This is a genomic window from Gemmatimonadaceae bacterium, from assembly GCA_020852815.1.
Taxonomy (GTDB): Bacteria; Gemmatimonadota; Gemmatimonadetes; order Gemmatimonadales; family Gemmatimonadaceae; genus SCN-70-22.
This window is the reverse complement of sequence record JADZAN010000018.1, coordinates 57672-173014: the sequence shown is the minus strand read 5'-3', so window position 1 is coordinate 173014 and position 115343 is coordinate 57672. Positions and strand designations below refer to the sequence as shown.

Genomic DNA, 115343 nt, shown 5'->3' with positions numbered 1-115343 from the left:
GACGAGTGATCGCTTCTGGCTCAACCTGCATACCCGGTATGACCTGGAGGTGGAACGCGACCACCTCGGCGCGAAGCTGGAGAAGGACGTCCGCGTGCTCGAGCGGGCCAGCTAACAACGCGTTGCGCCTGACAGGCGATTCAGGGATTGCGCGCACGAGGGGTGCGCGCAACTGTCTATAACTTGCCTGCAGGTGAAGGTTAGCGTTATGCAGCAATCCCAGCGTTTATTCGCGACGTCACCCGCAAGTCGTGCTGCCGAGGCCACATGCTCGCACGCCTCTTCTTCCTCGTGTTGCTTGCGACGCCAGCGATCGCGGTCGACGCGCAAGCGACGTCGCGGCCGCGGATGCTACTCGCCTTCGGGATAGCGGGCCAACGCGACGGCGACCGCGACCTCGGCAGTGCAGGTATCGCTGCGGAACTCGGTGTTACGTGGCGCGTGAGGTCCAGCGTCCGAGCCCGTCTGAGCGCGCATGTGTTCACGCTCCCCGGCGGCCAAGGCTGCTCATGCGACCCTGGCGATCCGCCGTTGAGCGTGCAGGGCACCTACGGCGCCGTCTTCGCCCTGCAGTCGCTTCCCGAAGCTCGACCGCTCTACTGGCTGGCGGGCGTGAGCCTGCGGCGCGGCGGATTCCGCGCCTGGAACGAGCAGCAGACCGCCGGCCTCCTTGCCGGTCTTGGCTGGACGCTCGGGGCGTCCCGACGGCTGGCGTTGGAGGCGCGATATGAGCACTTCACTTCGCCTCTCGGTGCCACGCGCGCCTTGCTTCCCATCACCGTCGTGTGGCGCCCATGATGTGCCCGCTGCTTGACACGCACTGCAGCAGACAGCAGAGCTTTAGTCGGCGCGCTCCGCGCGCTCGACCTCCCTTCCGCTGCTGCTGAGTCCTAACGTTAGGCGCACACATACGTCGACAGGCAGGGCCGACCATGCATTCGATCGAGTATCGCTGGGAGAATGGCGAGTTCACGCTAATTCCCGTCCGCGGTACACACGGCGAGCCGTACGTGTTCGGCGATTCGCCGCACGCCCACGCGATCGAGGTGCGCGATTTCTTCATCGGGTCCGTCCCCGTCACGCAGGGATTCTGGAGCCACATCGCGGGAGCGGAGAACAATCCCGCGGTACATCGTGGCGCTGACCTGCCGGTCGAGAACGTGTCGTGGGACTCGTTGACCATGCCGGGTGGTTTCCTAGAGCGTTTGAACGCGAGCGCCGTGGCGGCGGCTCTACGCACGCAGGTGGGTCTTCCCCAGCTCTTTCGGCTGCCCACTGAAACGGAATGGGAATACGCCGCACGCGGCGGAGAGCACTGGCGGGATGGATTCCGCTATAGCGGCAGCGACGATATCGAGGCCGTGGCATGGTACGATCGACGACACGGCGATCAGACGCAGCCGGTCGCCAAGAAGGCGCCCAACCAACTCGGGATCTACGACATGTCGGGCAACGTCTGGGAATGGTGCCAGGACTCGTTGTCACGCGATCTGAGTGCGATTCCTACAGACGGCTCAGCCTATGAGGGTCCCGGTGACGAGCGCGTGCTCCGAGGTGGCTGCTTTCACAACTGGGCGGCCCACTGCGCTGTGTCCAATCGCTACGAGATCGCGCGTGACTTCCATGATGGCTGCATCGGATTCCGAGTTGTCATGGCAGATGCGCGACCTTCCGCGCGCCGTGGCGCCTAACGTACGTTGCAGCTGAACTTGGGCGCTAAGCCTCGCTTTCAGCCAGCGGCGTGCAACGCTGCACGAGCAATGTTGAACGGCCGGTAACCGCCGATGCCGCTTGAACTTGACGCGCCCTTCCCGGCACCGTAGCGTGAGGGTATGCCTCTCCTCGACCGGATCAGCCTCGATTCCGCCATTCGCTTCGGCAAGCCCTGCGTCCGCGGCACCCGCATCACGGTGGGCGACGTCCTCCGCTATGTGGCGTCGGGCATGACCGAAGCGCAGGTTATCGCTGATTTCCCCGACCTGGCACACGACGACATCCTCGCATCTCTCGCTTTCGCCGCCGAGCGTGAGCGCCGCATCATGCCCGTCCCTGCGGACTGAGGGTCTCGCGCATGGCGCCCCCCTGTTGTTCGACGAGGCGAGCGGCCACCGACGAGCAGATCTGGGAGTACGCGCACGTCCGCGTTGGTGATCGTCACGAAGGACGACGACTTGCAGCGGTTCAGCGTCTGGCGGGGCTTCCCGCCGAAGGAGATCTGGACTCAGCTCGGCAACTGCTCCACCGAGGACGTCGCACGGCTCCTACGCGACTCCCAGACGCTGATCGCCGAGTTCGTCGCGCATCCAGCTGCCGCCTTCCTGCCGCTGCGCGCTCGCGATGCTTAACATGGACTGCAGCAGTCAGCCGCTTGGGGTCGCGCGCTCGATTTCCTGCAGCTGCAGCTGAGGCTTACGTTAGGCCGAGCCAGTGAGGCGATGCAACCCTCCAAGCTAATGACGGTCCTCGCGGGAGTGGTTCTGCTTGGATGCCGCGGGCAGCCGCCGTCCCGACCGGTGACTGGTTGCGTTCCGGGTGATCCCGGCCCGGCGCAGGCGATCGAGCTCTCCGTCAGCAAGAAGCTGCCGACGGGGGCGCTGCTCCTTGACGTTCGCGATCGCCAGACCGGCGCCGGCCTGGCCTTGGTAGAGCTCCGCCTGCTCTCGCTCGCTCGCACCACCCACACCGATAAGAAGGGGAAGGCGCGCTTCGACTCCCTGCCGCCGGGTCAGCATGCGCTCGCGACTCGACGTTTCGGTTATAGCATCCGCACGGATACGGTTGTGGTCGGCCAGAGCGCCGGACAGGTCGCGAGAATCGCGCTTCGCCGCCAGACCGTCTGTGCCTATAGTACGGCGGCCCTCGCGCCCGCGCCCGAACGATAGGCCGTCACCCCATGCAGAGGCGTCCTATCACACCATGCAGCAGACGGCCGATTCGCTGTGCGCTCGCTTCGCTCGCTCTCTTTCCCTCGGCTGCAGCTAATGCTTAGCGTTATGCGAACCGCGTGAACCCTCAATCGTGATCGGAGTAACGACGGTATGCCCCACACTCGTTTTCTCGCCGTGTTTGGCCTGGTCGTCATACTGCTCACCGGCGCAACCGGCGTTCGCGCGCAGGAGGCGACGCTTGTCGGTCCATGTCACCATGCGCCGGCCCTCGATCTGACGACTCTCGTGAGTGCGCCCGACACCGCGCCACGCCTGCTCTCCGAGCCGCCTCGCACGCCCCGCTTCGCGCTGCGAGATGGTTACCGGGGTACCGTGCAGCTTGCCGTCGTCATCGATACCGCGGGGCACCCGGAGGCCGGCGGCGCGGTCGTCCTGGCCGCAAGCGACGCGCAACTGCGGGACTGGGCCTGCGCCTATGCTTCGCAGCTGCGCTTCACTCCCGCGAAGGTGGGCGACCGCGCCGTGCGTACCCAGGCGGTCGTACCGTTCACCTTCCGCGCCGTCATGGTGCGACGGGCACGTTGACACGCTGCATGCCGCATAACGCGCGTGGGAGCAGTCAACGGCGCTGTTGAGCCGTGCGGCCTGCGGCCGCACTCGATTGCCTGCCGTTGCAGCTCAATTGAAGCGTTACGCCGTCCAGCTCCTACTATCTCACTAACCCGGGAGACACACATGACCCTGCTTCGTGCGAGCTTGTTGGGCTGCGGCGTCATCATCTTGGCCTGCGCGGCGCCAACCGCACCTCACTCACCCGTGGTAGCGCAGCTCGAGCTCGCCGCACCATCGATCGCGATCGGCGACAGCGTGGGCTTCACGGTGATCTGGACGAATCAGAGTAGCCACCGGATCGAGCTCACCTATCCCATCGCCCACGATGTGCGTCTGACGGGCCCGGATGGGCGCACGGAGTTCCTGCACACTGGCCAACCCGCGCTGGGCATTCTGACCCCAGACCTCATCGTCGACGGCGGCAGCTCGCGTCGATGGACGGGCTACTGGCGCGCCAATCAGAGGCGTGGCACCTATACCGTCGAAGCCGGTCGCATCGGAGGTGACGGCCGCTTCGTGCCCCTCGGTGCCCGGCGAACCTTCTCGGTCGACTAGTCTACAGAGCGGCCTGGCATCGCCTGCAGCAGTCAGCCGCGTTCGGTCGAGTTCGGTCGCGCGCTCCGCGCGCTCGATTTGCTGCAACTGCAGCTGAGGCTTACGTTATACGTCATTAGGGAGGATACCACATGTCCATGTCGCCTCTCGTCATCCGTTGGCGGTTCGTGCCGCCACGCGCACTTCTGCGCGCGGTCGCGCTCGTCGCGGCGACCAGCCTCGCCTGTCGCACCGATTCGATCGTCTCTCTCAGCGCCGCCGAGCGTAATCGCCGTGTCACCGCACACGTCGGCGACCAGATCACGATCACGCTGCAAACCATCGGCCCTGGGGAGTACGCGAGCCCGCCAACGATATCCTCGCCCGCCGTCGTGTTCCGCGACGTGAGCGGTTGCGGCACCCCGGTACCAGCCGGTCCCACGCAGTGTTTCCATTTCCGCGCCGCCGCACCGGGCCAAGCGCTCCTGACGTTCGCACATACCGGCACCAATGCGCTCGTACAGGATACGGTGGATGTCCGCTAGCGCCTCGGGCGCGCTCGCTGCCGTGTAACACACGTTGCACCTGGCGGGCGAGCAGCGGACGGCGCTCGGTTGAGCCGCGCGACATTGTTTTCCTCGCTCGCAGCAGAGCTTTACCAATATCGCGTCCTGCTTCGGCATTATGCGTCACGTCGTATCCGCCACGATACTCGCGCTGTTGCCAGCCGCCCCGGGACCGGCCCAGTCGGTCGAGAGTGCGGCCATCGTCGCCTATGTCCATGATGCGATACGCGACGAGGCGCGAGACGCCGAGCGCTCGCAGCGGCGCATCGCGCGCCTCGTAGTCCTAGTCGAGGATTCCAACACGGCGTCCGAGTTCAGCCGCAGCATCGACGCGGCGCTCGCGCGCGCTGGTCTGCTCACCGCCCCGCGGACGCCGATACGCCTCCCGGGCCCCGACACGATGTTCGTTGACTTTGCACGCCCGTCCGTCGACAGCTCCACCGCCGCCGGCGTGTTCGTTACCGTCTTCGCTCAGCACGTCGCCTGCGAAACGGGTAGCCCAAACGGCACGCAGAGCCTTCGCAGCGCCGCCTATCGCTGCAGTGCCCTGGTCTGCACCCGCCTGCACTCAGGCGGCGGACAGTCCGGGACCGGCATTTTGTGTCGCCCCAAAGACTAGCCCCGGTGTCCGCTTCACCAGACGCGGCGCGCTTACTGCGCTTGGAGCAGGCGGCGGACCTGGTGTGTGCTCGCTGCGATCGCATTCTTGATCTCCGCCGCGGCTCAACCTTCAGTTTGCCCCACACGGACGAGCACAGATGACCGGACGGCATGAGCGGCCGCCGAGCGCGACGCGCGCGGATGTGCGACGACTCGCCTGGATCACCGCGCTCTTCTATCCATTCATCGGGTTAGCGGCGTACGGCGCGCGCGCGCTGGTAGGCCATCGGTCCGCGGTGTGGCTCGGGCTTGGCTTCGGCGTATTGGCGACCGTCGCGATCTGGTTATCGGCGGCGGTCGGTGTCCTGATCAACTGGTGGCTGGATCGTGCCGAGCATCTGGAGCGCCCGCGTTGAGTTCGGAGCCACGCGACGCCCGGAGGCTCGCACCGGCGCGGTGGACACGCCGCACCAGCGATCCGCCATCCAACAGCGGCTGCAACAGTCGGGCGATCGGGGCAGCTCGCTCCGCCCGCTGCTGAACGTTAGCCGTTCGCCGCGCGGGATGAACCCTAGAATGAGGAGTGGATCGTGAGCAGCAGCATGGAAGACGAGTTGATTGGTGTCTCTCACGACTGGGACCGGGCGATGGTCGGGAACGACGCGGAAGCGATCGGGCGGTATATGGCCGACGACTGGGTCATCATTGGTCCCGATGGCCGAGTTGGCGACAAAGCGACCTTTCTGGGGTTGGTGAGGTCGGGAGCCCTGACTCACGACGAGATGACGTCGGAAGACTTCCATATCCGCGTTTACGGCGATACCGCCGTGGTCTCCGCACGCGGGGTATCCGGAGGGAAGTACCAAGGGCAGCCCTTCCGCGAAGTCGAGCGCTCGTCGTCCGTCTTTGTCCGGCGCGCGGGGCAGTGGCGCTGCGTGTTAACCCACCTCTCACGGCTCGCTCAGACGGAAGAAGGGTGAGTGCCGGGACGGCCCGCCGAACCACAGCCTGCAGCGAACGGCGCTGCGCGCCGCCCTTGATGCTGGGCGTCATGCTGCCGTCATCGAGTTACCGCAACACATGTGCATGGGGAGGGTATCTCCCTCCGTCTCTTGTCGCGAGGTGCCGGATGCGTTGTGTGGTACTTGTGGTGTTCTCGCTGTTCGTCGTGAGCCAACCGACGCGTTTGCGCGCGCAGGCGCCTCGAACGGGCTGTTCCTACGCTGAGTGCGCGCTGCGGCTGCAAGGCGGCGAGTTGATTCGCGGTCGTGACCTCGTCGTCGGTCGCATGACCTTGATCGGCGGTATGCCGCGCCTCACGCGCCTGGCTGTCGCCGACGACTCCGCGCAAGCCTACGCGCGCACCTTCGATCGTTGGTATCCACGCAGTCGTTGGGTCATGCTCGCGTCCTCCATCGCCGGCGGTCTCGCCCTGGGGATCGCGATGGATCACGTTGATGCGCCCGAGCGCGGCATGGTGATCGGCCTCGGGACTTCCTTTCTCGCGCTCGGCGGCACCGCGTGGTATCTCGATCGTCGGGCGACGCGGGCGCTTGGGAGTGCGTTGTATTGGCACAATGCGGTATTGCCACGCCAGGCGGAACGGTGACCTCTGAGGGCGCACTGCTGTCGCCGCATCATGACATCGCCTGAAGCCGCCGGCCGCACTCAGGTGAATGCCCGCGCCTCGCAATCTTCAGTTAGGCATCTAGCCGAGCACCGACGAGTGCCGCGATACTCCTCTCCGGATGAACGTCATGGAACGCAAGCGATGGCGTCAATGCCTAACACACGCTGCAGCAGACGGGCGACCATGGTAGGCGGCGGCGGCGCGGCCGCCCTATTGCCTTGAACCGCTGCTGAGGTGAAACATTGGGCGTGTGAGCAGTCTTGGTGACTTGTCCCCACGTGCATCGCCCTGTCGCGCCTTGACCAACGTCGTTGTTGCCTGGGAGGAGCAGATGGCTCGCGTACGCGTGCACAACTTCACGATCTCGATCGACGGCTATGGGGCCGGGCCGCGCCAGACACGCGAGGAGCCTCTCGGTGTCGGCGGCGAGGCGTTGCACGAGTGGCTCTTCCCGACGCACACGTTCCAGCGCATGGGCGGGAAGCCTGGCGGCACCACTGGCGTCGATGACGAGTTCGCTCGACGATTTGGTGATGGCGTCGGTGCGTGGATCATGGGCCGTAACATGTTCGGCCCGATTCGCGGTGCCTGGCCCGATGAAACGTGGCGCGGCTGGTGGGGAAAGAACCCGCCATACCACGGCCCGGTCTTCGTATTGACGCATCACGCCCGCCCGTCGGTCGAGATGGAAGGAGGTACGGTCTATCATTTCGTTACTCAGGGTATTCGCGAAGCGATGCAGCGCGCCTTTGCGGCCGCGGCGGACAAGGACGTTCAGATCAGCGGCGGCGTGGCGACGGTTCGCCAATACCTCGAGGCGAGACTCATCGACGAGCTACACGTGGCGATCGCACCCAAGCTGCTCGGCTCCGGCGAGCATCTCTTGCACGGCCTTGATCTCACTGCCTTGGGCTACGAGTGCACGAGTCATGTTCCGACCGCGGCCGCAACGCATGTTGTGCTGACAAGACGTCAGTGACTCGAGGTGTGAGGCCGGTGAGCTCAGTTTTCCTCGTCGCGCACTGCCCTTCTATCTGTTCGAGCGCGACACCGCCGGCGCTCTCGATCCCGCCAGTTGACTCACGTTGCAGCAGACCTGGCCGACATGCGTTCGGCCGCGGAGGGTAGGGAAAGTGAGTGAGTTGACCGACTTCCTGACGGCCCATGGCTACGTGCGCGTGCCGCTCAGACGCAGCGTCGTGGGTCATTTCCACACGGACGGCACGCTCAACGGTCGCCCGGTCGAGGTGTTGGTGGACACCGGGGCCGCTATCACAGTGGTGGCCATGTCGGTGGTTCAGGCCGTCGGTCTCCGATGGGAATGGCTGAACCGCGAGGCGGGCGGGGCGGGCGGCGCCCTCGATCAGTACCGGGTCGAGGGTGCGGTGCTGCAACTCGGGTCGCTCATCCCGCGGCTGGTGGGCCCGGCCGGGCTGGACTTTGAGCACGTGAACGCCTCTCTCAGGGCGAACGGGTCGGCCGAGGTCGACGTGATCCTCGGCACGGACGTGTTTGACGCTCATGCGGCCGTGATCGACTACGCCACTGAGTCCCTGTTTCTGAAGGCGGTCGCAGCCGAACCAAACGCTGCACCTGACCCGGGCGCACTGGAAGTGTAGATTCGATGACTGGTATCGACCCTTCAGGTCTCGAGCATCTGAGGACTTTCGCATGCCATCACCCAACCTTGTCCGCTCGTTCGGTGCCCTCTGGTGGGTACTTGGAGGCACCGCCCTACTGGTCATCTTCGTGTTCGCGCTCGCGCTGCATGCCGCCCGAGGCGAGTTTGCCTCGCAGCTGCTGACCTACGCAGCCGCAGTCACGTTTGTCATCGCTCATGGTCGCGTGCCGCTCGTCTTGATCACCGGCCGCGCGCAGCATCAGCAGGCGCGCGGGTGAATCCCAACGGTTAGTCCGACCACTCACCGTCGAGGCCGACGCGCATGCCGCCGACGCTCATCAGCCACAAGGCCAGCAACTGGGTCGATCGCGGCGAGGCGCCCCACGCCCCGCTCGAGCGCGTGCTGTGCCGGCTGCTCGACCGCGCGCCGCGCGCGACGCCGGAATGGTTGCGCGCGCAGTCACAGACCATCGTCGGCATGGTGGCTGCCGACGCATCCGAGATCCACGTGGCCGGCTTTCTCCGTACCCTGCTCGCCGACGACGCGCCGCCGCGCGACGACGCGTCGCTACGCACCACCGCGATTGCCGTGTGGCACATCGCCAAAGCCGCCCTCGTCCGGGACGTCGCCGAGCGCGTGTTGCGCGGGGACATGTCCGTGAACCAGGCTACTCCGGACTCGCTGAGCCACTGGCTCGCCGCGCGGCTGCTGACACCGGAGGAACTCGCGGAGTTCGAGGACCAGGAGGGGCGCGCGGGAGTTGAGCACGGCGCCCGCCGGTAAGTCGGCAAGTCGTTAGGCATCCCCACCGGCGGCTGTCACTCCGTGGTCGCTGGTGAGTGCGTGGAGTACCTTCGTCATCACGCTGGCGGGCCTTGTGTACCTCTATCTCAGAAACGGTGCGACACAGGGCCGCCACATTCTGCAGCGATACTTCCCGCTTTCGGTAACGGTGGGCTGGAAGTTCGTGGTCATCATGGTCGGCCTGCTATGGGTCCTCGGTTGGGCGCAGGATGGCGCCAGCGCCGCGGTACGCGGTTGGACCTCGACAGTATCTGTGGCCGTCCTCAATGTCGCGATGTTCTGGCGGATCGGAACCTATGTCGCGAGTCTCACGCGTACTCACGCCGCCTAACAACAACTTGCCCCCTGCAGGCGGGCTAGCGATGGCGCGCGCAGGGGTGCGCGCGTCTGATGGGAGATCGCCTGCGGATGAACGCGAGCGTTCGTCACCTACAGCTAGCGCGGTGCGGAGTTGGCCCGTCTTCGGTCTCGATTGCGTTCCTTCTGTCGGACTACTCACGGCAGACGACGATGCGGCGCTCCACATTCTCGATCCTCGGGCTGGCCGGAATCGCGGCCGGGCTCGCCCTGATGAGTCGCCTCGTTGCCGGTCGACTCCTCGAGGCCTCCGCCCTCGTGGCCATGGGACTCTCCGGACTGGCCCTGGCGGCGGACGGCGCGCGAACGGGGTCGCAGGTAGTGGCCCCGCCCGCCGCACGCCACGCCCGCTTCGAGGGACGCGCCGCCTTCTGGGGGAGCGTGTGGATCGCGCTCCTCGGCGCCGCCATCGCCGCGTGCGGGATCGCGTGGGGAGCCCACGCCGAGCGCGAGCTCCTTGACCTGCTACGCGCCAGGCCCGGGATCGTGTTGCTACCGGCGGGGGTTGCCTGGGGCAGCTCGGGAAGGGCCCGCTGGCTCGGCTGGCATCTCACAAACCATCCGGAGCGTTTGAGAATCCGATCGCCGATCGGCGGTGGATTCGCGATGGGCGCCGCGGTGGTGGTTGTCGGCATCGGCGTGTTGGAGCTGACGGCGCCGGCGCTGTTCGATGCCTGGCTGGTAGTGGCGTGGCGCGCACTCCCCCTGCCGCCGCTCGGGAGCGGGAGCGCGTCGTGACGGCCATCGGCGCGGCCACGCGGAGCGGCGCGTGTACCGTCGTGCTTCCGCCGACTTGTCGATCCCACAGGGCGCTCGTACGTTCGTGCACCACACGGCGACCGGTGCACCTGCTCCCCGCCATGCCCCACGACACCGACATCACCGACCTCCTCGCCCGCGCGCGCCGCGGTGAGCCGGGCGCGCTCGACGCGGTGTTTCCCGTGGTCTATGGCGAGCTCCGGCGCGCGGCCCATCGCGAGCTGGGGCGTTGGCGCCCCGGCGACACGCTCGACACGACAGCGCTGGTGCACGAGGCGTACCTTCGCCTGGTGAACAGCACTCGCGCGGAGTACGCCGACCGGCGGCACTTCCATGCAGTCGCGGCCACCGCGATGCGTCAGATCATCGTGGATTACGCGCGCCAGCGTACGACGGCCAAACGGGGGCATGGGCAGCACCCCGTCTCACTCGACCGCCTCGAAGTGGCCGGCGCCACCGCGAGCGACGACATCGTCGCACTCGACGAGGCGCTCAAGGCGCTCGCCGTCGAACATCCGCGGCTCGCGCAGGTGGTGGAACTCCGCTTCTTCGCCGGCCTCTCGGTGGAGGAAGCGGGTGAGGCGATGGACTGCTCCCCGCGGACCGTGAAGCGCGAATGGCAGAAGGCGCGCGCCTTCCTCTTCCGCATGCTGCACGGCGCCGACGGGGAGCCGCCGGCGGAGCGCTGACGGTGGGCGCGCCTCCATCCCGCGCGGCCCGGCTCGAGGCGCTGCTCGACCTCGCGCTCGACACCGAACCGACGCAGCGCGAGCACGCCCTCGCCGCCGCCTGCACCGACGATCCGGCGCTTTTGGCGGAAGCGCGAGCCCTCGTGGCCGCGCTCGAACGCTCCGGCGAGTTTCTCCAAAGGCCGGCTGCAGCTCTGCTCGGCCTGTCGGACTCGCCGCCTCCCGAGACGCGCACGGGCGAGAGCATCGGCTCGTGGCGCCTCGGTCGCGAACTCGGACGCGGTGGCATGGGCACCGTCTGGCTCGCCGAGCGCGAGTCCGGCGGCTTCCAGCAGCAGGCGGCGCTCAAGCTGGTGCGAGGGGGCGCTCGCTCCGCGGAGGTGCTCCGACGATTCCTCGCCGAGCGCCAGATCCTGGCGCAGTTGCAGCACCCCAACCTCGCGCGCCTCATCGACGGCGGCACCACCGCGGACGGCGAGCATTGGTTCGCGATGGAGTACGTCGACGGCGTGCGGCTCACCGACTGGTGCGACAAGCGCCGAGCCACAACGGAGGAGCGCCTCGAGACCTTCCTGCAGGTGGCCGAGGCCGCGCGATACGCCCATCGCAACCTCGTCGTCCACCGCGACATCAAGCCGTCCAACATCCTGGTGACCGCAGATGGGACGGTGAAGCTCCTCGACTTCGGCATCGCCAAGCTGCTCGGCGCCGACACCGCGCCGGGGGAGACAGCGACGGCACTCTGGGTCATGACCCCGGAGTATGCGTCGCCCGAACAGGTACGCGGCGAACCGATCACCACCGCGACCGACGTCTACGCGCTCGGCGCGGTACTGTACGAGTTGCTCTGCGGTCATCGCGCGCATCGCCTAACGCGACTCACGCCGACAGAAGTGGAGCGCGCGGTGTGCGACGTGGTCCCCCCGCGCATGAGCGAGGTCGTGCATCAGCCGGTCACGATGGGCGTGGAGCACGCCTCCGCGGGTGAGCTCGCTGCGCGGCGCGGTAGCGACCCGCAGCGCCTCACCCGACAGTTGGCCGGGGACCTCGACACCATCGTCGCCCGGGCGCTGCAGAAGGATCCGGCGCGCCGGTATCCTTCAGTCGATGCGTTGCTGGAGGACCTGCACCGCTATCGCACCGGTCGTCCCGTCCTCGCGCGACCAGACACCGCGTGGTATCGCCTCCGCAAGTTCGTGCGCCGACACGTCGCAGGCGTGAGCGCGGGGTTCGCCATGTTTCTCGCGCTCGCCGGCGGCCTCGCGACGACCCTCTGGCAGGCGCGCATTGCGCGCCTCGAGTCCCGCAAGGCGCGGGAGACCTCCGCCTTCGTCATCGGACTGTTCAAGGGGGCGAATCCCGAGGAGTCCGGCCAGCGCGAGGTCACCTTACGCGACCTCGTGGACCGCGGCGTGCGACGCGTGGATTCCGCGCTCGCCGCGCAGCCCGAAGTCCAGTCCGAGATGTACGGAGTTCTTGGCGAGACGTACCGTGAACTCGGCCTTCTCCAGCAGGCCGACTCCTTGTTTCGTCGGGCAGTGTCGCTCGCGGAACGGGTGCTGGGGCCCGAAAGCGCCGCCTTCGCCGACCGACTCGGGAACCTCGGGACTACGTTGAACGCGCTCGGTGACTATGAGGGCGCCGATTCGGTGCTGGCCCGCGCGCTCGCGCTCCAGCGCCGCCTCCATGGTCCGCGATCGCCCGAGGTCGGCCTCACGTTGGGTGAGTACGCCAACAACCTGCAGGACCTCGGGGAGTACGACCGCGCGATCGCGGCGCATCGCGACGGCATTGCCATCGACCGTGCGACCTTTGGCGATACCAGCCTGACCGTCGCCACCGATCTCGACAACCTGGGCGTGACCTTGACCGACGCCGGCCAGCTGCAAGCCGCCGACTCCGCGAACCGGTCATCGCTGGCGATCCGCCAGCGACAACTCCCCCCGGGCCACACCCTGATCCTCAACTCCCTCGGCAACCTGTCGGTGACACAATCCAAGCTGGGGAATGCAGTGGTTGCCGAATCGTTGGCGCGCATCGTACTCGACGGTCGGAAGCGGTTGCTGCCCCCCGGGCACCGGGACCTTGCGTACGCACTCGAGGCCGTGGCGGTCCCGCTGGAGCATCAGGGGCGGCTGGCGGAGGCGGAGGTCCTCACACGCGAGGCCTTGAACATCCGGCGCACGGCACTGGGCCCTGGACATGCCGTCACGATGATCTCCGCCAACAACCTCGCGGTGCTCTTCGTGCGACAAGGGAAGTACGACAGCGCGGCCGCGGTGTTCGACGAGGTGGTGCGGCGCTGGTCGTCGGACTACGGCCCCAGCGACGCGCGCACCGGCACGGCCATCAACAACCTGGGCGTTGCACGGATGGGTGCCGGCCAGTTCCGCGCCGCCGAGCGCGACCTGGCACGGGCTTTCACGGTGCGCCGCGCCGCCCTGGGTGATACCGCCGTCGATGTGGCGGTCACGCGGCGCAACCGTGCCGCGCTGTTCTCGCGCGTGGGGCGCCTGACCGAGGCGGAGCGCGAAGTTCGGGAGGCCCTGTCGACGTTGGAGCGTGCGTTGCCCGCCGATCATCCGCGCCTCGCCGAGGCATGGACCACACTCGCCGAGGTCTACCTGTCCCGCGGCCGGGCGGCCGACGCCGACTCCCTGCTCAGACGCGCGCGCGCTGTGCAGGCGGCACGCCTTCCGGGATTCGACCAGCGACGGGCAGAGACGGCTGTGCTGCTGGGACGGGCCCAGTTCGCGTTAGGCATGCTGCCCGCCGCCGAGTTGCTCCTGGTCGAAGGCGCTCGCGGCTATGCCCGATACCCCGCGCTCGCGGCCCAGACGCGCGCGGCAGAGGCGCTGCTCGCCCGCGTGCGCGCCGCTCGGTTGGTGGAAGCGCGCTAGGTGTAATGCACGCAGGCGTGGTCCCGGCGTGGCCCCGATCTCCCCTCGCGCACGTTTTCCCTGGTGGAGCAGGTGAAACCACTCAATGGGAGACCGCCCGTGCGTATTCAATGCATCGTCGTCGCGTGTGCCGGCATCGGGATGCTGGGGTGCAAGGACTCGGGAGCGCCGTCAGGCCCAACGCCGGGGGTCACCGCCTCCGTAGAGGTCACGCCGGGAGCGGTCACGCTCACTGCCCGCGGGAGTACGCAGCAGCTCGCAGCCACAGTGCGCGATGGCCGCGGCGCCACGATCGGAGGCAAGACGGTGAGTTGGCAGAGTTCCGCGCCAACCACGGCGAACGTGGATGAGCGCGGCCTGGTCACGGCGCTGGCTGCCGGCGCTGCGACCATCACCGCCTCGGTCGACGGCAAGAGCGGACAGGCCACGGTGAGCGTTGCGCCCGTGGTCTCGCAGCTCGTGATCACGACGACACCGGCGAACACCACGGCCGGCGCGTCCTTCACCGTCTCGGTCGAGGCGCGCGATGCCGGAGGGGCGGCCGTATCGACGTTCACCGGCAGCGTCTCGCTGGCGTTGGCGACGAATGCAGGGAACGCGGTCCTTGCCGGTCCGACGGTCGTCAACGCCGTAGCGGGTGTGGCGACGCTCACCGGCATCAGTGTCGCGCGCGCAGGCACGGGCTATCGATTGATCGCCACGTCCGCCGCAAACGCCATCACGTCATCGCCGAGCAGTGCCTTCGACGTCGCGGCCGGAGCCTTCGCGAAGTTGGCGTTCGTCGTGCAACCGCCGAGTGCGGTCGAGGGCAATCTGCGCATGGCGCCCACCGTGAAGGTGGAAACGCGCGATGCGTTCGACAACGTCATGAACGGTCCCGCGGTCACCATGTCGCTCACCAGCATGCCGTGGCAGCGCACCCGTCTGCTGGGTACGCTCACGCAGCCGGTCAGCTCAGGGGCCGCCAGCTTCAACGATCTCGCGGTCGATCGACCGGGCACGGGATACCGGCTCGAGGCGTCGGCCGGTGGTGCGACGATCGCGAGCAATGCGTTTGCCGTGCGCCTCAGCTTCACCGATGTCACCGTCGGCGGGACCAACTCGCAGGGTTCCGGCTTCAGCTGCGGAATCGCGGCGGGAGGCACGTGGTGCTGGGGCGTGAACAACTCCGGGCAGCTTGGGTCGCCACGAGCCGCCCTGGTGGAAACGGTGCCCTTTCTCGTCGAGTCGCCGGTTCCATTCACGCAGGTGAACGCGGGGAACGAGTTCGTATGCGGGCTGACGAGTGCCGGCGAAGTGTGGTGCTGGGGCAAGGGGACCGAGGGACAACTGGGTGATGGGCTCATGCTGAACAGCGCGACGCCGGTGAAGGTGTTCGGTACCGGTGGGGGGCGCGTGTACACGTTCATCGACGTCGGCGAGAAGCACGCCTGCGGACTGGTGGGTGCAGCAGCCTATTGTTGGGGCGCGAACACACTCGGACAGATCGGCACCGGCGCCACATCCGCGTCGCAGCCAACGCCCTGGAGGATTTCCGGCACGGGTGTCGCGCCGCTGGACTTCGTACAGATCAGCGCCGGGATGACCCACACCTGCGCGGTCACGGCGGCCAATGCGGTCCGGTGCTGGGGCGGCGCGTCAGGCGGTGCACTGGGTGATGGGCAGGAGGTCACGAACCGCACGCTGCCGGTCCTGGTGACCGGATCGGGCGTGGCGCCGTTGCGCTTCGCGAAGGTCGCGGCGGGGATGGGACGCACGTGCGCAGTCACCACCGGCCTGGGAACCGAACGTGTGTATTGCTGGGGGAGCAACAGCGGCGGGTATCTCGGGATCGGTGCTGGAACGCCGCAGGGAACCGTCCTATTCCCAACCGTGGTGTCGGCCCCGAGCCCAGTCGACTTCCGGGCGATCACCGGCTCAAGCAACGCCACCTGCGCACTCGATGCAGCTGGCGGCACCTGGTGCTGGGGGCGCGGGGTCGATGGCGAGATGGGCAACGGCGTGCTGTCCAATCAACCGGCCGCTGTCGCGGTCACCGTCCCCGCCGGCGGGTTCGCACGCGTGGCCATGGGAGGCGTTCATGGATGCGGCCTGAGTGCGACCGGTAGCGGCATCTACTGCTGGGGGGGCGCGACTGGCGGGTCGCTCGGGGATGGAACGTCGCAGGGTCGGTCGGTGCCGACGCGTATCGTGCAATAGGAGACGCAGGCGGGCATGCACCGCTTGCCCAAGAGCAGCGCCCGGGCGAACGGCCCCCCGTTCGCACGGCGCTGCCTCGCCTCATCGCACCATCACCTTGCTCGCTGCGCTCGCTTGGGTTGATGCGGCTGTAGCTGATGCGCTTCGTTAGGCCGGCAGCGGCCGCAGTACCCGGCGCTTCGCGAACATCGCGATCGTGGCGCGGCGCACGTTGCGCCAGTCGCATACGCCGCCGCCATCGCCGCGTGGTCGATCCGTCGCCCATACGCTCGCTTGAATTCGCAGCGGGCTCACGCGCTGTCCAGCGCCCCGATGCGCGCAGCGAAGCATCGCTATGCTCCGCTGCCAAGTTCCACCGCTCCGGCTGCGGCGGGGCTGGCCACTCCCCCGTCCACGTGGAGATCGCGCCACATGCCGCCCAACTGGCGCTGCACCAGCCGGGCGAGTTATGGTAGCGCAGCCTGCGGCGACGCTTCTGTTCGATCCGCCCGCAGGTGACCCTGGGCGTTGAGCGTCATGACCAACGATGAAGGTGACTCCATGGCAGACGGAAACCCATTCATCTGGCACGAGCTGGTTACTCCCGACCAGCCAACCAGCGCGACGTTCGTCAGCCAGCTGTTCGGATGGACGTCCAGGGAAGTCGATGCGGGGCCATTCGGCATCTACACCCTGTTTCAGAAGGACGGTCAGGACGTCGCGGGAATGATGAACCCGACACCGGAAACTCCTGGCAAGGGACCGTACTGGCATTCGTACATCGCCGTGGAGGACGTCGACGAATGTGCCAAGCGCGTACCGTCACTCGGCGGGAGTGTCCTGGTGGCTCCGCATGAGGTGCCCGAGTTCGGGCGAGTTTGCGCCATAGCCGATCCCATCGGCGCGGTGGCGCACCTTGTACAGCCGGCGAGACGATGACGCATCACGACCCGGTGCAAAGTTCTGTGGCTTGCGTCAGTGGAAGCCCTGCCAGGAGGCCGAAACGATGGGCGTGACACGCATTTCGATGAAGAACAAGTGCCGCTCTTGCGGCGCTCCCGTGGAGTATCGAGCGTATGCTGGTTCACCGGGAGGCACCGGCACTGCGCAGGTTGGGGGTCAGGTGGTCAACTTCAGCTATTCGGGGGCCGGGGGCTCAGTTGACAGCTACTGCGAGCAGTGCGGTGATCGAGATCCGGAGCGACGATGGAAACGCTGGCGCCGCTTGGGCTGGTTGACGACACTCGGCATGTTCATGCTGATTCTCCAGGTGTTGATGATGAACCTGAGCATTTTTGGCGGCCTCTATCCGCTCAAGGGACCGACCCTTATCGATGGCCTGGGACGCGGGAGCTCGTTTCTCCTCACAGTCATTGGTGTATGGGTTCTGGCTTGGTGGACACGATCGTTCAAGTGGTTGGCCGTTCCGCTACTGGTGGGTCTCCTGGCGCTTGGCAATCGATTCGCGACCATCGCGCCCAAGCATGGGTATCCGTTTCCGGAGCCAGCGTTTCTGCTTGGATTGGGCGTGTGGAGTGCGGTCGCTGTTCTGCTGTTGATGTGTGTAACGCGTAAGCGAATTGCTTCGTGAGCCCAGCGGAGGACAATGCTAGCATCCGCATGCACTTGACCGGCTACCGCAGGCTTCGCCCACCTGCCCGAAGGTGAGCTGGGGCGTCACACGGCGTCAAACTCACCAACACGACGAAGGAGCGCCCATGGTCGAGCTGAATCGCACGAAGGAGAACCCCTGGAAGCTGAAGACTGCGCCTGGCACATCCGAGTATACGATGCATGTCGACGAGCGTGACGGAAGGAAAGTTCTCGTCTGCACCGTCGGAACCACCGTCTTGTTCTACGACGCTCGCTGCATTCACGACCTCCACGTCATGCTCAAGAGCGCCGGTGACTGGGTCGAACTGGGTGGCGCGGACGAACAGAAGCCCGCCAAGGAAGGCACCGTTGAGGCATGGGGTCGCTCGTCGAGCAACCCGGTTGGCGGGTGGTACGGTCTGAAGAAGGGTCTTCGCGGAAGGTTCGGTGTCTACGTACCGCCGCTGATGGAAGCGCTTGGTCTATGCGAGCTCGAGCACAACGCAAAGAACAATCGCATGCGTGCGTAGCAGGATCGCGCGTCGACAGGCCGCTATCCAACGGACATTGCAGCTGAAACGCGACCCTCGGATTGCACCGCGCATCGCACGCACGGGACCGTTGGTGTATCCGCCCATCGAACCAGAATCGTCGGGCATGGACCTCGAACAGGAACTGCGCGTCGCGCTCGCGGGCACCTACCGCATCGAGCATGAACTCGGTGGCGGCGGGATGAGCCGTGTCTTTGCCGCGCAGGACGAGGCGCTCGGTCGCCGCGTCGCCGTGAAGGTGCTGTCCCAGCTCGACCCCGGCGTCAGCGCGGATCGATTCCGCCTGGAGATCCAGACCGTCGCTCGCCTGCAGCACCCGCACATCATGCCACTGCTCAATGCGGGCACGGCCGGGTCGACTCTCTATTACACGATGCCGCTCGTCGAGGGCGAGTCGCTGCGCGCGCGGCTCGATCGCGCGGAGACGCCAGGCCTGCGCGACGCGGTACAGTTTGCGCGCGACATCGCCGACGCGCTCGTGTACGCGCACGGGCACGGTGTGATGCACCGCGACGTCAAGCCGGACAACGTCCTGCTCTCCGGCGGCCATGCCATCGTCACCGACTTCGGCGTGGCCAAGGCGCTCGTCGCCTCGGCGACGTCGGACAAACTGACGACTGCTGGCATGGCCATCGGCACGCCGGCTTACATGGCGCCCGAGCAGTTGCTCGCCGACCCGACGGCCGACCATCGCGTGGACCTCTATGCGCTCGGCTGCGTGCTGTTCGAGATGCTGGCCGGCAAGCCGCCGTTCTCGGCAGCCACCGTGCAGGAGACGATGCGCGGGCACCTCGTGGCGACGCCGCCGTCTCTCACCGCGATTCGCGCCGACGTCCCTGCGGACGTCGCGGCATGGGTCGATCGCGCCCTCGCCAAGGCGCCTGACGAGCGATGGCCGACGGCCGAAGCCGCGCGGAACGACCTCGATGCGTGCCTCGCACGCCTGAGTGGAGACGGCGTGCGTCCCTCGTCGCCCGCGCTGCGCCCGCGGGTGCGTCCCTGGCACGTGGTTGGCGCGTCGCTCGCCCTGGCCGCCGCGGCTTGGGCATACGTCGGCAATCCATGGGCCTCGGGCCTCGACGCTGGTCCCGAACGTATCGCCGTGATGCCCTTCGTGGCCACGGATCCAGCGGACACCACGCTCGTGCGCCTGGGTCGCGACCTCGTGGTGACCCTCACCGCCAACCTCGATGGTGTCGGCGAGCTCCGGATCATCGATCCGCTCTCGGTGCTCGCGCAGACGACCGGCACAAAGGCCCGCGACGTTGCCGAGTCTCGTGCGCTCGCGAATCGGCTGGGCGCGCGCCGGGCACTGGTTGGTACGCTGGTTCGCAGCGGAGGCCTGGCCCGGCTCGACTATCGCCTCGTGCCCACCTCTGGTAGTGAAGAGCCTGTGGCGAGTGGCAGCGTTGCGGTGCCGCTCGGCGATTCGGCGATCATGGCGCTCACCGACTCGGCAACCTGGGGGCTTCTCGCCAGAATCCTGCCCGCACAGCAAGCGCAGGTTCCATCGTTCGCCGTGCAGCACACTCGCTCGATTCCAGCGCTTCGAGCGTTCATCGACGGCGAGAACCATCTGCTCGGGAATCGTTGGGAGGAAGCCGAGCGCGCCTACGCGCGCGCGATCGAGGCCGACTCGACGTTCTGGTTCGCGTATCGTCGCGTGTATCAGGCCGCGGACTGGAACTTCACTGGCTTCCAGCGGAGTCGGGAACTGGCGATCGCCAATGAACACATCGCGGGGTTCCCGGAGCGCGAGCGGCTGCTGATGACGATGCCGGGCTCCGGACACTACCGGGAAGCTCGCGAACAGTTCACTGCGATTACTGGGCGCTTTCCCGATTTCTGGCAAGCGTGGTTCCTGGCCGGCGATCACATCCTTCACTACGGGATCAGGGAGTTCGAGACGGCGCAGGCATCGATGCCTTTCTTCGAGCGGGCCTTCGAGCTCAATCCACGACTGGCACCGATCCTCGATCACCAGGTGTTCCTGATGGGAGATAGTGCGATCGCCGAGCGGGCCTACGTGCGCTTCCGCAACGTCTTCGGCACATCATGGGACACTGCGCGAACCGACTACGGGGTGCCCATGGAGGCGCTCTACGGGGCGGTGCGGAATCGCTACCGCGAAGGGCGCTTCACCGTCGAGAGCCTGGATCGCCTCGCGTCGGACATCGTGACCAGTCGGGTGGTTCCAACGCTCGTTCCCTTCCTGGTTGGCGCGCCCGTCCTGACGCTGGATCCAGCGGGACAGATCGCGATTGGGGGGATGCTGGCTTCACACGGAGCGCCGCCAGCCACAATGCAATCAGTCCCGCTGTGGGAGTCCGCAGCCTGGGCAATGCGTGGCGCCCTCGACTCCTCCTTCGCGGTGCTCGACCGGGCGAGGGTTGCGCGGCCCAGCATGGCACTTGCTCGCACCCGCGCCACGCTGGCAGTTCTCGCCGAAGTAACGGGCGAGCCTTACCGGTCAGTGGCAGCCGCGGCGTTGAAGGATTTCGCATCCATTGACGTGTCTCCCCAGATGGCGACGACCAGGGCACGACTCGCCGGCTTCCTGGAAGGAATGTCGGCGTACACTGCTGGAGAGAAGGCCCGGGTCGATTCCGCCAGGCTTCGTCTTGTTAGCCTGCGGGATGACACCGCAGCGGTCGCGCTTGCGCGCGTGTTGGCGGCGCTGCGCCGCGACCTCGACGGCGATCGCGCGACTGCGCTCGATTCGCTCCTCGTCGCGGAACGCGCGCGCGGGGCGGCGACCACGTTCGACTATGACCTGACACCACTGATCCGCCTACCGGCGGGTTTGTGGCTCGCGGCCGCGGGGCGTCGCGCGCTCGCCGATTCGGTGTTGTCCTTCCACGATAACGGGATCACGAGCGTGCCCGGGATCGTGATGACGCGTGCCGCAGCGCCGGACGCGATGCTGGCGCGCGCTCGGATTCGCGAGCAGGCCGGTGACGTGACGGCCGCGGCGCGCTTCTATCGGGAGTTTGTCCGCCTTCGCGACCTGTCGCCGGTCACGAAGCGCGCCGAAGTGGAGGAAGCCACGCAGGCCCTGGCTCGTCTTTCGCGATGATTCCGCACTGAGGAGGTGAGGGTATGAGGAAGAGGAGTAGCGGAGGGGAGCAGCTCGTCCACACGCCGTTGGAGCGATGACCCACGTTCGCCACCAGCTCAGCCTCTTTCTGCCACCCGGCGATTTCGCCACGCAAGTCGAGCGTGTGCGGCACGCCGTCGATCCAGTGCAGAGCGCGCTCATCGCAGCGCATGTAACACTGTGCCGCGAAGACGAACTGTCAGACGCTCACGCCGCAGAACGCCGGATTGCCAACGAGAAGCCAGAGCCAATCGCGCTGCGCTTTGGGCGCGTTGAAGCATTTCACGGCCACGGCCTTCTGCTGCCGTGCACTGACGGCCAAGACGAATTCCATAGACTACGGCAGCGCATCCTCGGACGGACCGACATCAGAACTCAGGAACCTCACATAACGCTTGCCCATCCTCGCAATCCGAGGGCTCCAGGCAACTCGCTTGCTGTGGCCTCCGCACTCGCGGAAGGAGTCGTCGTCGTCTTCTCGAGCATTCGCCTCATCCGCCAGGATGGTGCGGCCCCTTGGCAGACGCTTCGCGCCTATGACCTGCGCGACCCAGGATGAGTGGGGCGACGCCTAACCCGTCGCTCAGGTGGTCGCCTTCTTCGCGCCGTGGTGCTGGCGACGCTTCCGGTTCCCGTGGACTCCCGTTGCGCGGCTTCGCGTCCGGCGCCGTGCTCTTCTTGTGCGCCGCCCTTCTCGCGCGTAGCGTGATCAAGCGGCGCAGGTAGCCGTTGCCGCGATGGTTGGCACGCACTCCCCGCGCGCCGGTTGCCTAACACTCGCTGCAGCTGAGGTAGAAAGCAGCTCACTTCAGGTGACGACCATTGAGATCCTATTGGACGACCGAATACGTTGGTTCTCATACCAACATATTCATAAAGAAACTTGAAAGAGCGCTCGATGTTTCTGCCTTGGATAAGGAGGTAGAACGGGTAATCCTGAATGGCAAGAACGTTGAGAAGGCTGACTTCTTCATCGAGTGCAGGGCGAAAGATTGGATGGAGCTCGTATACAGGATGATTGAGCTTTCTGGCCGATTGAGTCGAGATATTCGATTGTTCGGCGACGTATCCTCTGATCTGCATGGATCGCTTGATATCTCGGAAGCAGGCGGTCGCGTCCAGGCACCTTCAGGGCTTCTAGCCGTGCGTTGGCATATCAGATCGGATCAGACGTATCAGAGACCCAAGTACCTGACAACGAATCAGAAGCCGATGTGGTAGCGCTGCATAACGAGTCGTTCAAGCCGATCGCGCTACGCGCAGCGCGGGGCTCGCGACGCGCGCTTGATTACCTGACCGCGGTGACGCTATAGCGCTAACCACCCAACGGAGGGAGTGCTTCGGCGATGGCCCGCGCGCAAAGCAAGGGTGATATCGCACTCGTCGTGCTGCGCGGGGGGGCGGTCTACGCGGAGCAGTACGCGCCCTCGATCGACCCCGTAAACCGGGATACGCGCTTTCCGCTGGCGTCGATGAGCAAGTGGCTCACGGCGTACGCCGTGATGCAACTGGTGCAAGAGGGGCGAGTCGAGTTGGATGCGCCGGTCTCGAACTATCTGAAGCAGTGGCAGCTGCCGGTGGGGCCGTTCGACGCGCGGCAGGTCACGGTCCGTCGGCTGTTGTCGCACACCGCGGGATTGACGGATGGGTTGGGCATTGGCGACTACCAGCCTGATGAATCGCTTCCTTCGCTACAGGAGACGCTGCGCCATCCGCGCGCGTCGTCCGACACCGCCGCAGTGATCGCGGTGGGTCGCACGCCGGGGAGTGGCTTTGAGTACTCGGGCGGCGGCTACCTCGTCCTCCAGGCGATGCTCGAGGACGTGACCGGCACTCCGTTCGCGGCGCGGATGCAGGACTCGGTCTTCCGCCCGTTGGGCATGCGCCGCGCGACCTACGCGTACCTCGGGTCGCTCGACAACGCATCACGGTCGTACGATTCGCTCGGCGCGCTCGCGCCGACCTATCGATACGCCGCGGCCGGTGCCACCGGGCTGTCGGCGTCGGCGGGCGACCTGATCGCCTTCGCGCAGGCGCAGCTAAGGACCGATAGCGGCAACGGCATGCTGTTACGCCGAGTGACCGTCGATAGCATGAGGATCCCTCGCGGCCGCAAACTGGGAGTCGACATCTGGGGACTCGGCGTGGCGCTCTATGCCCCCACGGCGAGCGGCGCCTATGTCTACGGTCACGACGGGTCCAACGCCCCGGCCATCAACACCTCGCTGCGGATCAACCCGGACAACGCTGATGCGGTGATCGTGTTAGTCACTGGGTATCCCTCGCTGGCTACCGCGATTGGTTCTGAGTGGACGCTTTGGCAAACGGGGATGCCGGATTCCCTGATGTTTGAAAGGGCCGTTGGATCGGCGCTTGTGCCGTGGCTCCTCGGGTTGGCGGCCTTGGCCGTACTGTGGTATTGGCGGCTGGTGCGCCACCGCGCGCCCTAACGAGTTGTTGACGCTGACAATGACCGCCACTGTTCGCCGTCCGTTCTGGACCGGCGCGGCCGGCTATACAGGTAAGCTTGGGGGGTCCACCTCTGCCGTAGAGTGACGCACGTGCAACAGCGCGGGTCCATCCCGGTATGCGATTGCATCACTACTTGTGCGGCGCCCTGCTATGCGCGTGGCCGCTGCTCAGCATCAGCGCACAAGACGCGCCTTTGAGACTACACGCAGATGCAGGCGTCGGCGCCATTCGCGCGCAGCTGCCATATCGCGACGGTCTGGTCGCAGCCGTACGAGTGGGCGTGGCGCTACGCCTCACGTCGTCGCTGGCGCTCGCTGTCGATGGCCATCTCCTCGGTTCGGCCACAAGTGCGGATGACTATGGCATCGTGAGTCGCCCCGTGCCGAACACCGCAGGAGTGTCGGCGAGTCTCGTGCCCATGTGGGGGCACCGTCACCGCGTGGCACTCGACGTGGGCGGTGGCGTCTATTCCGTTGCGGCGCGACCCATCGCGCCTGGTGGACGCACGGCGGGCTTCCACGTCGGAACGTCGGTCAGGCTCGGGCCGTGGGACCACCTGGCCTTCACGTTAGGCGTACGAGCACTCCTGCTGACCGACGTGCGCGGGGCCCGGCTTCTGTGCGTGCCTGCAACCGTCGGCCTCATGTCGCGATGAGCTCAGCCGATTGAACGGCGGGGCTCGTTAGGCGGCCAGGCGCGCACACGCATACGCGCGCTTCATTGCCCATCTCCGGTCGTTCGCGGTTGGCCCTAGCCAGAGGACGCGAGCACCAATATCATGCTGCCGCTTGTCACTCGAACTGGACCAGTGCCATTGAACATGCGCACCGCGCGGTGTGCATCGGTCGCGGTGATCGCCACATGGTGGCTCGCGACGCCGCCGGTGCTCACGGCACAGTCGTCGCAGTGTCTCATGGTGACGTATGCGCCTGATTCGCTGAGACAAGTGCTGCCGACGCGCTATCTGCTCACGGCCACGCGCGCACGCGACGGAGTGTTGCCCGATATCCCGCTGCCTCATCTCGTCCGCTGGTGGCCAAGCCAAGGCTCCCCGTACGTAGTCGCGCAGTGGCGACTATTCCGAGGGATGCCGTGGCCGCTCCGTGCCCGGACGACGCTGCCGACGCCGACGACGCCGACGACGAGAATGACCCACTCGATGGCTGCGCGCATGAAGCTTAGCCATCGCCGCAGCGGCCGAGCGATTCAGGGCTTGCGCGCATAGGAGCGCGCACCATTGTCAAGGGATCGCATCTCCTTTGACTTCACGGTTGAGGTGGTTGAGGGGAACTCCAAAGGCGCCTTCCGCCTTCGGGGTCCCGCCGTTCAAGGGCGGCCGGGCGAGCGCTTTGTCTATCTGCGCATCGGCACGTCTGCTGGTCAGACAGGCACTGACGTATCCAGGCGCGCCAAGATTGGGCTCGAAGGGATCACCCGGGCGCTTCTCGACGACGTGAGAGCCAAGCGGGAGCGCGTTCTCGAGGTGCAGTTTGCCGGCACCGATTCAAAGGGTGGCGCAGCGTGCGCGACGGTGCCGCTGCTGGGCAAAGGCTGGTACGTTGCGTGACTGCCAACGTCAACGGAGAGGGTCGTGCCTAAACTAACGCATCTGCTTCTGGCATTCGCGCTGGGTGTATTTGCGCCGCTCTCCAGCAGCGCAGCCCAGAGTGACAGGGACGCGCTGATTCGCGTGGAACACGATCGACTGCGCGCCCTGGTGAGCGCTGATCTGCCGACCGCGCGAAAGCTCCACGCCGACGACTTTCAGCTCGTGAATCCGTTAGGTGGTATCCTCACCAAGGACGAGTACCTGGGGCAGATCGCCTCAGGCGACATCGACTACCTGCAGTGGGACCCGGGCGACATTGCCGTGAAGATCTACGGCGACGCCGCGGTGATACGCTACAAGGCCACCCTCAGAATCAAGGTCAAGGCCATACCTGACGCGCCGTCGGGTGAGTTTTGGCACACGGATGTGTACGAGCGCCGAAGCGGGGTGTGGCAAGTGGTCTGGTCCCAGGCAACACAGATCCGGAAGTCGTAGCCAGCATGTCGCTCCCCTTCGTGTGTAGAGATCCCGTGCGCCGTCTCGTCGCATGTGCTGGCGACCACGCCGGCATTGCTACCGCGGCTCGAATCGCTGAACATCCGCTACCAGTTCGTCAGCTTCCTGGTGCCCGACTTGGCGGCGTGGGGCGCGGTCGATACCAGCCGGTTCGTCGCCGGCCTCCTCTTGCCGTGCGACGGTGTGTGCGCCATGATGCCGCTGCGGGCGCATCTTGTGGCGTGGCTGCGGCGGAACCCCACGTTAGGCGTCCACCACACTTGGCACGGATCGGACCATGATGCGAGTTTGTCTCGCTGGGGCCACGGGTTGGGCGGGCTCCGAACTCGCGCGCGGCATCGCGCGAACGACGGATGTACAGCTCGTGGCCGCAACGTCACGGCGTCACGCGGGCCAGGATTTGGGCGCGGTACTCAGCGATTCCGCACTGACGGCACCGGTGTATGCGTCGGCATCCGAGGCGCTCCGCACTAGCTGCGACGTCTTCGTCGAATACACAGGGCCCGAATCCGCCAAGGCAAACATACTTGCGGCACTCGAGGTTGGTGCGCACGTCGTGGTGGGGACGTCGGGGCTGACGGACTCGGATTTCGCGGAGATCGACGTGATGGCAAGGCGACACGAGCGTGGCGTACTGGCGTGCGGCAACTTCGCACTCACGGTCGTCCTCCTGCAGCGCTTCGCCGAGATGGCAGCTCAGTTGATCCCACAGTGGGAGATCATCGACTACGCCCATGATGACAAGCGTGATGCGCCAAGCGGGACTGCACGCGAACTCGCGGCGCGCCTTGAACGCATTCGTGCGCCTCAGGCGACGGTTCCCCTGGAGAGCACCCTTGGACTGCGTGAAGCGCGCGGTGCAACTCTAGGCGGCTCACAGGTGCATTCGCTCCGTCTCCCAGGATTTGTGATCAGTGCGGAGATCATCTTCGGCATGCCCGATCAGAAGCTCACCATTCGACACGACTCAGGGAGTAGCGCGCTTCCATACGTCGATGGTGCCTTGCTTGCGATTCGTCGCGTGCACACGTTGGTGGGCGTCCACCGTGGCCTGGATACGGTGCTGGATCTCGGGGGCCCGTCGATGCGCGCGCCATGACGTCACGCGCGTGGTGCGTCGCATGTGCGACCCTGTTGCTCGGCGCCTGCCGTGCGGATGCGCCACGTGATACTGCGCTCGGGTCGGCATTCGTCGTCGACACCGGCCGCGTCGCGGTGGAAGGTGGCTCGCTCTTCTGGGAAGCGACCGGCACGGGGGCGCCGGTCGTTCTGATTCATGGCGGCAACCTCGATCGACGCATGTGGGATTCGCAGGTCGACACGCTGCGGCACCACTATCGAGTCATTCGATACGACGCCCGCGGCTTCGGCCGATCGAGCGCGGCGGACCGCCCCTTCCGCGCGCCCCACGACCTTGCCGCGCTATTGCGCGCGCATCGAGTTTCTCGTGCGACTCTCGTCGGCCTGTCCATGGGAGGCGGCATCGCCATCGACTTCGCCTTGGCGTATCCAGAGATGGTCAGTCGTCCGGTGCTGGCGTCCCCTTCGGTCAGCGGCGGACGTTGGCCTGACGACGCGGATACGCTGTGGCTTGCTGCCGGCCGCGCAGCGTTTGCCCGCGGCGATTCGATTGGCCTCGCGCGGGCCTGGCTCGGGAGTGCGTACATCCGCACGGCGCTGCGCACGCCGGAGGTCGAGGCCCGGCTGCGGGAGATTGTCACGGACAACGCCGGGCATCTGATGCAGCGGGCGCGCGATCAAGAGCTGGAGAGGGAAGTCTCTCCGCCGGCCGCAGATCGGCTGACTGAGCTGCGGATGCCAGTACTCCTGATGGTGGGAAGCAACGACACGCCCATGCTGCGGGCGATGGCGAGCCACTTCACGGCGAGGCTTCCGCAGGTGCAGCGTATCGACTTCCCGGGCGTCGGGCACATGATCAATCTCGAGACGGCGGCCGCTTTCAATCGGGCTGTCCTCGAGTTCCTGGCGCGCCCCTGTTTGCCTAACGCTGATTGCCCACCAACACGCTGATGAGTGAGCTGCTGGAGCCCTGATGCTCTACCTGAGCGCACGGCGGATGTATTTCGTGTCGCTTGGTCCTGCAGGCATATCGATGACGACGGGAGAGTACAGCGCCGCTGAACCGCAGTCCTGGACAACTTGGGAATGCCGAGGTTTGATGTGAAGTCGAGCCGACAGGAGCACCTTCAGGAGTTCTTCCGCCGATACGCGAGCTTTGCGCTCGACGAGGATCCCACGAAGCTCGCCGAGTTCTACGATGCGAGTTTTCTCGCGGCGGGCCCGCGCGGCGGAGCGGCATTCAAGAACGACGAGGCCTTTCTCGCCTGGCTTCGAGAGCTGCACGCGTTCAATGTCAAGGTTGGGATGACATCGATGACGGTCGAGGAGGTCTGCGAGGTTCCAGTTGGCGCTGGCTATACGCTCGCCACGGTGACGTGGGGCGCCGCGTTTCAGCGGACCGGCCCCATTCCGATCCGATTCAAGATCTCGTACCTGCTTCGCGAGAGCGAGGCGCATCCGAAGGTTGCCGCGAATATCTCGCACGAAGATCAGGAAGAGGTGATGCGTGCCCGCGGGTTGTTGTGAGGCGAATCATTGGATCTCTACGTCGCCACCTCTCCTCGAGGTCCGATGCTCCGCTCCACCGATCCGCAGCGTCGGAGAATGCGAAGGCATGGACGGCCGGACCGATCGCGCTGAGCGTCCAGACGATTCCTGTGGCGAGAGAATACACGGCCGAGTGGCTCACGTCCGAGTCTGGCGGATACACGAGGTACATCAAGTCGGTGCTGCTTGAGCGTCGTGGAGTCGTCAGTCGCTTGGGGTCGCGCGCGCTGCCGCCATCGCCAACGTCACCGTCGCTCATTCAATGCCTCCACTCGTCTTTCGACCAAGTGCGTGCGACCATGCGTACCAACCACAGGTTGCCCCTGCCGGCGCCTCCAAGGATGGCGCGGAACTGCGCGCGCAACACACTCCTGGGCATTCTGATGCTCACGACCGCTTGCCGCAGCGAGCGCATCCTCGGCATTCGCGTCGAACAGGCACGCCCGACAGGAGCTGTCGTCGCTGATGGGTACGGGCCTGATCCCACATCCTACGCACCGTGTGAGGGTCCGTACCTCAGCTTTCGTGTCGACTGGTCACGGGTCAGGCTTTCCGAGGAACACCTCGACATGTTCCTCCTGCCCGGCGGGAGTCCCCTGACGCAGGCGGTTGGTCGCACGGTAGCCCATTCCTATCGGAGGACCGACACGACTACCCTCGCCGTCTCTTACACACCGGAACAGCGATCACGATGGTTCAGTGTGTCGCTCCTGCCGCGGGAGTACCGCCGCGAAGAGGGCGCGTGCCGTCTCTCGCTACTTGGAGAGGACGCGCTGCTGTTCTCGCACGTCGAGGCCGAGCGCACCTCTTCAGACAGCTTCTTCGTCTCGTACGCCGTTGTCGTGAAAGGCAACTACCACAACTTCGCGCTTGTGGCCATCGGGCGTAGCCGCGCAAGCCGGGACTCCCTGGTGAGCGCACTCTACCATGCCCGCGCGCTCGATCTTCGCGATCTTCGCCCTGGCTCTTCTCCGCAGTGACACGATCTCCGCCCTCTAGCATGCTAACAGTTGACCAACCGGTTCGGCGGCCTCACTGCACCTGTCACTGAGGCCCGGCGTTAGACCGCTTTGATCAGCACTCTCGCCCCTCTCGCATGAACTGGATCGCCGAACGCGAGTTTCAGCTCGAAGCCTCCGACGGTGTGACGACGGTGAAGCTCCTCCTCGGGGCACCGTACCGGGTCGCCGACGTACGCGAGTGGCGCTGCGCATTCCACATCACCGGACTACCCGATCCCATCGACCAGTGGGCCGCCGGCGAGGATGGACTCCAAGCACTCCAACTTGCGCTAGTGATGGCGCGCATCTGTCTCGACTACGCGCCGCTCCCGCCGGGGACGCACCTCACGTGGCTCGGCGAGCCCACCTTGGGACTCCCGAGCGCGGATGCGGCAGCCGCCGGCCCGTAGCGCCACATCTGGCCGCCCTCGGAATGGAGTCGGATCGCGGCCAGGTAGCGGCGTGTGCTGCTGACGGTCACGAAGCGGATTGCGCGGGCGGCGGCCGCGCCGGCCGCCGCGACAGCCACTCGCACGCCGATCGTCAACCAGCCGCCGCGTTCCCAGGCTCGCGACCGCGTGCGGTACCGCTCGCCATGCTTGCCGCACCGGCACGCTTGCACGCACATTGTTTGATCGCTTGGCTGCTTCACCGGACATTTGCAGCGCACGCACTCTCCCTACCATGAGCACAGCATCGGTCGCCACTGCCGCGCGGGACGAAGCAGTCGTCGCGAACGCGACGGGAGAAGGATCGAGCGCGCCATATCCCGGAATGGAGTATCGAGCGCCAGATGCGATGCAGTTCCTGCAATACTACCGCTCTGAAGTGAAGCTCGAGTTCGATCTCCGTCACCACCGCGTGCTTTGGCTTACGACGGGGCAGACGCTACTGCTGACGCTGGCCGGCTTCCTCTTCTCTCGCAGCACCGCGGTTGAGCCGTGGTTCCTTCGCCTCGTCGCGACGCTCGGGATCGCCATTGGCATTCTCGCATTCGTGTCGATCGATGCCGCGCTCAAGACGATCACCCTCTGGAAGAACAAGAAGCAGCGGCTGCTCGACGGCGGTCCTGCCCCATGGCAGCTGGCGGCCATGATCTCCCGCGACCTCGACGCGCGCGACGATCCGTTGCATTCGCGCTCCCTCTGGTTTCCACGACTGTTGGCGCCACTGTTCATCCTGGTGTGGGGCGTGATCCTCTCCAAGGCGTAGAGGCGCAACGCCAGCGTTAGGCCGCAACCACGCACCCGTTGAAGCGGACATGGATCGAGCAACTGATGACGACTCCAACGGTTACGAGGCAGTCGCGAGCGTCTTCATTGCGGGACGGGGTACCCGTACCCGTGCGGGCGACGCGATCGGCGCGGCAGTCGTCAAGTCGTGGGCGAGCGCTTTGCCCCTCTGTCTGGCGCCGGTGATCCCCAGCCAGGTTCCGCACTCACCCGCACGCAACTGATGCCCACGTGCGACGGTTCCTGAAGAATCCACGTGTCGAGTTGCATCGCTCTCCCGACGCGGTGTAGAACCAGTCAGGCGCCAAGGAGGCATCATGACAGTGATACGAATGGACAACGTCGGCATCGTCGTGGAGAACCTCGATGCCGTCACTGAGTTCTTCACCGAACTCGGCCTTACGCTCGAAGGCCGCATGCCCATCGAGGGCGAATGGGCTGGCCACGTCACCGGCGTGCGCGGCCAGCGCGTCGAGATCGCCACGATGCGCACCCCCGACGGCCACAGCCGCCTCGAGCTCTCGCGCTTCGACGCCCCCGCCATCGCGTCCGATCACCGCAGAGCTCCGGTGAACTCGTTGGGATACCTGCGCGTCATGTTCGCCGTCGATGACCTCGACGACACCCTCGCCCGGCTCGGTAAGCTCGGTGCAACGGTGGTCGACGAAGTCGTCAACTACGAAGACAAATATCGGCTCTGCTACATCCGCGGTCCCGAGGGAATCCTCATCGGGCTCGCCCAACAGCTCGGGCAGCAGACCGCCCGGGCGGATCCCATGGAACGAAGGCGTTGAGAACGCAGGCGTGAGTGTCTGACAACGGGGAACCAGCAGATGAGCCTCGAGCCTGTGGTTATCACCGGAGCGAGCGGACAAGTGGGCATGGCCATCCTGTCCGCGCTGCGGGGGAAGGCGAGAACAATAGCGCTCGTGAGAAAGCGGGCCGACCTGCCAGCCTCGGAGATCGTTGCGGATTGGATGCGGTCGCCTAACGCTCGTCAAATGATCTCGCGTGCGGGGAGCATTGTTCACCTGGCGGGCAACCTGAAACCGGAACGCGGCGACTACCAGGCAGCGAACGAGGCGACGACCGAAGTGCTCTGTTCGGCGTTGCGGAACGGGACGTCTGCTCGGGTCATCTTCTTGAGCTTCGTCGGTGCTTCCGAAGTTTCCTCAAATGCATATCTCGCTTCCAAGGCGCGCGCGGAGCGAGCGCTTCGCCAAGCCGCTTCTCACGTCACGGTGTTCCGCTGCACCCACATCATCGGGTCTCCCGATCGTCCAGGGCCAACCGCTCTGACCATGTTGCGAAGGGATGCAGCGAGCGTGACGATACTCGGCTCAGGCCAGCAGGTACTGGCTCCGGTTCTTCGCGACGACGTGGTGTCGGCGATCATCGCGGCGCTCGAGCGTGGCGCTGACGGGACCTTCGACCTGCCCGGGCCGGAGTCGATGACCCTGGACGACCTGGTCAGGCTGCTGAACAATGATCCGTCGGTCCCGATTCGACACGTTCCAGCGCCGATGGCCCGCCTCCTCCCGATCTTTTCTCGCAATCTGCCTCGCGCCTTGGTGGATATCATGCTCGCCGACTGCGTAGGCGATCCTTCACAGGTCCGAGGCGCTCTTGATATCGAGCTTGCGAGCCTTCGACGAGTGTGGGGCCGCGCCAGCGTCGCTCCCTTTCCTGGCCCACGCCGTGGGCACACGCCAACATTCTGACCGGCGAGATGCGTCGGTCGGCTAAGCTCCGATTGCAGGAGACTTGCAGGGCGTTGAACGCACCATTCCTCGCGCTGCCGCTCCACTCGTTCACGGAGCCCAGCCGCTATCGAACGCATGGTCTTTCCAGCACACACCTCAACAGATACGGAGTAGACTCGCCGCCATGGGACTCCTGACTTTCAGTATCAACGTCACCCTCGACGGTTGCATCGACCACCGGGGGCCAATCGCCGACGACGAAACGCACGCCTTTTTCACCCGCCTCATGGACGAACAAGGGGCGATGCTGTGGGGGCGCATCACCTATGAGTTGATGGAGAGCTACTGGCCAGCGGTGGTCCGCGGCGAAGAGGACGTTCCGCCGGCGATGCAAGAGTGGGCGGTCAAGCTGGAGAACAAGCCGAAGTACGTCGTCTCGTCTACGCGAACGGACTTCCCGTGGACCAACAGCCATCACATCGCCGGCGACCTCCGCAGCGGCGTGCAGGCGCTGAAGGACGCTACGCCGACCGGCGTGCTCCTCGGCAGCGGCAAGCTCGCGACCGCTCTTGATCGGCTGGACCTGATCGACGAGTACAAGTTCCTCGTCCACCCCAGGATCGCCGGTCATGGCCCGACGCTGTACCAGGGCGGGCTGTCCGGCACGCGACGCTTGGAGCTGGTCTCGGCGACGCCGCTCCGCAACGGCGCGGTCGCCATGCACTACCGGCGCGCACGCAGCTAGACGAAGCTCTCATCCGAAAGCTCAGATCGCCTTCCGACCGCATGTACGCTGGTGCTCCAATCGAGGCGGCGTGACGCTGCTGCCTACACCACGAGGAGAACACAATGACCGTACTCGTGCCGACAAGCGGTTTGTTCATCTGGGCTGGCTGGGCCCTCGCAGTTCTGCTTTGGCCGCTCGCGGTGTCATACCTCGCGAGCCGTCTCCGGCCTTCGTGGCGCTCCGCCGTACGCCGCTTCACGCCACACTTCGTGTTGCTGGCCATCTGCGGGGGCGGGCCACTGCTCATCCGTCCCGGCGTCTCGTTCGTACGCCTGGCCGTCCAGTTCGCGTTACTCGCGGCGTTGTGGGCACTCGCCGTCCTCGTCAGTCAGTCCATGGGCAACCGTGCATCGCAGTTGGTGGACGGCGCCTAACACGCTGGAATGCCCCGCCGACTCGTGGCTGCGCGCTCCGCTCGCTCGATAGACTCGCCTCGCGCACTCCCGTGATGCCGCCGGGCCGACACCAGGTCTACCGAGTATGAGCCGCGCGCTTCTTGTGTACTACCGCGGGTGCCCGTAGTGTCAATCGGCTGCAGTCAACGTGCCTGCCGCACGCCTCGCGGCGTCCGCATCGAGCACTTTCGGTGCAGCTGCGGCTACGCGTCACAAGGATGAGAGCCATGCACGTGGAATCAAGCGAGGTTCGGCAGTTCCTGCGTGATGTTCCGCCCGGTTTCCGGGAGGTAGTCCTTGCCTTGCGGGACGTCGTGAAAGCGTCGGCCCCCGGCGTGGCGGAGTCGATTCTGTGGGGCGGCCTGTCCTATCATCGCCCGAGCGTCGGCGGGCGGGTCAAGGGTGCCGTGTGTCAGATCGGGGTCAAGCGCGGGGCAGTGCGCCTCGAGTTCATACACGGAGTCCACCTCACGGACCGCAGTCACCTCTTGCGCGGCACAGGAGTGTCCAAGCGCTACGTGCCGGTGCCAACCGTCACCGACGCACGGGACCCCAGGATTGCCACGCTGATTCGGGAGGCCGCGGCGTTCCACCCGCGGACGCCGTCCAGCATGCCGTTGCAGCTGCCAGGTGCGTCGCGCAGCGGCCGTGAAGCGCGCGACGTCACCCAGCGCTCCCGGCCACCCGCGGGACATCGGCGTGATCGCTGATCATGAACGCGCCGTGCAGCAGCACCGCCGGCTCGCCGCTGCCGTGGATCTCGGAGTACGTCCCGAGTCCGTTTGCGGGGGCGTGGCCGGTCGGACGCATCAGCTCACCAAGGTGGCGAGCACCTCGTCCAGCAGATCGTACTGTTCGCCAGCCGCGGTCGGGCTTCCGGATGCCAGCGACTCTTCCAGCGCTTCCTTCGACGGGTAGAGTTCGTGGAGCATCAGGAGTGTCTTGCCGTCGTTCTCCTGAAAGGTCAGTGTCGTCACGGCGCCCTCCGCGCTTTCCTCGTTGGTCCAGACGATGCGCGAAGGGGGCGTCACCTCGACATACCGGCCAAAGAACGCCATTGGTTGTTCGAAGTCGGGGTGACTGAAGACGAAGCGGTACGAGCCCCCGGTGCGCGCGTCGACGTCGCAGGACACGAAGGTGATGCCGAACGACTTCGGCGTCCACCAGCGCTGGAGCAACTCCGGCTTTGTCCACGCATCGAAAACGGTGCGCGCGGGGGCATTGAAGATCCGCGTGATGACCAGCTCACGCTCGGACTTGCGTTCCAACGTCGTGGAGTTCTTCATGGGGATAGTCTCACGGCCTCTGTTTGGGTGGATCGACGCGTTCAGCCCGTTGCAGTTCCTCAACGATATGGTCCAACTCGTCGAAGCGTGCGTGCCACAGTTGGCGGTATCTCTCGATCCACGCGGTTTCGTCGTCCAGCCGGCGTGGGCCGAGCGTGCAGGTGCGCACGCGGCCGGCCTTCTCGGTGGAGACGAGCCCTGCGTGCTCCAGGACCCCGATGTGTTTCCGCATGCCGGTGAGGGTCATGTGGAACGCGCCGGCAAGTTCAGTGATCGACGCGTCCGCCTGGCCAAGGAACTCCAGGATACCGCGCCGAGTGGGGTCGGCAAGCGCGGCGAAGGAGGCATCCAGATGGGGGGCGCGAAACTGAACCATGTGGTTCAGTGTAAAGCCAAGTCGAGCGGCGCGCAATGGGGAAGAGTCGACGTTGCCACGAAGACGACCACGCTGCACGCCGACGACAGTTTGTGAGATGGCTTCCAAGCGTCGGAGTCTTCTGCGCGACAGCGGCGGTCGGCGCTTCGGCTGCCGCACAATCGGCTACTGATTCCACGACCGTGGCTCAGCGCTTCGCCGTCGCGGTTGCCCACGATTTGGTCGTCGTGAGGACCTCGTCGTCATCGCCGGCGTCGCCCTCTTCGTCGGTTGGCCTGCTGATCACTCCGGGCGACGCGCCAGCCAGTTTCCTCGCGACGCTCCACGATTCCGCACGCAGCGGCGTCGGGGCCGCCCTCTCAGGAATCGACGCGACGCTCCGCTATCACGTGATCGTGCGACACTTCGCCATCACTCGCCACGAGGCATCGCTCGATGTGGTGTCCTGGCTAGGACGCTCGCGCGATGCGCTCCATCAACAGTGGAGCGTCGTGTACTTCGCCGCGCGCGATCCCACGGGGTGGCGCGTACGCGCTGGCGTCACACGAGAGCTTGCCCAGTCGAAACGCCCGCCGGAACCTGACGCGTCCCTCTCCTGCCTCGCCGCGCGGTGAGGCAATCTGTTCAGGTGATCACACCCACCTGTCGCGCGCACGTCACCGGGAAGCGCAGCATCCTTCTCGGCTCCTGCATTGCCACCTTGGCCCTCGCTATTCCCCTTCGCGCCCAGGATTCGCCCTTGGAGCGGCGCGCTGTGGCATCGGCGGTGGCGGCCTTCTTCAAGAAATCGCTGCCAACGGGACGCATTGCCGTTGCCATCGATCGTCACGGTGAGGTTGCCGACTCGCCTGAGGTGGATCAACTCGCTCGAGAGTTTCGCGCGGTGAAGGTGAAACGCTCAGCGGTGGTCGCATGTGACGCTGCAACACCGCATCGGTGTCAGCTTCGTGGCGTTTCGGTGCTGGTCGCCATTCACATTCGCGTCATGACGGCGTCCGCTGCGGAGGCCGCCCTTGCATGGGAGACCGCGGGCGCGCATGGTCAGCTGTCCTTCTCGGCATTCCGTGTCGCACTCGAGCGACGCGAAGGGAGATGGATCGTCGTCCGCGTCCTGGGGCAGGAAGCGACCTAAGGCTGCTGTGGTGGTCGCGCCGATCACGTACCCTATCATCCTTGCGGCCGACGGGGACGTGATGGACGGCCGGCACCGGCGCTGCTGAAGGGGCGACCGACGGTCGACGCGGTCCAGTTTGGCGAGGACCCAACGCCCGACCATGTCGGACGGCACGCGGATGAGTTGCAGGTTCAGGTGGGCGAGCGACGGAATGCTGTTAGAGGAGCGACAATATGCTGCAGCCGGGTGACACGGGTCCAATCGATTCGCTTCGTGTCTTGGCGACACATCAACTGCGCTGCTGCGCGCAGCTTGGCCGCCCGCTCACGCTCCTGCTCGCGACGATTACCACAGCCTGTTTTCCGGTGTTCCCTGTGTCGCCGCGCGTTCAACCTGGCGTGCGCACCAGCCTGTCGGTCACGGCGCATCTTGCCGAAGCGCGTGCCGTACGTCATGACGATTCGGCGCGCACGAGATGGGGCGTGCGACCCCAGGCGGCCGTCACGCACGAGTTTGGCTGGGTGCCGGAAAGCGACGTTCGCCCAGCGGTGCGCCTCGGGCTCGCTCTCGCGACGGGATGGAACGGAGTGGGAGGGACCCTCTTCGTCCAGGCGCCGCGGCGATGGACGTCGGGATGGGACGCGGGCGTAGGTGGCATCGCGGCCCTTGGCGGGGGGCACGACCGCGGTCTGGTGACGAGCGTGGGGCGGCAGCTGGCGGGCGGACAGCTCGTGTCGATCAGTGGCGCCGTCCTGCAACTCCGCGCGCGTCGTGCGGGCAGCGAGCAGCGGCTCGGCTCCATTCTGATCAGCGTCGAGGAACCCACTATACGCGGCGACGTGATGCGGCTGTTCGGAGGCGCCGTCTTCGGTCGCGCGGATCTGCGCTGTGGCGAGACCGCGCCTGGGCCCAGCGACATCTCGAGTTGGTGTCCCTGGGGCACGCGTGTGTTCGTGGGAGCTGGACTCCTGGCGCGATGGCGTGGCAGGAGACAGGCCGCCGAGTCGCGCAGCAGACCTCGCCCTCGCGTTGCGTATTGAGCCGACACGGCGGGAAGGTTTCGGATGCGATACCACTCGCTCGTCTTCGCGGTGATGCTCGCTGCAGCTGCCGGCTGCGCGTCCGCTTTCGTGGCCGCCAAATCGATCGACGAGACTCTCCCACTGGAGGCTTCGGTTCGGGTCCAAGGATCCGGTGGGTGCGATGTTCCCCGCCTACGGGCGCCGCGTCGCCACCATCCGCTGCGCACCGGCCTGCAGCACGAGCCGCTCGACCTTGCCGTTCTCTCCCTCGAACGTGAAGGTCATGGCGCTGCCCTGCTGGAAGAACCGCGTGGGAGTCTCGGCGAGCAGCTCGTTCAGTCCGGCCTGGCCGCCCTGCCTAACGGCTAACGCACGGCCGACACGGCTCACCTCGAGCGACTGGCGACCGAGTACGTAGGTCCCCACGTACGAGTCGAGCAGCTTCGCGTCCACCACGATCCCCTTCCGCGACGGGCGCGGCACGTACTTCTCGCCCCGCAGCAGCTTGAGCGCGGCGTAGACGACCTCGGACTGCACGGGCGGCGTCGCGTCGGGGAGGAAGTCGGAGTTGGTCATGTAGTACACGCCGACCTTGGCATCGAGGTCGCCGATGAGGAAGGCGCGCTGCCCGGCAATCGCGCCGCCGTGATGGATGAGCGTGTGGCCGCTGGCGCTGTCCTTCACCATCCAGAAGCCAAAACCGTAGTCCCCGCCAAAGCGCGGTTCGTGCATGGCGCGCACCGACTCCTCCGAGAGGATGCGTTTGCCCTGGAAGACGCCGCCGTTCAACTGCGCCGCGAGGTAGCGCGCCATGTCCTCGGCGGTGAGGTAGATGTCACCGGCGGGATAGACGTCGAAGTGCACCTGCGCCACCGGCTCGGGCTTGCCGAGCGATCCGCCAGCTGCATAGGGGAGCGCCATGCGCTCGACCATGTCAGGCGAGGGATAGACGGGATGCGGGGTGGTGACGCCGAGCGGCTTGAGCACGTGATCGACCATGTACTGCTCGTACTCGATGCCGGAGATCTTCTGCGCGAGGAGCCCCGCGGTTCCGTAGGCGAAGTTGTTGTATTCCCACTTGGTTTCCGGGGCGCGCACGGGGGTGAGCGCGGCGGTGAACGCTTCCATCGTCCTGGGCAGCTTGCGCCCCCAGATGGGCTGCGTCTCGGCGCCGCTCTTGAGCCCCGACCAGTGCGAGAGGATGTGCGTGAAGGTGACCGGCTTGTCCGGCTGCTCCTGCACCTTGGAGTCGCCGAGGTACTGGTTGATGGGGTCGTCGAGCTTGAGCTTTCCCTGCTCCGCCAGCTGCATGATTGCGGTCGCGGTGACCGACTTGAACGAGGACCCGGTGCTGTAGAGGGTCTCGGTGGTGGCGGGGGTGCGGGTGCGCATGTTGGCGTAGCCAAACGCCCCTTTCCAGACGATCGAGTCACCACGCACCAGCGCGATGGACATGGACGGGATGCCATGCTCGGCCAGCGTCTTCTCGATCACCCCGGAGAGAACGGTTTTCGTCTTTTGGAGGTCGAACTTCCCCTCCTGGGCCAGGGCCGTGGAGGCCGGCATGGCGAGGAGGAGCAGCATGCCGAGCGAGCGAGCGTTGCGGCGCATCATGGTCGTTCCGTGAAGGAGGCATGGTAACGGCTGAGGCGGGCGAAGTTACGGCGCGCGTGCGCCCTGCGCGAGCCAGGTCGCCCCTTGCCGCGGCGGGATGCCGATCGGCGCAACGCCGCTCGCCCGCGACACGCCCCGGGCACTCCTCTCCACCGGCGACCTGGCGCGGCCCGACCCCTGCTCCGGCTGATCATACCTCGGAACCCGGCGGCGCCGCGCCTGTACTAGACGGTTGCAGCTCGAAGCCGGCTTTCGTCGATCCACGCGCAATGATATGTGAGGCGACCAATGGGTCCTGGATCGTTCAGGCGGAGGGAGGTGTCGACGCGTCGAACTCACTTCGGAAGCCCCATCGCCGCGTTGCTCCTGGCGGCCGTCGCGTGCCGCACGCCGGCACCGACGACGGCGCTCACCCCGCTGAGCATCCCCATGCGCGCCGAGCTGCGCCCCATCTCGCCCGGCGTCGACTCGGTCCGGTTCACGGCGCAGGCCCGCATCCGGAACGCGTCAGGCGATACGCTGACGTTCGAGACGACGTGTGGCGGCGCGGGACTCGTTCTTCAGTTCGACTATGGAGGGCATTGGCGCCCCGTGCTGGATGGCGTCGTCATCCGCGATTGCCTCACCATGTACACCGAAACCCGAGTTGCACCTGGCGACTCCGCCGTCCTCAGCCACGTGATCGGCGGTGCGCGCGGGGAGCGCGCACTCGCGGTCCGCTGGGTCGCACCGCTTCCCGGGCGCTATCGATTCATCGCCACCGCCAGTCGCTGTGTACGAAACACGCGGCGCGACTGCTGGGTGACGCTTGTCAGCGCGCCGTTCGAGGTCAATACTGTACAGACCAACTGAGACGAGGAGGAGGACGATGTGGAGAGCCGCAATCGGTGGCGCGATCATCCTGGCGGGCGTGGCGATGCATCCGCCTGTCGCGGGGGCGCAGGGTGCGCGAGCGGCGTGGCCCCTCTCGCCCAGCAGCACGCTCACGGCAAGCGCCCGGCTTCGCAGTACCGCCGTCGCCGTGTCGGTCGAGCTGACGCAGCCCGCGATCCTTCTCCCGTTAGGCTACCACGAGGAGCGCGGCTGGTTTCTCCTCGAGCCGTTCGCGTCGCTCCCGGTTCGCGCTCCGGGAGAGCAGACGGTGCAGTACCCCCGGAAGAGTGGCCCGCTAGTGCCACCGTCCGGGACCGGTAGCGGATCGCCGGACTACCCGCCGGCGGGTCTTGGATGCGGCGCTGCGGGCGGGGTCGTCAACCCCGCAACGGGACACTGTGGCATGGGCGGGAGCGAGACCATCGGGCTCGCGACTGACGTCGGCATCGGGCCGGCGGATTACCGCGCGGTCGTGGTGCGCGTGAGTCCCGGCTTTCCCGCCGCGGCGCTCGACTCCGTGCTGCGCGCAACGAACGGGCGCCCTCCCATGGTGGGCCTGACGCAGCTCGCGCGCGCCCTGTCCGAGCGTGACTCGACCGCGGCGTGGGCCCTGGTGCGGGTGCCGCGCGGCTGAGCGCGCGGCGGCCGATCGCGATGGCGCCATCGCGCGGCGCCGCGCGGTGTTCGTTCAGCGCAGCACGAAGAGCACGGTCGGATCGAGCGGATAGCGCCCAAAGCGCGCCCCGTACAGGGCGAGCCCGCCGGGGAGTGCGTCGCTCACTTCCATCCGTATCACGATCTCGCCACGAGCCGCGGACTCGGCCAGCGCGGGCGCGGCGATGGGGATGCGCAGCAGCTCGCCGTACGAACCGGCTTCGGTCAACGTGCCGTCGAATCGCTGGGCGTTCCAGCTCAGGATGCCGCGTGAATCGGCGGGATCGTCGGACAGCTCGCGTCGTGCAGCGACCGCTCCGTTCACGCGCACGGTGACGGCGCTGGGGAACTTGTAGGTGCTCGTCATGGGGTAGGCGTTGCTGTTGAGGCTCCGATCGTGCAGGCCGCCCCCTCGCATGTAGTCGCCGCTCGCGCGCGCCGTCGAGTCGCGGTCCTTGCCGTTGAGGCGCTTGGACGAGGCCTCCACGAGGAAGCTCGCGCTGGCCACGTCCTCGGCGCGCAATCCCCTTGGCCAGGGGATGCGATACTCCACATATCCGCTGCCGGCGCCGTTGAACTTGGCGTCGCCGAATACGTTCCACTGCTTGAGCGACCAGCGCGCGTCGCCCGGTGCCGCCACGCCCACGCGCGACGCGCGCACGCGGCGACCGTCGGCGAGCGTTCCGCTGTCGGGGGCTCCTTCCACGATGTAGGTCGTGAAGTTGTGGTGCAGCACATTCCCGGCGTCGTCCGACAGCTGCACGGCCAGCACCGACACGCTCGGCTCGTTAGGTGTGGAGATCGAGAGCGGGGGGAGCGGCGCCGAGGTCCAGGGGCGATACGGGACGCGCATCGAGTAGCTGCCGTAGGCGCGGCGCTCGCCGAAGCTGTTCCATCCCGACAGCTCGGCGCGCAGCGTGAGCGAATCGCCGTGCGAGGCGGCGCCAGTCAGGAACGAGGCATAGAGCGGGACGTCGATACGCGCCCCCGCCGGGACGACGTGGCTCAGGAGCGAGTCGCCAACGGCGATGTAGAACGGGGCGTGCAGGTCGTTCAACGTCATGCCCGGCACGAGGTCGCCAAAGCCCGTCTCCTTCGCCGAGCGGTCGAAGCGCACGTAGCCGTTCCACTCGTTGATGACGTCGTGGTGCTCGGTGTAGAGCCACCCGGCCACCTTGGGATGGCGCCGGAAGGCGTCCATCGCGCGCCGGTAGTCCCAGCTCCAGTCCACGTCACCCGTGCTCCCCTTGTAGCCCCAGACGTTGCCGAACTCCGAATTGAGCATCGGTTGCGCGCCCTGCGTCCAGCCGCGCTCGAAGTGGAAGGGCGAGCCAGTGTAGGTGCTGTCGCTCAGCCGCTTCACGAACGATTCCCAGCGCCACCCGGCGAGGTACTCGTGCCAGGTATTGAGGTCGGTCTCCGTGTGTCCGGCGCCGCAGCAGATGGAGTTGTCCTCGATGAGGCGCGTGGCGTCGAGCGACTTGGCCAGGCGGTAGACGCTGGCCACCTTGCGCTGCGTCTCGTTGGTGTAGCGCTCGTCGTTCTCCACCTTGGTGCGCAACCCCCACGTCTCGTTGAACATGACGTAGGAGAAGACCGACGGGTGATTGTAGTCGCGATCGATCATGCCGCGGAGCGCCGTCTCGTGCTCCCGGAACGCGGCGGAATCCGGCGGCCCCCACCAGTTGGGAACATCGGCCATGATGAGGACGCCGAGCTTGTCGGCCCAGTAGAGCTTGCGCGGCGACTCGATCTTGATGTGCTCGCGCAGCCCGTTGAGCCCGATCTGTCGGGCGAGGAGGATCTCGTTGCGCAGGGCGCTGTCGGTCGGGAAGGTGTAGAAGCCGGTGGGGTGGTACGCCTGGTCGAGGGCGAGCTGCAGGTACACCGGCTGTCCATTGATGGCCACGTACGGATGCCGGGTTCCCGGCAGCTGCACGACGGAGACGGTGCGCATGCCGAAGTAGGTCTTCACCCGGTCCTCGGCGACCCCCGCGCCGCCGACGCTCACCGTGACGTCGTGGAGGAACGGGTCATCGAGCGACCAGGGACGTGCACCGGGCAAGGGGACGTCGACGTGGACGCTGGTGGCACCTGGCGGCACGCTTGCCGTCACGTCGCCCTGCCCCGGCCGGTTGGTGAAGGCGAGGCGCAGCCGCAACCCGGCCGGGGCCGGCTCGCGCAACCGGACGTCGACCCCCACGCCGGCGAGGTCGGCACGCGGTGTGTAGTGCACCGCCTCGAGCGGATGGCTGCCGCGCGCCTCGAGGTACACCGTCTGCCACATCCCGCGCGCCTTCCCGTATCCCTGCTTTCCCTCGAGCTTGAAGGGGTGGTCGGTATCGTCGACGCGGATCGTTAGGCGCTGGGCGGTCCCGACGGCCAGTGGCGCCGGGAGCTCGAAGGCGAACGGGGTGTAGCCCCCTTGGTGCGTCCCGAGGAGCTTGCCGTCGAGCCACGCCGAGGTGCGCCAATCGGAGGCGCCGATCACGAGGAAGACGCGCCGCCCCGTCCAGGCCGCGGGAATCGTGACCGCTCGCGAGTACCAGCCGATGGCCGCGCTATCGGGGACTCCCGAGGCCGGTGCGCCCCACGAGAAGGGGACGAGGATGTCGCGCGTCCCCGGGAGGGCGCGCTGCGCCCAGCCCTCGCGCTCGCCCGCGTCGGCGGCGTCGAAGGCGAAGCGCCATCGCCCGTTGAGGTTGAGCCAGTCGGCGCGCTCCAAGTCGGGGCGCGGATGCTCGGGGAGCGGGATCTCCGATGGGCCAGGGAGCTGCGCGGCGAGCGTGCGGCTGGCGAGGAGGATGGCCGCGGTCAGGGAAAGCAGCGTGTGGCGAATGGGGACGTGCCCTCGGGTGCGGGTCCTGGCGTCACGAAGGGAGCGGGATCAAGATCGCCGTTGTGGACGTAGATTGCACGTCCGTGCCCATCATGGTGTTCACGTTTCGCGGAACGAGCGGCATGCTCGATGGAAGAAGATGAACCCACGAACGTGGGCACCCGCGCGCTCCCGCACGCTCGTCGTCGCCTGCTCCGACGGGCGGCTGCAGGTGCGACCGATGCGTTTCTCTCCTCCCACCTCGGGCTCACGGAGTACGACCGCTTCTATGTGCCCGGCGGCGGCGGGGCGCTCGCCTCGAGCGGACGCGACTTCATCCGCGCGCAGCAGTTGCGCCGCGAATGCCAGTATCTCATCACGCTGCACGACGTCGAGCACGTCCTGCTCCTCTTTCATGGCCCGTCGATCGGCGGACCGCCGGAGGCGATGTGCGCCGACTATCGGCGCAAGATCGCGGGCGCGTCGCCAGCGACCATTCGCGCGCGTCAGGCGCGCGATGCGGCCGACCTCGTCGAACGTCGTGACGAGTGGGCGGGAACAGCGAGCGTGTCGGTGTACTGGTGCGAGGTCGGCCCCTCGCTCGCCATTTCGTTTCGGCCCATGACGCTCGAGGACTAGCTGGCGACGACGCCTCTCGACGAGGGAGTCCGGCCGGGCGCGGCAGGCGTTTAGCTTTCCCGTCGTGTGTCGCAGCTCGCGCGTGATGCTCGCGCGTGATGCTCGCGCGCGATGCATGCGCGTGCGCATACGCACTCGCGCTCGGCGCCTCCTCGCCCCTCGTCCACCTTCGCGTGACCCTCCTCTCGCTCGCCAACGTCGGCCTCTCCTTCGGCGCGACTGAACTCTTCAAGGACGTCGCCTTCACCGTTGCCGATGGCGAACGCTGGGGAATCATCGGCCGCAACGGCGCCGGCAAGTCATCGATCTTCAAGCTCATCACCGGGGAGCTCAAGCCGACCGTGGGGAGCGTGGCGCGCAAGCCGGGGCTGCGGCATGCGCTGCTGGACCAGCACCGCGCCTTCGAGGGAGCGACGACGGTGTGGGAGGCGGGGGCGGCGGCCTGGCGAGAGGTGATCGCGCTCGAGCAGCGCCTGGCCGAGATGGCGATGGAGATGGGAGAACTCGGCGACAAGGTCACCGACGACTTCCTGGCGCGCTTCGGGCACGAGCAGGAGCGATTCGGCGACCTAGGCGGCTACATCTACCACGCGCGCGTCGATGCGGTGCTGCAGGGGCTTGGTTTCGACGCCGAGGAATCGAAGACGCGCCCTGTGTCGACGCTGTCGGGTGGCGAGCGGGGGCGCGTGGGGCTGGCGGCGCAGCTCATTGCACCTGCCGACCTGCTGCTGCTCGACGAGCCGACCAACCACCTCGACCTCGACACCACCACCTGGCTGCAGGAGTGGCTGCACGAGGCCAACGAGACGGTGATCGTCGTCTCGCACGACCGCGCCTTCATGGACGCCATCTGCACGCACATCCTGCACGTGGAAGGGAAGACGAGCGAGTGGTACCGGGGGAACTACTCGCAGTTTGTCCCGCAGCGGGCCGAGCGTCGCCTCACGCGCGAGCGCGAGCTGGAGCGGCAGCGCGCGTATGTGAAGAAGGAGGAGGAGTACATCCGGCGGAACATCGCCGGGGTGAACTCGTTCCAGGCGAAGGGGAAGCGCAAGCGGCTGGAGCGGTTGCCACGCCTCGCGCCGCCGCCGGGCGATCCGGCCGCGATGTCGCTGCAGTTCGAGGTCGCCGACCGCGGCGGGGACCAGGTGATCGCGGTGAAGGAGCTGCGCGTGGAGGTGCCGGGGCGCGTTCTGGTGGACGACTTCACGGCCGTGCTGCGGCGCAACGACTTTGTCGCGCTCGTGGGGCCTAACGGCGCGGGGAAGTCGTCGTTCATCTCGACGATCATCGGCGATCGCACGCCGGCCGCTGGCGAGGCGCGGATCGGCGGGTCGATCACCCCTTCCTGGTTCCGGCAGGACCTGGGCGACCTCCCGCTCGACAAGTCGCTGGCCGACGCGATCCTGGACCATCGCCCGCTGTGGAACCGTGGCCAGGTGCAAAACTGCCTGGGGGCCTTCGGCTTCAGTGGCGACGAGGTCTTTCGCGAGATCCGCACGCTGAGCGGCGGCGAGCGGGCGCGCATGGCACTGGCGCTGATGACGCTCTCGCACGCGAACCTCCTGATCCTCGACGAGCCGACCAACCATCTCGACGTGGAGAACATCGAGGCGTTGGAGGATGCGCTGGAGGACTATGAGGGTTCGGTGCTGCTGGTGAGCCATGACCGCGCCTTCCTGCGCGAGGTGGCGACGCGCGTGTGGGCCTTCGACGGGACGCACCTGGTGGACTTCGACGGGCCGTTCGTGGAGTGGGAGGAGGATCGGAAGCGGCGGGCGGGGAAGCGGTAACGCCCTCCCGGCGCTCCCGCGGGCGGCGCCGCGTGGCCTTCATCGATTCCTCATGCGTCCTTCATGCGCTCGCCATGCTTCCGCAAGCGCGCGCTCATCCGGTGGTTGCACGCTGTCCTGCACCCAACTCCTGGAGGACGCATGCGATCCGTCTCGATCCCCGGGCTCACGCGCGAGCCCAACGTCGTCCCGATGATCGACGTGCTTCTGGTCCTACTGGTCATCTTCATGATCGCGCAGGTGGCGGTGCGCAAGGAGTTCCCGCTCCAGCTCCCGCAGGACGAGGGGACATCGGCGTCCGAGCCCTCGCTGGTGCTCAGCGTCGAGGCAGGCCCCCGTTACGTGCTCAATGGGATCGATATCGCGCCGGGTGAACTCACGGCTCGGCTGCAACAGGTCGTTCGGGATCGTCCGCGGAAGATCCTCTTCGTGCGCGGGGCGCCAACGGTTCGATACCAGGACGTCGTGACGGCGTTCGACGCCGCGCGGGGCGCGGGGGTGCACGTGACGGGCGTGGTGCCACGCCGCCCGTAGGGGGCGGCGCGGCTCCCATCGCCAAGGCCAGCGTCGGGGCGACGTTACTTCACCGGCCACACCCGCAGCATCACCACGCCGTGCGACGGCACCGTCGCCGCATAACGAGTCTCGACGACACCAACGTCGCTGTGCGCCCACAGGTCGCGCACGCGACCGCGCGTGGCACCGAGCCCCACCCGCCCCCAGTCGGCGGTGATGGTGGTGGAGACGGAGGCGCGGTTGAAGAGGAGGACGGCGCGCGACCCGTCGGCCAGCGGCTTGGACCAGACCTGCGTCTCGCTCGGCGACGCCTGCACGATGGTTGCCTGGCGGCCGAGCGAGTCCTGATCGACGGCGATCACCTCGCGGTTGAGGAGAATCTCGCGCACGAGGCGTGCGGCGTCGGTCGAGTCCATCATCGCGCGCACGTCGTTCCCGGCGTTGAGCGGGGCAGCCATCATCGCCCAGAGGGAGAAGTGGGCACGGTATTCGTTAGGCGTCATGCCGCCATTCCCCACCTCGAGCATGTCGGGGTCGTTCCAGCCGCCGGGGCCGGCGACGTGCGAATACTGTACGTTGAGGTCGACGAGGGTGAGGATGCTGCTCCAGCGATCCTGGATGTCGCCCGTGGTGCGCCAGAGGTTGCCCACGCCGGGGGCCCATTCCCATGGGCGGTTGAGCCCCCACTCGCAGATGCTGAGCACCATCGGGCGTCCGGCAGCCGCAAATGCCTCGCGCACGATGCGGTACTGCGTGGGAGCGTCGAGCCCCTCGCTATTGCACCAGTCGACCTTGACATAGTCGACACCCCAGGCGGCGTAGGTCCTCGCGTCGATCGCTTCGTAACCATGGGAACCGGGGCGCCCCTCGCACGTCTTGCGGCCGGCGTCGGTATAGATGCCGAACTTGAGCCCCTTGCCGTGCACGTAGTCGGCCAGCGCCTTCATCCCCGCGGGGAAGCGCACCATGTCGATGACAATAGTCCCCGCGGCGCTGCGCGCCACCTGCCAGCAGTCATCGATCGTGACGTACGTGTAGCCGGCGTCGCGCATCCCGTTGGCGGCGATGGCGTCGGCGGTCTCGCGAATGAGTTTGTCGCTCACGTTGCAGCCGAAGCGGTTCCAGCTGTTCCACCCCATGGGCGGGGTGAGGGCGAGGTTGCCGGGGCGGCGCGGGACGCCCGGCTGGGCAGCGGCCGATGCGACAACGAGCGCCGTGCAGGCAGCGCACACGAGGAGGGAACGAAGCATGATCGGCACAACGTGCGGGAGGATGGACAACGGGAGTTTGCGCCAGTAGCGAGCCGCGAGCGCAATATGGAGCAGCGGTGCCGTCGCGCCAGCATGGACGCGCCCCGCGATTCGATCGGGAGTCGCCCGATCGGGCGACTCCCGATCGGGCGACTCCCGATTGCGCAATCCCGAGCGTGCCGGCAGAGTGGGGCGGACGCTCCAACGGCGGAGCGTCGATGGTGCTTCCCGCTGCCGAGGATTGAACCACATGTCGCGCATCAGCTGTTTTGTCGCACGTTTGTCTGTCTGCTCGCTGTTGGTCATCTGTGCGCGTCCCATGGCGGCGCAGTCGACCGATTCCCTTCCCTTCCGCGCCCGGCAATGGGGGGCGGAGTTCTCCGCGGGCAACGGCTTCGGGAGCGCGGGGTTGCTGCGCTTCCATTCGGCGCGCCGCGCGCTCGTGCTGGACATCGGCGGCTCGGCCTCTCACGGGTCGAGGAGTGCGGAGTCGACGACCACCAACTCGTCGGGACTCGACCTGCGGGTAGGCGAGCGCTTCTACCGTCCCATCACGCGTCGTGTGGTGCAGTTCGCGACAATCGGCGTGGGAGCCAGGCATAGCAACAATACGACGTCGGTGACATGGCTCGGCGGGACGGCCGAGCAGAAGGAGCGCATGTCGGCCGCGGGGATCTTTGGCGGAGTGGGCGCGGGGTGGATGGTCACCCCTCAACTGTCGCTCGGCGCGGCGTACGAGGGGCGCGTGGACTATGCGAGGACGCACCTCGAGATCCGAGGGTCGCAATCGAACGACCGCACGGAGGACCTGAACCAGGTGCAGTTTAGTTTCGGTAATGTTGCGCTGCGCGTCACGCTCTACTTCTGACCCGTTGCGGCTCCTCCTGCTCGCGCTGCCGCCGGTGGCGGCGAGTGCGATGGTATTGCGGTACGGCGAGGTGGGGCGCGGCACCTGGACGGCCCACCTCGTCTCGATCGCGCTTGCTGGCATCCTCGCCATCGCGGGGCATAGGCTCTCCCTGCGCGCGCGACGCGCCGTTCCGGAGTTCGTCATCGCAGCGATGACGCTGGCCGCGCTGGCGTTGCCGCTCCTCGCCGACGCCGACGGCCCCACGCGATGGTTGTCTGTGGGTGGCGTACATCTCTACATGGCGCCGCTCGTGCTTCCCATGTTCCTCGCTTCGGGTGGGGCGCTCGCGCGGAGGGACCGTGCAACGGTATCGCGATGCTGGATTCCGATGATTGCCGCAGCGCTCGCGCTCGCGTTGCAGCCGGACGCGTCGCAGGGACTCGCGCTGCTCGCGGGGGCGGCGACGATTGCATTGACGCATCGCCCAACGCGCGCGCCGGCTGTCGCGGCGCTGGTACTCATTGCCCTGATCGCGGCGTGGAGTACGACGCGCCCCGACCCGCTGCTTCCCGTGCCGCATGTCGAGGGGGTCTTCGCCTTGGCGTTCGCGCATTCGTTCGTGGCGGGGCTCGCGGTCGCGGCAAGCGCCGTCGTCTTCGCGACCGGGCTCGCCTGGTGGTCGCGCCACGACGGCTACTGGCTGGGCGGGGTGGCCGCGTACTACGCGGTGCTGTACGCCGGATCGGTGGCGGGGCGCACGCCGGCGCCGCTCATCGGGTTCGGGGCGGGGCCGATGCTTGGCTTCGGGTTGCTGGTTGGCACCGCGGCATTCGTGAGCGCCGGCGGCGGCTCGGCGTCGCGCGCGCTGCGTCGACAAGGAGACGACGCAAGTCGCCGCTGACGCGCGAGGCGATTCGGGGACATCTTCTGCGCACGTGCACCACTGCGCACCCGCACCACGGCACCACTCCCCCCGGAGCCCCCAATGCGACGCCATTTCCGTCTTTCGTCCCCCGCCCACGCGAAGCGTCTCTCGCGTTGGGCGTTCGTTGGAGCGTTGCAGCTCGCGACGCTCGCCACGCCAGCCGTTGCGCCTGCGCAGCACATCATCGGCACACGCGACGCCCGAGCGCTGCGCGCCGACTCGGTCTTCCAGCGCTTCGATCGCACCGACTCGCCGGGATGCGCGCTCGGCGTGTACCATGACGGGAAGGTGCTCTACGCGCGTGGCTACGGGATGGCGAGCCTGGAGCTCGGCGTCGCCCTCTCGCCGCGCTCCGTGCTCGACGTGGGGTCGATCTCGAAGCAGTTCACGGCGATGGCGATCCTGCTGCTGCAGCAGGAGGGGAAGCTTTCGCTCGACGACCCGATCCGTAAGTACATCCCGGAGATGCCTGCCTATGCCGACCGCGTGACGCTGCGCCGTGCGCTGTCGCAGACGAGCGGGCTGCGCGACCTCTACGTGATGTGGAGCCAGACCGGGCGCGCCTTCGCCGGCGACACGGTGGATGCGTTGCGCGTGATCACGCGCTCGGCGGAGCCCAACTACGAGCCGGGGGCGCGTTACCTCTACACCAACTCGGGGTGGATCCTCGCGGCGCAGATCGTCTACCGCCTCACGGGGAAGACGCTGGCGCAGTTTGCCGACGAGCGGATCTTCAAGCCGTTAGGCATGCTCGACACGCGCTACCTGTCGGATGCATCGCTGGTCATTCCCAACCTGGCAACAGCCTACGCACCGCGTGCCGGTGGCGGCTTCCGCGTTGCGCGCTCGCCGTATGACGGGGCAATCATGGGAGCCGGCGCTGTGCACACCACGGTGGAGGACTTCGGGCGCTGGCTGGACAACTACGACGCCGCCACCGTGGGCAGTCGCGACATCATCACCACGATGACGACGGCGACGACGCTCAACGATGGGACGCCGGCCACCTCCGGCGCGACGCAGGCGTACGCGGTCGGGCTCTCCGTTGGGACCATGCGCGGGTTGCGCGTCGTCTCGCATGGCGGGAGCTGGGCGGGGTATCGCGGGCACTTCCTCCGCTTTCCCGACCAGCGCATGGCGATCTCGACGTTCTGCAACCTGTCGACGTCGGGGCCGGACTCGCTGGCCCGAAAGGTCGCAGGCATCTACCTGGGCGACCGGATGCAGCGAGACAGCGCGGTTGAGTGGGGAGCAGCGCTCTCGGCGGCGCCGAAAGTCGAGGAACCAGCATCGGCGCTGCGCACGCTGACCGGGGTGTGGCGCAACGTGGAGCGTGGCGAGGTGCGCAGGCTGCGACTGGCGGGCGACACGCTGGTCTCGCTGGACGGCGAGCGCGCGCGCGTCGTGGCACTGGGCGGTGGGCGCTATCGCGCCGGCAACGCGACCGAGCTGCGCTTCGAGGGAAACGCTGGCGCACCGTCGCGGATGGTGACGCGCACGGCGGCCGAGACGGTGACGTGGACGCGTGCCGACACCGTGTCGCTGACGGCGGCGGCGCTGGCCGAGTACGCGGGGGAGTACCGCAACGACGAGATCGAGACGACGCAGTCGTGGCGTGTCGAGAAGGGGGAGCTGGTGGCGTACGCCAACAACCGCCGGCTGGGCGTGATGGAGCCGGCGTACAAGGACGGCTTCGTGCGCGGGGGCGCGGTGTTCGACGTGCAGCGCGACGCCAGGGGGCGCATTACCGGCTACCTGGTGGAATCGGGGCGGGTGCGGCACCTGCGGTTTGTGCGGGTGCGTTAGGCGTTTCGAGGTGCAAGTGTCTTCAACCTGCCGATGACGCTCCGTGGCATGCCGAGCGTGACCCACCCGCGCACGCTCGCGCCCGCGGTCCTCGTCCCCATCCTCCTCATCAGCGTGCTCGGTGCGGTGGTGGGGATGCAGCTGCTCACCACGCTTGGCGTCACGCCGAACACGTCGCTGATCGGGGCGTTGCTGGCGATGGTGATCGGGCGGCTGCCGCTGGCGCCGCTGCGCGTCTTCCGCTCGGTGCACGCGCAGAACCTGGCGCAGAGCGCGATCTCGGCGGCGACGTTCGGGGCGGCGAACTCGCTCCTCCTTCCAATGGGAGTGCCGTGGGTGCTGGGGCGCCCGGACCTCGTGCTGCCAATGTTTGTCGGCGTGGCGTTGGCGATGCTGCTGGACGCCACGCTGCTGTATCGGATGTTCGACACGCCGGCCTTTCCCGCGACTGGGGCGTGGCCGCCGGGGCGCGCGGCAGCGGAGGCGATTCGCGCCGGCGATGAGGGGGGAAAGCGCGGCGCGTTGTTAGGCGGGAGCGTGGCGCTGGGGATGCTTGGGTCGTGGCTGCACGTCCCGATGGCGGCGTTCGGGACGGCGTTCATCGGCAACGCATGGGCGCTGGCGATGTTCGGGTGCGGACTGCTGGCGAGTGGATACGGAGGGCGCGTGGCGGGGGTGGACCTGCTGGCGCTGCGCATCCCGCACGGGATGATGATCGGTGCGGGGCTGGTGGCGCTGGGGCAGGTGGTGGCGTCGATGCGCGGCGGGAGCCGGGGTGGGAACCCGGGCGGCGCACCTAACGCGGTCGATGGGCAGGAGACATCTCGACCCCACGACGGCGGCGTGGGGCGCACGATGGCGTTCGGCTTCGCCGGCTTCGTGACGATCGCGGCGATCATTGCGCTGGCGGGTGGCGCATGGGCGGAGCTGCAGCCATTGCAACTGGCGGCCTTCATCGTGTATGCGGCGCTGGCGGCGCTGGTCCACGAGATCCTGGTGGGGTTGGCGGCAATGCACTCCGGCTGGTTCCCGGCGTTCGCCGTCGCGCTCATCACGCTGATCGTCGGCATGCTGCTCGGCTTCCCACCGGTCCCGCTGGCGCTGCTGGCGGGCTTTTCGGTGAGCACCGGGCCGGCTTTCGCCGACATGGGGTACGACCTCAAGGCTGGTTTCCTCCTGCGCGACGAGGGGCGCGATGCGGCGTTCGAGCGCGTGGGACGTCGCGAACAGTTCATCGCGGCGATGGCCGCCTTCCTCACGGCGGGGGTCGTGGTGCTCCTCGCCTGGCGCGGCTACTTCGCGCGCGACCTCGTGCCGCCGGTGGCGCGCGTGTACGTGGCGACGATCCAGTCGGGGGTGGAGCCGGGGGTGGCGCGCGCGCTCCTGCTGTGGGCCATTCCCGGGGCCGTGTTGCAACTGGCGGGTGGATCGGCGCGACAGCTCGGCGTGCTGCTGGCCACGGGATTGCTCATCGCCAACCCGGCGGCGGGGTGGGCGGTGCTGGCCGGGCTCGTGGTCCGCCTTGCCGTGCCGAGGCTGCGCCCCCGGACCGACCCTCGCGCACTGGAGGCGATGGCGGCAGGTTTCATTGCCGGCGACGCGCTCTTTGCCTTCGGCGACGCCATGGTGCGCCAGGGCGGAAGCGCGTCTCGGGGACGCTGAGCCCCCGCTGAGTCCCTGCCGAGTGCACGCGGAGCCGCCGCGCTCGTTATGCGTCCAACCTTCACACGTCGTTCCACGTCATGAGCCTCGCCCACACACTCGCCGCCTTCGAAGCGCTCGACTCGCCGACGGCCAGCGCCGGCACCGTCATCGACCTGGTGGGCGACGGCGATGGCATCACGGTCACGACGGAGACGGTGCGCGGGGAGAAGGGCTCGACTGACTTCGTCCGCATCGACATCCGGGGAGCGCGGGGACGCGCGGCCGGTGGCAGCGCCCCCACGCTGGGGATCGTTGGGCGACTGGGCGGAGTGGGAGCACGGCCGCAACGCATCGGGTTGGTGTCCGACGCAGATGGCGCGGTGGCGGCGGTGGCCATCGCGCGCAAGCTCGCGGCGATGCGTCGCGCCGGTGACGTGCTTGCCGGTGACGTGATCGTCTGCACCCACATCTGCCCCAACGCCCCCACCAAGCCGCACTCCCCGGTGGACTTCATGGATTCGCCGGTGTCGATCGAGATCATGAATGCGCGCGAAGTGACGCCGGAGATGGACGCGGTGCTCTCGATCGACACGACGAAGGGGAACCGCGTCCTCAACCATCGCGGCATCGCCATCTCGCCCACGGTGAAGGAGGGGTGGATCCTGCGCGTGTCGCCCGACCTGCTGCGCGTGATGGAGATGACGACTGGGCGCGCGCCGGTGACCTTCCCCGTCACGATGCAGGACATCACGCCGTACGGAAACGGGGTGGACCACATCAACAGCATCTTGCAGCCGGCGACAGCGACTGCTGCGCCGGTGGTCGGGATCGCGATTGGCGCGGAGACGGTGGTGCCGGGGTGCGGAACGGGGGCGAGCCACGAAGTGGACATCGCCGAGGCCGTGCGCTTCGCGATCGAAGTGGCGAAGGAGGTGGGTGCCGGGACGTGCCAGCTGCACGACACGGCGGAGTTCGACCGGCTGGTGTCGCTGTACGGCGACATGCGCCGGCTGCAGGGGCACGCGGCGCGGAGCGCCTGACGATGCCGCGCCCGCTCGTCGGCACGATCACCATCGGGCAGGCGCCGCGAAGCGACGTGACGCCGATTCTCGAGAGCCACCTCCCGGCGGCGACGTCGTGCCTGCACGTGGGAGTACTGGACGGACTTGCGCCTGACGAGATCGCCGGACGCTTCGGATACCGCGCGGGCAATCGCCTGCTGGTGACACGACTCCTCGACGGGACGAGCGTGCGGCTCGACGGCGCGCGCGTCGAGGGGGCGGTGCGCACGCTGGTGCAGACGCTCGAATCGCAGGGGTGCGGCGTGATCGTCGTGCTGTGCACGGGCGTCTTCCACGGGTTGGAGACGCGCGCGGCGTGGCTGGTCGAGCCTGACCGGGTGATCCCTCCCCTGCTCAAGGCCATCGTGGGTGGGCGAGCGTTAGGCGTGATGGTCCCGGATGCGGCGCAGGTGACGTCGGAGGCGGGGAAGTGGGGGGCGATGGTGCAGCCGCCGATCTACGCGGCCGCGTCGCCGTACGCACACGACGTGGCTGCGTTGCGCGTGGGCGCCGCGACGCTACGCGAACGCGGCACGGCGGCGATCGTCCTCGACTGCATTGGCTACACCGAGTTCCATCGGCAGGTAGCGGTCGAGGCGTCGGGACTCCCGGTGTTGCTCTCGAACGCCATCGCGGCGCGCGTGACGGCGGAACTCGTGTCCTCGTGGGGGGCGTAGTGGAACTCCTGCTGCTGAGCAACTCGCGCAACACCGGCGCGCCCTATCTCGCGCACGCACTCGACGCGATCGCCGAGATCGTCGGCGAGCGGCGACGTATCTTCTTCGTCCCGTTTGCCGGCGTGACGGTGTCGTGGGACGACTATGCGAACAACGTGCGCTCGGCGCTCGAGCCGTTGCGGCTCGACATCCGGTCGGCGCATGAGGGAGCGGTGCTCGAGGAGTGCGAGGTGGTGATGGTAGGTGGCGGGAACACCTTTCACCTGCTCAAGGAGTGCCGCGACGCGGGATTGCTGCCACGCATCCAGCGACAGGTGCGCGCGGGCGCTCCGTACATCGGCTGGAGCGCGGGCTCCAACCTCGCCTGCCCCACCATCCGCACGACGAACGACATGCCCATCGTCGATCCCCGCGGCTTCGATGCGCTGGGTTTCCTCGACTTTCAGGTCAACCCGCACTTCACCAACGAGCTTCCGGCCGGTCACCAGGGGGAGACGCGGGCCCAGCGGTTGGCCGAGTTTCTCGTGGCAAACTCGGCGGTGCATGTGCTGGGGGTCCCGGAGGGGGATTGGTTGCGGGTGCGCGGGAGCGACGTGCAGCTGGCGGGGCCAAGGCCGGCTCACTGGTTTCGCGCCGGGCAGGAGGTGGTGACGCTGTCCGCCGGATTATTGCCCGCACCACTTGGCGTGCGGGCGTGAGGGCGCACGTCGCCATTGCGCCTAGCAGGCGACGTTGCGTTGCTGCGCGTCCCAGCACCGGTAGTCGGCACTGCCCAACGAGACCTTCCCTGCGCCATCGGCCGGCGTCCAGATGAGGCTGAAGGCGTCGGCCGGGAGATTGCCCATGCGCCTGAGGGCATGGACGCCGCCGTTGATCTCGTAGCCGTACAGCTCCTGCGGACGCTCGATGGCGATCTGCACCCCGGTGTTTGTCTTCACCCATGCGATCCCCAGTACGGGATCGGTCGCGCTGCTCTTGAGGTCGTAGACGTACCACCTGCCCTGCGTGCTGAGGTAGTCGAGCTGGCCGTTGAGCAGGGTGAAGTTGGCAAAGGGCGGCGAGGCGTTCGTCGACGAAATGGCAAGGCGGAACGCGTTGAACGTCCCTTGCCGCCCGCCCAGGAGTTTGCCGGTGTAGTGAACGCCGCCCCGCGTGACGTCGAACGGCCAGGTCCAGTAGTCGTAGGGCTGGGTGACGGTGTGCGTCGCCGCGTTATCGAGGGCGAGTGCGGCCAGCTCGAGGTGCGGCGTCATGAGTGAGTCGACCAGGCGCACGATGCTCAGCGCGTCGGCAAAGTTGCTGTTGGGAGTCGCGGACGCGGCCCTGCTTCGCAGCGCCGAGACATCGACGAGGACGGCATAGCCACGCGGCGGCGGCGGCGGTGTGGTGTGAAAGTCGAGCGCGTTCTCGACCTTGCAGCCGAGCAGGACCAGGAGTGCGAGGGAGAGGCCGGCGAGCGTTGGGCGCATCGAAGCGAGGGCGTGAGTCGCGGAGTTGTCAGCGCAACAGTCTACTGCGTTCGCGCACCGCCGTGCTGTGACCGGCGCACCTGTGGCGGGTGCGCCCGGTCAATCCGGTCGTGCATCCCGGCGATTCCTTCTACCGCTCGATACAGCTGCAAAGCTGCGGCGGGCGCAAGCGCTGGAACCCGGCCACCTTCTGGCGCGCCGTCGATACTCTGGTACTGCACGTCGATTCGGCCACCGACCGCATCACCGCCCGTGCCGTGGGAAAGACGGATGTGGTGGCGTATGTGCGGTTGGGCAATGGCGACCCGACCCCGTTCCCTGGCCTGGTGGTGACGGTCGTCTCGCGCTGACGCACGGCGTGTGCAGAACCGATTCCTGCACTCGGGTTGTGAGGCGCGTACCGCCTATCGTGGCGCGTCCGGCCCCAGCGGGAATGTCCTCGCCTCGCCCGTCAGCGGCAATACATGCTGCACGAGCGTCATGAGGAAGCGCCCCGGCTCCTCGAGCATGGGGTAGTGCGCGCTGCGCTCGAAGGTGATGAACCGGCGCACCGGAGCCTGCAGCATGGGGACCCAGTCGCGGGCAACGGCATACGGCGTGTAGAGATCGTAGCGCCCCTGCAGGACGATGACGGGAACCTTGAAGCGCTTGTACTGTCGCAGGTCGACGGTGAGGAGGGCGCCGAAGAGCCGCGGCGAGGCAAAGGCCGGCGCCTTTCGCGCGACCAGGAGTCCCGCGTTGTCGTACGACGGCGACAGCAACGCCATCTCCTCGGTGATGTCGAGCGAGGGCTGCCCGTACCACCCGCCGTTGAAGCCATTTGCCCACCGGCGCAGCACCATGGCCCCCTGGAAGGCGTTGCTTCCGTCGGGGCGCGGATAGGGAGCGATGCGCTGGAGATCGGCAATGGCGCTGTCGAGGTGATGCGCCCGCGAGAGTTCCATCACGCGATCATAGAGCGCCTTCTCCTGGCTCCACGCCATGACCTGCCCCACGCCGACGTAGGCATGCATCAGGTCAGGACGTCGCGCGGCCAGGGTCACGCCAACGATACTCCCCCAGCTGTGCCCCATCACCACGACCTTGCGCTTGCCTAACAGGTGTCGCACCGAGTCGATCACAACCACGGCGTCGGACACGATGTCATCGACGGTCCACGCCTTCGCCGCGCGCGCGGTGTCGATCCCGGCGAAGCTCAGCCCGGCCCCGCGCTGGTCCCACTGCACCACGGTGAAGAAGTCCTCCCATGGTTTCTGGAAGCCCCAGGCCTCGGGCATGGTGGGCGACGCCGGCCCTCCGTGGATGAAGACGAGGACGGGGTTGTGCCGGTTGAGCCCGCGGATGGAGATCCACTGCCTGTTGTCCCCCACTTGCACGGGAAAGAGTGTATCGATCCCCTCGGGCGTGGCAATGCGTTGCACACGACGGACGATGTCGGCGGCGCGCTCGCGCGCGATTATCGGAGCGGCCTCGCTGGCCTGCGCGGCGGCGGACTGTGCCCGCGCAATGGTCCCGGCGAGGGCGAGCGCCGCAAGGATGCTGCGCAGCAAGTGCCGTTGACGATGATTGGTCATTGGGCTCGAACGATGATAGTGAGGTGCTGGGCGAAGGCGATCGCAGTGGCGGTCGAAGTCGGTCCCTGCGGTCCGGCTGCTCCATCGACGTCGTCATGACGATGACGATTCGCGTCCCCAGCGCAAGGAGTTCGCTTGCGCTTGTCCAGCTCCCGCCCTCGTGTCGCGGCGCACGTGCCGCCGCTCACGCCCGGCGCACCCGCGGAGTAGAATAGGCGACCGACGTCGCACCGATCCTCCAGCGTTCCCTCGCATGCCCAACGACTCGTCCATCGTGAGCACCCGGCTCTCTCCCGGGCGTTCGCGCCTCAACGTCCCGATCACGACGCTCGCCAGCGGTCATGCGCTCGCGCTCACGATTCACATCATCGAGGGAGGGCGCCCCGGGCCCACGGTCGGCGTCTCGGCGATGATTCACGGCGACGAGTTCGAAGGGCTGCTCATCGCCCGCGAGCTATGGGAACGGCTCGATCCGGCGCAGCTGGCGGGACAGCTCTGGATCCTTGGCGTGGCGAACCCGCTGGCGATGGAAGCGATCTCGCGCAATACGCCGATCGACATGCTCGACATGAACCGCCTCTTTCCCGGTGCGCCGGATGGTTGGCTGGGCGAGCAGCAGGCGCACGCGATCGCCCATGGTTTCATCGACCACCTCGACTACCTCGTCGACATCCATTGCGGCGGCACCTTTCCGTGGGTCGACTACTGCTACGTGGTGAACGATGAAGGACTGTCGCGCGCCTTCAGCTCTGCGCTCCTGTACAAGCCCGCCGAGATGTACTCGGGAACGACCGCGACGTATGCGGAGAAGCAAGGGGTGCGCTGCATGGTGGTGGAGATCGGGGGAGGGTACCAGTCGCAGGCGCTACACGTGGAGAACGGGGTGAACGGAGTGCTCAACCAACTGCGCTATGCTGGCGTGCTGGAGGGGGCGGTGGAGCGTCGCGCCGGGCAGCGCCTGATGCGAGTGATGAAGGTAATGCGCCCGCGCCAGGGGGGAATCTGCGTCCCGCGACGCGTGCTCACGCCGGGCGAGGAGCTGGGCGAGGGGGAGCCGCTGGCCGACATCGTCTCGCCGTACACCTTCGAGACGCTGGAGACGATGGTGACGCCATTCGCGCGCAACATCGTCGTGCTGTGCCGCAACTATCGCACGCGTATCCATCCCGGCGACTACGCCTTCATGATGGGCGACGCGTCGCAGGCCACGACGTACGACGACTGACGGCGCGTGCGACTGACGCGTGAGAGGTATTCGCAGGGCGTGGCGCGCCGATACGCGCGCAGTATCGCCGGCTCGACCGCATTGCTGCTGTCGACCTTCATCGCGCGCGCGAGCTTTGCACAGCAGCCCGCCACCGCTGCGCCGGGGAGCGACAGCGTGGCCGTTCTCGTCACCATCGACGCCGATACCAGCGATCGATGGCAGGTGGTGACGCGCGTGCGGCTGGCGGCCGATAGCGGCGACACCAGCCGGCGCGCCGCGTTCCAGTACCTGGCGCGCCCCTGCGCCAGCGTGGGCGACGTGCTCCTCGACGATGGCGCGACCGTTGTCTCGCTCGCCGCGCGCGCAGACGGTGCCTGGCGCGCGCTCGCGGATACGCTCACCTCAGCGCGCGGGACGCGCACCGGCTTCGCGCTGCGTTACACCGTGACGCGTACGGCGGGCGCCGTCGATGTTCCGATCGTGATCCCCACCTTTCCCATTCCGCGCGGCGCCAACGCCCGGTTGGGAAACGTGCAGGTGACGGTGCGCGTCCCGGATGACCGCGCCTCCGTGACCTTCCCGCGATTCGAGCACGAGGGTTCGCGCACGTGGAGCGCTCGCCTGGTCGCGCTGCCGTCGTTCGTGCATGTGCGCCTGACGGACGATGCGGCGCGTTGTGGCGAGACGGTGCCTCGTGGCGACGACGGCGGGCTTTCGTGGCGCTTCTGGCTCCTCGTGGCGATCCTCGTGGTGTGGGTTCCCGTGTACCAGTGGTGGGCGCTGCGCCAGTCGGAGTCGGACACATGACCGGCGCGCACCTCACCACGTTCTATCTCGTCGTCGGGGCGTACCTCGCCCTGGTGTGCGGGATCGGGTTGTACAACTACCGCCGCGCCTCGACCGAGGAGGGGTTCCTCGCGGCGGGCCGCTCGTTAGGGCCGCTGCTGGGCGGTGCCACGTTGATGGCCAACCAGGTGAGCGCGGGCGCCACGATCGGGATGGTGGGGTTCCACTACTTCTCGGGGATCAGCTACGCGTGGACGTGGCCGCTGACCTGGATCGGGTGGGTGGTGGCCGCGCTGTTCGTCGCCCCGCGCATCCGGCGCATCGCGGGGCTTACCCTGCCCGACTACTTCGCCGAGCGCTTCGAGAGCAAGGCGGCGCGCGCGATCTCGGCGGTCTTCATCCTCGTCGTGTACGCGATGATGCTCTCGGCGCAGTACCAGGCCGGCGGACTCCTGTTCGGGCTCGTTGGCGGAATGCCGTACCAGCGCGCCGTCCTCCTCGTGGCCGGGATCACGACGGTCTACACCGTGCTGGGCGGGATGTACAGCAATGCGTATGTAGGGTTGCTCAAAGCAGTGTTGCTGCTGGGCGGGTACGTGCTCGCGGTCCCCTTCCTCCTGTCGCATCTGGGTGGCCTGCACGCCGTTGGTGAGGCCATCACGTCGATCGATCCGCGACTGAGCGGCAACTGGTTCGGGTGGCGGCAGCTCCTGGCGATCTCCATGGCGATCGGGCTCGGGCTTGCCGCATCGCCGTACGAGATCTCGGCCATCTACTCCATGCAGAGCCGGCGCGCGACGCGGCTGGCGATCGGTTACTCGTTCTTCTTCCAGGCGTGCGTGGGGATCGGCGTCCTCCTGTTCGGGCTGTCGATGCGAGTGACGATGCCCTTCCTGCCGCAAGCCGACCTGGCGACGCCGGTGCTGGGGATGAGCGTCCTGCCGTCGGCCATCGGGCAGCTCGTGCTGCTGGCGGCGGTCGTGACATTCACGCGCACCGGCGGCGCGATCCTCCTCACGGTGGCATCCGCGGTCTCGCACGACATCTACGCCGAGCTGCTCGTCCCCAGCGCGAGCGAACGGGCGAAGGTGCTGGCGAGCCGCGTGGCCGTGGTCACGTTCAGCGCAATCCCCGTGCTGCTCGCCTTCCGGCAGCTCTCCCTGGTGAACTTCATCGTCATCTGGGCGGCGAAGCTGATGGTGTCGTTCCTCTTCATCCCGGTCGTCGTGGGACTCAACTGGCGCCGTGCCACGCGCGCCGGGGCGATCGCGTCGATGCTGGGCGGGATGGTGGCGTGCCTGGTCTGGTCGCGCTTCGGCACGCCGTACTGGCTGGGGCTCGACCCGGCCGAAGCGGGGGTGTTGGTGAGTGCGCTGTTGATGTTTGGAGTGAGCCTGTGGACGCCCCCGCCGTCGCCAGAGGTGACGGAACGATTCTTCGGGGGCGCAGGGGGATGAGCGGCGCCTGTCCCTCACTCGGCATCATCCTCTCCATCGAGTGGCCACCCGGGACGCCCGACGCGTCCAGGCAACAGTTCGAGGTGGCGTTGTGGCGTTTCTCAGGAGAGTCAGGTCTCGTCTGCAGCGGCGGCGGCGACATTCCCCGTTATGTCCTGATGTCCGAGTCGGCGCAGCTTACGGATCAGGACCGCGACACGATTGCATCGTGGGCGAGGGCCCAGCTCGCGGAGAGAACGTGGCGGGTGAGCGCTGTCGCGGACCTCGATGAGCTGCGGTGACTGCGACTGTCTATCGCCCACGTCCGTGTTGGGGCGCGCGATGGTAGACACTGAAGAGCTCATTCACCGTAGAGAGCACGGAGGGGAAGTGCTCGGCGCCGAAGCCCACCCCGATTCGGGGTGGACCTCTCCGTGGCACTTCCCCCCGTGTCCTCCGTGTTGAAAGCTCTTCCGAAAAGAGCGCGCCCACGATTGCTCGCAGCGCGCACCCCTCCCGGGAATCACGCAGGGGAGGTGCAAGCCCGCACCCCACGCTAGCTTTCCGGGGTGCCTGCGCCCGCCCGCCGGCATTCGCATCGTGATCGAGTGACACCCCGCCACATACCCATGCGCCATACCCCAAGTGCCGCCCTGCACCCGCTCATCGCCTCGAGATCCAGGCGGCGGTCGCGGCGTGCGCTGGCGGTGTTGCAACTGGCGGTGACGGCGGCGCTCGCCGGCTGCGCCCCGGTGCACGTGGCCGAGCAGGCGCCGGCCTCGGGCGAGACCGTCGTGCTGTTGCATGGACTGGCGCGCAGCTCGGGGTCAATGGAGCACATGGCGCGCTCGCTGGCGAACGCCGGCTACCACGTATGCAACATCGATTATCCATCGCGCGAACACGACATCGCGACGCTCGCCCGCGACTACGTGGCCCCGCGCATCGCGGCGTGCGCACCGGCCGACGCGCGCGTGCACTTCGTCACGCACTCGCTGGGCGGAATCGTCGTGCGGCAGCTCGCGGCGAGCGGCGCGATGCCACGCATCGGGCGCGTGGTGATGCTCGGCCCCCCAAATCGCGGCAGCGAAGTGGTCGACGCGCTGGGGGATTGGCGCCTGTTTCGCATGCTCAATGGACCGGCCGGGCGCGAGTTGGGGACCGCCGACACGGCCACGCCACGGCGGCTCGGAGCGGCGAGCTTTCCGGTGGGCGTGATTGCCGGAACGCGCTCGGTGAACTGGATCCTGTCGCTCATCATCCCCGGTGAGGACGACGGCAAGGTCGCCGTGCGCAACGCGCGTCTCGATGGGATGCGCGACTTTGCGGTGGTCAGCGCCGCACACCCGTTCCTGATGAACGACGCGGCGGCGATCGCGATGACGATCCGTTTCCTGGCCTTCGAGTGCTTCACCTGCGACGCGTCACGTCCCGTCCCACCCGCGCGCTCGCCGTAGCGAACCACGCGTCCACGCTGTCATTTCTCCGGCATGCCGCGCTACGTCGCCTTTCTCCGCGGGGTGAGCCCGCAGAACCTGTCGATGTCACAGCTGCGCGCCGCGATGGACCACGCGGGTTTCGGTGACGTTCGCACCGTCCTGGCCAGCGGCAACGTCGCCTTCAGCACGCGCGCGGCGCTCGAGGCAACGCTCGTGCGCAAGGTCGAGTCGGCGCTGGAGTCCACCGTCGGTCGCTCCTTCCGGGTCATCCTGCGTCCGTCGGAGTTCCTCGGCGCGCTGCTCGACGCCGATCCCTACGCCACGCTCGACGTACCGCCAGGTGCAAAGCGCGTGGTGACCTTCCTGCGGGAGCCGTTCACTGGCCGGCTCCGCTTCCCGATCGAGCGCGACGGGGCAAGCATTCTCGGCATGCAGGATCGCGAAGTGTTCACGGCGTATGTCGCGCACCCCAGGGGGCCGGTGTTCATGGCGCTCATCGAACAGACGTTCGGGACCGACGTCACGACGCGCACATGGGATACCGTGAAGAAGTGCGCCGTGGCATGACGAGGCGCGCGCTGGCGTCGCTGGCGGCGCAGGCGTCGCTGGCGGCGTTGGCGCTGCTCACGCTCGCGCCGCGCACCGACCTCGCGGCGCAGGTGGCGCGCGGGACGGTGACCGACTCTGCCTCTGGCGGACCGCTGGCCGGCGCCGTGGTATCGCTGCAAGTCGGCGACAGCGGCGATCCTTTCCGACGAGCGCGCGTAGACGTCAGCGGACGCTACGAACTCGCGGCTCCGCGCCCCGGCGCGTACGTGGTGACGGCGCGCGCGATCGGATTCGCGCGACAGCAGCGCACCGTCATGCTCAACGCCGGTGAGACAGTACGCACCGACTTTCAGCTGGCACGCAACGTGGTGCGGGTGGCGGCGGTGCGCGTGGCCGAGCGAAGTGATTGCACCGCACCGGACGCGCTGGCAGCTGGCGGGGCGGCGCTGTGGAGCGACGTATGGACGGCATTGAGCGCGACGCAACTGTCGGAGGCCGCGGTGAGCGCCGCGGGGATCATGCGCTTCCGTCGCGAGCTTGCGCCGGGGAGTGGACTGCTGCGCACGGAATCGCGCCAGGTGCAACGCGGTGGGCAGGTCGCACCATTCGTCGCGGCCACCGCAGCCACGCTCGCTCGCGAGGGGTTCGTGCGCGAGACCGACGACGGCGGGCTGGAGCTGTTCGCCCCTGACGCCGCGACGGTCATGGCCAGCGATTTCATCCGGCAGCACTGCTTCGCGATCACCACCAGCGATTCGACCGCAAGCGCGCCGCACCTGGGGCTCCGCTTCTGGCCACGGCGCGACTTCACGGCGCGCGGCATCGCTGGCGTCTTCTGGCTCGACGCCGCGTCGCGCGAGCTGCGCGACATCACGTTCGGCTATCCGCGACTGACAGCCGTGGGAACCGCGTCGGACTCGCTCGGCGGGAGCGTCCGCTTCGCGCACGCTTCCGACGGCACCTGGTACGTGTCGCAGTGGCGCTTGCGCGTGCCGGTGATGCTCCAGTCGGGGCGCACGACCGATTGGCGCGGGCGCCCGATGGCGGGGGAGACGCACGACTCGCTGGTCGCCGTGTCGGAGGAGGGAGGGGTGGTGTTCGAGGACTCGTCAGGCACCCCACTCGCGCGCCTGCTCGGCGAGGTGATCGCCGCCGATGGGCGCGCGATTCCCTCGGCCGAGGTATCGCTGCTCGGGACGTCGCTGCGCACACGTACCGACGCCAACGGCGCCTTCGCCATCGCGCCCGTGATTCCAGGGCGCTATCGCCTGCGCGTGACGTCGCCGGGGACCGATACGGCCACGGCAGCCTTTCACCAGGTCGAGGTCCGCGTCGCCGAGCTGCCGGGCGCGCCGCTGCGACTCGCTATCCCCGACGCGCGCACGCAGGGTGCCGCCGTGTGCGCCGCTCGGCGCGGGCGCGACGCCGAGTCGCTGTCGCTGGTTGGGCTCGTGGTCGAGGGAGGACGAGCCGCCGCCCTCCGCGCCCTCGAGGCCCGGTGGATGGAGTACTCGACCGAGGGAGCCAACGGTGTGTTGCGCGGCCGCACGCTCGTGGCCGACTTCACGACCGACAGCCTGGGTGTCTTCCGCATCTGCGCCGTCCCGCCGCGTGCCTCGGTGTCGTTTCGCCGCGCCGGGGCCGGGGGGGACGACTGGTCGTGGCCGGTGACCCTGGGTGCCACGCTGTCCGTCTTGCAACTGACGGCCGACAGCGCGGGGCGCATCGCTGCGGTTGCGGGTGCGGCGCCGGCAAGCGTGACGATGGCACAGCAGCAGGTGGAGCGCGCCGCAGCGGTGCGCCTGACGGGGACGGTGCGCCTGGGCGACTCGAGCGCCGTGCCGCTCGCCGAGGTGGAGTTGCAGCTCGACGCCGACTCGTCGACGACGGTTCGCACGACTGCCGAAGGGAGCTTCGTCCTCGATGGCGTCGCGCGCGGGGTGCACGTGATCACGGCGCGCCGACTGGGCTTCGCGCCGCGGCGCACAGTCGTGGTGGTGGGGAGCGCCGCTCCACCGCCGCTCGACATCCGGCTCACGCGCGCGGCGCAGCGACTCTCCGCCGTGGTGGTGGAAGGACAGTCCGAGGCGATGGAGATTGCGGGAGGCGCGTTCGCCGCCAGGCGCACGGCGGGCTTTGGCGTCTTCCTCGGCCCTGAGGAGATGAACGCCCGGCGCGGACAGGGGTCGCTGACGAACGTGATCGTGGCCAAGGTCCCGGGGCTGGAGGTGGTCCCGCTCTATCGCGGGACGATGAGCGCCGGTTATGGCATTGCCACGCGACGCTTCCGTTCGCTAGGGAAAGGCCAGATGCAACCGTGCTTCGCGCAAGTCTTCATCGACGGGAGCCGCGCGAGCGGGATGCAGGGCGAGGCCTTCGACTTCGAGCAGCTTGGCACGCTCGACATCGCGGCAATCGAGGTGTATCGCGGCGCCTCGGAGACGCCCAACGAGTTCAACGGCCCCAGCGCCGCGTGCGGCACCGTGGTGATCTGGACGCGTCGGCGTTAGGAAACGGCGGTGGCGCGAATCTCACGCCCTGGCGCCACCTCCACATCCACCCACACGAACGGATGACCGACGGCGTCGCTCCCCGCGGTTGCCGTCACGCGACGTCCGTCGACGACGATCGCGCGCGCCGTGCCCGGAAAGGCCGCGCGCCACGTCACGGCGCGCGCCCCGTTGTGCATGAAGGTGGTGCTCGTTAGGCCGTCGTGCCGGACGGAGACCGGGCCGGCGAAGGTCGGCACGCCGGTCGCCGCCGCCCACGCCGTCGCCGGCGTGAGGTGCGGAAGAGTCACGATCCGGTTATCGCGCGCCGACGGCTCCACCCCGAGCAGGCCGCGCACGATCCCCTCCACCGCCCCGCTCGACGCCTCGGGATAGTCGCGGCGCGGGTCGGCGTGAAGGCGACGCAGGAAGTAGTAGGCCGCCGAGTCCTCACCGTAACGGTAGAAGAGCATCGGGAGATAGGAGAGCACTTCCACCTGCGCATTGCGCAGCGCGGCCAGCGCGCGCCGAATGCGCGCGGGGTCGTCGACGACGCCGTACCAGAGGAGGAAGTCGCTCCCGCTGGCGGCGCCAGGGGTGAAGGTGCCATTGGCGCGGAGAAAGTCGTGATACAGTTGCGTGCGCTCGTCCCACCAGCGTTCGTCGAGGAGCTGCTTGTAGTGCGCAGCTTCCGCGAGGTAGGGGGTGCCCGCCGCGCTGTCGCCTCTCGCGGCCAGGATGCGCGCATAGGTCGTGAAGCCATTCAGGATCATCCCCAGCAGGTCGCTCCCCAACACGAGGCTGTCCTGCTGCTCGTCATAGGAGGGAATGCCGCGCGCCTTGCGGTACTTCACCGTTCCCGGCCGCAGATTGGGAAAGGCGGGGCGATGCATGATGCGGTCGGGTTGCAGCTGCCAACGCTCGATGTACTCCTTCAACGTCAGCCGAAAGAAGCGGTCGAAGGCCGGGTCCTCGAGGTACGTCCGGTTCCCGGTCCACTGGTAGAGCCTGTAGCTCGCGTCGATGATGTCGAAGTTGGCATTGAGGTTGTACCAGAAGTCGTCATCCGAGGCGTAGTCCACCGGGGCGGGCCTGTTCCTTCGGTCAATCTCCCAGTAGGTGCAGTAGTCCCTCGACTCGGCGATGTTCTCGACAAAACGGCGGAGCATGTTGAGGTTCTGCCGCGAGTGTCCGAGGATCTCCGCGCCAATGCTCTGGTGCGACACGTCGCGCACGCAGAAGGCCTCGCGCCCGGGGAGCGCCGCCTCGTACCACGGACCGACAGGATCGGCGTCGTCGCCCACGTATCCGTTCGACTTGTCGCGCGCCCACTCCCAGATGGTGGCGAGCGCGGTGTCGGAGGTGGTGAGCGTGGTACCGGTGCGCTGCGGCGAGGCGTCGCGCGCCGCGTCACTCCCGGCGCGCGACGTCTCGTGCGACGGGCGGCAGGCCTGCAACACAGCAAGTGCCGCCGCCAGCGGCAACCTGAGCGAGACGCGCATGAACCGGCGCACCAGCATTGAGCATGGAGCTGAAACTCGTCACGCGCGTGAGCGCCCTTCGCGAACACCACGTTGACCACAGTGCCTACCACCCTCCCCAACCGCGCATTGGTCCAGGACACTCGCTGTCCTGGCGGACCGCCTGTGCATGGCCGCCGGGAAGCTACACGTGCCATGGCTCGGCGCGAGCCGTCGGGGCGGCTTCTCGACCAACCGGAGCTGCGGGCGCGCACCGGGCGCCTGGCGATTTCCGCGCTCCTCTGGCGCCATTCGGTCGACGGCATTGATTACCCCTCATGACTCGCCACTCTCCGACCTCGCGCCGTGCCCGCCGCGCGGCATTCATCCTCGCCGCGTGCGCCGGCACGCTGTCTGGCTCCCTCGCCTCCGCGCTTCAGGCGCAAGCGCCGACCGCGCCGCCGGTGCCGGCGCCACGCCCGCGCGCGTGGAACGCGCTCCGCGAAGCCGACCTCAAGCGCGACCTCTTCGCCATGGCCTCGCCGGAGATGCGCGGGCGCGAAGGCGGATCGCTCGACGAGATGCGCGCCTCGATATGGGTCGCCGAACAGTACGCCCGCATCGGACTCAAGCCGATGGGAGAGAACGGGAGCTGGTTCCAGTGGTTCAACATCGTGCGTACGCGCGTGTCCCCCACGGCAAGCACGGCGACGATCGGCGGGCGGTCGCTGCCGGTCTTTGGGGAGATCGTGGCCAACACGGTCGCCCCGCTCGAAGCTGCGGGCACCGTGCTCTGGCTGGCCGACGCCGCCGACACCACCGTCGACGTACGCGGGCGCATCGTGGCGACCCCCGTCGTGACGCCGCCTCCAGCATCGGTGCGCTCGACGAGTTACCCCACACGCGTGCGCTACGCCGAGGCGGCGGTGCAGGCAACGACGCGCACGCTGGCGCGTCGCGGGGCAGCGGCGATCCTCATCGTGGCGGGCGACTCGGTGGACGCCGCCTTCGATGCGATCTCGGTGCAGCGGGCACGAGGGAGCTACGACGTCGATCATGCGACGCCGCGCGCCGCTGGCGCTTCGGATCGCATCGCACCACTCCCCCAGCCGGGAGTTGGACCCACGCCATCGTTCCTCGTACGCGCGGCAATGGGTGACATGCTCCGCCAGCAGCCCACGGTTGCGCTCTCCATCCGTCTCGAGCGCTTCGAGGTCCCGTCCGTAAACGTGATCGGCGGGCTGCGCGGGACCGACCCCACGTTGCGCGACGAGTGGGTGCTCTACAGCTCGCACCAGGACGCCAACGGCGTGCGACTGCTCGAGGGGCAGGACTCGGTGCTCGCCGGCGCCGACGACAACGCCTCGGTGTCGGTGGCCGAGTTCGCGGCGGCGCGGGCGATGGTCGCCCAGCGCCCCAGACGTTCCGTGCTTTGGGTTCACCACGGCTCCGAGGAACGGGGGCTGCTGGGGTCGCGCTATCACTCGGCGCATCCCGTCGTGCCGATCTCGCAGATCGTCGCCGTGCTCAATGGCGACATGATCGGGCGCAATCACCCCGACACCGCCGCACTGCTTGGCGCGCAGCCGCCGCATCGCGGGTCGAATGACCTGGTGAACTGGGCGCTCGCTGCCAATGCGAAGACGGGGAAGTTCGTGATCGATACGCTCTGGGATCGCCCCACGCATCCAGAGGGATGGTACTTCCGCAGCGACCATCTGCCATACGCGAGGCTTGGCGTGCCGGCGCTGATGTACACGACGAACCTGCACCCCGACTATCACACAGCCTTCGACATCCCCGAGCGCATCGACTACGCGAAGCTCCTGCGCATGACGCAGTGGATGTACCTCACCGGATGGTACGCGGCCAACGCACCCGCGCGCCCGGCGGTGGACAGCGGATTCAAACTGGAACGTTAGGCGGCGATGCCAGGACCCGCGCCCGACACGGGCAACCACGCGGCGTGACAGGCGCTCGTCTCATGCGCCGGCTCATCCTCCTCTACGGCCTCCTCGGTGGGGCGCTCATCGCCGCGTTGCAGCTGGTAGAGTACCGCTGGCTCATCGTGGCGCATTCGGTCGAGATCTACGGCGCGATCGTGGCGACGATCTTCGCGACGGTGGGGATCTGGCTCGGCAGGCGACTCACCCGCCCTGCCGTGGCGGTGGAGACGGTGGTGGTACGCGAGGTGGAGGTCGTTGTCCCGGCGCCGGCAACCTTCGAGCGCAATGAAGCGGAGGTGGCGCGGCTCGGGATCACGCCGCGCGAGCTGGAGGTCCTCGAACTCATCGCCGAGGGGCTCAGCAACCGGGAGATCGCCGAGCGTGTGCACGTGAGCGAGAACACCGTGAAGACGCACACGAGCCGGGTGTTCGACAAGCTCGGGGCCAAGCGCCGAACGCAGGCGGTGCAGCTGGGAAAGGACTCCCGCCTGATTCCGTGAACCGGTTTCAACCGGTGACGACCGTGTGCGAGTTTGTTGCGATGAAGTCGGGCGAGGGCTCGCGGCCGCGCACCTGGCACTCGACTTTCGAATGATTTTCGCCCTCGACGACGAAGATCATCCTTTCGGGTGACGCGGAACGACCGGCTTCCACCACAGGATCGCCCCATCCTCAACCGGCAAGGTGTTCCATGAAGAAGATCGTCCTCACGTTCGGGCTCATCGCCGGCGTGATCATGGCGTCGTCGATGATCATCGGGCTCCCGTTCCGCGAGCAGATCGGGCTCGACCGCGGGATGGTCATCGGCTACACGACGATGGTGCTCGCCTTCCTGATGGTCTACTTCGGGACGCGGCAGTACCGCGACACGGTGGCCGGGGGGAGCATCGGTTTCGGTCGCGCCTTCGCGGTGTCGATGGCGATTGTCGGGGTGGCGACGGTGTGCTACGTCGCCACGTGGGAGGTCATCTTCTTCTTCGTGACGCCGGACTACGCGGACGCCTATGCGGCGCACGCGATCGACAAGTTGCGCCAGGCGGGTGCACCGGCGGCGCAGGTGGCGGCCAAGGTGAAGGAGATGGAGGAGTTCAAGGTCATGTACCGGAATCCGCTGATCAACATCGCCTTCACGATGCTGGAGCCGCTCCCGGTGGGACTGCTCGCCTCGCTTCTCTCGGCGTGGATGCTGAGTCGCAGGCGGAAGGTCGCCGCGATCGCCACCGCCTGACGTTCGTCGTTGATTCCGTCAGCCACAACTCACACTGGAGAGGCACGATGCTCGATGGGACCTGGAAGGCGACCGAGGCGACGATGGGGGGGCAGCCGTTTCCGCCGCCGGTCCTCGCGATGATGACGCTGACCATCAGCGGGGGTGGGACGGCGTACCGCGTGCAAGTGGGGCCGCAGCTCGATGTGGGGACGACGACGGTCGACGACACGCAGACGCCGCGTGCGATGGACATTGCCGGGGTGGAGGGGCCCAACGCGGGGAAGATCATCCCGGCCATCTATGACCTGGGCGGGGATACCCTTCGCGTCTGCTATGACCTATCGTGCCAAGGTCGCCCGTCGGCGTTTGCCAGCGCCGCTGGGACGCAGCAATTTCTGGTGACCTACCAACGCGCAGCGAGCTGACCGCCGCCAGGCGGCGCGCGCGCCAGCACCCGTCTTGTCGTGGGCCTCTTCGATCGCTTCCGCACCCGGCAGATCGCCGACGTGGCGTTAGGCACGCTCGAATACCGGGGCGGGTGGTGGCGCGGGCGCATCAAGCTCCCGGCGCTGGGCGAGGCGGAGCTGCAGCTCCCGGGGAGCGACCGGGCCCCCTCGGAGCCCGCGCGCGCGATCGTCGTCGACGGGCTGCCACGGCACTGGCCGGCGCTGCAGCTGGCGATCGCCGGCGCGCTGTTCGCGCACTACGAGCCATATCGCGACGCCGGCGCGGAGATCGAGCTGGACGACGTGAGTGACGCCGTGCCGAACATCGCCAGCGCCGCCGACGTGTGGCGATTCGTCCGGAAGCCGCTGGTGCGGGTGGCCGACGCGGGCGACGGCTTCGACGTGCGCTTCGCCTTCGAGGTGGCCTGGGACTTCGAGCATACCGTCGGGATCTACGTGCACGACTGGTCCATCTACGACGTATCGGGGAGCGTGCTGCGCGACCACCTGTAGCGCGCGCCGCGGCTGGTGCGCGGGGAGGCGACGTCCTAGGTTGCGGCGCGACCATTCCCCCCGCCCCGCACCGTGTCGATCCACGTCGTCCTCGTTCACCCCGAGATCCACTGGAACACCGGCAACGCCGGGCGTACCTGCCTGGCGACCGGGGCCACGTTGCACCTGGTAGAGCCGCTGGGCTTCTCGCTCGACGAGCGCGAGGTGAAGCGCGCAGGGCTCGACTACTGGGAGCACGTGGACCTGCGCACGTGGCCGTCGTGGGCGGAGTTCGAGGCTGCGCTGCCGACGATCGGCGAGCCGTTCTTCTTCTCCACCAAGGCGGCGCGCCTGTACTGGGACGCCCCGTTAGGCGCGGCGCACGACGTCGTCCTGGTATTCGGGCGCGAGACGGGCGGCTTGCCCGCTGAGCTGCACACGCGGTACGCGGACCGCTTGGTGGGGATGCCGATGGCGTCGCCGCTGGTGCGATCGCTCAACCTGTCGACGAGCGTGGCGCTGGGCGTCTACGAGGTGTTGCGGCAGCGGCGGGTCGGCGGAGTTCCTGGCTGACTTCGGCTTCGTGGCTGGTGGGGCGCGCGAATCTGTCACTCGTGGGGGCGCTCTTCTCAGAAGAGCTTTTCAGGTCTTGAACAACAACAACGCACCGCGCACCACCACCCGCCTCGCGCGCCAAAGCCTCACGCCGGCGCAATGTGGCGCATCGAGATCTGCGACAGGCTTGTCGTTCCGCTCTGTTTCATCACCAGCTCGAACTCGCGGCGCAGGATGGTCAGCACCGCCTCGACGCCCTCCTGGCCAAAGGCGCCCAGCCCCCAGATGTAGGGGCGCCCGATCCCCGTGGAGGCGGCGCCTAACGCCATCGCCTTGAAGATGTCGGTGCCGCGGCGGAAGCCACCGTCGCAGATCACGGGGATCTTCCCGCCCGTCCCCTTCACCACCTCGGGAAGCGACGTCACGGTGGCGCGGCGCGAATTCTCGGCGCGGCCGCCGTGGTTGGAGCAGAACAAGCCATCGACCCCGTGCTCCACGGCGAGCGCGGCATCCTCCTCGGTGACGATCCCCTTGAGGAGCACCTTCATGCGCGTCGACTGCTTGAGCCGGTCGACAAACTCCCAGGTGAAGGTCCCCTTCTCCAGTTGCGGCGGGAGCGCCTGGTAGCCGACGAGGTTGGGCTTGCGGCGGTTGTCGCGATCGTCCACGCGCCCGCTCACGCCCGGGAGCGGTGGCCCCCCCAGGTGGCACTTGATGCACTCGCGCGCGTCCTTGCGCGCCTCGCGCACCAGCGTCTCGCGATTGCTCCCGGCGAGCAGGTCGACCGTGAAGACAATGGCGGGGGCGCCGGCACGTTCGGCGCGCTGCACCATCTGCTTAGTCATCGACCAGTCGCCCTGCGGGTAGAGCTGGAACCAGACGCCGCCGCCCCGCGCCTCCATCGCCTCCTCGATCGAGGTGGTGGAGACGGTCGACAACACCATGAGGTGATCCCTCGCCCGCGCCGCGCGCGCGACCGCGACCTCACCCTCCTTGTGGAAGCCCTTCTGGCTCCCCACGGGGTTGACGACGATCGGGGAGGGATAGCGGCGGCCGAACCAGTCCACGCCGGCATCGATGCGACTCACGTCGATGAGACGGCGCGGGCGCAACACCCAGCGATCGAAGCCGGCACGATTCGCGGCAATCGTCGCGTCGTCATCGGTCCCGCCCATGATGTAGCCCCAATGCGCGATGGGGATGTTCCGCCGCGCGACCGGTTCGAAGTCGAAGACGTTGAGCGCCTCCGACGCCTTGGCGATCACCGGCTCCTGCGACGCGGCCGCCCGGTCGACCTGGTCAACGAGGTCGAGGACGGTGCGGTCGCCGACACGCTTGTCACCGGTGAGCGCGGCGAAGGTCCGAGGGTCGAGTCCTGCCGCGGCAAGGAGTGGACTCCCCGCGAGGAAGGCGAGGAAGCGGCGGCGCGAGTTGGGGTCGGTAGGCATGAAGGGAATGGGGGGCGCGGCGAGCGCGTTGTCCAGATCGACCGGTTCCGGAAGCGGAGGCACTGGCGTTCGGCACCGTCCCGGCATCATCGTGCCGCATGACCCCGACTCCCATTCGCTTCGTGCGGGCCGGCGCCCCGGTGGTGCTCGCCCTTGCCCTGCTCGCCTGTCGCTCGTCGGCCGCAATGCACCCGGCGCCCGTGCAGACTCAAGTCCCCGCCGCGGCACCAGCACCGCGCCCCGGGCCGCGCGTGATCCAGCCACCGCCCGCCGTGGCGTCGATGGCGGTACACCCTATCGTTCCGCAGCCAACGGAGGTCGTGCCATCTGATGGCCCCCCCTTCGTGATCGGGAAGACAACCTCGGTGGTGGTCCCCACGGGGAATGGCGAAGCGGCGCGCCTGGGCGAGATGCTGGCCGCACTCCTGCGCCCGTCCACGGCGCAACCGGTGCCGACGCGCGCCGCCGACGGGGCGCTCCCCGTTGGGGCGATCGGCTTCCGCCTTGCCGGCACACCCGCGTTAGGGAGCGAGGGGTATGAACTCCTCGTCACCGCCGACTCGGTGCGCATCGTGGCGGGGACGCCCGCCGGGCTCTTTCACGGAATGCAGTCGCTGCGACAGCTCTTCCCCGCCGGGATCGAGGCGGAGCAGGGAGAGATGCAGATGGCGACGGCGTGGAGCGCACCGGCCGGGCGCGTGAGCGACACGCCGCGTTTTGGCTGGCGTGGCGCCATGCTCGACGTGGCGCGCCACTTCTTCACGGTCGACGAGGTGAAGCAGTTCATCGACCTCCTCGCCCTGTACAAGCTCAACACACTCCACGTGCACCTGTCGGACGACCAGGGGTGGCGCATCCAGATCGACGCGTGGCCGCGCCTGACGACGATCGGCGGGAGCACGGAGGTGGGCGGCGGGCCAGGAGGCTTCTATACCAAGGGAGAGTGGGCGGCAATCGTGCGCCATGCACAGGACCGCTTCATCACCGTGGTCCCCGAGATCGACATGCCGAGCCACACCAACGCGGCGATCGCCGCGTATCCCGAGCTTGGCTGCAGTCGCCCCGCCCCCGACGGCCCCACCGCCGGCGGCCCCCCGGCGCCGTACACCAACATCCGCGTGGGATGGAGCACCTTCTGCTCCGACAGCGCGCTGACGTACCGCTTCATCGACGACGTGGTGCGTGAACTCGCCGCCATCACCCCGGGACCGTACCTCCACATTGGCGGCGACGAGGTCGAGGTGCTCACCGACGAGCAGTACACGCGCTTCGTCGAACGCACGCAGGACATCGTGCGACGCCACGGCAAGATGGTGGTGGGGTGGGAAGAGATCGCCAAGGCGCGGTTGCACCCGACGACACTCGCGCAGCAATGGCGCAGCGACACCGCGCTCCGCGCCGTGCGGCAGGGGGCGAAGATCATCCTCTCGCCGGCGGCGCGCACGTACATCGACATGAAGTACACGCCCACCACCGAGCTGGGGCTGCGCTGGGCCGGCTTCGTGGAGCTGCAAGCGTCGTACGACTGGGATCCGGCCACCTTCTATCCCGGCGTGGGTGAGTCGTCGATTGCCGGGGTCGAGGCGCCACTCTGGTCGGAGACGATCTCGAACATCACCGGCGCTTTGTACCTGGCGGTGCCTCGCCTCCCGGCGCTCGCCGAGGTGGCGTGGAGCGCCCAGGGGCGGCGCGACTGGGAGTCGTTCCGGACGCGCATCGCCGCGCATGCCCCGCGCTGGCGCCTGCTGGGGATCAACTACTACCCGTCGCCGCAAGTCGCCTGGTAACAACGATGGGTTGCATTCGGACATTCTGACCGATCGGGTGACGCAACGTATGGTGAGGCGTCCCCCAAGTGCGGGCGGTGCGCGGTGCACCGCCCAGGCCAGCCGCAATGCCGCCCATCGACGACGCCCAGCGCCAGACCGCCAGCAGCACCGTCATCCCGCTCCCTGCCCTGCGGGCAAAGTTCCGCCTGGAACTCCTCCTCGAGGGGGGCCTCGTGGCGTCGGGGGCGCTGGCCGCGACCGTCATGGCGCTCGGGTTGCGCGGCTACACCCTCCTCCAGCCGCTCATCCCCGCCGCGATCGTCCTCGTGACCAGCGCGGTGGCGCTGCGACTGATGCGCGTGTCGCTGGCCCGCTTGCGGCTGACGGAAACCCCCGACGGCGCCATCCTGCGCGTCGACGCCGCAGGGCTGGTGGTCCCGGTCACGCTCCTCCTCTCGCACAACGTGCTGCAGGACGATGCCGCGGCCAGGACGGTGCGCCTGCCGTGGGCACGCATCTCGTCGTGGACGGTACACCCCGCGCGCCAGGGCGCACGCCGGCGTTCGCCCGCGCACCACGAAGTGATCATCGGTGAAGGGGCGAGCGCCGAGTCGTTCTATATCTCGCGCGAGGACCTGGGGGCCGAGGGCGATGCGGCGCTGCGCGAGGTGGCGGCCGCGCATTCGCCCCACGCGCTCGACGTGCGCGACCCGCGGCTGCTGCGCACCCCGCCGGCAACGTCCCGCATCGCCTAACGCGCCTCCGGCGCCGCTCCGACCAGTCGCTGGATGGCGCGCCGCCCGTCGTCACCCACGTCGAGCGAGAAGTCGTTCACGTACAGGGCGATGTGCTGGGCGCACACCTCGGCCGATAGCTCCTGCGCGTGCGCGCGCACGTAGTCGCGGCTGGCCTCGGGGTGGTCGAAGGCATACTGCACCGACTCGCGAATGGCGCGCTCGGCGGCGTCGGCGAACGTGGGCGCGAGCGAGGCGCGGATGCAGATGCCGGCGAGCGGGACGGGGAGCCCCGTCTCGTGCTCCCACCAGTCGCCAAGGTCCATCGCCTTGTGCAGCCCGTGCTCGTGATACGTGAAGCGCGACTCGTGGATGATGAGCCCCGCGTCGAACTCGCCCGAAGCCACGGCGCGCAGGATGCGGTCGTAGCGCACCTCGGTGACGTCGGCCAGCGACGGTGCCGCCAGCCGCAACAGGCGGTACGCGGTCGTCTCCTTTCCCGGAATCGCCACGCGCCCACGCACCGCCTGGCCCAGCGTCTGCGGCGTGCGAGTCACGACCAGCGGCCCCACCCCCTTGCCCAGGGCGCCACCGCTCCGCAGCAGGCGATAGCGCTCACCCACCGCGGCGAAGGCCCCCACGCTCAACTTCGTGAGGTCGAACGCTCCCTCGTGCGCGCGGCGGTTCAGCTCCTCGATGTCGAGGAGGACCGGCCGTATGCGGAACGGCGCCTCCACCACCCCGTGCGCCAGCGCGTGGAAGGCGAAGGTGTCGTTAGGGCAGGGGGAGAAGCCGAAGGTCAGTTCCGGGAGCGCGTTAGGCACGGCAGCGGCAGTCAGGAGGCGGACTCGATGGCGGCCACCAGTTGCGGCGTGGCGGCCGAGATGGCGGCGAAGGCAGCGGCGAAGTGCCAGCGCGCGCGATCCTCCTCCTCGATCTCGTTGGCAATGGCGCGCACCTCGATGGCCGGAACGCCCGCGCGCTCCGCGGCGCGGAGCACCGCGAACCCTTCCATCGCCTCGACGTCGCAGTCGGCGCTCCCGCCAACGCGGCCACTCGTTCCGATCACGCATGTTGGCACGCCCGGGAAGGCGCGCTGCACCGCGCCCAGCAGTTCGCGAGACGCCTGCACCGTGTCCGGCGACCAAGGCTCCGGGATCACGAGGTCGTCGTAGCGCGCCTCGCGTCCAATCACCAGCGACGCCGGCGGGAAGGCAGCGCGGCGCCGGCCGCCGGCAATTCCCACGTGGAGGATCGCGGCGGGGCGTGACGCCTCGATTGCAGCCGCGGTGCTCGCTGCCGCCTCCACCGGTCCCACACCGCACAGCAGGGTGCGCCACCCCGCGCTGGTCGCGAGCTCGCGCGGGGTGGCGGCGATGACGAGGATCTCGGCGCGTGCTGGCATGGGTGGGGAAGTCTAAGACGTGCGGATGGCAGGCGGCAGGATTTCGGCCAACGACAGGCCGGCGAGCTGACGGCCGCGACGCGCACGAGCTTCAGTCCTCGGGGGTGCCAGGGAGCAGCGGCTCGAGTTCCACCGCCTGCGCCCCGTTCTCGGTGCACACTGCGTGCTTGGTCTCGCCGGCATGGTACATCGCGACTCCTGCCCATTCGCCGCGCTTGTTGAGGACGAAGAAGCGGATGTTGAAGTTGGGATTCCCTTTCGTGTTGAGGAGCCGGCTCTCGACCGTGTTGCCCTTGATGCGCTTGAGCGCCTCCATTCCGGCGTCCTTTGGGCTCATCCCGCGTCGCATCGACTCCACGATGAGGAACGACGACAGGTTGTAGAGGTTGGCCTCGCCGCGTCCGGTTGAGCCGGCGGCCCCGACGTCGTTGTCGACGTAGAGTCCCGCGCCAAGGATGGGCGAATCGCCGGTGCGCCCCGGGATCTTCCACGCCAGCCCGCTGGTGGTGGTCACGCCGCAGATGTCGCCGTTGGGACCGATCGCATCGCAGTTGATCGTCCCCCAGAAGGATCCCTCGCGCAGCAGCCCGTCGCGCACCATCGAGCGGCCGGCGGCCAGGGCGCGCGATTCCCAGTCGGCGTTAGGCACGCGGTGCGGGCTCGACGCGAACGCCGCATCGCCCGGGTCCTTCTCGTGCTTGTCCTTCGGGGCGCGCCCCTTTCCCCTGGGGTCGAGCCAGTGCTCAGGGTCTACGCGGCGCTTCCATTCGCGCCACAGGCGGCGCGAGTTCTCGGTGTTGAGATCGTCCTCGATGGTGAAGCCCATCTGCCGGGCGAACTCGCGGGCCCCGGTCCCGCTCAGCAGGTGGTGGTCGGTGTAGTCCATCACTGCCTGCGCCACCAGCGAGGGGGTGCGCACCCCTTCGATGCAGGCCACGGCGCCGGCGCGCCGGCGCGGGCCGTGCATGCACGACGCATCGAGTTGCACCACGCCGTCGGCGTTAGGCAGTGCGCCGTAGCCGATCCCCGTCTCCAGCGGGTCGAGCTCGGGAATGTTCACGCCGGCGATGAGGGCATCGAGGACGTCCTTCCCCTCAGTGATGAGGCGGAAGGCGCGTTGCACCGCGTTCTCGGCGCCGCCGTTGCGAAACTCCCAGCCGGAATAGTCGGAGATGACCACCGGGCGCACCGCGCGCTTGAGCCACAGCTCCGGGGCTCGCGCCGGCGATGCACCCGCCGCAGCGGTCGTGGGGAGCGCCAGCCCGGCGAGCGGGGTGGCGGCGAGCGTGGTCGAGGTGCGCTTCACGAAGTCGCGGCGGGAGAGCATGGCGGCGTGGGAAGAGGTGGCGAGGTACGACAATTCTCCCTGAGGGTGCGGGCGGGGGGAAGGGCGGGCGAGGGAGAACCGAGGTGCGCGGCATCGAGCGGCGGGATTGGTGTCGCGCGACGTGCGGTGGAGGTAGATTCGCGCGACCTTCCTCCCCCCACGACCGATGTCCCGTCCCACGTCTTTCTCCCGACTCGGCGCAACGGCTGCGCTGTGTGTGTCGCTGACGCCCTTCGCGCTCTGCGCGCAGTCCCCGTTCGACTCGCTGCGCTTTCGCCAGATTGGCCCCGCCGCCCTGGGCGGACGCATCCACGATGTGGAAGGGGTGAACGGCGATCCCCTCACGCTCTACGTCGCCACCGCATCGGGTGGTTTGTGGAAGACGACCAACAAGGGGACGACGTGGACGTCCATTTTCGACGACCAGAAGGTCGCGACCTTCGGCGACGTGGCGATCTTCGAGGGCGACGCGCGCATCCTCTACGTCGGGACGGGGGAGCAGAACAACCGGCAGAGCAGCTCGTGGGGGAACGGGGTCTACAAGTCCACAGATGCCGGCGCCACGTGGACGCACCTGGGGCTGGAGCGCACGCGGCACATCGCGCGCGTGGCGATCCACCCCGCCAACCCCGACATCGCCTGGGTGGCGGCGGCTGGCGACCTGTTCGCGCCTAACGTCGAGCGCGGCATCTATCGCACCACCGATGGCGGTCGCAGCTGGACCAGGACGCTCTTCATCGACTCGCTCACCGGGGCCACCGACGTCGTCGTGAACCCGGTGAACCCCGACATCGTGCTCGCGGCCACCTACCAGCGCCTGCGCACGCCGTGGGGCTACAACGGTGGCGGCCCCGGGAGCGCGCTCTACAAGTCGGTGGACGGCGGCGTGAGCTGGCGCGCGATCACCGACGGGATCCCGGCTGGTGACAAGGGGCGCATCGGGCTGGCCATTGCCCGCACCGACCCGCGCGTCGTGATCGCGACCATCGAGCACCGCACCGAAGGCGGTACCTACCGATCCGAAGATGGCGGTGACTCGTGGCGCAAGGTCAACACGCTCAACCCGCGCCCGATGTACTACTCGTCACCGGCCATCGATCCCACCAACGCCGACCGCGTCTGGATTCCCGGCGTCACGGTGTACCGCAGCGACGACGGCGCGCGCACCTTCCGCACGCTCCCCACAGGGCCCACCTACGACGTGGGGCTCAAGGGGGACCACCACGCCTTCTGGATCGATCCTTCCAACTCGCGCCACGCCTTCCTGGGCGGCGACGGCGGGTTGCACGAGACCTGGGACCTGGGGGAGACGTGGGTGCGCATGAACAACCTCCCCATCGGGCAGTTCTACTCGGTCGCCGCCGACGACCGCGACCCGTACTGGATCTACGGCGGGATGCAGGACAACCACTCGTGGATGGGACCCAGCGCGACGCGACACTGGTTAGGCATCGTGAACGAGGACTGGCGCCAGATCGGCTTCGGCGACGGGATGTACCAACGCCCCGACCCGTTCAACAAGCGATGGGTCTACACGGCGTCGCAGAACCTGGGAATCCAGCGTTTCGATATCGAGACAGGGGATCGCCTCGGGCTCAAGCCCTTCCCTCCCGCGGAAGGCGACACCGCGTACCGCTTCGACTGGACGGCCCCGATCATCGTCTCGCGTCACATGCCGGGCACGCTCTACGTGGGCGGCAACCGCCTCTTCATCACGCGCGACTACGGCAACTCGTGGACGCGCACGAAGGACCTCACGCGGCAGGTGAACCGCGACACGCTCCCCATCATGGGGGTGATGGGGCGCAACATCACGCTCTCGCGATACGACGGCGAATCGTCGTTCTCCGAGCTCTCCACCATCTCCGAGTCGCCGCTCGACGCCAAGGTGCTCTGGATCGGGACCGACGACGGCGTGGTGCAGCTGTCGCGCGATGGCGGCCTCACGTGGAACGACGTCACGTCGCGCATCCCCGGCGTCCCCGCGGGGACGTTCGTGAGTCGCGTGCACGCCTCCTCGTTAGGGCGCGGTGCCGCCTATGTCTCGTTCGACGGGCATCGCGGCGGCGACTACGTTCCGTACCTCTACCGCACGCTCGACTTCGGCGCCACGTGGACGCGCGTATCGGGGAACCTTCCCGGCGACATGCCGGTGCGCACCGTGCACGAGTACGATGGGAAGCCCGGCGTCGTCTTCGCGGGGATGGAGTTCGGCCTCTATCTCTCGGTCGACACGGCGCGCACCTGGTCGCGCGTCGCCTCGCTCCCCACCACACGCTATGACGACATCCTTGTGCATCCACGAACGAAGGATGTGATCGTGGGGACGCACGGACGCTCGATCTGGGTCCTTGACGACGCGTCGCCAATCGCGGCGTGGTCGCGGGCCATCGCGGCAAAGCGCGTGCACCTCTTCCCGGTGCGCCCGGCGACGCTCTTCCAGTTCTGGGAGGACTTCTCCTATCGCGCGCAGGGGGCGTTTGCCGGGGAGAACCCGAAGGACGGCGCACTCATCTCGTACTCGCTAGGCAGCGCCGCGAATGCCGTCACGGTCACGATCGCGACGCCGGCCGGCAAGGTGATTCGTACGCTCAAGGGACCGGCGACCGCCGGCATGATCCATCGCATCAACTGGGACCTGCGCCACGCGCCACCTCCGCCGAGCGGATTCGGCGGCGATGAAGAAGGAGGGAGCGCCGGTGCGCTTCCGCGCCCGCCGCGCGCCATCGACGATCGCGGGCCGTTCGTATCGCCGGGGACGTACGTGGTGACGATCGACGCCGATGGCGAGAAGTCGACGCAGTCGGTCGTCGTGAAGCCCGATCCGCTCCTCCCGGTGAGCGTGGCGCAGCAGAAGGTGCGCGAGTCGTTCCTGCTCGAGGTCAGCGGGGCGCAGCTGACGGTGGCCGAGGTGGGGCAGCGGATGACGGCGCTCCGCCAGCAGCTCACCGACAGGCGCACCGCCGCGGCGGAAGGGAGCGGGGCGCGCGTCGGCGCCGACAGCGCGCTCACGCGCCTCACCGCGCTGGAGCGAACGCTGCGCGCGGGGCCGGGCGCCGTGCGCGGGCGCGTGTACGGTCTCGCCGGGGAGTTCAACGGACAGGGGGCGCTGCAGGGATCGCTCCATCCGCCAACCAAGACGCATCGCGAACAGTTCGCGATCATGAAGGCAATCATTACCCGGCTGCAGGTGCAACTGGCAGAGCTGGAGGCGAAGGTCGGGGCGCTGCAGGACTGATCGCCCCCACCGCCGTCACTCGAGGCCAAACGTCCCCTGCCCGCTCGTGGCGTTGCCCACAGCGACGCGTAGCGCGTCCACGTTGGACGCGGGAACGCGCACGAGAAGCTCGACGTTATCGCCGAACCGTTCGTCCAGCAGCTCCCCTTCGTGGCCGGGGAGAAGGTTGCGCACGGCGGCAAAGGCCGCGTAGCCCACGCGCAGCTTCACGTCGACGGTCTCGACGCGCTCGCGCCGCTCGAGTCGCGCCAACGCTTCCTGCACCGCGGCGGAGTAGGCGCGCACGAGCCCGCCGGTCCCCAGCTTGGTCCCGCCATAATGGCGCGTGACGACGGCGACGATCTCTCCAACTCCCGAATGCATGAGAACGGTGAGCATGGGACGCCCGGCGGTCCCGTGCGGCTCGCCGTCGTCGCTCATCCCGATGCGCGCCGAGCTGCCCGGCGGGCCGGCAACAAAGGCCCAGCAGTTGTGCGTCGCATCCTCGAACTCGCGCTGCATCTCCCTGATGAAGGCGTGCGCCGCCTCGGGCGACTCGGCGCGCGAGACGGTGCACACAAAGCGGCTGCGCTCGATGACGAGTTCGGCGCGCGCGCGCGCGGCGGGAATGGGGTAGCGATCGGCGGCGGTCATCTCGCGATGCAATATGGCATGACGTCCCCTCGCCGGCTGGCGCGCGGCGTGCTAAGCTCGTCCGACGTTCGACTTACCCGTACCACGCCGTAGACGCATGCAGGAGATCGTCGACTTCATCCTCGAACTGGACCGCCTCAAGGGGGTCACGCGCAAGACGCGCCCGCTGGGACTCGATCGCTACGAGAACTCGGCCGAGCACAGTTGGCAGCTCGCGCTGCTGGCCATCTCGCTCGCGCACCACGCCGATGCGCCGGTGGACATCCACCGCGTGGTCTTCATGCTCCTGGTGCACGACGTGGGAGAGATCGAGACCGGCGATACGCTGGTGTACGCCGAGGGCGGGTGGGAGGAGCGCAAGGCCGCCGAGCTGCGTGCGGTAACGCGAATCTTCGCCCTGCTCCCCGACGGGCGCGGCGAAGAGCTGTTGCAGCTGTGGCGCGAATTCGAGCTGGGCGAGACGGCGGAGTCGCGCTTTGCCAACGCCGTCGATCGCGCGATGCCGGTACTCCTCAACCTGGCCAACGATGGGCAGAGCTGGCGCGAGAACGGGATCACGCACGAGCGCGTGGTGGCGCGGGTGGGACCGCAGGTGAACGCGGGATGCCCGGCGCTCTGGCGCTACCTGGAGCGTCGGCTCGAGGCGGCGCGCGAGGCCGGGTGGTTCGGCAGCGCGTCGCCCGTCGGTTGAACCGTCGCCGTCACGTCCCTTCCACGGAGGCACCTCCATGCCCGCCAGACGATCGGTCGCGCGCACGACGAAAGCCGCTCCCCGACCGCGCGTCGAGGAGGAAACCGTCGACGCGCTCCTCGCAATGCTCGTACACCCGCACAAGTCGGAGATCCTCGCCCTGCGCGCCGCGATTCTGGCGGCACATCCTGACATTCGCGAGGGCGTGAAGTGGAACGCCCCGAGCTTTCGCACGAGCGAGTGGTTCGCCACCATCCACATGCGCTCCAAAGAGGGCGTGCAGCTCATCCTGCATCTCGGCGCACGGCCAAAGTCGTCGAGCACCGAAGGCCTCGTCATCGACGACCCCCATACGCTGCTGCAGTGGCTCGCGAAGGACCGGGCAACGATCGTCTTCGCGAGCATGGCCGAGCTGGAGGAGAAGCGCGAGGCGCTCCAGCGGCTGGTGCGGGCGTGGATCGCGCACGTCGGCTGACCGCTAGCCGATCGGCGCCGGCACGTAGACGGCGTAACCGCGCGGCGGCGCCCAGAAGTCGGCAGTCCCGGCCACGTCGGTCGTCTTGACGTTAGGCACGCCGGGATCGGCCGTCGAACCCCAGGCCTTCGGCACCATGCGCGTTTCCGCAAACGCCGTCGCCACCGTGGCGCCACGCCAGGCACCGGTGCCGTTGTTCATCACGAGCACCAGCCCCCCGTCGCCCTCCAGCCCGCGCCGCTGCATGACGTACAGGCCATCCTCCACGTGCAACACGTCGCTGGCGCCCTTGGCACTTGCCTCGTGTATGCGCACCAGCGCCTCGATCCCGTCGCTGCGCCCCGGTCGCTCGAGCTCGAAGTTGAAGTAGTCCTCCCAGAAGACGCAGGGATAGCCCTCATGCGTGAGGATGTAGGCGTAGGCGAGCATCTTGTCGCGTACGATCGGGTTCTCGCGAATGATGTCGTGGTTCTCGACGAAGGTCACCGCGCGCGCCGGGTTCCAGGCCAGCACCGTTCCGCCCAGGGTGAGGTCACGCATGGAGAACATGTCATCGCCGCACAGGCGCGACAGGCGGCGGCGCAGCGGGAAGTCGAAGGCGGCGACCGGATTGTCGTTCCAGAAGTTCGCACCGTCGAGGTAGGTCTCGATCTTGTCGAGATCGTCCTCATCCCAGAACTCGACGACGCCGAACGGCTTGTAGTACTGGGGCCCTACAGCGCGATAGCGGTATTCCTGGATGGCGGTGATGAGCCAGGCGCCGCGCCCCGTCTCGCCGAACCCCTTCACGAAGTCGTAGCGGAAGCCGTCGAAACCGATCGTCTCGACCAGCCACTCCGCGTACTCCATGATGGCCGAGTAGACGCGCGGGTTGCGGTGACACAGGTCGGGAAAGCCGGCAAAGGCGCTGTCATCCATCGACTCGTACTCCGAGGGATGGAAGCAGTTCCAGTCGCGCGGGAAGCGCCCGCTCTTCGGCGTGAACCTGGTCCACCCCATCTGGCCGGTGATGGGATTGAGCTCCTGCGCGTCGGCGCCGCTGCAGTGGTTGAGCACGAGGTCGGCGTAGACGTCGATGCCGTGCGTACGCGCCGTGGCGATCAGCGACTGGAGCGCGTCGCGCGAGCCGAACCACGTCTCGACCGAACCCTTCTGGTCGAACTCGCCGAGGTCGAAGTAGTCGTAGGGGTCGTACCCCATCCCGCCGGCGTTCATCCCCTTGCCTGGCGGCGGGAGCCAAAGGGCGGTGAAGCCTGCTTTCGCGAGTTTGGGGAGTTCGCGCTCGAGATGCGGCCACCACGCCCGTTCGCGCTGTTCACGCCCCGGACAATCCCAATAGAACGCCTGCAGCAGGACTCCCATACCGTACCTCAGCTCCAACGTTCGAAGTCACTTCATCGCGCGCGCATCAGCCCCACGCGCTCTGGCCAGGCTCCAGTGTGGTGCAACCGATCCACCGCCCGGGAACGGCGACCCAGCGCAACGCCTGCGTCGCACCCACCTCGGAGCTCCAATACGCCTGGGCAATGACGGCATACGCCGGGGAAAACCAGTGTGCCCGGTTGTGCGGCGTGGCGGCGGCGTCCTCCTCGGCCAGGAGCGTGAGGCGCTGCTCCGGCGCCAGCGCGAGGAACGGCGTGCCATGCCGTGACTGGCAGCGCACGAGGAAGCTATCGAGCCCATCCAGCAGCAGTCCCCGGTCCTCGTCGCTCCAGCAGTCGTTCAAGATACGCGTCACCACCGGGGGAACGCCGGCCTCGATTGCGCCTGGCGAGTCGGGGGTGGTGGGAAAGATCGCCTCGGCGACGACGGCGAGCACCGCCTCGTCCGCGGGCGTGGCCTTGCGCGTCGCGGTCGCTCCGGGCCCCGCGGCAGTCGCGGCTGCGGACGGTTGGTCATCGCGGGCCCCGCGCTCGACGCAGGCAGCGAGCCCCGCCGGCAGCAACGACGCGCCGAGGAGGAGGCCGCCCGCCTTGAGGAGGGCGCGTCGATGTGCATCGCGCAATGGCGTGGCGTCCGCATCGCCGGGTCGCAGGGGCGCGTCGTCGCTCACAGGTTCCTCCGCTTGAGTTCTTCCACGGCATGATGCGCCGCGCGCGCCGTGAGCGCCATGTAGAGGATGGAGGGCGACTGGTTGCCGGTCGACGTCATGCACGCCCCATCGGTCACGAAGACGTTCGGGGCGGCGTGTAACTGGTTCCACGCATTGAGCATCGACGACCTGGGGTCGCGCCCCATGCGGCACCCGCCCATCTCATGGATGTCGAGCCCGGGGGTCTCGAGGTTCCGCGCGATCTGGATGTCCTTGCACCCGGCGGCCTCGAGGAGGCGCTGCGCTTGCTCCTGCCAGTCTCTCCCCAGCTTGCGGTCGTTCTCGTCGTAGTCGACCGAGGTCACGAGCAGCGGGATCCCCCACTGGTCACGCTGCGTGGGGTGCAGGCGCACGTGGTTTGTCTTCTTCGGGATGGTCTCCCCCTGGACGTACATGTACGCCTTCCACGGTCCGGGGCGTCGCGCACGCGCCTTGTGCTCGGCGCCGAGCCGGGTCGTGACGCCGTCGCCGCGCTCGCGCCAGGCGCCGACAAAGGTCGTATATCCGCCCACGAAGTCGGTGTCCTGCTTTCCCAGGTTGCGGAAGTTGACGAGGATCGCCTCCGTGGGATTGCGCCCGTAGTAGTAGCGTTCCTCGTTCCCGGGAAGCGTGGCGTCGGCACGCCACTGGTAGTTGTGGTGCGCGACGTAGCGTCCGAGCAATCCGTGGTCGTTCCCCAAGCCATGCGGAAAGCGCGACGACGTCGAGTTGAGGAGGATGAGGACCGAGTTGAGCGCCGACGCGTTGACGAAGATGATGCGCGCCGTGTAGTCGGTGACCTCCTTCGTGCGTGCATCGATCACTTGAACGCCGGTGGCGCGCCCCTTTCGTTCGTCGAAGCGGATGGAGTGTACGACGGCGTGGGGGCGGATGGTCAGCTTCCCGGTGCGCTGCGCCCACGGGAGCGTGGACGAGTTGGACGAGAAGTAGCCGCCATAGGGGCAGCCGCGCATGCACATGTTGCGCGCCTGGCACGTCCCGCGCCCCTGCTGCAGGTGAATCGGTTGCGGCTGCGACAGGTGTGCCCAGCGCCCCTGCACGAGCTTCCGGTCGCGGAACGAGGTTCGCCAGGCATTGCGCAGGTGCAACTCCCCGCAGTTGAAGTCGAAGGGCGGGAGGAACTCGCCATCGGGCATCGCCTCGACGCCGTCCCGTGCCCCGCACACACCGATGAAGCGCTCCACGTGCGAGTACCACGGTGCCACATCGTCGTAGCCGATGGGCCAGTTCATCCCGTAGCCGAGCTTCTCCGGCGCGACAAACTCATGCTTGCTCCATCGCTGACAGGCGCGCCCCCACGTGAGCGACTTCCCCCCCACCTGATAGCCGCGTATCCAATCAAACGGCTTCTCCTGCACGTAGGGATGATCGGCGTCCTCGATGAAGAAGTGCGCCGTGTCCTCGCCGTAGCCGGCCGCCTTGCTGATGAGGGGATTGGCCTGTCGCGCCTGCGTCGTGAGGGCGCCGCGATGCGGGAGCTGCCACGGCGCGAGTGTGGCAGTGGGATAGTCCTTGATGTGCTCCACGCTGCGTCCGCGCTCGAGGACGAGGGTGGTCAGCCCCTGTTCGCACAGCTCCTTGGCGGCCCAGCCGCCGGAGATGCCGGAACCGATGACGATCGCGTCGAATGAAGTCTCGGGAGCGGGCACGATGGGTGACGAGCGAACCGGGTGATCGGGCGTGCGATGGCGTCCCGGAAGTTGAGCGCAGGCGCCGCGGAGGGATAGCCTCGCGCCGGCGGCGAGCGGTAGACTCATGCAACGGCACGGGGGCACGCAGGTGTGACCCACGCCTGCCCCACGACTCACTCGCGCTCCAACGCCCGTGCCAATCGAACTCACCCCCGAAACGACCACGCGTGCCATAGCCTCGCTCCGTCGCTACTTCGACGAGCATCTCGACCAGGAGATCGGCGAACTCAAGGCGCGCATGATGCTGGAGTTCATCCTCAAGGAGATCGCCCCGACGATCTACAACGGGGCGATTGCCGACGCGCAGACGTACATGCGCGAGCGAGTGAGCGACCTCGAGGGGGCATGCGGACAGCAGGAATTCTCCTTCTGGCCGCGCTCGGTCCCGCGGCGTTCGTGATCCCAGGTCGCTCCCACCGTTTCGCGGGCTCCGAGAGCGCCAGCAAGAGCGTTTGTGCCGCGGAGCTGACGCGGCGCCCTTACCGAGCCTGCCCCCTGATCTTCTTCATCGCCGCCACCGCGTTCCATCGCACGCGCATGACCTTGGCCAGCTCCTCGAGGACCGGCATCGCCTCCTGTGCCCGCGGACCGATGGCGCCAAAGGCGTCGGCCACGGCGCGCTGGACGTGCGGATGTTGCGGCTGCGCTCTCCCAGCGGCCATGAGCTGGTCGAAGACGCGATAGGCGCGCGGTCCCTGCGCCGCAATCGCCCAGGCGCTCGCCATGCGCACGCCATCGTCGGGATCGGTGAGTCGCGCCGCGAGCGCGTCGATGGCCGCATCGTCCACGCCTCCGGCATCACGCAGCGCGAGCGCCGCGAGTCCGCGGACGACGTAGTCGTTGTCGCCCAGCGCCCTGGTGAGGTCGGCAACCGCCGGCCTCGCCGCGCTCCCCATCTGCGTGAAGGCCCACGCCGCGGCAACGCGCTCGTCAGGCGACGCGGTGAGCCCTGCGCGCAGTGCCGGCAGCTGCACCGCGCCGCGCGCCCCGAGAGCCCCGATGGCCCGCAAGCGGTCGGCGGCGTTGGACGAGAGCGTCGTGTCGGACTGCACGCCGCGCCGTTCGCTCGCCACGCGCTGCAGCACCAGTCCATCGAGTCCGAGAAAGTAGTTGGTGGAAGCCGCGTTCTTCCCGGTGCAGATGAACGACACGGTGTGCCGCCCCTTCGTGAGTCGTGGCCACCCCAGGACGCGATCCTCGCCGACAAACAGTTCGGTGTAGTAGGCGTCGATGGAGAGTCCCGTCCCCATGTTGGCGCCCGGTTCGTGCTCGAGCTCCGTCCCCGTCCCCGGCACCTTCCCGTCGATGAGGACGGTGTACTTCCCGTAGTCCGGCGCACCAGCCACCTGTGCAATCAGCTCATAGCGCCCATCCTCGGCGACATCGAACGGAACATCGAGGCGCGCGCCTTCCCCCTCGCCTTCGAAGAGGAGGATGTCCTTTCCCCAGAACACTTCCTTCTGCACCGAGACCTTGCCGCGCGTCCCGACCGCTTCGTTGGCGCGCTGCTCCACCTCGAGCTGCAGCGCGTTGCCGTGCGGGAGGCGCGCCGCGCCGTAGCCGGGTTCCGGTTGCCCCTGCGCGATCCCCTGCTGGTACCAGAAGGCGACAGTGCTGAAGAGGTCCTCGCGTTCCTCGAAGGCGCTCCGTACGGAGCCGTCGTTGTTGTAGGTCCACCCGGCGTGCTCGATGTCGAACGTCAGTTCGCGGGTGAAGGGGATGGGATCGGCAAGGTGCCAGCGATAGGCGGTCATGCGCGAGCCGAGATCGGTGCCGTCGGCCACCGTCACTCCGAAGTTGGGGCCGTTGTCGACGCGTAGCGACCAGGCATCGTTGAAGTAGTCCTCGGTTCCCGTCCCCTCGATGTTGGCGCGCCGCTTCCCATCGATGTAGAAGAAGTCGTCGCCCTCGCCGAACCAACCGGGTTGGTTCTGGATGACGCTGAGCACCGTTCCCACGTAGTGACCGCGCCCCTTGGTGTGGAGCACGGTGTACGGCGCGCCGAGCTTCGTGGGGAGCGCCTGACGATAGCGCGCGTGGAAGTATGGCGTGCCAGCGGGGAGCGACCTGTACTTCGACCAGTCGACCTGGTAGTACACATTGCTCATGCGCCGGCGCCCTTCGTTGGTGAGCGTCACCTTCGCCGAGCGCTGGAACGGCATGGGCCAGTACTCGTTGCGCGAGCGGCCGGCCGAGCTGTTGCGCACGATGGCCGAGTTGAGCGGACGCTCCATCCCGTGCCCCACGCCGAAGAAGTCGCCGATGGGCGCATCGACGCTGGGCGTGCTGCTGCCGTCGTAGTAGATGCGAAGCCGCAGCAGCTTGGGCCACGCATACTCGCTGGCCGCCACGGTGATCCACATGTGCGTGATGACGCCGGGGCCCTTGAGGTCGGCGAGGATGATCGTCTCGCCGGGAAGGGGGCGCTTGCTGTCGTCGTTGCTGTCGAGGTCCGCGTTGTTGCTCGACGATCGATACGCCTCGAAATCGCGCAACTGCGTGAGGCGGAACGGATCGAGCGACGTCGGCACCTGCGCCGCCGCGGCGCTCGGCGTACCGATGGCGAGAACAGCAAGGGCGGCCAGCGCGGCAGCGCGGCGTGCACCGGCGCGGGACACGCTGGTGCTCCGACGCAGCGGGAGGACGACGGGGCGGCGGGGGCGCGACATGAGTGGCATGGGTGCAGTTCGTTAGGCCGACGTCGAGGACGCCGGAACATCCCGCACTCGGGGCGCGCTGGCTAGGGGTGGGGGCGCAAGGTGTGTGCGAGTCCGCTGGGCTGGCGGTGGTGCATGATGCCGCGGCGCACGCCGCCCGCCGATTGCCAGCCCCGAGGAGCGCCGGTACATTCGCGCGGCCCTCACCCCCTATTCGAATGCGGCCACGCCGTGTCGTCGTCTTCCTGACGCTTGTCGCCGCGCTCTGCGTGAGCTCGCCGGTTGCCGGAACAGGAGCGTTGCGGGGACAAGCGCTCCTCCCTGCCCCGACCGCCGCCGGACGCGCCTGGGTCGAGCGCACGCTTGCGTCGCTCACGCTGGAGCAGAAGGTCGCGCAGTTGGTTGTGAGCGAGATCAGCGGAACGTATGCCAGCGCCACAGACCCGCGGCTGCAACGATGGGTTGCGCTGGCCCGCGACCGCGGCGTGGGCGCCTTCGTGCTGTACGGCGGAACACCGCGTGACGTAGCGGCACTGACCAATACGCTGCAGCGCGCCGCCCGCGTGCCGCTCCTCATCACCGCGGACTTTGAAGGAGGGCCGGGGCAGCAGGTGACCGGCGCGACGGAGTTCCCCGCCAACATGGCCTTTGCCGCCATCGGCGACACCGCGCTGATGTACCGCGCCACCTCGCTCGCCGCGCGCGAGGGGCGCGCGATGGGGATCCACCTTACCTATTCTCCCGCCGTCGACATCGCCTGGCGCCCGACCAACCCGGCCGAAGGCGTGCGCTCGTTCGGCGGCGACCTGGCGCTGCTGGGCCGCATGGTGCGCGCCTATGTGCATGGCTATCACGACAACGGGATGCTTTCCGGGGCCAAGCACTTCCCGGGGCGCGGCGACGTGGAGGTAATGCCGTCGCGCCCGGACTTCACCTGGAACGCCAAGGGCACCGACGCCGTGCGCTCCCAGGAGTTTGTCGCGTTCCGCCACGCCATCGATGCCGGCGTGGACTACGTGATGACGGAGCACATCGCCGTGCCGTCGATCACCGGCGGCTCGGACCTCCCGGCCTCGGTTGAACCGAAGCTTGCGCGCCAGTGGCTGCGCGACTCGCTCGGCTTCAAGGGGATGCTCACCTCTGACGACCTCTGGTACGATCACGTGATCGCGCGCTTCGGGGCGGAGGAGGTCGCGATTCGCGCCTTCGAGGCGGGGCACGACCTGGTCCTCAAGCCGAGGGACACCGGGAAGACGATCGACGCGATGGTCGCCGCGGTGCGCAGCGGGCGCATCAGCGCCGCGCGCATCGACAGCACGGTGCGGCGCCTGTTGACGCTCAAGGCCCGGCTCAACCTGCAGGTGCAACGCTACGTCGACGAATCAAGGGTTGCGGCGCGCGTCGGGACCGCCGAGCACCTGGCGGTGGCGCAGGAAGTCGCCGACCGCTCGCTGACGATGCTTCGCAACGACGGCGTCGTTCCGCTCAAGCCCGGCGCCACACCAAGGGTCGTCAACATCAGCGTGCAGAAGCTGGAGACCGATCCATCGCCTGCCATCCTCGCGACGAAACTAGCGGCCGCCTTCCCCGGTGCGCGCTCGTTCACCTTTACCCCGCGCATGGACTCGGCGGCGTACGCGGACGCGTGGAGCGCCGCACGCAACGCCGACCTCGTCATCGTCTCCCTCTTCGTTGCCCGCGACCGACTTGGCGACGCCACCCCCATTCGCGGTGGCGACCTCGCCTTCATCGAACGCATCATCGCCGCCAAGCCGGGAGCCGTCGTCGCGATGAGCTACGGCAACGTGCACCACATCCGGAAGCTCCCCTCCGTCGCCGCCTACCTGGCCGGCTACGGCGAACGCGGCTGGTTCGGCAACCAGGAGGTCTACTTCTCGTCGTTCATTCGCGCGCTCAAGGGCGACCTCAACCCCAAAGGGCGGCTGCCGGTGCTGGTGAGCGACACGTACCCGATCGGCAGCGGCCTCTCCTACCCGTGACCATGATCGATCGCGATATCGTGCTGGTCGCCAGCGGCGACTCGCGCCTGAGCGCCAACCAGGTGTGCTGGCCCGCGCAGGCGCAGCTCGAGACCACCGTCACCCGCACCTTCGAGCAGCTGCATCGTCGCGTGGTGCGGGGACATCGCTACGACGAGGCGCGGCGGCACGGCTTCATCGACGCTCAGGCGCGAGGGATGGAGGTGTTCCGCACCATCGACCCACACGCGCCGCTCATCGTCGCCGAGGCGGTGTGGCAGTACACCTCGCACGTGCTGGCCGGGCTCACCAAGCACCGCGGCCCCATCCTCACGCTCGCCAACTGGAGCGGGGAGTGGCCGGGGCTGGTGGGATTGCTCAACCTCAACGGCTCGCTCACCAAGGCGGGCGTCCCGTACTCCTCCATCTGGAGCGAGGATTTCACCGACGACTTTGCGCGTCACGCGCTTCGCGAGTGGCTGGAGCACGGCAAGGTCGTGCACGACACGTCGCACGCGCAGGCGATGTCGGCGGGGAGCTTCGCGCACGCCTTCGACGAGGATCGCGACGTGGGGGCCCAGCTTGGCGAGGAACTGCGTACACAGCAGGCCATCCTCGGCGTCTTCGACGAGGGATGCATGGGGATGTACAACGCCATCATCCCCGACCATCTGTTGCACGCGACGGGGCTGTTCAAGGAGCGGCTGAGCCAGAGCGCACTCCATGCCGCGATGCAGCGCGTCCCCGATCGCGTGGCGCAGCGGCACTACGCGTGGTTGCAGGGGCGCGGGATGCGCTTCGCCCTCGGTGCCGACGAGGCCACCGAGCTCACGCTCCGCCAGGTGCTGGAGGGGCTCAAGATGTACGACGCCGCCGTGCGGCTCGCGCACGACTTCGGCTGCGCGGCGATCGGGATCCAGTACCAGCAGGGGCTCAAGGACACGTGCGTCGCGTCCGACCTGGCCGAGGGGTTGCTCAATAATCCCGATCGCCCGCCGGTGGTCGATGACGAAGGTGCGGCACTTTTCGAGGGGCGCGCGGTGCCGCACTTCAACGAGGTCGACGAGTGCGCCGGCGTGGACGCGCTCATCACCGACATCACCTGGCGCTCGCTGGACATCGACCCGTCCAATACGCTGCACGACGTGCGCTGGGGGGCGCCGGTGCGCGAACGCGGCATCGACGAGTTTGTCTGGGTCTTCGAGATCTCGGGCGCCGCCCCGGCATCGCACTTCATTGGCGGCTACGCCGGCGCCACCGGCGAGCGGCAACCGCCGATGTACTTCCCCAAGGGGGGCTCGACGCTCAAGGGGGTGAGCCGCCCGGGCGAGATCGTCTGGTCGCGCATCTACGTGCAAGGCGATGCGCTGCACATGGACATCGGGCGCGGTGGGGTGGTGCGCCTGTCGGAGGGAGAGACGCAACGCCGCTGGGCCGCCACCACGTCGCAGTGGCCCATCATGCACGCCGTGCTCTACGGCGTGTCGCGCGATGCCCTCATGGCCAAGCACCAGGCCAACCACATCCAGGTGGCCTACGCACCGAGTGCCGAACTGGCGCTGCGCGCGCTGGTGCGCAAGGCGGGGATGGCGCAGGGCATGGGGATCCAGGTCAACCTGTGCGGCGACCTGCACGACACGCTCGACAACCATCAGCCACCGGAGTTCCACCGCTGAGTGCCGAACGCGACTCGCGCGAGGCGCGCATGACGGGCGGCGAGCGTTCGCTCATCGAGGCACGGGGGCTGGGGATCGGCTTTCCCGGGGTGCGCGCCGTGTCGCGCGTGGACTTCGACGTGCGTCCCGGCGAGGTGCACGCGCTGGTTGGGGAGAACGGCGCCGGCAAGTCGACGCTCGGCAAGCTCCTCACTGGGGCGCTGCAGGGTGACGAGGGCGAGATTGCCGTCGATGGCGTGGTACGTCGCTTCCCGTCGCCGCGCGAGGCGCTGGCGGCGGGGATCGCCGTCATCCCGCAGGAGTTGCAGCTGGTGACGTCGCTGGACGTGGCCGAGAACATCTCGCTGGGGATGGAAGAGCGCTCGGCGAACGGTCTGGTCGACCGCGAACGATTGAAGGCGCGGGCCCGCGCGCAGCTCGACGCCGTTGGTGCGGCGCACATTGCGGCCGATACGAAGGTCCGCGAGCTGTCGCCCGGCGACCGTCAGCTGGTCGCCATCGCGCGCGCGCTGGCCTGGGACGCGCGCTGCCTCATCATGGACGAACCGACCGCCTCGCTCGGCGCCGGCGAGGAGGCGCGGCTGGAGCAGGTGATCCGCGCGCTCGTGGCCCGGGGGACGGGGGTGGTGTACGTGTCGCACAAGCTGGACGAGATCTTGCGCCTGGCGGACCGCGTGACCGTGATGCGCGACGGAGAGCGCGTCACCACGCGAGCCGCGGCCGGGCTCAGCGCCCCCGAGCTCGTGCGACTCATGGTGGGGCGTGACATCGCCCCCGCCGCCCTGCCCCCCGTATCGCCGCTCGCGCGCGACGTGCTGCGAATCGAGGGGCTCTCCGTTGCACCTGGGGAGGGGGGCGCCGCTGCTGGTGTCGCCACGCTGCACGACATCTCGCTTCGCGTGCGCGCGGGCGAGGTGGTGGGGCTGGCGGGGCTCGTCGGGGCCGGCCGCACCGACCTCCTGCTCTCCCTGGTTGGTGCGCACAGCGGCAACGTGCGTGGGCGCATCTGGCTCGACGGGAAGGAATACCAGCCGCGCACGCCAACCACGGCGCGCGACGCCGGGCTCGTCCTCCTCCCCGAGGAGCGCAAGAGCGACGGGATCTTCCCGCAGCTCGGCGTCGACCGGAACATCACGATGTCGGCGCTCGAACGCGTCTCGCGCTGGGGATGGATTGACCGCGAGGGCGACGCGCGCGAATCGTCGACCCTCATGCGGCGGACGGGAGTGCGCGCGGCGTCACCGCACGTGGCCATGGGGACGCTGAGCGGCGGGAACCAGCAGAAGGCGCTCCTCGCGCGCTGCCTCTTCTCGTCGCCCAAGGTCCTCCTCCTCGACGAACCGACGCGCGGGATCGACCTCGCCGCGCGCGCCGACGTGTACCGCGAGCTGCACGCACTGGCCGCCGAGGGCTTCGGCATCCTTATCGCATCGTCCGACATGTCCGAGGTGCTCACCCAGTGCCATCGCATCCTCGTCTTCCGCCACGGGCGCATCGTGGCGGAGTTCGAAGGGGACGAGGCGACGGAGGAGAAGGTGCTCGCCGCCGCTGCCGGGACCTCGAGCGAGGACGGCGGCGCGCCGACGGCAGGTGGCGGAGCCGACTCGTCAGGCACACACTCGTCAGGCACCCCCTCGTCAGGCACTCGCCGCCCACCCGCCACTCCGCCGGCGAGCCCCGCCGCCCGAGCCATCGCTCGCTATCGCGGCGCGCTGGGACTCGTCGCCGTCATCCTCCTCTCCATCGTCTTCTCCCCCACGCGCGGCGGGCTCCCGGTCTTCCTCGACCTCGGCAACCTCACCGACATCCTGCGACAGGTGGCCGAGAAGGGGATCCTTGCCGTGGGGATGACGGCGGTAGTGATCGCCGGCGGGATCGACCTCTCGGTGGGATCCATTCTCGCGTTTGGTGCGACGCTCAGCGCCTGGCTCCTCATGAAGCAGGACGTGGGACTCCTGCCGACGGCGATCGCCGTAGTCGGCGCCGGCGCGCTGTGGGGGTGGCTCAATGGCGTCGTCGTCGCACGCTGGAAGCTCCCCGCCTTCATCGCCACGCTGGCAACGATGAGCGCGGCGCGTGGTGCGGCGCGCTATCTCAGCGGCGGAACGGCCATCCCGCTCGGCTTCGGCGACGGCGGCGCGCCAGAATCGGTCCGTGCCCTCGCGGCGCCGCTCCTTCATTATGTACCGGCACCGGCGCTCGTCTTCGGGCTCGCGGTGGTGCTGATGCACCTGTACCTCGCGCGGACGCGCGGCGGGCGGTACCTCTACGCCATTGGCGACAACGAATCGGCGGCGCGCCTGTCGGGGGTGCGCGTCGGCTGGCACACGGCGACCGTCTACGTCATCTCGGGCGCGCTGGCCGCCCTGGCGGGGCTCGTCCACTGCGCGCAGTTGGAGCAGGGGAACCCGAACGACGGCGTCGCCTACGAACTGGACGCGATTGCCGCGGTGGTGATTGGCGGAACGTCGCTCAGCGGCGGGACGGGAAGCGTGGCCGGCACGCTGATCGGGATCCTGACGATCGGCGTCATCAACAACAGCATGGGGCTCAACAACGTCGATGCGAACCTCCAACTCATCCTCAAGGGCGTCATCATCCTTGCCGCGGTCTGGCTCCAGCGCCGGCGTTCGTCGTAAGGCGCGGGCCCTTGTTCGCGCGCTTGGTGCGGCGACGCTCCTGCTCGTCGCCGCCTGCGGGAAGGAACAAGGGACGAAGAAGCTCATCGGCTTCTCGCAGGCCAATCTCGGGGAACCGTGGCGCGTGGCGATGAACGCCGAGGTGGCCGAGGCAGCCAAGCTGCACCCGGAGTTCGAGGTCGTCTATGCCGACGCGCAGCAGGACAACGCCAAGCAGGTCGCCGACGTCGAGAACTTCCTGCGACAGAAGATCGACCTCCTCATCATCTCCCCAAACGAGGCAAAGCCGCTCACGCCGGTCGTGAAGCGCGCCTTCGAGGAGAAGATCCCCGTGATCGTCCTCGACCGGGAGATCGAGGGCGACAGCTACACCACGTTCATTGGCGCCAACAACCGCGACATCGGGAAGGCGGCCGGTGAGTTCGTCGCCAAGGTGCTCGCTGGCAAGGGCGACATCGTGGAGATCAAGGGGCTTCCCGGCTCGACACCGGCGCGCGACCGTAGCGAGGGGTTCCGCGAGGCCATCGCCAGCTTCCCCGGCATCAGGATCATCCACGACCCGGTCGCCAACTGGCTGCGCGAGGAGGCGATGACGCAGATGGAGGCGGCGCTCTCGGCGCACGCGAAGATCGACCTCGTGTACGCGCATAACGATCCCATGGCGATGGGGGCCTATCTCGCCGCGAAGGCCAAGGGGCGCGACGCGGCGATGAAGTTCGTCGGGATCGACGGCCTCCCCGGGCTGGACGGCGGGAAGCAGGCCGTGCAGGACGGCAAGCTCGCCGCGACCTTCGTCTATCCCACCGGGGGCAAGGAAGCCATCGAGATTGCCGCCAAGATTCTCGGCGGGGAGCAAACGCCGCATCGCATCACGCTCGGCACCCAGCAGATCACGAGAGAGGGGAGCGTCAAGCCATAGCCCGGCGCGCGGTGAGCGCGCGGTGAGCGCGCGGTGAGCGCGCGGTGGGCGCGACGTGAGACGCGGGCCCTATGGCTGGCGCGGTGGGTGTCCCTACATTTCACCCATGTCCTGGGGTCGCCTCACCGTCCAGCTCGCCCTTGCCGCCGTCCGTCGTCCGGCGCTTGCCGCCGACCTGATTCGCGTTGCCTGGCGTTTTCGCGCCAACGGGTGGTACGCGCGCTTCCCGTTCCTTCCGCTCCCGTCGCGCAAGTACGTGCGTTGGCGCATGCACACCGCCTACGGCGATCCCGATGTCACGCCACCCGCGGACGACATCATTCGGTACGCGCGCTGGGTGGGAAAGCAGCCGTGAGCCAGACGGCGCGGCGCGCCGCGCCAGGCAACGCCGCCCCCCTCGACACCGCGCCGGCAACGCTCGAGCAGCGCATCGAGCGCCAGGCCTATGCGCTGGGCTTCGACCTTGTCGGCATCGTACAGTTAGGCACGGCGGAGACTGCCCGCCACTTCGATGCCTGGATTGCCGGCGGGCGCCACGGTGACATGGGGTACATGGCGCGCGATCCGGGGCTGCGCCACGACACCACGCGCCCGCACCCCGGCGCCGTCAGCGCCATCGTCGTGGCGATGGACTACGGTGGCAAGCAGCCCGCCGGTCCCGTCGCTCGTTATGCGCGCGGCGAGGACTACCACGACGTGATGAAGTCGCGCCTGCAGGCGCTGCACGCCTGGCTGTCGGAGGCTGCCGGCGCGCCAGTGAATGGCCGCGCCTACGTCGACACGGCGCCGATCCTCGAGCGGGACCTGGCCCGGCGCGCCGGCCTCGGGTGGTTCGGGAAGAACACCAACCTGATCAACCCATCGCGCGGTTCGTACTTCTTCCTCGGCTCGCTCTTCGTGGCGCTCGAGTTGGTGCCCAGCGCCCCATTTGCCGGGGACAAGTGCGGCCGTTGCACGCGTTGCCTCACGGCATGCCCCACGCAGGCGCTGGTCGCGCCACATGAACTCGACGCCACGCGCTGCATCTCCTACCTCACGATCGAGAACCGCGGCGCCATCCCGGAGGCGTTGCGCGAGCAGGTGGGGAGCTGGCTCTACGGCTGCGACATCTGCCAGGAGGTGTGCCCGTGGAACGTGAAGTTCGCCAAGGCACTCCCCCACGACTCGCCGTACATGCCGCGCGAAGCGTTAGGCGACAAGGACGCACGAGCGCTGGCGCGCGACCTCCTCGCCATGTCGCCGGGCGATTTCGCCGAGTCGTTCCGCCGCTCGCCCATGAAGCGCGCCAAGCTCGCGGGGCTCAAGCGGAACGCAGCGGTGGTCCTGGGGAACGTCGGGACGGCAGATGACGTGGACGCGTTGACGCGCGCCCTCGACGACGCCGAACCGGTCGTGCATGAGCACGCGGCCTGGGCCATCGCGCGCATCGGTGACCGCACACCACAGCCACATCGTCATGACCTCCCCTAGTCCCGAGTTTCTCGCGCTGCAATCCGCGCTCGCTGGTGAGTATTCGCTCCAGCGCGAGCTGGGGCGCGGCGGAATGGGCATCGTCTACCTCGCGCGCGACGTGCAGCTGGACCGCGACGTTGCCATCAAGGTGCTCCCGTCGCAGCTGGCGGTGAACGCCACTGCCCGCGAGCGCTTCCTGCGCGAGGCGCGCACCGCGGCCGGGCTCTCGCACCCGCACATCGTCCCCATCCATCGCGTGGGCGAGGCCGGCGGCTTCGTCTTCTTCGTGATGAGTTACGTGGAGGGCGAGACGCTGGGTGAACGGCTGCGCACGCGCGGTCCGCTCCCGGCCGCCGAGGCAGCGCGCGTGATGCGCGAGGTGGCGTGGGCGCTCGCCTACGCGCACGGACGCGGCATCGTGCATCGCGACGTGAAGCCCGACAACATCCTGCTCGAGGGAGCGACCGGACGGGCGATGGTCACCGACTTCGGGATTGCCCACGGCGGTGCGTCGTTGCCCGATACCGATCCGGGAAAGCTCATGGGGACGGCGCACTTCATGAGTCCCGAGCAGGGAGCGAGCGCACCAATCGATGGGCGGAGCGATCTCTACGCGCTCGGCGTCGTGGGCTACCTGAGTGTCAGCGGGCGACTGCCCTTCGAGGCGGCGAATCTCCCGGCGCTTCTCGTAAGGCAGGCCAACGAAGCGGCGCCTGGTGTGAGTCGCGCCGCACCAGGACTCCCGCTCGCTTTCGCGGCAGCGATCGACCGTTGCCTGGCGCGCGACCCCGCGATGCGCTTTCAGGATGGAGAGGCGCTGGCGGCGGCGCTCGCCCCCGCCCCGGATGCGCGTCCCGCGCTCCCCACGTCGCTCCGCGCCTGGCTCGAAGCGCGTAACGCGCTCCTCGTCCCGTACATGGGGTGGATGTCGGTCTTCGGCACGCTGACGTTGGCCAATCTCATCGCCTGGGTCACGGGGAACCGTCCCGATGGACCGGGCGATATCGTGCTGCTCGGGGCGATCACCTCGCTCCCCCTGTTTCCGATCGTTGGATTCCACATCAATCAGGCGCAGCGGCAGTTCAAGGCCGGGCACTCGCTGGCCGACCTGCGCCGCGCCCTCGACGTGGCGCGCCGCGAACGCGAGGAGCGCGAGGCGCTCACGCGCGACGACGAGGAACCGAAGGCGCACCGACTGCTGCGCATCGGCACGGTCGCATCGGCGTCGTGGCTCGCCGTCACCGCCGGCCTCATGCTCGCCGATGTCTTCCACGAGAACCGGACCTCTCTGCTGCTGATCTTTGGTCCCGTGGCGTCGACGATGCTGCTGGGGGCCGTCAGCAACGCCCTCGGCGTACGCTTCATTCCCCGGAAAGTCCGCGCGCTCTGGCAGGCGGGCGTTCGCGACCGCCTGTGGACGGGCCGTCTCGGCGACTGGCTCGCGAAGCGGTTGGGCGCCCCCGAGCGGTCGCGGGCGGTGGGGGGCGCCGCCTTCCGTGCCACCGAAGCAGCGCTGGGCGTTGCGGCTGGCGACCTCTTTGCCGCACTTCCCGACGCGTACAGGGAACGCCTCTCCGACCTCCCTGCCATCGTCGACGCGCTCGAGGCGCGGGCCAGCGAGGCGCGCGCGGAGATGGAGGTCGTGGACGCGCTGGTCGCCTCGGGACCCGGCAATGCCCCCGCACTCTCCTCGCGGCGCGATGCGGCGGCGCGCCATCTCGCGGAGAGCGTCGCTGCGCTGGAAGGGATTCGCCTCGACCTCCTGCGCCTGCACGCCGGCGCCAGCGACCTGGCGCCGCTCACCACGCTCATCGACGCGGCGCGCCTGCTGGGCGACGACGTGCGACGACTGGCCGAGGCGCAACGCGAGGTCGACGATGCCATGGCGCACCGCTCGTTAGGCCCGGCGCGCATCCCCACGCCACGCTGAAGCGCTCCGACCCCTTCACACCATCCTTCCCATGTCCCACCCGCTGGAACTCGGCCTCGAGACCTTTGGCGATGTCACGCGCGACTCGTCGGGAACGCTCCTCGGCCACCCGCAGGTCATTCGCGACGTGATCGAGGAGGCGGTGCTCGCCGACCAGGTGGGCGTCGACTTCTTCGGCATCGGCGAACACCATCGCGCCGACTTCGCCATCTCGTCGCCCGAGATGGTCCTGGCCACCATCGCCGGTCGCACCTCGCGCATTCGCCTTGGCTCGGCGGTGACGGTGCTCTCGTCCGACGATCCGGTGCGCGTCTTCCAACGCTTCTCGACGCTCGATGCCGCCTCCAACGGCCGCGCCGAGATCATCCTCGGGCGCGGCTCGTTCACCGAGTCGTTCCCCCTCTTCGGCTTCCCGCTCGAACAGTACGAACTTCTCTTCGAGGAGCGACTGGAGCTGTTCGCCAAGGTGCTCGAGTCCGATCGCACCGGCACGCCGCTCACCTGGCGCGGCAAGACGCGCGCACCCATTGCCGACAAGCGCGTCTACCCGTCCACGCAGGGCGGATCGATCAAGACGTGGATCGGCGTGGGCGGGAGCCCGGAATCGGTGGTGCGCGCGGCCAACTACGGAATGCCGCTCATCCTCGCCATCATCGGCGGCGACCCGCGGCGCTTCCTCCCCTATGTGGAGCTGTTCCGCGGCACGCTGGCCCAGCGGGGCGCGCCGGCGCTCCCGGTGGCGATCCACTCGCACGGCTACGTCGCCGACTCCGACCGGCAGGCGCGCGACGAGATGTACGGACCGTGGCGCGAGATGCGCGACCGGATTGGCGCCGAGCGCGGCTGGCCCCCAACCAACCGCAGCGACTTCGAACGCGAGGCCGACCATGGCTCGCTGTACGTCGGCTCGCCGGAGACCGTCGCGCGCCGCATCGCGGCAACGGTGCAGCTGATGGGCGCCGCGCGCTTCGACATGAAGTACAGCGCGGGCACGCTCTCGCACGACAAGATGATGCGCTGCATCGAACTGTTCGGGCGTGAAGTCGCTCCTCGCGTGCGGGCCATCGTCGCCGAGTCGTCCCGGGGGAACGACGATCGGCATTGACCGTCGTCCCCGGCGGCCGTTGATTCGTGGGCCGGGGGTGTGAGATCGCGCATGCCACGCCCCCAACCCACGCTCTCCGCATCGCCTCGTGTCGCCCACCCGCCGCGAAACGCTCGCCCAGCTCGCCGCCCTCGTCGCCCTCCCCATCGCCGGCCAGGCGATGGAGCCGGGCCTCCCTGTGCTCCGCACGGCGGACGATCCGCTCGATGGCACGAGCGCCGACTTCCAAGCCGGGCGTCGCCGTCGTGCCTGGACGTCGGCCGAGGTAACGGCGCGCGCACTCGACCGCTGCCGCTCCGATGGGGCGGCGATGCGCGCCATCGACGCACTCTCGGCCACGGCGCTCGCCGAGGCGCGCGAGGCCGACGCACGCCTGCGCGCGGGGCGAACGCACGGCCCGTTGGACGGCGTCCCGCTCTTCGCCAAGTCGATCTATGACATGCGCGCCCTCCCAACGACCGCCTCGAGCGCCGAGTGGGCGCGTCTCTTTCCGGAGGGGGTGAGGCGCGACGCGCTGGAGGTGCAACGGATGCGCGCCGCCGGCGCCATCGTGCTGGGGAAGACGGCCGCCGACGATTTTGCCTATCGCGGCAACGGGACGAGCAGCCACACGGGGCAGGTGCGCAACCCGCACGATGCCACGGGGACGAAGACGCCGGGCGGGTCGAGCGCTGGCTCGGCGGTGGCGGTGGCGATGGGGATGGCGTTCGCCGCGTTAGGCACCGACGACGGGGGCTCGAACCGCATCCCGGCGCAATTCACCGGTGTGGTGGGGATGAAGCCGACCTTCGGCCTGGTGCCGCGCACCGGCGTGATTCCCACGTGGCCGTACCTCGACACGCACGGGCCGCTGGCGCGGACGGTGGCCGACGCCGCGTTGCTGCTGGCGGCCATCGCCGGCGCCGACCGCTCGGACCCGCTGGCGCTCGCCCAGCGGTGGGCGGGGGGCGCGCTCCCCCGGCTGTCCGACACGGCGCTGGCCAACACCAGGCTCGGGATCGTGGAGGTGCACGCCCCGCGCGCCCAGATGACCCCCGAGGCGCTCGCCGCGTGGGACCGCGCGTTAGGCGACCTGCGCCTCGCCGGCGCCACGGTCGATGCCTTCGACGCCCCCGTCACGCGCGTCAACGTCCGCGACCTGTTTACCCAGCGCGCCGCGGCACGCGGCGACGCCGTCCCCGACTCCCGGTCTCCGGCGCCCACCGCCGCCGCGCTGCTCCATTACTTCGCCGGGCGCACCGCCAGCACCAACGAGGCGCTGGAGGGCGTGCGGCGCGGCTACGCCGCCTATCGCGCCTTCTACGACGTCCTCCCGGAGACGTTCGAGGCCTGCGTTCCACTGCTCACGCAGTCGATGGCCGACGATCCCGCCGGGCGCTCCTTTGCCCGCTCGCGGCGCGAGGTGGTCGCCCTGCTCGCCGAGTCGATGCGCGTGGCCGGGATACGCGCCCTGGTGTATCCCACCATGCCGTTCAATGCGCCGCGCGCGGTCGACCCCTGGCCCGACGTGCGCACCCCACTCGGCTACGGGAACTTCCTCGGCCTCCCCGAGATCTCCGTTCCCGCCGGGATGGGGAGCGATGGGATGCCGGCACTCAACCTTTCCATCGTTGGACTGCCGGGAGAGGACGCCCAGCTCCTGGCCATGGCGCACGCCTACGAGCGCCAGTCACGCCGGTTCGTCGCCCCCCGCCGCGCGGGGTGAAGCCTAACGACCCTCGGTGGACTGCGGCGGGGCGGGCGAGTGCCACGCCGCGGCGCGCGGCGGCGAATGTTCGAGGATCGTCGCCCCGAAGACGGCCGCCCCGTACTCCTCCATCGCCCAGCGAAGGGCGGGGTTCCCGACCTCCCGCGCCGCCGCCGTCACCGCGTTGGCGAACGCGTAGGCCGATCGGTCGCCATCCACCCCCGGGGTCAGCGCGTGCGACAGGAGCGGCATCATTGCCCGCCTCAATTCGCCGGCCAGCCCCTGCTCGGGGAGCGCCAGCACGAGCGCACGGAGGCGCAGGCGCTCGATGGCCGCGGATGCGCGAATGTCGATCGCCGACCGCATCTCGCGCACCCCATCGGCAAAGCGCTCCGGCGCCGCGGCCTGCCGCACTGCCTCCTCGAAGGCGGTGAGCGCCGACGCAATCGCCGGCTGTTGCGCCGCGGCGACCCGCGCCGGCGCCTCCACGCGTTCGACCACGCGCGTCCCGATGGCGTAGGTGCGCACCGCCCCGTTGGCGCAAACCTGCCGCAGGATGTACGGGTGCACGAAGATCTCGCCCTCCACCACGCGCACGGCCACGCCACCCTGCACCCCGTCGCCCCGGCGAACCTCTGCCACATCGGGGAGGACAGCGCGCGCATACATCACCGCGCCGGCATCCTCCGCGTCCAGCACCGCCCCGCCCAGCGAACGCACCGTCTCTCCAAATGCCCGATGCAGCGCTGCGGTTGTCGGGCTCCAGTTGTGCGTGTCGGTGATGTCCATGGATCCTCCAGGGCGCTATCGAACGCGTGACAGCAACGCCTCACAAGTACAGGCGCCAACGCGACAGGTTCCCATCACGTCGGCACCCACTGACATCGTCGAGTCCGCTGCAGCGGCACGCTCACCGGTATCGATCACGCCCCCGCGCGGCGGGTCCAGAGCGCCAGCACCTCGCGCTCGCGCTCCATGGTGATCCCGGCGCGCAACTTCTCCTGCTGGTCGGCGGGGCGCGAGTGATACCAGGCCATCCCGTCGCGCACCGTCTCGGCGAGCGGGCGAAAGGTGAGCCCGGCAGCAATCGCGCGATCCATCTTGCTGGTGCAGTACGCCCACGTGCTCGCCCCCTTGTAGGCCCACACCGGCATCTCCACCCACGATCTCACCTTCTGCTCGGTGAGGAATGGCTGCGGGATCCAGGTAAAGCGCGCGTCGTTGGCAAAGCACCCCTTGATCCCCCAGAGCATCCCGCCGATGCCGATGGGCGTGGCCGGACCGACGGCGTTGAAGGTGCCGAAGCTGCGCTGTTCGGCCACGCGGATCATCCACTGCGACAGGTCGCGCACGTCGATCCATTGCACCGGGTCGTCGAAGCTGCCGGGCGCAATGATCTCTCCCCCGTTCTCGATGCGCCAAGGCCAGTAGGTGAAGCGGTCGGTGAGGTCGCCGGGGCCCACGATGAGCCCGGGGCGGACGATGGTGCTCTGCCCCGGGAAGGCCTCCTGCACCAACTGTTCGCAGCGCGCCTTGCGCTGGCCGAATCCCGCCTGGTCGGCCTCCGGGCCGCTGATGGGAGCTGGCGGGAGGAGCGGTGAACGCTCGTCAGGCGCCACGGTGTCGCTGTTGGCGTATACCCCTGTGCTGGAGACGTAGACGTAGTGCCCCACCCTTCCCTTGAGCACCGCCGCCGCGTCCACGATCCACTGCGGCTTTGTCGCCGGATTGTCGATGACCACGTCCCACGTGCGCCCCTTGAGCGCATCCAGTCCGCCAGCTGCATTGCGATCCCCCTGCAGCTTCTCGACGTCGGGAAAGAGCGCCGGGTTGGTCTTGCCGCGGTTGAAGAGCGTGAGCGTGTGCCCCCGCGCGCGCGCATAGGTCACCTGCTCGGGGCCGATGTAGCCGGTGCCGCCAAGGATGAGGATGCGGAGCGGCGCCTCGGCGCGCCGGGGGAGCGCGTGCGCCGCCGCGCGAGTCAGCGGCAACTCCAGCGCGCTGGCGCCACGGCCATGCAACGCGAGGGCACCGGTGGCCAGGGCCGACTGCCGGAGGAAGGTGCGACGATCGGAAGGCATCGGGCGTGTTGGGATGTCGTTAGGTAGGGGAGGACGGTCGCCGCGAGGGCGCGCGAGCGGCCCGCCGAGTCGGGTCAGCCGCGGCAGCTCTTGACCATGGCGTCGGCGCGATCGCCAGGGGCACGGTCGAACGGGGCGTCGAGGTTGAAGGCAATGTGCGCCGCCTCGTGCTCCAGCGTCCACAGCAGCTCATCGAAGGTGCGGCGCCCCACGTTGAGCGCGTCGATCTCGCGGGCAAGGAAGATCATCCCGTCGGGGCGCGCCTCGCCCGACGCCAACTGCGACCCCACTCTCCACATGTAGGGTCGAACGGTGATCTGCCCCGAGCGATACGATCGCTCCAGCACCCCCGCATACGTCGCGCACACCCCGCCCTTCTCCTTGAGTTCGGCGATGCGGCGCGCGAGAAGGCTCTCCTCGTCGGCAGAGAGCGACGACGCCGCGCACCCCGCGCACGGCGACGCGCCATCGCTGGCGGGGCCCCCCGACGGTCGCGCGTTGGCAGCCAATGCCGTCAGCGACGGCTCGGCCGGCGGCGCGAGTAGAGGAGTCGCCGGTGCCGCCTCAGCGTGCGCACGCGCACCCATTGCACCGCTGGCGCAGCCGCCCGCTGGGGCAAGCGCCGCAAGCACTGCCAGTGACACGAGCCAGCGTGCGAGGTGTCGCATCATCCCATCCATCCGCCTATGGGTTCGCAGCGACCGTGAGCTGAAACGTCGCCGTACGGCTCGCGACATCGACGCCCGAGGAGTTGACCGTCACCGCGGTGACACCGGGCACAGAGGTCGAATCGGCGAACAGCGTGATGGACATCGCGTCGGTCGACGTCGAACTCAGCGTGGGGGCCGTCACCCCTTTCGGGAGCCCGGTGAAGGTGACGAAGACGGGGCCGGTGTAGTCGGTGCGCACGATCGTCACCGGAAGGATCGTCGTGGCGCGCTGCCGCACGCTCACCGCCGTCGGGATCCCCAGCACGTAGCTCGGATTCCCCAGCGAGATCCCCCCGGAGTTGTTCGAGACCACCGAGTCGCTGTTGCACGCGACGGCGCCCGCTGCGCCAACGCCAACGGCAGCGAGGAGGGCGAGTGTGGCCGCGCGTGCGGCGGGGCGAGGGCGAGAGGGGGCGGGCATCATCCCCTCCAACTTCGCCGCCCCCGCGCCGCCGCGCCATGCCCTCCCCGCCGCAACACCGCTCGCACCGTCCATGTCGCCCCCCTGCCGGGCGCTACGGGAAGCTTCCTACCGCACCACGGGAAGGACCAGTCGCGACGGATGCGCCACCGCGTGATGTATCGCGTTGCGCGCCACCTTCCACGTCACTTCGTCGTAATTGTTGCCGCCGGTGTTGAGGTTGCGGTCGAAGCGCGGAAAGTTCGAGCTCGACACCTCGAGGCGCAGGCGATGCCCCGCCGGGAGGAACCACGATGTCGCATGCAGGTCGACGGGGACCTTGTAGACCTTTCCGGCCTCCATCATGCGCGCCTTGTCGAAGCCGTCGCGGTAGCGCACGCGCGTGATCCCTTCCTGGATGTTCATCACGCGACCGTCGGGGAAGACGTCGAGGAGTTTCACGGTGACGTCGGTGTCGGGCGCGTCCGACGAAAGGTGAAGCTCGGCGGTGATTGGCCCCGTGATTTCGAGCCCCTCGCGCAGCGCTTCGCCCGTGTAGACGAGCACGTCCGGACGCTCTTCGATGTCGGCGTTGTCGAACGACCCGGGGACGTCCTTCGGGTTCCCCGTGCAGCAGATCGACCCGCCGCGCGCCGGCACGGGATTGTTTGGGTCATACGTGAAGGTGTCGCTCGCCGCGCGCCGAGGTACGGCGCCCACCAGGCGGCCGTTGCCGCGCCGTGAGTTCGCGCCGCCGTCGGAGTCGAGATACCACGCGGTGGCGCGCATCCTCGCCACCGGCCAGCGATCCGACGACTGCCACGCACCCCTGCCAATCGTGTAGTACTGGAACTTGGGCAGGGCATCCAGCGCCCGTTCGTTGCCGCGCAGCCACTTGTCGTACCAGGCGAGGTAGGTCTCCCAGTAGTGCAGGCGCGCATCGCCCACGTCCAGGTCGCCGACCTTCGTCTGCGCGCTGGCCCCCTCCGAGGCGCAGTGCACCGTGGGCGAGATGATCGCATACTGCCCGTTGCGCGCGCGCTCGTTGATCGCGTTCCGGCGGAAGATTCCGGCCGTCTCGAGCGCCTCGGCGGCCAGGTCGTACCAGGAGGAGACGTGCAGCGTCGCCACTCCCACGCTGTCGCTCGCGGTGAGGTAACCCTGCCGGTCCCACCACGGGTCGTCGGGCGAGCGCTCGAGGAAGTTGCGCCAGTCCCACGACGGCGAGCCGGCGCGATCGGTCATGTCGATCACCGGGAGCGTACGGAAGAACGAGGCGAGGTCGACGTTAGGCATCGGCTTGGCCCCCTTCTTCGTCGAGGCAAAGACCGGCATCCAGCCGAAGTTGATCGAGATGGAGAACGCCCCCCCTTCCACCGAGCCCCAGAACTGTCGGCGCCGCCCCACGCGCCCCAGGTTCCCCCCCGCCGCCTGCGCGATGGCCGCAACATGGCGCGGGTGGCGCGACTGCGCGGCGATGATCTGCCCCTCGCCCAGATAGGAACAGCCATACGTCCCCACCTTCCCCGTCGACCACGGCTGCGCCCCGATCCAGTCGAACATGTCGGGCCAGTCGGTGACGTCGCCCTCGTATACGCGGAACGTTCCCTCCGAGGCGAACTTCCCGCGCACATCCTGCACCACCACCGCGTAGCCGTGCGAGGCAAAGAAGTCGGCCGGAACCGTCGCCGCGCGATACGCTGCCTTGTTGTAGGGGAGCCGGATCAGGATCGTGGGGAGCTGCCCCGCCACCCCTCTCGGGCGATAGATGTCGGTCGCCAGCCGCACGCCATCGCGCATCGGAATCATGACGTTGCGTTCGACGTCGACCTCGTGCGTTCCCTTCGGTCGCGGATAAGGAGCGCCGGCGGCAGGTTGCGCCGGCGCCTGCGCCGCAACCGTCGGCGCAAGCGCAGCGACGAACGCGGTGACGCACACGACGAAGGCGGCGACGAACGAGAGGAGCAACGGCACGCGGGCCACGAGCGACGCACGGCGCATGGGCAGGTCGTCCTGGAGGAGGCGCGCAGAACCTCTCACGAAGTCGCGCGGTCGGCAAGCGCGTGCGAGGAAACGCCGACGGGAGAGCAGGCGCCGGCGTCGTGCACGCGCTGCTTCACCTTCCACTCCTCACACGCCCCGCACCGGGACGTCGACCAGGTGCATGTCGTGCCCCGTCAGCTGCGCAAAGCGCTGGGCATCGGCACGCGTGATCACCAGCGTCGCCGAGTTCACCATCGGGTGACAGCGCCACCGCTCGGTGTTCCAGACGTCGCGGTCGATGAAGAGCGTGACGTCGTGCGTGGGATCGTTGGCGATCCCGAAGAGGGTCACGGCGCCGGGGGTGAGCCCCAGGTACTTCATCAACCGCTCCGGCGAGCCCAGACTCAGGTGATCGGCGCCGATGCGCGGGGCGAGCGCCTTCAAGTCCACCGCCTTGGCGCACGAAGTCACGACCAACCAGTGGCGCCTCCCCTTCCCGTCGCGCAGGAAGAGATTCTTGGTCTGCTCGCCCCCCAGCGATTCAGGGACGAGGCGGTTCGCCTCGTCGCAGGTGAAGACCGGCGGGTGGTCGGCGCGCTGGTAGGGAATCTGGTGCGCGTCCAGGAGCGCGCAGAGCGTCGCGTCGGAGTACGGCGTCTCGGTCGGCATGGCCAGAAGCTACCGCCTGCAGCGGCGCTACGCTCGCCCCCCGGCGCACGCGCCTGAGCATTCGACGCCCACCTGGTGGCACTCACTGTCCGGGCGAACCTGATGGCGAAGGACCTCCCGGCGAACCGTTTCGCGCCCCGAATGTGCTACAATTGACGGGAGCCGCCCGTCGTGCTCATGGCGCGCTTCGACATGTCTCCACATGCACCGACGCCGGCGACTTTCAGGAGGAACGATGCCCAGACGTCTCATCACCTTCCTCGCCCTGATGGCAGCGTCCGCCTGCGGCAGGCAGGGCGCGAACCCGCTGACCCCGGAGTTCGACTTCACGTTGCAGCAGGCGGCCGACTCCATTCCGCTCCTCATCGGGAGGGATGTCCACGTCGAGGACGTGTGGATGACGCTCACCGACGTCCCCAGCGACTCGCGCTGCCCGAGCAACGTGCAATGCGTCTGGGCTGGCGACGCCGTCGCGACCATCGCCGTGCACCCGGGGTGCTACAAGGAAGGGTGCAAGGCCGCGTCGTACGTTCTCTCGCTCCACACCACCCTGGAGCCCAAGAGCGGGAGCGGCTGGGGACACAAGGTCACGCTTCTCTCCCTCGCCCCCCATCCCCACGACACCGCCCGGATCGACCGCTCGCGCTACGTCGCCTGGGTCCGCGTGAACTGACCGCGTTAGGCGCTCTTCCCCTGCGCAAACGAAGCGGGCGGCTCCCAACCTTCGGAAGCCGCCCGCTTTCGTTCATCGGACTAAGTGGGGACAGTGGACAGTGGACAGTGGACGGCAGACGGTGGAAAGTGGTGAACCGCGCACCCCCAAACTCCCGTCTCCCGCCCCCCGTCCCCCGTCCGCCCCTCAGTACCCCGAGTTCTGAATGATCTTCGGCGCCACGTCGATCTCGTTCTGCGGAATCGGGAACAGCGTCCTGAACGACGGGATGTTGAGCACGGTCGCCGCACGCTGCGTGCGCACGAGGTCGGCCCAACGATCGCCCTCGAACGCCAGCTCGCGACGGCGCTCCAGCCACACCGCGTTGCGCACCTCGGTCTGCGACGAGACGTCGACTCCCAACTGATGCGGAGCCAGCCCCGCGCGGACGCGCAACTCGTTGTACGTCGTCACCGCGCCATCCAGATCGCCCAGCATGGCCTGCGCCTCGGCCTTGTTGAGCAGCACTTCGGCAAAGCGGATGACGTGCAGGTCCTCGGCCCCTTCCGTCGTGCGCCACTTGGCGCCAAAACGACGGTTGCGGCTGTCGCGCTGGATGCTCCACGACAGGCGCTCATCACCGCTCTCGTAGGCGTTGTTGAGCGACGCTGTCGGCGCAATCTCGTAGCGACCGCCGAGTGCCTTGGACAGGTAGTAGTACCCCGACAGGTTGTACTCGGTGGCGGTGAACGCCACGCGCCAGATGTCTTCCGGCGTTTCCGATTGCGGCTGGAAGAGCGACGAGAAGCTCGGCGCCAGTTCGAGCCCTTCGTCGATCACCTTGTCGGCCGCGGTGACCGTTGCCGCCCAGTTCCCCTGGTACAGCAGCACGCGCGACTTGATCGCCTCGGCGGCCACGTACGACGCCGAGGTGGTGCGGAAGTCGCTGCTCAGCAGCTGCGACGCCTGGTTGATGTCGGCCAGGATCTGCGTGTACACCTGGGCAACCGTGGCACGCTCGGTGTTGGCCAGTTCGTTGAGCGACACCGGCGGCGCGAGGCGAATCGGGACCGGCCCCCAGAGCTTCACGAGGTTGTGGTAGCTCAGCGCGCGAATCAGGTGCGCCTGCCCCACGATGTCCTTGCGTTCGTCGTCGCTGAGCTGCGTGACCGCGGGGATCTTGGCGATGAGCGTGTTGGCGCGCCCGATCGCGATGTAGATGGCGTCCCAGATCCCTTCCAGCGTGCTGTTGTCGGCGGCCGTCACCGCCTGGTCGACGTCGGCGAACGTGGTGAAGGTCCCCACGTGCGCCACGTCGTCGGAGGCGAGGTCGGTGATGAAGAGGAAGTCGCCGCCGTAGTACGACCCGTCCTGGAGCGCGTCATACGCACCAGCGAGCGCCGCGCGGGCGCTCGGCCCGTCGATGATGGCCTGCGTCTCCTCGACCTGCGTGGTCGGTTCGACAGTCAGCGTCTTGTCACACCCCGCCGCCACCGAGAGCAGCGCGGCCAGGAACGTGGGCGCCACGCGGCGCCGCAGGAGTGTCTGCATGATGTGTGTAGGCATCGTCGTCGTCCTCACCACGAACCGCGCAGGCCGAACGAGATCGTCCGGGCCAGCGGGTAGGCGTAGAAGTCGGTACCGAGCGAGATCGACGCGCTCGAGCCGTTGCTGTTGACGTCGGGGTTGAAGCCGGTGTAGTCGGTCCAGGTCACGAGGTTGCGCCCGGAGACGAAGAAGCGCGCTTCATCCAGGTTGAGCGTGCGTGCCAGCGACCGCGGGAGGCGGTAGCCCAGCGAGACTTCCTGCAGGCGGACGTACGACCCGTCCTCGACGAAGCGGCTCGACACGTCGCGCGCGCCGGACACGCCGTCGTAGCTCAGGCGCGGCTGCTCGGCGATGTCGCCCGGCTTCTGCCACCGCTTGACGTAGGAGTCCCTCAGCTTGTTGTCGAAGTAGTAGCCCCCGTCATCCGCAAAGATGCGGATCGCGTTGAAGACCTTGTTCCCCTGCGTGAACTGCACGAACGACCGCAGGTCGAACCCCTTCCAGTTGAGCGTGTTGGTCCAGCCGCCGAAGTACTTCGGGTGCGGCGACCCGACGATGGTGCGGTCGTCGGCGGTGATTTCGCCGTCGCCATTCACGTCATCGTAGATCGCGTCGCCGGTCTGCGGATCGACGCCTTTGAAGCGCAGCGTCTGGAAGGCGCCCAGCGGCTGCCCAACTTCGACGCGGTTCACGCTGCGGATACCGCTGTTGAACGGCTCGTCGCGATACAGCGCGGTGACCTCGTTCTTCATGAACGAGATGTTGAAGTCGGAATTCCAGCTGAAGCCGCCGGCGCGCGATTCGCGAATGGGCTCGGTGTTGAGCTGGAACTCCCAGCCGCGGTTCTCGATGTTGCCGATGTTGTCGTACACGCTCGTGAGGCCGCTCGTCGAGGTGATCGGGCGCAGCACGAGGAGGTCGTCGGTCTTCTTGCTGAAGTGGTCGGCGACGAGCCCGATGCGACCGGAGAACATCGAGAAGTCGAGGCCGATGTCGAACTCGCGCGTGGTTTCCCAGCGCAGGTCGGGGTTGGCCAGCGACGACGGCGCAATGCCCGGGGCGTCGGCGTAGTTGGCCTTGCCAAAGCGCGCCAGCGGGGCGAAGTCGTCCGGAATCCCCTGGTTCCCGGTCTCGCCGTAGCTCACGCGGAGCTTCAGGTCGCCGGCCTTCCTGATCGCCGACAGCCACGACTCGTCGGACAGCGACCAGCCGAACGACGCCGACGAGAAGGTGCCGTAGCGGTTGTTCTTGCCAAAGCGCGACGAGCCGTCGGTGCGCACGCTGGCGCTGGCGAAGTACCTGTCGCGCAGCGACCAGTTGGCACGGGAGAAGAACGAGGCGAGGTTGTTGTCGGTGCGCCCGCCGTCGTACGACGTCACCTTGCCGGCATTCCCCGGGTAGCGGAACTGCGTGCTCCCGAACCCTTCGCCCTGCAGGAAGTCGTTCTCGACGGAGTTGTACTCGACGCCGGAGCCACCAACCAGCGACAACTGGCCAAAGCGCTGCCCGGGGACGTCGAACTGCAGGAACGTCTCGGCCACATAGCGGCTCACCGTCGTGTTCCCCTGCTGCGCCACGCCATTGGCGCTGGCGGCATAGGTCCCGATGATGAGCGGCGAGTTCCAGCGCAGGTCGCGCAGGTTGAGCATGTCCACGCCCACGCGCCCGTTGAGGCGCAGGCGGTCGGTGAACGCGTACGACATCTCGGTGTTCCCCATCGCGCGCAGCGTGCGCGACTCGGCGTTGTCCAGCGCGCCGAGGGCAACGGGGTTCGTGTACTCGAGGCCGTCGTCGGTCGAGGTGAACGACCCATCGGCGTTGCGCACGCGCACGTTAGGCTGATTGGCCAGCGCGTTGGTGGCGACGCCGTCGATGGTGTTGTCGTTCTCGTTGCGCACGTTGGCCTCGCGCCCCAGCCCGATCGACGTCCGCACGCTCAGCTTGGAGTTAGGCGAGAAGTCGAGGTTGGCGCGGATGTTGGCGCGGCGGTACTGCGAGCCGAGGAGGATTCCCTTCTGGTTGAAGAAGGCGCCGGAGACGAAGTACGACACGCGCTCGCTCCCGCCGGTCATCCCCACCGAGAGATCATAGACGGGCGCCGTCTGCAGGACCGCCTCCTGCCAGTCGGTGTTGATCGTATCGTCGACACCGGCCACGAACGGGAGTTCGTCCTCGCCGTAGCCGTCGTTCCGGGCCGCCTCGTTGAAGTAGGCCACATACTCCTTGGCATTGAGCATGTTGACCTTCTTCGACAGGTCCTGCGATCCGTAGTAGCCGTTGAAGGTGATCTTGGGACGCCCCGCCTGGCCGCGCTTGGTGGTGATGAGCACGACACCGTTGGAGCCGCGCGAGCCGTAGATGGCCGAGGCCGACGCGTCCTTGAGGACGTCGATCGAGGCAATCTCGTCCGGGCTCAGCCCGCTCACGGCGCTTACGTCCTGCCCGCCCATCCCTAACTGCGAATAGCTTTCGCGCAGCATGGGGATGCCGTCGATGACGTACAGCGGCTGGTTCCCCGCCGAGAGCGACGACGAGCCGCGGACGCGAACCGAGATGCCGTTGCCGGGGTTGCCGGCATTCTGGATCACCTGCAGCCCGGCCGCCTTGCCCTGCAACGCGGCCTCGACGCTGGCAACCGGCATGTTGACCAGCTCCTCGCTGCGTACCGTGGTGACCGCGTTCGTCACCTCGCGGCGATTCGCCGTGCCGTAGCCGACCACGACCACCTGCGACAGGTTGAGCGCCGCGGCGCGAAGCGTGAAGTCGGCGACCGCGGTGTCGAGCGCCGCGATCGTGACCCCGCGCTGCGCCGGCCCAAAGCCCAGGCGCGTGGCGCGCACGGTGTAGTTTCCGGCCGGGACGCTGCGGATGACGTAACGGCCGTCAGCCCCCGTCACGCCTCCCAACGTCGACCCCGCCAGCACCACCTGCACCCCCTCGATAGGCCGTCGCGACGCAGAATCGACGACCGTTCCCCGGATGAACCCCGTCGCCTGCGCTGCGGCAGATGACGGGACTAGTGAAGTCGCCAGACACCCCGCGGCGACGAGCCATGCGGACCACACACGACGTCTCATTCGATTCCTCCCTAGATGGCCGCGCGGCGCCATGGCAGAGGATCCGTGGCGCTGCCTGCGCGGCGTTCCGTTCGTCACGCCCCGCGGACCGGACTACGGACGCGCAATCGCTTGCACGTCCAGCGATTCGACGCGCCGGCCGGGGGAAGCGAACATGTTGAGTAGATTCCCGCGCAGCCGCAATAGGTAGACGGCCCCCGGCCGCGCGCCCCTCGCCCTGCGGAGGCGTGGCCGCCGCGCGCCTCGTCAGCGACGCGGCGCGAGGTGTGCGCGCCCGGTCCCGGGTTCGAACCGGCTTCCCGAGGGGAGGACGTGCATCGTCACACCGCTCGCCCCCAGCGTGCCACCGGCCGTCACCTCGGCCCGGCGCGCGTCGTAGATCACCGCCACGCTCTCGCCCAGGACGCGCCAGCCGCCGCCCGCCTCGACCACGAGCGCCGTCGACTCGTCGATGCCGACGCCCAGATGCGGCGCGCGCTCCAGCACCAGCGAGATGAGGCGATTGTGACGCCGGCGCCGCACGAAGTGCTGGTCGATGATCGCGTTGGAGATCAGGGAAAAGCCGTCGGCCGTGACGACGTTGTCGCGCATGAGCACGCCAAACGCCAACGCCGTGTCCGGACGCACTCCACCCGGATGTCGCTCCTCGCCAGTGATCATCACCGCCGACATGACCGCCGCCCCTGCCGAAGTCCCGCCAACCACCGCGCCCTCGCGATAACGCTCGGCGATAGCCTGGGCCGTCGCCGACCCGGCGAGCGCGGCCGTCAACCGCGACTGGTCGCCCCCGCCAAACCAGATCCCGGTTGCCTGGCGCACGCGACGCACCACGGCACTGTCGTCGGCACCACCGCGATCGATCCAGATGTTCTCCGCGTCGACGCCCATGGCGCGCAAGGCGCGCGCCTTCTCCTCACCGCTGGATTGTCCGCTCGCACTCGCCATCGCGAAGACCACGACGCGAGCGCGCCCCGCCCCTCCCGCCAGCCGCACGAACTCCTCCACCAGCGCTTGCGGCTGCGGCCCTCCTCCCACGA

The 115343-nt window shown here is 68.2% G+C and carries 111 protein-coding genes (2 of these 111 cut by a window edge); 84 read left to right on the top strand and 27 right to left on the bottom strand.

Annotated elements, in window-relative coordinates:
• From IT359_10820 to IT359_10615, 42 genes are all read left to right on the top strand, one after another.
• Positions 1–115: the 3' portion of a hypothetical protein gene (locus IT359_10820; protein ID MCC6929472.1), read on the top strand. Its footprint begins 32 nt before the window's first position; only the last 115 of its 147 coding nucleotides appear in the window; its start codon lies off the left edge, out of view; its stop codon occupies positions 113–115.
• A 152-nt stretch (positions 116–267) separates the two neighbouring features.
• Positions 268–798 carry a hypothetical protein gene (locus tag IT359_10815; GenBank protein MCC6929471.1) on the top strand — a complete coding sequence of 177 codons (531 nt, stop codon included), beginning with the start codon at positions 268–270 and terminating at the stop codon, positions 796–798.
• A 134-nt stretch (positions 799–932) separates the two neighbouring features.
• Positions 933–1691: an SUMF1/EgtB/PvdO family nonheme iron enzyme gene (locus IT359_10810; protein ID MCC6929470.1), complete on the top strand. Its 759-nt coding sequence runs from the start codon at positions 933–935 to the stop codon at positions 1689–1691.
• A gap of 141 nt (positions 1692–1832) precedes the next feature.
• Positions 1833–2060, top strand: coding sequence for a DUF433 domain-containing protein (locus IT359_10805; protein MCC6929469.1), 228 nt, complete (start codon positions 1833–1835; stop codon positions 2058–2060).
• A gap of 87 nt (positions 2061–2147) precedes the next feature.
• On the top strand, positions 2148–2345 hold the full coding sequence (locus IT359_10800; protein ID MCC6929468.1) for a hypothetical protein: 198 nt from the start codon (positions 2148–2150) through the stop codon (positions 2343–2345).
• 108 nt (positions 2346–2453) lie between these two features.
• Positions 2454–2882: a carboxypeptidase regulatory-like domain-containing protein gene (locus IT359_10795; protein ID MCC6929467.1), complete on the top strand. Its 429-nt coding sequence runs from the start codon at positions 2454–2456 to the stop codon at positions 2880–2882.
• 180 nt (positions 2883–3062) lie between these two features.
• Positions 3063–3473 carry an energy transducer TonB gene (locus IT359_10790; protein ID MCC6929466.1) on the top strand — a complete coding sequence of 137 codons (411 nt, stop codon included), beginning with the start codon at positions 3063–3065 and terminating at the stop codon, positions 3471–3473.
• A 150-nt stretch (positions 3474–3623) separates the two neighbouring features.
• Complete coding sequence (locus tag IT359_10785; GenBank protein ID MCC6929465.1) at positions 3624–4055, top strand: hypothetical protein; 432 nt, start codon at positions 3624–3626, stop codon at positions 4053–4055.
• 131 nt (positions 4056–4186) lie between these two features.
• On the top strand, positions 4187–4579 hold the full coding sequence (locus IT359_10780; protein MCC6929464.1) for a hypothetical protein: 393 nt from the start codon (positions 4187–4189) through the stop codon (positions 4577–4579).
• Between the two features lie 139 nt (positions 4580–4718).
• Complete coding sequence (locus tag IT359_10775) at positions 4719–5219, top strand: hypothetical protein (protein ID MCC6929463.1); 501 nt, start codon at positions 4719–4721, stop codon at positions 5217–5219.
• A 139-nt stretch (positions 5220–5358) separates the two neighbouring features.
• On the top strand, positions 5359–5616 hold the full coding sequence (locus IT359_10770; protein MCC6929462.1) for a hypothetical protein: 258 nt from the start codon (positions 5359–5361) through the stop codon (positions 5614–5616).
• A 174-nt stretch (positions 5617–5790) separates the two neighbouring features.
• Positions 5791–6180, top strand: coding sequence for a nuclear transport factor 2 family protein (locus IT359_10765; GenBank protein ID MCC6929461.1), 390 nt, complete (start codon positions 5791–5793; stop codon positions 6178–6180).
• Positions 6181–6338: 158 nt separating this feature from the next.
• Positions 6339–6809, top strand: coding sequence for a hypothetical protein (locus IT359_10760; GenBank protein MCC6929460.1), 471 nt, complete (start codon positions 6339–6341; stop codon positions 6807–6809).
• A gap of 319 nt (positions 6810–7128) precedes the next feature.
• Positions 7129–7809 (top strand): dihydrofolate reductase, encoded by a 681-nt coding sequence (locus IT359_10755; protein MCC6929459.1) that lies wholly within the window; start codon positions 7129–7131, stop codon positions 7807–7809.
• 154 nt (positions 7810–7963) lie between these two features.
• The gene (locus tag IT359_10750; protein ID MCC6929458.1) at positions 7964–8449 is read left to right on the top strand and encodes a clan AA aspartic protease; all 486 of its coding nucleotides are present in this window, start codon (positions 7964–7966) and stop codon (positions 8447–8449) included.
• 52 nt (positions 8450–8501) lie between these two features.
• Positions 8502–8729: a hypothetical protein gene (locus tag IT359_10745; protein ID MCC6929457.1), complete on the top strand. Its 228-nt coding sequence runs from the start codon at positions 8502–8504 to the stop codon at positions 8727–8729.
• Between the two features lie 44 nt (positions 8730–8773).
• Positions 8774–9235, top strand: coding sequence for a hypothetical protein (locus IT359_10740; protein MCC6929456.1), 462 nt, complete (start codon positions 8774–8776; stop codon positions 9233–9235).
• 52 nt (positions 9236–9287) lie between these two features.
• Positions 9288–9587 carry a hypothetical protein gene (locus IT359_10735; protein ID MCC6929455.1) on the top strand — a complete coding sequence of 100 codons (300 nt, stop codon included), beginning with the start codon at positions 9288–9290 and terminating at the stop codon, positions 9585–9587.
• Positions 9588–9766: 179 nt separating this feature from the next.
• Entirely contained in the window at positions 9767–10351 is a 585-nt protein-coding gene (locus tag IT359_10730; GenBank protein ID MCC6929454.1) for a hypothetical protein, read from the top strand.
• Between the two features lie 122 nt (positions 10352–10473).
• Positions 10474–11061, top strand: a complete 588-nt coding sequence (locus tag IT359_10725; GenBank protein MCC6929453.1) for a sigma-70 family RNA polymerase sigma factor — start codon at positions 10474–10476, stop codon at positions 11059–11061.
• Between the two features lie 2 nt (positions 11062–11063).
• Entirely contained in the window at positions 11064–13961 is a 2898-nt protein-coding gene (locus tag IT359_10720) for a serine/threonine protein kinase (GenBank protein ID MCC6929452.1), read from the top strand.
• Between the two features lie 99 nt (positions 13962–14060).
• Positions 14061–16160 carry an Ig-like domain-containing protein gene (locus IT359_10715; protein ID MCC6929451.1) on the top strand — a complete coding sequence of 700 codons (2100 nt, stop codon included), beginning with the start codon at positions 14061–14063 and terminating at the stop codon, positions 16158–16160.
• A 516-nt stretch (positions 16161–16676) separates the two neighbouring features.
• Positions 16677–17078 (top strand): VOC family protein, encoded by a 402-nt coding sequence (locus IT359_10710; protein ID MCC6929450.1) that lies wholly within the window; start codon positions 16677–16679, stop codon positions 17076–17078.
• Between the two features lie 310 nt (positions 17079–17388).
• Positions 17389–17730, top strand: a complete 342-nt coding sequence (locus IT359_10705; protein ID MCC6929449.1) for a hypothetical protein — start codon at positions 17389–17391, stop codon at positions 17728–17730.
• A gap of 127 nt (positions 17731–17857) precedes the next feature.
• Positions 17858–18262, top strand: a complete 405-nt coding sequence (locus IT359_10700) for a hypothetical protein (protein ID MCC6929448.1) — start codon at positions 17858–17860, stop codon at positions 18260–18262.
• A gap of 127 nt (positions 18263–18389) precedes the next feature.
• Positions 18390–21359, top strand: coding sequence for a protein kinase (locus IT359_10695; GenBank protein MCC6929447.1), 2970 nt, complete (start codon positions 18390–18392; stop codon positions 21357–21359).
• 76 nt (positions 21360–21435) lie between these two features.
• Positions 21436–21939, top strand: coding sequence for a 2'-5' RNA ligase family protein (locus tag IT359_10690; protein ID MCC6929446.1), 504 nt, complete (start codon positions 21436–21438; stop codon positions 21937–21939).
• A 787-nt stretch (positions 21940–22726) separates the two neighbouring features.
• The gene (locus tag IT359_10685; protein ID MCC6929445.1) at positions 22727–23830 is read left to right on the top strand and encodes a beta-lactamase family protein; all 1104 of its coding nucleotides are present in this window, start codon (positions 22727–22729) and stop codon (positions 23828–23830) included.
• A gap of 302 nt (positions 23831–24132) precedes the next feature.
• On the top strand, positions 24133–24507 hold the full coding sequence (locus tag IT359_10680) for a hypothetical protein (protein ID MCC6929444.1): 375 nt from the start codon (positions 24133–24135) through the stop codon (positions 24505–24507).
• Positions 24508–25089: 582 nt separating this feature from the next.
• Positions 25090–25419: a hypothetical protein gene (locus IT359_10675; GenBank protein MCC6929443.1), complete on the top strand. Its 330-nt coding sequence runs from the start codon at positions 25090–25092 to the stop codon at positions 25417–25419.
• 123 nt (positions 25420–25542) lie between these two features.
• Positions 25543–25896, top strand: coding sequence for a nuclear transport factor 2 family protein (locus tag IT359_10670; protein ID MCC6929442.1), 354 nt, complete (start codon positions 25543–25545; stop codon positions 25894–25896).
• Positions 25897–26194: 298 nt separating this feature from the next.
• Positions 26195–27016 (top strand): 4-hydroxy-tetrahydrodipicolinate reductase, encoded by an 822-nt coding sequence (gene dapB, locus IT359_10665; protein ID MCC6929441.1) that lies wholly within the window; start codon positions 26195–26197, stop codon positions 27014–27016.
• Complete coding sequence (locus IT359_10660; GenBank protein MCC6929440.1) at positions 27013–27948, top strand: alpha/beta hydrolase; 936 nt, start codon at positions 27013–27015, stop codon at positions 27946–27948. Before dapB ends, IT359_10660 begins: the two co-directional genes overlap by 4 nt.
• Before the next feature lie 129 nt (positions 27949–28077).
• Positions 28078–28524 (top strand): hypothetical protein, encoded by a 447-nt coding sequence (locus IT359_10655; GenBank protein MCC6929439.1) that lies wholly within the window; start codon positions 28078–28080, stop codon positions 28522–28524.
• A gap of 722 nt (positions 28525–29246) precedes the next feature.
• Positions 29247–29525 carry a hypothetical protein gene (locus tag IT359_10650; protein ID MCC6929438.1) on the top strand — a complete coding sequence of 93 codons (279 nt, stop codon included), beginning with the start codon at positions 29247–29249 and terminating at the stop codon, positions 29523–29525.
• A gap of 116 nt (positions 29526–29641) precedes the next feature.
• Positions 29642–29956, top strand: coding sequence for a hypothetical protein (locus IT359_10645; GenBank protein MCC6929437.1), 315 nt, complete (start codon positions 29642–29644; stop codon positions 29954–29956).
• Positions 29957–30230: 274 nt separating this feature from the next.
• A complete protein-coding gene (locus tag IT359_10640) occupies positions 30231–30758 on the top strand; it encodes a hypothetical protein (GenBank protein ID MCC6929436.1) in 528 nt (175 codons plus the stop codon).
• A gap of 337 nt (positions 30759–31095) precedes the next feature.
• Positions 31096–31572 carry a VOC family protein gene (locus IT359_10635; GenBank protein ID MCC6929435.1) on the top strand — a complete coding sequence of 159 codons (477 nt, stop codon included), beginning with the start codon at positions 31096–31098 and terminating at the stop codon, positions 31570–31572.
• A gap of 87 nt (positions 31573–31659) precedes the next feature.
• Positions 31660–32499: a hypothetical protein gene (locus tag IT359_10630; protein MCC6929434.1), complete on the top strand. Its 840-nt coding sequence runs from the start codon at positions 31660–31662 to the stop codon at positions 32497–32499.
• A 166-nt stretch (positions 32500–32665) separates the two neighbouring features.
• The gene (locus IT359_10625; GenBank protein ID MCC6929433.1) at positions 32666–33226 is read left to right on the top strand and encodes a dihydrofolate reductase family protein; all 561 of its coding nucleotides are present in this window, start codon (positions 32666–32668) and stop codon (positions 33224–33226) included.
• A gap of 251 nt (positions 33227–33477) precedes the next feature.
• Positions 33478–33642: a hypothetical protein gene (locus IT359_10620; protein MCC6929432.1), complete on the top strand. Its 165-nt coding sequence runs from the start codon at positions 33478–33480 to the stop codon at positions 33640–33642.
• Between the two features lie 248 nt (positions 33643–33890).
• Positions 33891–34373 carry a DUF1801 domain-containing protein gene (locus IT359_10615; GenBank protein ID MCC6929431.1) on the top strand — a complete coding sequence of 161 codons (483 nt, stop codon included), beginning with the start codon at positions 33891–33893 and terminating at the stop codon, positions 34371–34373.
• On the opposite strand, the gene IT359_10610 is transcribed toward IT359_10615, so the two are convergent.
• The 3 genes from IT359_10610 to IT359_10600 are packed head-to-tail and all read right to left on the bottom strand — an operon-like array spanning position 34327 to position 35325.
• Positions 34327–34473 carry a hypothetical protein gene (locus tag IT359_10610; protein ID MCC6929430.1) on the bottom strand — a complete coding sequence of 49 codons (147 nt, stop codon included), beginning with the start codon at positions 34471–34473 and terminating at the stop codon, positions 34327–34329. The genes IT359_10615 and IT359_10610 overlap by 47 nt on opposite strands.
• Positions 34473–34949, bottom strand: coding sequence for an SRPBCC family protein (locus IT359_10605; GenBank protein MCC6929429.1), 477 nt, complete (start codon positions 34947–34949; stop codon positions 34473–34475). Before IT359_10605 ends, IT359_10610 begins: the two co-directional genes overlap by 1 nt.
• A 10-nt stretch (positions 34950–34959) precedes the next feature.
• Positions 34960–35325 carry a winged helix-turn-helix transcriptional regulator gene (locus IT359_10600; protein MCC6929428.1) on the bottom strand — a complete coding sequence of 122 codons (366 nt, stop codon included), beginning with the start codon at positions 35323–35325 and terminating at the stop codon, positions 34960–34962.
• Positions 35326–36079: 754 nt separating this feature from the next.
• Between IT359_10600 and IT359_10595 the strand changes: the two genes are divergently transcribed.
• The gene (locus IT359_10595) at positions 36080–36457 is read left to right on the top strand and encodes a hypothetical protein (GenBank protein ID MCC6929427.1); all 378 of its coding nucleotides are present in this window, start codon (positions 36080–36082) and stop codon (positions 36455–36457) included.
• Positions 36458–37653: 1196 nt separating this feature from the next.
• Here IT359_10595 and IT359_10590 read toward each other — a convergent pair.
• Positions 37654–39075 (bottom strand): serine hydrolase, encoded by a 1422-nt coding sequence (locus IT359_10590; protein MCC6929426.1) that lies wholly within the window; start codon positions 39073–39075, stop codon positions 37654–37656.
• A 318-nt stretch (positions 39076–39393) separates the two neighbouring features.
• On the opposite strand from IT359_10590, the gene IT359_10585 reads away from it, so the two are divergent.
• On the top strand, positions 39394–39927 hold the full coding sequence (locus tag IT359_10585) for a hypothetical protein (protein ID MCC6929425.1): 534 nt from the start codon (positions 39394–39396) through the stop codon (positions 39925–39927).
• Positions 39928–39943: 16 nt separating this feature from the next.
• Complete coding sequence (locus IT359_10580; protein MCC6929424.1) at positions 39944–40582, top strand: hypothetical protein; 639 nt, start codon at positions 39944–39946, stop codon at positions 40580–40582.
• A gap of 54 nt (positions 40583–40636) precedes the next feature.
• On the opposite strand, the gene IT359_10575 is transcribed toward IT359_10580, so the two are convergent.
• Complete coding sequence (locus IT359_10575) at positions 40637–43327, bottom strand: hypothetical protein (GenBank protein ID MCC6929423.1); 2691 nt, start codon at positions 43325–43327, stop codon at positions 40637–40639.
• A gap of 267 nt (positions 43328–43594) precedes the next feature.
• Here IT359_10575 and IT359_10570 point away from each other — a divergent pair, with 267 nt between their 5' ends.
• The 3 genes from IT359_10570 to IT359_10560 all read left to right on the top strand — a co-directional run bounded on the left by IT359_10570 (position 43595) and on the right by IT359_10560 (position 46386).
• Positions 43595–44059: a hypothetical protein gene (locus tag IT359_10570; GenBank protein MCC6929422.1), complete on the top strand. Its 465-nt coding sequence runs from the start codon at positions 43595–43597 to the stop codon at positions 44057–44059.
• A 173-nt stretch (positions 44060–44232) separates the two neighbouring features.
• The gene (locus tag IT359_10565) at positions 44233–45852 is read left to right on the top strand and encodes an ABC-F family ATP-binding cassette domain-containing protein (GenBank protein MCC6929421.1); all 1620 of its coding nucleotides are present in this window, start codon (positions 44233–44235) and stop codon (positions 45850–45852) included.
• Positions 45853–45993: 141 nt separating this feature from the next.
• Complete coding sequence (locus IT359_10560; GenBank protein MCC6929420.1) at positions 45994–46386, top strand: biopolymer transporter ExbD; 393 nt, start codon at positions 45994–45996, stop codon at positions 46384–46386.
• Positions 46387–46430: 44 nt separating this feature from the next.
• Here IT359_10560 and IT359_10555 read toward each other — a convergent pair whose 3' ends face one another.
• Positions 46431–47618, bottom strand: coding sequence for a glycoside hydrolase family 27 protein (locus IT359_10555; GenBank protein ID MCC6929419.1), 1188 nt, complete (start codon positions 47616–47618; stop codon positions 46431–46433).
• A gap of 250 nt (positions 47619–47868) precedes the next feature.
• Here IT359_10555 and IT359_10550 point away from each other — a divergent pair, with 250 nt between their 5' ends.
• The 7 genes from IT359_10550 to pepE all read left to right on the top strand — a co-directional run bounded on the left by IT359_10550 (position 47869) and on the right by pepE (position 55279).
• Positions 47869–48486, top strand: a complete 618-nt coding sequence (locus IT359_10550; protein ID MCC6929418.1) for an outer membrane beta-barrel protein — start codon at positions 47869–47871, stop codon at positions 48484–48486.
• A 4-nt stretch (positions 48487–48490) separates the two neighbouring features.
• Entirely contained in the window at positions 48491–49369 is an 879-nt protein-coding gene (locus IT359_10545; protein ID MCC6929417.1) for a hypothetical protein, read from the top strand.
• Between the two features lie 84 nt (positions 49370–49453).
• Positions 49454–51199, top strand: a complete 1746-nt coding sequence (locus IT359_10540; protein ID MCC6929416.1) for a beta-lactamase family protein — start codon at positions 49454–49456, stop codon at positions 51197–51199.
• A gap of 48 nt (positions 51200–51247) precedes the next feature.
• Positions 51248–52861 carry an OPT/YSL family transporter gene (locus IT359_10535; protein MCC6929415.1) on the top strand — a complete coding sequence of 538 codons (1614 nt, stop codon included), beginning with the start codon at positions 51248–51250 and terminating at the stop codon, positions 52859–52861.
• 80 nt (positions 52862–52941) lie between these two features.
• A complete protein-coding gene (locus IT359_10530) occupies positions 52942–53883 on the top strand; it encodes a DUF1177 domain-containing protein (GenBank protein MCC6929414.1) in 942 nt (313 codons plus the stop codon).
• Positions 53884–53885: 2 nt separating this feature from the next.
• Positions 53886–54581, top strand: coding sequence for an AroM family protein (locus IT359_10525; GenBank protein ID MCC6929413.1), 696 nt, complete (start codon positions 53886–53888; stop codon positions 54579–54581).
• Positions 54581–55279, top strand: coding sequence for a dipeptidase PepE (gene pepE / locus IT359_10520; GenBank protein ID MCC6929412.1), 699 nt, complete (start codon positions 54581–54583; stop codon positions 55277–55279). The genes IT359_10525 and pepE overlap by 1 nt, the downstream gene beginning before the upstream one ends.
• Positions 55280–55300: 21 nt before the next feature.
• Here the strand turns inward: pepE and IT359_10515 are convergent, their stop codons facing one another.
• Positions 55301–56050: a hypothetical protein gene (locus tag IT359_10515; GenBank protein MCC6929411.1), complete on the bottom strand. Its 750-nt coding sequence runs from the start codon at positions 56048–56050 to the stop codon at positions 55301–55303.
• A gap of 89 nt (positions 56051–56139) precedes the next feature.
• On the opposite strand from IT359_10515, the gene IT359_10510 reads away from it, so the two are divergent.
• Positions 56140–56400 (top strand): hypothetical protein, encoded by a 261-nt coding sequence (locus IT359_10510; protein ID MCC6929410.1) that lies wholly within the window; start codon positions 56140–56142, stop codon positions 56398–56400.
• A gap of 54 nt (positions 56401–56454) precedes the next feature.
• Here the strand turns inward: IT359_10510 and IT359_10505 are convergent, their stop codons facing one another.
• Positions 56455–57624, bottom strand: a complete 1170-nt coding sequence (locus IT359_10505; protein MCC6929409.1) for an alpha/beta hydrolase — start codon at positions 57622–57624, stop codon at positions 56455–56457.
• Positions 57625–57877: 253 nt separating this feature from the next.
• Here IT359_10505 and IT359_10500 point away from each other — a divergent pair, with 253 nt between their 5' ends.
• From IT359_10500 to IT359_10475, 6 genes are all read left to right on the top strand, one after another.
• On the top strand, positions 57878–58849 hold the full coding sequence (locus IT359_10500; GenBank protein ID MCC6929408.1) for a succinylglutamate desuccinylase/aspartoacylase family protein: 972 nt from the start codon (positions 57878–57880) through the stop codon (positions 58847–58849).
• A 6-nt stretch (positions 58850–58855) separates the two neighbouring features.
• Positions 58856–59638: a hypothetical protein gene (locus IT359_10495; protein ID MCC6929407.1), complete on the top strand. Its 783-nt coding sequence runs from the start codon at positions 58856–58858 to the stop codon at positions 59636–59638.
• The gene (locus IT359_10490; protein ID MCC6929406.1) at positions 59635–61074 is read left to right on the top strand and encodes a sodium:solute symporter family protein; all 1440 of its coding nucleotides are present in this window, start codon (positions 59635–59637) and stop codon (positions 61072–61074) included. Before IT359_10495 ends, IT359_10490 begins: the two co-directional genes overlap by 4 nt.
• Positions 61075–61682: 608 nt before the next feature.
• Positions 61683–62510: an alpha/beta fold hydrolase gene (locus tag IT359_10485; protein MCC6929405.1), complete on the top strand. Its 828-nt coding sequence runs from the start codon at positions 61683–61685 to the stop codon at positions 62508–62510.
• Between the two features lie 33 nt (positions 62511–62543).
• A complete protein-coding gene (locus IT359_10480; protein MCC6929404.1) occupies positions 62544–63059 on the top strand; it encodes a DUF1697 domain-containing protein in 516 nt (171 codons plus the stop codon).
• The gene (locus IT359_10475; GenBank protein ID MCC6929403.1) at positions 63056–65551 is read left to right on the top strand and encodes a carboxypeptidase regulatory-like domain-containing protein; all 2496 of its coding nucleotides are present in this window, start codon (positions 63056–63058) and stop codon (positions 65549–65551) included. Before IT359_10480 ends, IT359_10475 begins: the two co-directional genes overlap by 4 nt.
• Here the strand turns inward: IT359_10475 and IT359_10470 are convergent.
• Complete coding sequence (locus IT359_10470) at positions 65548–67032, bottom strand: hypothetical protein (protein ID MCC6929402.1); 1485 nt, start codon at positions 67030–67032, stop codon at positions 65548–65550. The genes IT359_10475 and IT359_10470 overlap by 4 nt on opposite strands.
• Before the next feature lie 296 nt (positions 67033–67328).
• Here IT359_10470 and IT359_10465 point away from each other — a divergent pair, with 296 nt between their 5' ends.
• The 6 genes from IT359_10465 (at position 67329) to IT359_10440 (ending at position 71657) form a co-directional block, all read left to right on the top strand.
• Entirely contained in the window at positions 67329–68912 is a 1584-nt protein-coding gene (locus tag IT359_10465; GenBank protein ID MCC6929401.1) for a M28 family peptidase, read from the top strand.
• Entirely contained in the window at positions 68849–69436 is a 588-nt protein-coding gene (locus tag IT359_10460) for a response regulator transcription factor (GenBank protein ID MCC6929400.1), read from the top strand. Before IT359_10465 ends, IT359_10460 begins: the two co-directional genes overlap by 64 nt.
• 191 nt (positions 69437–69627) lie before the next feature.
• Positions 69628–70164: a DUF4199 domain-containing protein gene (locus tag IT359_10455; protein ID MCC6929399.1), complete on the top strand. Its 537-nt coding sequence runs from the start codon at positions 69628–69630 to the stop codon at positions 70162–70164.
• Between the two features lie 47 nt (positions 70165–70211).
• Positions 70212–70571 (top strand): TIGR03067 domain-containing protein, encoded by a 360-nt coding sequence (locus IT359_10450; GenBank protein ID MCC6929398.1) that lies wholly within the window; start codon positions 70212–70214, stop codon positions 70569–70571.
• A gap of 39 nt (positions 70572–70610) precedes the next feature.
• The gene (locus IT359_10445; protein ID MCC6929397.1) at positions 70611–71105 is read left to right on the top strand and encodes a hypothetical protein; all 495 of its coding nucleotides are present in this window, start codon (positions 70611–70613) and stop codon (positions 71103–71105) included.
• A gap of 72 nt (positions 71106–71177) precedes the next feature.
• Complete coding sequence (locus tag IT359_10440; protein MCC6929396.1) at positions 71178–71657, top strand: tRNA (cytidine(34)-2'-O)-methyltransferase; 480 nt, start codon at positions 71178–71180, stop codon at positions 71655–71657.
• A gap of 128 nt (positions 71658–71785) precedes the next feature.
• Here IT359_10440 and IT359_10435 read toward each other — a convergent pair whose 3' ends face one another.
• Positions 71786–73087, bottom strand: coding sequence for an alpha-hydroxy-acid oxidizing protein (locus IT359_10435; GenBank protein ID MCC6929395.1), 1302 nt, complete (start codon positions 73085–73087; stop codon positions 71786–71788).
• Positions 73088–73185: 98 nt separating this feature from the next.
• Here IT359_10435 and IT359_10430 point away from each other — a divergent pair, with 98 nt between their 5' ends.
• Both IT359_10430 and IT359_10425 read left to right on the top strand, forming a co-directional pair.
• A complete protein-coding gene (locus IT359_10430; GenBank protein MCC6929394.1) occupies positions 73186–74874 on the top strand; it encodes a beta-N-acetylhexosaminidase in 1689 nt (562 codons plus the stop codon).
• A 107-nt stretch (positions 74875–74981) separates the two neighbouring features.
• Positions 74982–75611, top strand: coding sequence for a hypothetical protein (locus IT359_10425; GenBank protein ID MCC6929393.1), 630 nt, complete (start codon positions 74982–74984; stop codon positions 75609–75611).
• Here the strand turns inward: IT359_10425 and IT359_10420 are convergent.
• The 3 genes from IT359_10420 to IT359_10410 form a co-directional block, all read right to left on the bottom strand.
• The gene (locus IT359_10420) at positions 75608–76414 is read right to left on the bottom strand and encodes a 1,4-dihydroxy-6-naphthoate synthase (GenBank protein ID MCC6929392.1); all 807 of its coding nucleotides are present in this window, start codon (positions 76412–76414) and stop codon (positions 75608–75610) included. The genes IT359_10425 and IT359_10420 overlap by 4 nt on opposite strands.
• An 11-nt stretch (positions 76415–76425) precedes the next feature.
• The gene (locus IT359_10415) at positions 76426–76995 is read right to left on the bottom strand and encodes a hypothetical protein (GenBank protein MCC6929391.1); all 570 of its coding nucleotides are present in this window, start codon (positions 76993–76995) and stop codon (positions 76426–76428) included.
• Between the two features lie 91 nt (positions 76996–77086).
• Positions 77087–78322 (bottom strand): N(4)-(beta-N-acetylglucosaminyl)-L-asparaginase, encoded by a 1236-nt coding sequence (locus tag IT359_10410; protein ID MCC6929390.1) that lies wholly within the window; start codon positions 78320–78322, stop codon positions 77087–77089.
• A gap of 166 nt (positions 78323–78488) precedes the next feature.
• Here IT359_10410 and IT359_10405 point away from each other — a divergent pair, with 166 nt between their 5' ends.
• The gene (locus IT359_10405) at positions 78489–81560 is read left to right on the top strand and encodes a hypothetical protein (protein MCC6929389.1); all 3072 of its coding nucleotides are present in this window, start codon (positions 78489–78491) and stop codon (positions 81558–81560) included.
• Between the two features lie 15 nt (positions 81561–81575).
• Here IT359_10405 and IT359_10400 read toward each other — a convergent pair whose 3' ends face one another.
• The gene (locus IT359_10400; GenBank protein MCC6929388.1) at positions 81576–82193 is read right to left on the bottom strand and encodes a YigZ family protein; all 618 of its coding nucleotides are present in this window, start codon (positions 82191–82193) and stop codon (positions 81576–81578) included.
• Between the two features lie 97 nt (positions 82194–82290).
• Between IT359_10400 and IT359_10395 the strand changes: the two genes are divergently transcribed.
• Together IT359_10395 and IT359_10390 are read left to right on the top strand one after the other, a co-directional pair.
• Entirely contained in the window at positions 82291–82884 is a 594-nt protein-coding gene (locus IT359_10395; protein ID MCC6929387.1) for an HD domain-containing protein, read from the top strand.
• 37 nt (positions 82885–82921) lie between these two features.
• Positions 82922–83359, top strand: a complete 438-nt coding sequence (locus IT359_10390) for a DUF1801 domain-containing protein (protein ID MCC6929386.1) — start codon at positions 82922–82924, stop codon at positions 83357–83359.
• 3 nt (positions 83360–83362) lie between these two features.
• Here the strand turns inward: IT359_10390 and IT359_10385 are convergent, their stop codons facing one another.
• The 3 genes from IT359_10385 to IT359_10375 are packed head-to-tail and all read right to left on the bottom strand — an operon-like array spanning position 83363 to position 87100.
• On the bottom strand, positions 83363–84721 hold the full coding sequence (locus IT359_10385; GenBank protein ID MCC6929385.1) for a hypothetical protein: 1359 nt from the start codon (positions 84719–84721) through the stop codon (positions 83363–83365).
• Positions 84722–84767: 46 nt separating this feature from the next.
• A complete protein-coding gene (locus tag IT359_10380; protein ID MCC6929384.1) occupies positions 84768–85412 on the bottom strand; it encodes a gluconate 2-dehydrogenase subunit 3 family protein in 645 nt (214 codons plus the stop codon).
• The gene (locus tag IT359_10375) at positions 85409–87100 is read right to left on the bottom strand and encodes a GMC family oxidoreductase (GenBank protein MCC6929383.1); all 1692 of its coding nucleotides are present in this window, start codon (positions 87098–87100) and stop codon (positions 85409–85411) included. The genes IT359_10380 and IT359_10375 overlap by 4 nt, the downstream gene beginning before the upstream one ends.
• A gap of 175 nt (positions 87101–87275) precedes the next feature.
• Here IT359_10375 and IT359_10370 point away from each other — a divergent pair, with 175 nt between their 5' ends.
• Positions 87276–87542: a DUF2164 domain-containing protein gene (locus IT359_10370; protein ID MCC6929382.1), complete on the top strand. Its 267-nt coding sequence runs from the start codon at positions 87276–87278 to the stop codon at positions 87540–87542.
• Between the two features lie 79 nt (positions 87543–87621).
• On the opposite strand, the gene IT359_10365 is transcribed toward IT359_10370, so the two are convergent.
• Complete coding sequence (locus IT359_10365) at positions 87622–89811, bottom strand: DUF2961 domain-containing protein (GenBank protein MCC6929381.1); 2190 nt, start codon at positions 89809–89811, stop codon at positions 87622–87624.
• 206 nt (positions 89812–90017) lie between these two features.
• Between IT359_10365 and IT359_10360 the strand changes: the two genes are divergently transcribed.
• The 9 genes from IT359_10360 (at position 90018) to IT359_10320 (ending at position 103204) form a co-directional block, all read left to right on the top strand.
• Positions 90018–91799, top strand: a complete 1782-nt coding sequence (locus IT359_10360) for a hypothetical protein (GenBank protein ID MCC6929380.1) — start codon at positions 90018–90020, stop codon at positions 91797–91799.
• A 2-nt stretch (positions 91800–91801) separates the two neighbouring features.
• The gene (locus tag IT359_10355; protein MCC6929379.1) at positions 91802–93454 is read left to right on the top strand and encodes a hypothetical protein; all 1653 of its coding nucleotides are present in this window, start codon (positions 91802–91804) and stop codon (positions 93452–93454) included.
• Positions 93455–93483: 29 nt separating this feature from the next.
• The gene (locus tag IT359_10350) at positions 93484–96093 is read left to right on the top strand and encodes an ATP-binding cassette domain-containing protein (protein ID MCC6929378.1); all 2610 of its coding nucleotides are present in this window, start codon (positions 93484–93486) and stop codon (positions 96091–96093) included.
• On the top strand, positions 96056–97012 hold the full coding sequence (locus IT359_10345; protein ID MCC6929377.1) for a substrate-binding domain-containing protein: 957 nt from the start codon (positions 96056–96058) through the stop codon (positions 97010–97012). The genes IT359_10350 and IT359_10345 overlap by 38 nt, the downstream gene beginning before the upstream one ends.
• A gap of 106 nt (positions 97013–97118) precedes the next feature.
• A complete protein-coding gene (locus IT359_10340; GenBank protein ID MCC6929376.1) occupies positions 97119–97367 on the top strand; it encodes a hypothetical protein in 249 nt (82 codons plus the stop codon).
• On the top strand, positions 97364–98482 hold the full coding sequence (queG, locus tag IT359_10335; GenBank protein MCC6929375.1) for a tRNA epoxyqueuosine(34) reductase QueG: 1119 nt from the start codon (positions 97364–97366) through the stop codon (positions 98480–98482). The genes IT359_10340 and queG overlap by 4 nt, the downstream gene beginning before the upstream one ends.
• Positions 98469–100394, top strand: coding sequence for a protein kinase (locus IT359_10330; GenBank protein MCC6929374.1), 1926 nt, complete (start codon positions 98469–98471; stop codon positions 100392–100394). The genes queG and IT359_10330 overlap by 14 nt, the downstream gene beginning before the upstream one ends.
• 43 nt (positions 100395–100437) lie before the next feature.
• Entirely contained in the window at positions 100438–101499 is a 1062-nt protein-coding gene (locus IT359_10325; protein ID MCC6929373.1) for an LLM class flavin-dependent oxidoreductase, read from the top strand.
• An 88-nt stretch (positions 101500–101587) separates the two neighbouring features.
• Positions 101588–103204, top strand: coding sequence for an amidase (locus tag IT359_10320; GenBank protein MCC6929372.1), 1617 nt, complete (start codon positions 101588–101590; stop codon positions 103202–103204).
• A 3-nt stretch (positions 103205–103207) separates the two neighbouring features.
• Here the strand turns inward: IT359_10320 and IT359_10315 are convergent, their stop codons facing one another.
• From IT359_10315 to IT359_10290, 6 genes are all read right to left on the bottom strand, one after another.
• Positions 103208–103975: a hypothetical protein gene (locus tag IT359_10315; GenBank protein ID MCC6929371.1), complete on the bottom strand. Its 768-nt coding sequence runs from the start codon at positions 103973–103975 to the stop codon at positions 103208–103210.
• A gap of 134 nt (positions 103976–104109) precedes the next feature.
• Positions 104110–105267: an NAD-dependent epimerase/dehydratase family protein gene (locus IT359_10310; GenBank protein MCC6929370.1), complete on the bottom strand. Its 1158-nt coding sequence runs from the start codon at positions 105265–105267 to the stop codon at positions 104110–104112.
• Positions 105268–105341: 74 nt separating this feature from the next.
• Positions 105342–105938, bottom strand: a complete 597-nt coding sequence (locus IT359_10305; protein ID MCC6929369.1) for a hypothetical protein — start codon at positions 105936–105938, stop codon at positions 105342–105344.
• Positions 105939–105951: 13 nt separating this feature from the next.
• Positions 105952–106473, bottom strand: coding sequence for a hypothetical protein (locus IT359_10300; protein MCC6929368.1), 522 nt, complete (start codon positions 106471–106473; stop codon positions 105952–105954).
• A gap of 33 nt (positions 106474–106506) precedes the next feature.
• Positions 106507–108378: a CocE/NonD family hydrolase gene (locus IT359_10295; GenBank protein ID MCC6929367.1), complete on the bottom strand. Its 1872-nt coding sequence runs from the start codon at positions 108376–108378 to the stop codon at positions 106507–106509.
• 129 nt (positions 108379–108507) lie between these two features.
• Positions 108508–109029 carry a prolyl-tRNA synthetase associated domain-containing protein gene (locus tag IT359_10290; protein MCC6929366.1) on the bottom strand — a complete coding sequence of 174 codons (522 nt, stop codon included), beginning with the start codon at positions 109027–109029 and terminating at the stop codon, positions 108508–108510.
• A 235-nt stretch (positions 109030–109264) separates the two neighbouring features.
• On the opposite strand from IT359_10290, the gene IT359_10285 reads away from it, so the two are divergent.
• On the top strand, positions 109265–109702 hold the full coding sequence (locus IT359_10285; GenBank protein MCC6929365.1) for a hypothetical protein: 438 nt from the start codon (positions 109265–109267) through the stop codon (positions 109700–109702).
• 186 nt (positions 109703–109888) lie between these two features.
• Here IT359_10285 and IT359_10280 read toward each other — a convergent pair whose 3' ends face one another.
• The 3 genes from IT359_10280 to IT359_10270 form a co-directional block, all read right to left on the bottom strand.
• Positions 109889–111247 carry a RagB/SusD family nutrient uptake outer membrane protein gene (locus IT359_10280; GenBank protein ID MCC6929364.1) on the bottom strand — a complete coding sequence of 453 codons (1359 nt, stop codon included), beginning with the start codon at positions 111245–111247 and terminating at the stop codon, positions 109889–109891.
• Positions 111248–111258: 11 nt separating this feature from the next.
• Positions 111259–114306 carry a TonB-dependent receptor gene (locus IT359_10275; GenBank protein MCC6929363.1) on the bottom strand — a complete coding sequence of 1016 codons (3048 nt, stop codon included), beginning with the start codon at positions 114304–114306 and terminating at the stop codon, positions 111259–111261.
• 246 nt (positions 114307–114552) lie between these two features.
• Positions 114553–115343, bottom strand: partial view of a cyanophycinase gene (locus IT359_10270; GenBank protein MCC6929362.1) — the 3' portion only. The gene runs 106 nt beyond the window's last position; 791 of the gene's 897 nt are visible here — the last part of the coding sequence; its start codon lies off the right edge, out of view; the stop codon is at positions 114553–114555.

Coding starts and splice junctions, on each gene's coding strand:
- IT359_10685 (MCC6929445.1), top strand. CDS start 22,727: ATGGCCCGCGCGCAAAGCAAGGGTGATATCGCACTCGTCGTGCTGCGC.
- IT359_10415 (MCC6929391.1), bottom strand. CDS start 76,995: ATGCCAGCACGCGCCGAGATCCTCGTCATCGCCGCCACCCCGCGCGAG.
- IT359_10355 (MCC6929379.1), top strand. CDS start 91,802: ATGATCGATCGCGATATCGTGCTGGTCGCCAGCGGCGACTCGCGCCTG.
- IT359_10785 (MCC6929465.1), top strand. CDS start 3,624: ATGACCCTGCTTCGTGCGAGCTTGTTGGGCTGCGGCGTCATCATCTTG.
- IT359_10550 (MCC6929418.1), top strand. CDS start 47,869: ATGTCGCGCATCAGCTGTTTTGTCGCACGTTTGTCTGTCTGCTCGCTG.
- IT359_10630 (MCC6929434.1), top strand. CDS start 31,660: ATGGCCATCCTGTCCGCGCTGCGGGGGAAGGCGAGAACAATAGCGCTC.
- IT359_10460 (MCC6929400.1), top strand. CDS start 68,849: ATGGTACGCGGCCAACGCACCCGCGCGCCCGGCGGTGGACAGCGGATT.
- dapB (MCC6929441.1), top strand. CDS start 26,195: ATGATGCGAGTTTGTCTCGCTGGGGCCACGGGTTGGGCGGGCTCCGAA.
- IT359_10365 (MCC6929381.1), bottom strand. CDS start 89,811: ATGTCGCGCCCCCGCCGCCCCGTCGTCCTCCCGCTGCGTCGGAGCACC.
- IT359_10600 (MCC6929428.1), bottom strand. CDS start 35,325: ATGGTTCAGTTTCGCGCCCCCCATCTGGATGCCTCCTTCGCCGCGCTT.
- IT359_10400 (MCC6929388.1), bottom strand. CDS start 82,193: ATGACCGCCGCCGATCGCTACCCCATTCCCGCCGCGCGCGCGCGCGCC.
- IT359_10450 (MCC6929398.1), top strand. CDS start 70,212: ATGCTCGATGGGACCTGGAAGGCGACCGAGGCGACGATGGGGGGGCAG.
- IT359_10740 (MCC6929456.1), top strand. CDS start 8,774: ATGCCGCCGACGCTCATCAGCCACAAGGCCAGCAACTGGGTCGATCGC.
- IT359_10405 (MCC6929389.1), top strand. CDS start 78,489: ATGTCCCGTCCCACGTCTTTCTCCCGACTCGGCGCAACGGCTGCGCTG.
- IT359_10730 (MCC6929454.1), top strand. CDS start 9,767: ATGCGGCGCTCCACATTCTCGATCCTCGGGCTGGCCGGAATCGCGGCC.
- IT359_10640 (MCC6929436.1), top strand. CDS start 30,231: ATGAGCACAGCATCGGTCGCCACTGCCGCGCGGGACGAAGCAGTCGTC.
- IT359_10535 (MCC6929415.1), top strand. CDS start 51,248: ATGCCGAGCGTGACCCACCCGCGCACGCTCGCGCCCGCGGTCCTCGTC.
- IT359_10660 (MCC6929440.1), top strand. CDS start 27,013: ATGACGTCACGCGCGTGGTGCGTCGCATGTGCGACCCTGTTGCTCGGC.
- IT359_10485 (MCC6929405.1), top strand. CDS start 61,683: ATGCGCCATACCCCAAGTGCCGCCCTGCACCCGCTCATCGCCTCGAGA.
- IT359_10690 (MCC6929446.1), top strand. CDS start 21,436: ATGACCCACGTTCGCCACCAGCTCAGCCTCTTTCTGCCACCCGGCGAT.
- IT359_10480 (MCC6929404.1), top strand. CDS start 62,544: ATGCCGCGCTACGTCGCCTTTCTCCGCGGGGTGAGCCCGCAGAACCTG.
- IT359_10555 (MCC6929419.1), bottom strand. CDS start 47,618: ATGCTTCGTTCCCTCCTCGTGTGCGCTGCCTGCACGGCGCTCGTTGTC.
- IT359_10280 (MCC6929364.1), bottom strand. CDS start 111,247: ATGCCTACACACATCATGCAGACACTCCTGCGGCGCCGCGTGGCGCCC.
- IT359_10580 (MCC6929424.1), top strand. CDS start 39,944: ATGTGGAGAGCCGCAATCGGTGGCGCGATCATCCTGGCGGGCGTGGCG.
- IT359_10745 (MCC6929457.1), top strand. CDS start 8,502: ATGCCATCACCCAACCTTGTCCGCTCGTTCGGTGCCCTCTGGTGGGTA.
- IT359_10315 (MCC6929371.1), bottom strand. CDS start 103,975: ATGGACATCACCGACACGCACAACTGGAGCCCGACAACCGCAGCGCTG.
- IT359_10525 (MCC6929413.1), top strand. CDS start 53,886: ATGCCGCGCCCGCTCGTCGGCACGATCACCATCGGGCAGGCGCCGCGA.
- IT359_10340 (MCC6929376.1), top strand. CDS start 97,119: ATGTCCTGGGGTCGCCTCACCGTCCAGCTCGCCCTTGCCGCCGTCCGT.
- IT359_10645 (MCC6929437.1), top strand. CDS start 29,642: ATGAACTGGATCGCCGAACGCGAGTTTCAGCTCGAAGCCTCCGACGGT.
- IT359_10560 (MCC6929420.1), top strand. CDS start 45,994: ATGCGATCCGTCTCGATCCCCGGGCTCACGCGCGAGCCCAACGTCGTC.
- IT359_10350 (MCC6929378.1), top strand. CDS start 93,484: ATGACGGGCGGCGAGCGTTCGCTCATCGAGGCACGGGGGCTGGGGATC.
- IT359_10395 (MCC6929387.1), top strand. CDS start 82,291: ATGCAGGAGATCGTCGACTTCATCCTCGAACTGGACCGCCTCAAGGGG.
- IT359_10635 (MCC6929435.1), top strand. CDS start 31,096: ATGACAGTGATACGAATGGACAACGTCGGCATCGTCGTGGAGAACCTC.
- IT359_10430 (MCC6929394.1), top strand. CDS start 73,186: ATGACCCCGACTCCCATTCGCTTCGTGCGGGCCGGCGCCCCGGTGGTG.
- IT359_10330 (MCC6929374.1), top strand. CDS start 98,469: ATGACCTCCCCTAGTCCCGAGTTTCTCGCGCTGCAATCCGCGCTCGCT.
- IT359_10285 (MCC6929365.1), top strand. CDS start 109,265: ATGCCCAGACGTCTCATCACCTTCCTCGCCCTGATGGCAGCGTCCGCC.
- IT359_10805 (MCC6929469.1), top strand. CDS start 1,833: ATGCCTCTCCTCGACCGGATCAGCCTCGATTCCGCCATTCGCTTCGGC.
- IT359_10435 (MCC6929395.1), bottom strand. CDS start 73,087: ATGCCTACCGACCCCAACTCGCGCCGCCGCTTCCTCGCCTTCCTCGCG.
- IT359_10605 (MCC6929429.1), bottom strand. CDS start 34,949: ATGAAGAACTCCACGACGTTGGAACGCAAGTCCGAGCGTGAGCTGGTC.
- IT359_10725 (MCC6929453.1), top strand. CDS start 10,474: ATGCCCCACGACACCGACATCACCGACCTCCTCGCCCGCGCGCGCCGC.
- IT359_10710 (MCC6929450.1), top strand. CDS start 16,677: ATGACCAACGATGAAGGTGACTCCATGGCAGACGGAAACCCATTCATC.
- IT359_10505 (MCC6929409.1), bottom strand. CDS start 57,624: ATGACCAATCATCGTCAACGGCACTTGCTGCGCAGCATCCTTGCGGCG.
- IT359_10470 (MCC6929402.1), bottom strand. CDS start 67,032: ATGCGCGTCTCGCTCAGGTTGCCGCTGGCGGCGGCACTTGCTGTGTTG.
- IT359_10390 (MCC6929386.1), top strand. CDS start 82,922: ATGCCCGCCAGACGATCGGTCGCGCGCACGACGAAAGCCGCTCCCCGA.
- IT359_10515 (MCC6929411.1), bottom strand. CDS start 56,050: ATGCGCCCAACGCTCGCCGGCCTCTCCCTCGCACTCCTGGTCCTGCTC.
- IT359_10455 (MCC6929399.1), top strand. CDS start 69,628: ATGAAGAAGATCGTCCTCACGTTCGGGCTCATCGCCGGCGTGATCATG.
- IT359_10410 (MCC6929390.1), bottom strand. CDS start 78,322: ATGCTCTCCCGCCGCGACTTCGTGAAGCGCACCTCGACCACGCTCGCC.
- IT359_10615 (MCC6929431.1), top strand. CDS start 33,891: ATGCACGTGGAATCAAGCGAGGTTCGGCAGTTCCTGCGTGATGTTCCG.
- IT359_10300 (MCC6929368.1), bottom strand. CDS start 106,473: ATGGACGGTGCGAGCGGTGTTGCGGCGGGGAGGGCATGGCGCGGCGGC.
- IT359_10780 (MCC6929464.1), top strand. CDS start 4,187: ATGTCCATGTCGCCTCTCGTCATCCGTTGGCGGTTCGTGCCGCCACGC.
- IT359_10705 (MCC6929449.1), top strand. CDS start 17,389: ATGTTCATGCTGATTCTCCAGGTGTTGATGATGAACCTGAGCATTTTT.
- IT359_10465 (MCC6929401.1), top strand. CDS start 67,329: ATGACTCGCCACTCTCCGACCTCGCGCCGTGCCCGCCGCGCGGCATTC.
- IT359_10475 (MCC6929403.1), top strand. CDS start 63,056: ATGACGAGGCGCGCGCTGGCGTCGCTGGCGGCGCAGGCGTCGCTGGCG.
- IT359_10295 (MCC6929367.1), bottom strand. CDS start 108,378: ATGCGCCGTGCGTCGCTCGTGGCCCGCGTGCCGTTGCTCCTCTCGTTC.
- IT359_10275 (MCC6929363.1), bottom strand. CDS start 114,306: ATGAGACGTCGTGTGTGGTCCGCATGGCTCGTCGCCGCGGGGTGTCTG.
- IT359_10590 (MCC6929426.1), bottom strand. CDS start 39,075: ATGATGCGCCGCAACGCTCGCTCGCTCGGCATGCTGCTCCTCCTCGCC.
- IT359_10500 (MCC6929408.1), top strand. CDS start 57,878: ATGCCCAACGACTCGTCCATCGTGAGCACCCGGCTCTCTCCCGGGCGT.
- IT359_10490 (MCC6929406.1), top strand. CDS start 59,635: ATGACCGGCGCGCACCTCACCACGTTCTATCTCGTCGTCGGGGCGTAC.
- IT359_10385 (MCC6929385.1), bottom strand. CDS start 84,721: ATGGGAGTCCTGCTGCAGGCGTTCTATTGGGATTGTCCGGGGCGTGAA.
- IT359_10290 (MCC6929366.1), bottom strand. CDS start 109,029: ATGCCGACCGAGACGCCGTACTCCGACGCGACGCTCTGCGCGCTCCTG.
- IT359_10695 (MCC6929447.1), top strand. CDS start 18,390: ATGGACCTCGAACAGGAACTGCGCGTCGCGCTCGCGGGCACCTACCGC.
- IT359_10770 (MCC6929462.1), top strand. CDS start 5,359: ATGACCGGACGGCATGAGCGGCCGCCGAGCGCGACGCGCGCGGATGTG.
- IT359_10625 (MCC6929433.1), top strand. CDS start 32,666: ATGGGACTCCTGACTTTCAGTATCAACGTCACCCTCGACGGTTGCATC.
- IT359_10310 (MCC6929370.1), bottom strand. CDS start 105,267: ATGCCTTCCGATCGTCGCACCTTCCTCCGGCAGTCGGCCCTGGCCACC.
- IT359_10540 (MCC6929416.1), top strand. CDS start 49,454: ATGCGACGCCATTTCCGTCTTTCGTCCCCCGCCCACGCGAAGCGTCTC.
- IT359_10775 (MCC6929463.1), top strand. CDS start 4,719: ATGCGTCACGTCGTATCCGCCACGATACTCGCGCTGTTGCCAGCCGCC.
- IT359_10700 (MCC6929448.1), top strand. CDS start 17,858: ATGGTCGAGCTGAATCGCACGAAGGAGAACCCCTGGAAGCTGAAGACT.
- IT359_10815 (MCC6929471.1), top strand. CDS start 268: ATGCTCGCACGCCTCTTCTTCCTCGTGTTGCTTGCGACGCCAGCGATC.
- IT359_10610 (MCC6929430.1), bottom strand. CDS start 34,473: ATGCGTCCGACCGGCCACGCCCCCGCAAACGGACTCGGGACGTACTCC.
- IT359_10425 (MCC6929393.1), top strand. CDS start 74,982: ATGCCGCCCATCGACGACGCCCAGCGCCAGACCGCCAGCAGCACCGTC.
- IT359_10795 (MCC6929467.1), top strand. CDS start 2,454: ATGACGGTCCTCGCGGGAGTGGTTCTGCTTGGATGCCGCGGGCAGCCG.
- IT359_10360 (MCC6929380.1), top strand. CDS start 90,018: ATGCGGCCACGCCGTGTCGTCGTCTTCCTGACGCTTGTCGCCGCGCTC.
- IT359_10530 (MCC6929414.1), top strand. CDS start 52,942: ATGAGCCTCGCCCACACACTCGCCGCCTTCGAAGCGCTCGACTCGCCG.
- IT359_10305 (MCC6929369.1), bottom strand. CDS start 105,938: ATGATGCGACACCTCGCACGCTGGCTCGTGTCACTGGCAGTGCTTGCG.
- IT359_10810 (MCC6929470.1), top strand. CDS start 933: ATGCATTCGATCGAGTATCGCTGGGAGAATGGCGAGTTCACGCTAATT.